Genomic DNA, 115,343 nt, shown 5'->3' on the forward strand with positions numbered 1-115,343 from the left:
TCTCGACTTCGCTCGACACGAACGGGAGGGGGGGGGGAAGTACCAATGTCAGCCCGCGCGTTCGAACACGGCGGCAATGCCCTGACCGCCGCCAATGCACATGGTTTCAAGGCCGAACCGACCACTGCGGCGGACCAGTTCGCGCGTCAGGTTGGCAAGGATGCGCCCCCCGGTCGCGCCGATGGGATGGCCGAGCGATATGCCCGAACCGTTGACATTGAGCACCTCATGGCGGCTGTCGTCCTCGCTCCAGCCCCAGCCCTTGAGCACGGCGAGGACCTGCGGGGCGAAGGCTTCGTTGAGTTCGACTAGGTCGATATCGTTCCAGCCGAGGCCGGTGCGCGCGAAGAGGCGCTCGACCGCCGGGACAGGGCCGATGCCCATGCGTGCGGGATCGCAGCCGGCGGCGGCCCACGAATGGAACCACGCGATGGGTTCGAGGCCGAGTTCCTCGAGCTTGTGTTCAGCGACGACGAGGCAGGCTGCGGCGGCATCGTTCTGCTGGCTGGCATTGCCGGCAGTGACGACCGCGCCGGGGATGGCCTTGGCTTCGAGCGGCTTCAGGGCGCCAAGGCTCTCCATCGTGGCGTCGGCGCGGTAGCCTTCATCGTGCGCGAAGATCTTGGGATCGCCCTTGCGCTGGGGGATTTCGACGGGGACGAGTTCATCGTCGAACAGCCCGTTTGCCCATGCGGCGGCGGCGCGCTGGTGGCTGCGCACGGCATAGGCATCGCAGGCTTCGCGGCTGATATTGTAGTCGCGCGCGAGGTTCTCGGCGGTCTCGATCATGCCCGAGATGACGCCGAAGCGCTCGATCGGCTGCGACATGAGGCGGCCGCGGGTAAGCCGGTCGTGGAGCATGAGCCCGCCCGCGCGGGTGCCGCGCCGCCCCTCGGTCGTGTAGTATTCGACATTCGACATGGATTCTACGCCGCCCGCGACGACAACGTCGGACTGGCCGGTCTGCACCATCATCGCGGCGTTAATCACCGCCTGCAGGCCCGAGCCGCAGCGGCGGTCAAGCTGGTAGCCTGGGACTTCGAGTGGCAGTCCGGCGGCGAGCCATGACCAATGGCCGATGGCAGGCGCCTCGGCATTGCCGTAGCCTTGCGAGAACACGACATCGTCGACGCGCGCGGGATCGATCTTCGTGCGTTCCATCAGCGCCTTGAGGATGACCGCGCCGAGCTGGCCGGCATTCATGTCGGCAAGGCTGCCGCCGAACTTGCCGACGGCGGTGCGGATGGGGGCGCAAATGGCGGCGCGGGTCAGTTTGGTCATGCGAGGGTTCCTGCGATGCCGGCTTCGAGCAGCCGGTCTATGGCCTGGGGATCGAGTGAAAGGTGGCGGGCGAGCACGTCGCGCGTGTCGGCACCGAGCACGGGCGCGGGAGCGGGCGTGAGGCGGTCGAGGCCGGGCATAGTGGCGAAAGCACCAGCGGCTGGGTAGGCAAAGCCACTGGGGTTGTCCGCTGTGTGCGCGAACATCGGGTTTTCGCCGACGAGGCGCGGATCCTGCACGGCTTCGGGCATGGTCTTGTAGGGGCCGTGGGTGACGCCGTTGGCATCGAGCTTTTCGGCGAGTGCGGCATGGGACAGCGGGGCGATGGCGGCTTCGATCAGGGCGTAGATCGCGTCGCGGTGGCGGTAACGCACGCCGTCGTCGCCGGTGAAGGAAACGCCGTGGCGGGCCTCCAGCGCGGCGAGGCCGGCTTGCAGATCCAGTGCGCGGACGAGGCCCTGCCATTGGCGCTCGTTGATCGCGACGATCATCACGCGCACCCCGTCGGCGGTGCGAAAATCGCGGCCGATGGTGCCGTAGACGCCGTTGCCGAGGCGTTCGCGGTCCTCGCCCGATTGCAGCACTTCGGCGACGCGGCCGAGATTGGCGGCGGACCCCATGGCGATATCGGTGAGGGGGAGACGCACTTCGCCGCCTAGCCCGGTTTCGTCACGCCGGCGCAGCGCAGAGACGAGCGCGAAGGCGCCGTAGGCTCCGGTGAGGAGGTCCCAGGCGGGGAGGACGTGGTTGACCGGTGCGGGGTCATTCAGCGGGCCGGTGAGCGCGGGATAGCCGACTGCGGCGTTGGCGGTGTAATCGAGCGCGATGGCGCCATCAGGCCAGCCCATGACGCGCACGGTGATGAGGTCCGGGCGGCCTGCGGCCAGCTTTTCGTGCGCGAGAAAGCCGCCGACGGGGAGGTTGGTGACGAGGGTACCAACGCTCTGGATCAGCCGGGTGAGCACATCGCGCCCCTCGCGGCTCGTGAGATCGAGTGCGACACTCCTCTTGGCGCGGTTGAGGTTTTCCCACGAGAGCGAGTGGCCCTCCGGCGTGAGCGGCCAGCGCTTGAAATCCTGACCGCCCCCGATCTGGTCGACGCGGATCACTTCGGCGCCGAACTGGGCGAGATAGAGCCCGATGGTCGGTGAGGCGACGAAGGAGGACACCTCGATCACCGTGATACCGGAGAGCAGATTGTACATGGGGTCGCGGGCTTTCAGGACGTTTCTTGTGGTTGGTCCAACCGTGTAATCAATCGAGCGGTTAAGCCAAGAGGCTAGGCGGGGTGCTGTCGTTTTCGAGGGGATTCGCTCGACACAAACGGCGTGGGGCCGCTTTAGTCCGGCACCGGCAGCGCCGTGCGGTTCACAATCGGGCGCAGCGCGAAGCTCGTGGTCACCTGCGCCACCCCGGCGATCCGCGTCAGACGCTTCCTCAAGAAATCCTCGAAGGCGGCCAGCGAGGGGACGAGGACGCGCAACTGGTAATCGGCCTCGCCGGTCATCAGGTAGCAGTCCATCACTTCGGGAAATTCGGCGACAGCGCTTTCGAAGGTCGCGAGGTGGTGGTCGTCCTGCTGGTCTAGCCGGATGCGCACGAAGGCGTTGACCGGGAGGCCGATGGTCTCGGGCTCCACCAGCGCGACATAGCCGGTAATCACCCCGCGTTCCTCCAGCGCGCGGACGCGGCGCAGGCAGGGGCTGGGGCTGAGGCCGACGTCCTCGCACAGCTGCTGGTTGGTGAGACGACCGTTTTGCTGAAGGCCGCGGAGAATCTTGCGGTCAATCGCGTCTAGATCAGTATCTGGCATTATCTTTTACTCGTGGCACCTGAATTGGCAGATTATGCCAAAACTGTGCCCGTGTGAGGCAAACTTCGCAATAGGCTGATTTGCGCCGCACGCTATGTTTCCCGCAAGCACCTCCTGATGGATTCGAAGCCTGCCATGACAGCCGCACTCGCCGATCCCCGCGTCCAACTGGTCCCTGCCATCGAGGCGCTCGATGCGCGGCTGCGCTGGCTTTCGGCGTGGACGGTGCACAATGCCAACAACATCCGCACGAAGCGCGACGGGATGAAAGTGGGCGGGCATCAGGCCAGCTGCGCCTCGATGTCGACGATCATGGCCGCGCTCTATTTCCACGCGCTGCGCCCGCAGGACAAGGTGGCGGTGAAGCCGCACGCGGGGCCGCTGCTCCATGCGATCCACTACATGCTGGGCAACCAGAGCCTTGAGCAGCTGCAGCGCTTTCGCGGGCTGGGGGGCATGCAGAGCTATCCCTCGCGGACCAAGGACCAGATTCCGGTTGATTTCTCTACCGGCTCGGTGGGGCTCGGGGTCGCGATCACCGCCTTTGCCAGCCTGGTGCAGGACTACTGCATCGCGCAGGGGCATATGAGCGAAGCCGATGCGGGCCGGATGATCGCGCTGATGGGCGATGCCGAGCTGGATGAAGGCAATATCTACGAGTGCCTGATCGAGGCCTACAAGCACGATATCCGCAACTGCTGGTGGGTGGTCGATTACAACCGGCAGTCGCTCGATGCGACGACGGCGGACCGCATGTTCCGCCGCTTTGACGATATTTTCGAGACCTGCGGCTGGCGGGTGATCACGCTCAAGAGCGGCAAGCTGCAAAAGGCGGTCTTCGCGAAGCCCGGCGGGGCGGCGATCGAGGATTGGATCGAGAATTGCCCCAACGCCGAATTCGCGGCGCTCACTTATCAGGGCGGTGCGGCGTGGCGTGAGCGGCTGCTGAAGGATCTCGGCGAACAGCCCAGGACCCGCGCGCTGATCGAGAGCTTCGACGATGCCGCATTGGCGCAGCTGATGACGAACCTCGGCGGGCATTGCGCCGAGACGCTGATCGAGGCCTTTGCACAGGCGGACGACGACAAGCCCACGCTGTTCATTGCCTATACCGTCAAGGGCTATGGCCTGCCGCTGGCGGGGCACAAGGACAACCATTCGGGCATGATGAACACCCCGCAGATCGAGAGTCTGCGTGCGAGCATGGGCATTGCCGAAGGTGCGGAGTGGGAACCCTGGGGCGGGCTGGGCGACAATCTGGCCGCAGAGCTGAAGGCCTTCGTGGAACGCAGCGCGCTGGCGGTAAAGCCGGCGGAGCACAGCCCGCCCGCCATTCCGGTGCCCGCACGGCTGCCGGTGCCGGAGGGCGAGGAGCAATCGACGCAAAGCGCCTTTGGGCGGATCCTGATGGACCTTGCCCGGCCCGGCGATCCGCTGGGCGACCGCATCGTGACGACTGCGCCCGACGTGACGCAGACCACCAATCTCGGCGGCTTCGTCAACCGGCGCGGACTGTTTCGCCGCAGCGAGCTCAAGGACGTGTTTCAGGCCGCGCGCATTCCCTCGGCGCAGAAGTGGGTGGGCAATACGGCGGGCCAGCATGTCGAGCTGGGTATTGCCGAGACCAACTTCTTCCTCGTGCTGACGGCTTTTGGCCTATCGGCGCCGCACTTCGGCACGCGGCTTCTGCCGGTGGGGACTGTCTATGATCCCTTCATTGCGCGCGGGCTCGATGCGCTGAACTATGGCTGTTATCAGGATGCGCGGTTCCTGCTGGTCGGCACGCCATCGGGTCTGACACTGGGCGCAGAAGGCGGCGCGCACCAATCGATCAATACCCCGCTCATCGGCATGGGGCAGCCGAACCTCGATTACTTCGAGCCGGCGTTTGCCGACGAAGTGGCGCTGCTGATGCGCCATGCCTTCGAGCATATGCAGAAGCCCGATGGCAGCTCGGTCTACCTGCGGCTCAGCACGCGATCGATCACGCAAGTTGTGCGCGAGGACGAAAGCTGGGAGGCCGATGCGCTGAAGGGTGCCTATTGGCTCAAGCGTCCGGCACCGGGTGCGGAAGCGGCCATCGTGTTCACTGGCGCGATTGCGCCCGAGGCGCTTGCCGCGTGGGAAACGCTGAGCGAGGATCTGCCGGGGCTGGGGCTGCTCAATGTGACCTCGCCCGATTTGCTCCACCGGGGTTGGTCGGCGCGGCGCGCAGCGCGGTGGACGGGAAAGCGGCCCGAGCCGAGCCATATCGACACCCTGCTGGGCGCCCTGGCGCCGGGGGCGGGGCTGGTGACGGTTCTCGACGGATCGCCGTCTGCGCTCTCATGGCTGGGCGCGGTGAAGGGCATGCGGGTAAGCCCGCTGGGAGTCGACCGGTTTGGCCAGACCGGCGATCTCCCCGACCTCTACCGCACCTACCGGCTCGATGCCGATGCGATTATCGATGCGGCGGCGGAGCTGTTTCTGGAGGGTTGATGGGCCAAACCATTGGCATTCCAACATCTAATGGGAATTATAATCTCCCTTGATGGATGGTGGGACGCCCTAAGTCTCTGAAATACTTGTTGCAGTTTGGCATCGCGCGGCGGGCAAAGGTTTGGCGCGCAGCGCGCCCGCTTGCGCGGGTTTTCACCTTGAGGCACGTCTACCCACATCTGGAGAAGCGGGAGGGACGCTGTCCTCCGGGGAGAAAAGATATGAACATGACGGACATGAGCACCATCCGCCGCGCGATGCTGGCGGGCACGGCCCTTGCGGGTAGCGCGCTGGGCCTTCTGGCAACACCGGCAGCAGCGCAGGACGCGCAGGCGACCGAGACAGTCGCGACGCCCGAGACCGGCGAGATCGTCGTTACCGCGCAGCGCCGCGAGCAGAAGGCCAACGACGTCGGCATCGCGGTCAGCGTGATCAGCGCCAAGGAAATCAAGGCGCTCAACATCGTGAACGCCACCGACGTGGTCCGCGCGATCCCGAACCTCAAGTTCAACGCCTACGGCTCAAGCCAGGTGGTCTACAATATCCGCGGTGTTTCGCAGAACGACTACGGCGACCAGCAGGAGCCGCCGGTCGCGGTCTATCAGGACGATGCCTATACCTCCTCGATCACCGCGGCGAGCTTCCCGGTATTCGATCTGGCGCGCGTGGAAGCGCTGCGGGGCCCGCAGGGCACGCTGTTTGGCCGCAACGCCACCGGCGGCGCGGTGCAGTTCATTTCTGCGCAGCCGACTGACAAGCTCGACGGCTATCTTTCGGCGACGTACGGCCGCTTCAATCAGGTTGTGCTGGAAGGCGCACTTTCGGGCCCGCTGTCTGACACGCTGACCGCGCGCATTTCCGGCCAATACACCCGCGATGACGGCTACATCAAGAACATCACCCCCGGTCAGCCGGATCGCGGCGCGGACAACCACTGGGCGCTGCGCGGTATCGTGAAGTGGGAGCCGAGCAGCGACTTCAAGGCCAAGCTGACGGTGCGTTATGCCAAGGCGGACCGCGAGCGGCAGGCGGGCATCTACTCGCTCGAGCCGACCTGCCCTAATGCGCAGTTCCAGGGCGAATTCCTCGGGCCGAACCAGGAATGCTCTTACTGGGGCGTCACGGGCACGACCGGTAATGGCTATGCCAACCCGGCGATCACGCCTTCGCAGGGCGGCAACCCGTGGCGCACAGCGGGCACCAATGATGCCTATGTCGACCGCGACGTGTTCGGCGCGACGCTGCGGCTCGATGCCAAGATCGGCGCGTTCGACGTGACCTCGATCACCGATTACCAGCACCTCAAGAAGTTCTACATCGAGCAGGGCGACAGCGTTCCCGAGTTCCCCTACGTGCCGCAGGGCACACCGCGTTCGCCCGGGCCGTGCCCTGCGCCTGCGCAGAGCGTGACGTGCTATGAATCGGGCACCGTGTTCTTCCAGCGCGCACGCACCAATCAGGTGAGCCAGGAAATCCGCGCCGCCGCCACTTTCGGCCAGAACTACCTGACCTTCGGCGGCTTCGGCATGATCATCGACGGCAAGTTCGCCGCCAAGTATGCCGTGCCGTTCATCCAGTACGATCCGGACGTGAAGTTCACCCAGCGCACCGAGAGCTTTGCATTCTTCGCGCAGGACGAATTCAAGATCAACGATCAGTGGAAGCTGATCGGCGGCATCCGCTATTGGCAGGACAAGAAGCGCGGCGTCTATGATGCGATCGCGCCGACCGGGCCTTATGCGCTTTCGCTGCACTTCGGGCCGGACGACATCTCGTACAACGACACGACCGGCACGGTGACACCGGGCTCGTGGAGCTACAAGAGCGGGCTGCCCTCGGGCGTGACGACGACACCGGGCGCGGCGAACCCGACCTTCCGCGGCGTGACTGCGCGCGCGGAAATCGACTACAAGCCGACGCCTGATACACTGATCTACGCAAGCTATAACCGTGGTTCGAAGTCGGGCGGGTTCACCTTCTCGACCGGCACGCCGTTCCCGACGCAGCTGGTGGATGTGCTCAACAACATCCCCTATCGGCCGGAAACGCTCAATGCCTACGAAGTGGGCCTGAAGGCCAAGCTGCCCGGGAACACGCAGTTCAACCTCGCGGCGTTCTATTATGACTACAAGAACTACCAGGCCTTCGTGCAGGTGTTTGCAGCACAGGTGGTTCGAAACCTGCCGGCCAAGATCAAAGGTATCGAGGCGGACATCACCAGCCGTCCGATCCCGGGCCTGACGCTCCAGCTTTCGGGCGCGGTGCAGGACAGCGAAGTCAAGAACGTGCTCCTGCCCGATGGCGCGACGGTGAAGACGAGCGACCTGCCGCAGGCGCCCGGTTTTGCCGGCAATGCGCTGGTGCGCTATGAGTTCGACACTGCCATCGGCCGCGCCTCGCTGCAGGCAGACGCGCTCTATACGGGCAAGTTCTGCTTCACCGTGATGTGTGCGCCGGTGGAGCGCGAGCGGGCCTATCACGTGGAGAACGTGCGCGTTGGGTTCACGCCGAAGGACAGCAATCTTGATCTGGCCTTCTTCGTGAACAACGTGTTCGAGCGCCAGTACCGCGTCTATGCCTTCGACGCGTCGACTTATTGGGGCTACACCACGGGCGTCTACGCCAAGCCGCGCACCTGGGGCGTGAACGCGGTGTGGCACTTCGGGAAGTAGGAAAAAGGAAGAAGAACCCCTCCGTCAGCCCTGCGGGCTGCCACCTCCCCATTTGCGTCTTCGACGAAAATGGGGAGGACCTTTTCGCCCTCTCCATTTTTGCGAAGCACAAATGGGGAGGTGGCCCGCCGCAGGCGGGTCGGAGGGGTTCTTCCTTCAAATGGGAACTGCAATGAGCGACACCTTCCAGACCATCAATCCGGCGACCGGCGAAGTGCTGGCAACCCTGCCCATCGCAGGTGAGGCTGAAGTGAATGCGGCGGTTGCCAAGGCGGCGGCAGCACAGAAGGAATGGGCCAAGCGCACCGGAACCGAGCGTGGGCGCATCTTGCGGCGCGCGGCGGACATCCTGCGCGAGCGCAACGACGAGCTTGCGGCGCTGGAAACGCGCGACACCGGCAAGCCGATCCAGGAAACACTGGTGGTCGATGTGGTTTCGGGCATTGATTGCCTGGAGTTCTTTGCAGGGGTCGCGCCGACGATTGCGGGCGAGCATCTCGATCTCGGCCCGGCGGCGTTCGGTTATACCCGGCGCGAGCCGTTGGGTGTGTGTGCCGCGATTGGCGCGTGGAATTATCCGATCCAGATCGCTTGCTGGAAATCCGCGCCCGCGCTGGCTTGCGGCAATGCGCTGATTTTCAAGCCTTCCGAGCTGACGCCGCTGACCGCGATCGAAGTGGAAAAGATCTACCTTGAGGCCGGGCTGCCTGAAGGGCTGTTTCAGGTGCTGCACGGCTTCGGCGAAACCGGTGCGCTGCTCACCGCGCATCCCGGCATTGCCAAGATTTCGCTCACTGGTAGCGTGCCGACGGGCAAGAAGATCATGGCGGGCGCAGCGGCCACGCTCAAGAACGTAACGCTGGAGCTGGGCGGCAAATCGCCGCTGATCATCTTTGCTGACGCCGATATCGAGAACGCGGTTTCGGGCGCGCATCTCGCCAATTTCTACTCGGCAGGTGAAGTCTGCTCGAACGGCACTCGCGTGTTTGTAGAGCGCAGCATTCTGCCGCAGTTTCTCGCCAGCCTGAAGGCGCGTACAGAGCGGATCAAGCTGGGCGATCCGATCGACCCGACAACGCAGATGGGCTCGCTGATTTCCGAAGCGCATCTGAACAAGGTCATGGGTTATATCGAGAAGGGCAAGGCCGAAGGCGCCGAAGTCCTGACTGGCGGCCACCGCGTTACGGAAGGCGTGCCCGCAGCGGGTTTCTACGTTGCGCCGACCGTGTTCACGGCCTGCACGGATGACATGACCGTGGTGCGCGAGGAAATCTTCGGCCCGGTGATGACCGTGCTGCCGTTCGACAGCGAGGACGAGGTGATCGCGCGGGCGAATGACACCGAGTTCGGCCTTGCCGCCGGTGTCTTCACCAAGGACCTGACACGCGCGCACCGGGTGATTGCTGCGCTCGATGCAGGCTCGTGCTGGATCAACACTTTCAATATCTGCCCGGTGGAGATGCCCTTCGGCGGGTTCAAGCAGTCAGGTCTCGGCTTTGAAAACAGCCGCGAGGCGATCCACCACTTCACCCGCCTCAAGGGCGTCTACGTCGCGATGGAGCCGATCGATGCCCCTTACTGACGGGGAATTTGATTACATTATCGTCGGCGCGGGTTCGGCTGGCTGCGTGCTGGCGGACCGGCTTACGGCGGACGGCAAGCACAAGGTGCTGGTCCTCGAATTCGGCGGATCGGACCAGTCGATCTACATCCAGATGCCGAGCGCGCTCGCCATTCCGATGAACACCACGCGGTGGAACTGGCACTACGAGAGCGAGCCCGAGCCGGGGCTGGATGGCAGGGTGCTGCATACGCCGCGCGGCAAGGGGCTGGGCGGCTCATCCTCGATCAACGGCCTTGTTTATATCCGCGGCAATCCATTGGATTTCGAGCGCTGGGAAGAGGAAGGCGCGAAGGGCTGGAACTATGCCTCGGTGCTGCCCTACTTCAAGCGGGCCGAGCGGCGCGACGAGGGCGGTGATGAATATCGCGGCGGCGAGGGGCTGCTCGATACGCGCTATGGCACGCTGGAAAATCCGCTCAATCAGGCCTGGCTCGATGCAGCCAGGCAGGCGGGCTATGGTCTGACCGACGATGTGAACGGTTACCGGCAGGAAGGCTTCGGCCGGATGGACATGACTGTCCGTGATGGCGAGCGCTGCTCGGCGGCCAAGGCCTATCTGCGCCCGGCAATGCGGCGGCCCAATCTGACGGTGCTGCAGCATACGCTGGCGACGCGGATAGTGATGGAAGGCAAGCGCGCGGTCGGCGTCGAGTATGAGCGCTATGGAAAGCGGCATGTGGTGCGCGCAGGCCGCGAGGTGATCCTTGCCGGCGGGCCGATCAATTCGCCGCAGCTCCTGAAGCTTTCCGGCATCGGCCCGGCGGAAGAACTGGCGCGGCACGGCATCAAGATCGTCGCCGACCGGCCCGGGGTCGGCGCCAATCTGCAGGACCACCTCGAATTCTATTTCCAGATGGCCTGCACCAAGCCGGTCACGCTTTACAAATATGCCAACCTCTTCGGCAAAGGGCTGGTCGGCGCGCGTTGGCTGTTCCTGAAATCGGGCCTCGGGGCGACCAACCATTTCGAGACCTGCGGCTTCATCCGCAGCAAGGCGGGCATCCGCTATCCCGATATTCAGTACCACTTCTTCCCGATGGCAGTGAGCTACGACGGCAACTCGCTGGCGAGCGAGCATGGCTTTCAGGCCCATGTCGGCCCGATGCGTTCGAAGAGCCGGGGCACCGTCACGCTGCGCAGCGCCGATCCGGCCGACAAGCCGGTGATCCGCTTCAATTACATGACGCATCCCGACGATATCGAGGAAATGCGCGCCTGCGTGCGGCTGACACGCGAGATCTTCCAGCAACCGGCCTTCGCGCCGTGGCGGGGGCGCGAAATTCAGCCGGGAGCGGACGTGACCAGCGACGAGGCTATCGACGCCTTCATTCGCCAGAAGGTCGAGAGCGCCTATCACCCCTCCTGCACTTGCAAGATGGGCGCGCTGGATGATCCGATGGCCGTGGTCGATTCCGAACTGCGCGTGATCGGTGTCGAAGGGCTGCGGGTGGTCGACAGTTCGGTCATGCCCTCGGTGACCACCGGCAATCTCAACGCGCCCACCATCATGATCGGCGAGAAAGGGGCGGATCACATCCTCGGCAAGCCGCTGCTCGCACCCTCCAATGCGCCGTACTACGTAGCCTCCGATTGGGAGACGAAACAGCGATGACCGTGGCGGCGCTGGACGCTCTGGAAGGCGAAGTCGAGAACGGCCAGCTGCACCGCTCGCTCGACTGGAAGGGCGCGTTCTGGGCTTCGAGCGGCGTCCCCGCCGGGGTTCTGTTGACCATCGGCGGCATCGCCACGATGATCGGCCAGCCAAGCTGGGTGATCTTCATCGCCTCGATCATGATGGGGTTCCTTCAGAGCTTCGTCTACGCCGAGATCGCCGGCCTCTATCCGCACAAGTCGGGCGGGGCCTCGGTCTATGGCGCAGCGGCATGGCTCCCGTATTCCAAGTTCGTCGCGCCGATTTCGGTGTGGTGCAATTGGCTGGCCTGGTCGCCGGTCCTTACCCTCGGCACCAGCCTTGCTGCGGGATACATCATGGCGAGCCTGTTCGCGCCTGATTCCGCGATAAACACCTGGCACATCACGCTGCTGGATCTGGGCTTCATCCGCGACAAGCTGACGCTCCGGATCAATGCCGTCTCGATCATCGGCACGGCGTTTCTGCTGCTGACCTTTGCCCTGCAGCATGGCGGCGCGGCGAAGGCGGCTTCGGCGCAGAAAATCCTTGGCATCGCGTGTCTTGCGCCGCTCATCCTGGTCGGGTTCGTGCCGCTGATCACCGGCGATCTGCCGACGCAAAACCTGTTTCCGCTGCTGCCGCTGGTGCGCGATGCTGCGGGCCATGCGCATTTCGGCACGTGGGACACTTATGGCCTGACGCTGATGGCGGCGGCGATGTTTGCTGCCGGCTGGTCGACTTACGGGTTCGAGACGGCGGTGTGTTATACCCGCGAGTTCAAGAACCCCGCTCGCGATACGCCGCGCGCGCTGATCGCGTCCGGCATTCTGTGCATCGTCATTTTTGCGCTGGTGCCGCTGGCGTTTCAGGCCTCGCTGGGGCTCGAGGCAATGATGGACCCGCGCATTGCTGATGGTTCGGGTGTGGCGCAGGCGCTGGCGAACATCGTGATCAAGGGACTAGGTGTGAGCGGCGGGGGCGCGGTGGTCGTCGCCAATATCTTCATCGCCACACTGATCCTGTCGCTACTTCTGATCGTGATGACCTCGATGATGGGCTCATCGCGCACGCTCTATCAGGCGGCGGTCGATGGCTGGCTGCCGAAGTACCTCGGCCGGGTGAACAGCCACGGCGCGCCGACAGCGGCGATGTGGACCGACCTCGGCTTCAACCTGATCCTGATGCTCGCTTCGGATTACTTCGCAGTGCTGATGATCAGCAACGTCTGCTACATGGCGTTCAACTTCCTCAACCTGCAATCCGGCTGGATCCATCGTATGGACCGCCCGAATTGGGAGCGGCCGTTCCGCTGCCCGACGTGGCTTTTGGGGCTTGGTGCGGTGCTGGGCTTCGTCAACATGGCCTTCATGGGCGCGGGGGCTGATGTCTACGGAGCGGGGACGCTGCGTAATGGGCTGATCGGGGTGCTGCTGATCCTGCCGGTTTTTGCCTTCCGCCATTATGTGCAGGACAAGGGTGTGTTTCCAGCGGCGCTCTCGGAGGATTTTGCAGAGAGCGCGGCGGTGAAGCGGGCGGGGGTGCTGCCTTGGCTGGCGCTGGCGGGTTGTGCTGTTGTGGTGTGGGGCGCGCATTCTCTGGCCAAGCTGCCTGTTCCGGTAGGCTGAAGAACCCCTCCGACCTGCCTTCGGCAGGCCACCTCCCCATTTGGGCTTCGCCAAAATGGGGAGGGAAAGAAAAGGTCCTCTCCATTTTTGCCGCAGGCCCAAATGGGGAGGTGGCCTGCCGAAGGCAGGTCGGAGGGGTTCTTTTGACTAATACCCAGCATTAGTCTTCGCGATAGCCGAAATGAGCGGTTCAGCCGCGCGCGCTTGGCTGGCATATCGGATCCCTGATATAAGAGATCGAAAGCCGAGGGCGAAATGAAGACGACAGCGCGGGTAGTGGTCATCGGTGGCGGTGTGGTGGGCGTGAGCACGCTCTATCACCTCGCCAAGCTGGGCTGGACCGACAGCGTTCTGATCGAGCGCAAGGAGCTGACTTCGGGCTCTACCTGGCACGCCGCCGGCCTGCTGCCGCTGTTCAATCTTTCGTACTCGGTGGGCAAACTCCACCAGTATTCTGTCGATCTGTACCCCTCGCTGGAGGCCGAGACCGAGCTGAACGTCGGCTTCTCCAACGTCTCGAACATCCGCCTCGCCACCACGCGCGACCGCATGGACGAGTACAAGTACTATGCCGGCGTGGCGCAGACCATTGGCGTTGAAGTCAACTTCCTGAGCCCCGACGAGGTGAAGGCGATCTGGCCGCTGGCCGACATGACCGGCGTGCTCGGCGCGATCCAGCACCCGGCTGATGGCTATATTCAGCCTGCCGATCTTACCCAGGCGCTCGCCAAGGGTGCCCGCCAGTATGGCGCGACGATCTATCGCAACACGACCGTGACCGGCATCACCCAGAAGGCCAATGGCGAATGGGTCGTCACGACCGATCAGGGCGAGATCACCTGCGAGCACGTGGTTTCCGCCACTGGCAGCTTTGCCCGCCAGACCGGGGAGATGGTGGGGCTCGATATCCCGGTGGTGCCCGTCGAGCACCAGTACATCGTGACCGAGCAGCACCCCGAAATCATGGCGCGGCGCAAGGCGGGCCTGCCCGAAATGGGCGTTCTGCGCGAAAGCGACGCAAGCTGGTACATGCGCGAGGAAGCCGGCGGCCTGCTGCTCGGGCCTTACGAAGTCGGCGCGCCTGCGTGCTATGTGAAGGGCCCTGCAGCGAACAGCGAATACGAGCTGTTCCCCGACGCGCTGGAACGGCTCGAGCCCTATATCCTTTCGGCCATGGCGCGTGTGCCTGCCTTCGGTGAAGTCGGCGTCAAGAAGGTCTACAACGGCGCGATTGCCTATACGCCCGATGGTTCGCCCATCGTCGGCCCGGCGTGGGACAAGAAGAACTTCTGGCTCAACGAAGGCCATTCGTTCGGCATCACCGCCGCGGGCGGTGCAGGCTGGCAGCTGGCGCAGTGGATCGTCGAAGGCGAGCCCAGCATCGACATGATGGGCGTCGATCCGCGCCGTTTCGGCGATTATGCGGGCGAGGGTTATCTCATCCAGAAGAACGAGGAGGCCTATGCCAAGGTCTTCACCGTGCACTACCCGGATGAAGAGCGCGAGGCTGCGCGCCCGCTGCGCCGCACCCCGTGCTACGACCGGATGAAGGCGCTGGGCGCGGTGTTCGGCAGCGTGTTCGGCTGGGAACGGCCCAACTGGTTTGCGCCCCAGGGCTACGAGCTGAGCGAGGCCGACCTCGACAAGCCCGACGTCATTCTGAACCACAATCACCCCGATGTGGCTGGTGAGGCGATCCGCGAGAAATGGTCGTTCCGCCGTTCGAACTACTTCGAGCATGTCGGCAACGAATGCCGCCACGTTTCCGAGCATGTCGGCATTCAGGACATGTCGGCCTTCGCCAAGTGCCTGATCTCCGGCCCCGGCGCGGAAGACTGGCTGAATGGGCTGCTGTCCAACGTTGTCCCGAAGAAGATCGGCCGCGTGACGCTCTCCTATCTCCTGACGGATGCAGGCGGCGTGCGCGCGGAGTTCACCGTCTACAAGAAGGGGCCGCAGGCCTATTATCTCGTCTCGGCGGGGGCGCTGGAGCGTCATGACCAGGACTATCTGCTGAAGGCGCTGCCGACCGATGGTTCGGTGCGCTTCGAGCGGCTGACGACGGCGATGGGCGTGCTGGTCGTGGCAGGTCCGAAGTCGCGCGATGTGCTGCAGAAGCTGACCCACGCCGATCTCTCGAACGCGGCGTTCCCGTGGCTAACCGGCCAGTCGGTTTCGCTCGGCCTCGCCAAAGTCGATCTGCTGCGCGTGAACTTCATCGGCGAGCTGGGCTTTGAAATCCACCACCCGATCGAGATGCAGAACTACATCTTCGACAAGATCATGGCCGCTGGCGCCGAGTTCCAGATCAAGCCCTTCGGCATCCGCGCGATGACTGCGATGGCCATCGAGAAGAGCTACAAGCTGATCCCGCGCGAGCTTTCGATCGAATACGCCGCACTGGAAAGCGGGCTCGACCGGTTCGTCAGCTTCAAGAAGCCAGCGTTCAAGGGCCGCGAAGGCCTGCTGGCGCGCAAGGAAGCCGGCCTCAAGTGGCAGTTCGTCACGCTGGAAGTGATGGATGTGACGGATGCCGACGCGCGCGGATCGGAAGCGATCTACCGCGACGGTACGCTGGTTGGCCGCGCGACGTCGGGCGGCTATGGCTGGCGCTGCGGCAAGAGCCTTGCACTGGCGATGGTCGCACCAGAACACGCAGCAGTCGGCACGGAACTGGAAATCGTGATCCTGGGCGAGCCGCACCGCGCGGTGATCATCCCGGATTCGCCGTTCGACCCGGATAACAACGCATTGCGGAGCTAATCCCATGATGCACTTTGACGCGATTGCCGAGAGCCTGAAGGCGGACAAGCCGGGCTTCACCCTGCCGCAGAAGCTCTATGTGAGCGAGGAAGCCTACCGCTTCGATACCGAGATCATGCTCAAGCAGGTGTGGCTATATGCCTGCACCGTGGCGCATGTGAAAAACCCCGGCGATCAGTTCCTGTTCGAGCTGGGCGAGACCTCGGTCATCGTGGTGCGTGACAAGCAGGGCGAGATCCGCGCCTTCCACAACACCTGCACGCATCGCGGCGCCAAGCTGTGTGAAAGCGCGGGGAAATCGGCGCGCATCACCTGCCCCTATCACCAGTGGACGTTCGCGCTGGACGGCAAGCTGCTGGCCGCGCGCAACATGCCGGAGGACTTCAACAAGGCGGACAACGGTCTGCGCCGCGTTGCGCTGGAAAACATCGGCGGGCTGATCTTCCTGTGCCTGTCCGACAATCCGCCGCCGATCGACCGCGTGAAGGCCGATATCGAAGAGCAGATCGCGATCTTCGACATGACCAAGCTCAAGGTGGCGGTGCAGGACGACCTGATCGAGCCTGCCAACTGGAAGCTCGTGATGGAAAACAACCGCGAGTGCTATCACTGCGACGCGGGCCATCCCGAACTGATGAAGTCGCTCTCCACCTATGGCTTCGGCAAGGGGCTGCCGGAAGACGGCGAGGCGGATGTGGTGGATGACGCTGCGTTCGATGCCATGCTGGAAGCGCAGCGCGCGCGCTGGCAGGAGCTTGGGATCTATCACGATCTGATCGAGTTTCCGGACAACTGGTGGCATCGCGTCGCGCGGCTGCCGCTCGCCAATGGCGCGGTTTCGCAGACGCTGGACGGCAAGCCTGCGTCGAAGAAGCTGATCTGGCCGCATGGCGATCAGGAGCAGACGAGCCTTTCGGTATGGACCCAGCCCAATTCCTGGCACCATTTCTGCTGCGATCATGTGGTGACGTTCTCGCTCACCCCGCTGGGGCCGGAGAAGACCCTGCTGCGCACCACCTGGCTCGTGCACGAAGATGCAGTTGAAGGTGTCGACTACGACCCCGATAACCTTGCGGCCGTGTGGCGCGCTACCAATGCGCAGGACAGCCATTTTTCGGCGATCAACCACCAGGGCATCAAGGGCGATGGCTATCGTCCGGGCATGTATTCGGTCGAGGAGAAGCTGGTGGACGCGTTCAAGGCCTTCTACGTCGAGCGCAGCCGCGCTGCGCTTGGGGTGTGAGCAAGATGAAGCGGTTTTCCGGTTTCAACCTGATCGGCGAGGCGTTTCGCAGCCATCAGGGCTGGCCCGAGCACTGGCCCGACAAGGCCCCCAAGGCGAGCTACGATGCGATCATCGTCGGCGCGGGCGGGCACGGCCTCGGCGCGGCCTATTACCTCGCCAAGAAGTACGGCATCACCAATGTTGCGGTGATCGAAAAGGGCTGGCTGGGCGGCGGCAACACCGGCCGCAACACCACGATCATCCGCTCGAACTACCTCTACGACGAGAGCGCGCATCTTTACGATCACGCAGTGAAGCTGTGGGACGGGCTGAGCCAAGAGCTCAACTACAACATCATGTATTCCAAGCGCGGCGTGCTGATGCTCGCGCACAATGTGCATGATGTGCAGAGCTTCAAGCGCCACATCCACGCCAACCGCCTCAATGGCGTCGATAACGAGTGGCTGACGCCGGAAGAGTGCAAGGCCTATTGCCCGCCGCTCGATATCTCGCCGCGCACGCGCCATCCGGTGCTGGGCGGCGCGCTGCAGCGGCGCGGCGGCACCGCGCGGCATGACAGCGTGGCCTGGGGCTATGCGCGCGCGGCTTCGGCGCTGGGTGTCGATATCATCCAGAACTGCGCGGTGACGGGCATCCGCCGCGGTGCGGACGGGGCCATTGAAGGCGTCGAGACCGAGCGCGGCTTCATTGCCTCGCGCCGGGTCGGCGTTTCGGCGGCGGGCAGCACCTCGCTGGTGATGAAGATGGCGGGCCTCGATTTCCCGCTCGAGAGCTATCCGCTGCAGGCGCTGGTTTCGGAGCCGGTCAAGCCGATCTTCCCCTGCGTGGTCATGTCGAACACCGTGCACGCTTACATGAGCCAGTCCGACAAGGGCGAACTCGTGATCGGCGCGGGCACGGACCAGTACACCAGCTATTCGCAGCGCGGCGCGTTCCATATCGTGGAGCACACGCTGGCGGCGATTTGCGAGATCTTCCCGATCTTTACGCGGATGCGGATGCTGCGGACCTGGGGCGGGATCGTGGATGTGACGCCGGACCGCTCGCCGATCCTTGGCAAGACGCCGGTGAAGGGCCTCTACGTGAACTGCGGGTGGGGCACCGGCGGCTTCAAGGCGACGCCGGGGGCTGGCGACCTCCTCGCCTATACCATGGCGCATGATGAGCCGCACAAGATCAACGCGCCCTACAATCTCGACCGGTTCCGCAATGGCCGGTTGATCGACGAGGCGGCTGCTGCCGCCGTCGCGCACTGAGGCACACTACATGCTGCTGATTCACTGCCCCTATTGCGAAGAGGCGCGGCCCGAGGTCGAGTTCGTCTATGGCGGCGAGGCGCATATTGCGCGGCCTGTCGATCCTTCGACCTATTCGGACGCGGAGTGGGAGAAGCTGCTCTACATCCGCAGCAATCCGCGCGGGCGGCACCATGAGCGCTGGCGGCACAGCCATGGCTGCGGGCGCTTCTTCAACGCGGTGCGCGATACGGTGACCGACGTCTTTGAAACAACCTACAAGGCCGGGGAGGCCCGCAAGTGAGCGGTTTTCGTCTGGCAGACGGCGGGCGGATCGACCGCCGCACGAAGCGCAATTTCACCTTCGATGGCAAGGCCCGCTGGGGCTATGCGGGCGACAGCCTCGCCTCAGCGCTGCTGGCGCAGGGGCAGATGCTATTCGGGCGCTCGTTCAAGTATCACCGTCCACGCGGCATTCTGGGTGCTGGCGTCGAGGAGCCCAATGCGCTGGTTACCGTGGACCGCGGCCCGGGCCGCCGCACGCCAAACCTGCGCGCGCCTTCGGTGCCGGTGCACGAAGGGCTAACTGCGACGAGCCAGAACCGCTTCCCCACGCTCAAGACCGACCTGATTGCGGTCAACAACGTGTTCTCCGCGTTCTTTCCGGCCGGCTTCTACAACAAGACCTTCATGTGGCCGCGCGCCGCGTGGGAGAAGGTCTACGAGCCGATCATCCGCCGTCTGGCAGGTCTGGGCGACAGTCCGACGACGCGCGATCCCGATCACTACGACGCGACCTATGCGCATTGCGAGACGCTGGTGGTGGGCGCGGGCCCCGCAGGCATCGCGGCAGCGCTTGAAGCGGCAGTGAGCGGCGGCCGTGTGTTCCTGATCGATGAGCAGGAAGAGATCGGCGGCGGCGCGCTCAGCGATCCGGCGCAGTGGGCTTGGCTGGCGGAAGCATCGGCCAAGCTGGCGGCGATGGACAACGTCACCGTCCTCTCGCGCACCACCGCAATCGGCCACTATCACCAGAACTTCGTGGTCGCCGCCGAGCGGCTGACCGACCACCTGTCGGTGGACGAAGCGCATGGGCCGCGCGAGAAGCTGTGGCGTATCCGGGCGGGCGAGGTCGTGCTTGCCATGGGCGCCATCGAGCGCCCGCTGGTGTTCGAGGGCAACGATGTGCCCGGCGTGATGCTGGCAAGCGCGGCGAAGACCTTTGCGCTGCGTTACGGTGTCGCGGTGGGCCGCAAGGTCGTCGTGATGGCCGTGCATGACAGCGGATGGCGCGATGCGCTGGCGCTGCACAAGGCGGGCGTGCCGATTGCGGCGATTGTCGATATCCGCCGCGATGCCGCGCCCGATCTGGTCGAGGCAGCGCGCGATGCGCGCATCGCCTGCTATCCGGGCTATGCAGTAACGGGCGTTTCCGGGCGGCAGGCGGTAAACGGCGTGACCATCGCGCTTGCCGGTGTGGGCAAGAGCCAGAAGCTCGATTGTGATGCCGTGCTGATGGCCGGTGGCTGGACGCCGACGGTGCATCTGTGGAGCCACGCCAAGGGCACCTTGCGCTGGGACGAGGCCTGGGGCGCGTTTCTGCCTAACAAGACGCACGAGAACTTGCGCTGCGTGGGCGCTTGCGCGGGCGCGTGGGACTTCGGCAAGGGCCTCTCACTGGGGCTGCTGCCCGCGCCCGTGCCGCTCCATGAAAGCAAGGCTTTCGTCGACTTCCAGAACGACGTGAAGGCGCGCGATATCGGTCTGGCAGTGCAGGAAGGTTTCCGCTCGATCGAGCATATCAAGCGCTACACCACGAACGGCATGGCGACCGATCAGGGCAAGACCTCGAACCTCAACGGCCTCCAGATCGCCTCGGGCGTGCTGCACCGTCCGGTGACCGAGATCGGCCTGACGACGTTCCGCCCGCCCTATACGCCGCAAAGCTTCGGCGCGATCCTCGGGCACCACAAGGAAGCGCTGTTCCAGCCTTTGCGCAAGACAGTGATCGACGACTGGGCGGCGGATCACGGTGCGGTTTACGAGAACGTCGCGCAGTGGCGCCGTGCGCGCTATTTCCCGCAAGGCAGCGAGGACATGGACGCAGCGGTGGCGCGTGAGTGCCGCGTGGTGCGCTCCGCGGTCGGGGTGTTCGATGCCTCCACGCTTGGCAAGATCGAAGTCGTCGGTCCTGATGCCGCCGAGTTCCTCAATCGCATGTACACGAACCCGTGGAAGTCGCTGGAACCGGGGCGGTGCCGCTACGGCCTGCTGCTCGGCGAGCACGGTTTTATCATTGACGACGGCGTTTCGGCGCGGCTTGCGCCCGATCGCTTCCACCTGACGACCACGACCGGCGGCGCGGCGCGCGTGCTGAACATGATGGAGGACTACCTCCAGACCGAGTGGTCTGACCTCGACGTCTGGCTCACCAGCACGACCGAGCAGTGGGCGGTGATCGCGGTGCAGGGCCCCAAGGCGCGGCGGGTGATCGCGTCGCTGGTGGAGGGCATCGACCTTTCGCCTGAGGCATTCCCGCATATGTCGGTGCGCGAGGGGCAGATCTGCGGCGTCGAGACGCGGCTGTTCCGCGTGAGCTTCACCGGCGAACTGGGCTTCGAAGTCAACGTGCCGGCCAAGCATGGCCGCATGGTGTGGGAAGCGATCTGGGCCGAAGGACAGAAGCACGGCGCGGTCGCTTATGGCACCGAGACGATGCATGTGCTGCGCGCCGAAAAGGGCTTCATCATCGTCGGCCAGGATACCGATGGCACGGTGACGCCGGACGACGCGGGGCTGGGCTGGGCCGTGGGCAAGAAGAAGCCCGATTTCGTCGGCAAACGCTCGCTCGCGCGGCCCGATATCGTGGCGCCGGGGCGCAAGCAGCTAGTGGGCTTGCTCACCGATGATCCGCAGGCAGTGCTGGAGGAAGGCGCGCAGATCGTCGCCGATCCGAACCAGCCTGTGCCAATGACGATGCTTGGGCATGTGACGTCATCCTATCACAGCGCGACATTGGGCCGTTCCATCGCGATGGCGTTGGTGGCCGGTGGGCGTGACCGGATGGGCGATACCCTGCACGTGCCTATGCCGGGCGGCGTGATCAGCGCCAAGGTCGTCGCGCCGATGTTCTATGATGCCGAAGGGAGCCGCCTCAATGGCTGATATCGGGGTTGAGATCGCAGAGATCGCGGTTTCGGCGGCGGAGCTGAAGCTGGGCACGGTGCCAGTCGAGACAGCCACGGTGCGTCTGTCACACGCCGAGGGCAAGGTGCGCTATTCGATGCGTGCGCGTGATCCGGCGGTGCTGGAAGGCGTGCTTGGCCGCACGGTCCCCAAGCGGATCGGTGATACCGATGCGGGGATCGCGTGCCTTGGGCCGGATGAATGGTACGTCGTGCTGCCCGACAACTTCGACCTGCCGCGCGGTGAAGGCCTGCCTGTCAGCGTCGTCGACGTCTCCTCACGCGCGCTCGGGCTGGTGCTCGAAGGGCCGGGAGCACTGACGGTGCTCTCCAGCGGTTGCCCGCTCGATCTGGCCAAGATGGCTGTAGGCCGAGCAACTCGCACGGTGTTCGAGACGGTGGAAGTGGTGATCTGGCGCGAGGCAGAGGATCGCTGGCACGTCGAAGTCTGGCGCAGCTTCGCGACCTGGCTGTGGCATGCGTTTCTCGCCGCGATGCACGGTGCGAAATGAGCGAGGCGGCGCTGAAGGACGCGCTCGCGGCGCTGGGGATCGGTTGGTCGATCCTCGAACATGAGGCGGTTTACACCGTCGAGGAAAGCCTGGCGATCCACGATGCGTTGCCGGGCGCACATACCAAGAACCTGTTTCTCAAGGACAGCGGTGGGCAGTTCTGGCTGGTGACGGTGGAGCATTCGCGCCGCGTGGACCTCAAGGCGCTGGCCGGGGTGATCGGCGCGAAGAAGCTGAGCTTCGGCAAGGCCGAGGACATGGAGCGGTTGCTTGGGGTGACGCCGGGATCGGTGACACCGCTCGCAGCCATGAACGATACCGGCGGCGCGGTGCGCGTGGTGCTCGATGCCGAACTGGCGGCAGCGGATGCGGTGCATGTCCACCCCTTGCGCAACACGGCTACGGTTGGCCTGCCGGGCGCCGATCTGGTCCGCGCCCTGGCGGCATGGGGGCATGACCCGCTGATCGCCGCGATTCCCGAGCGCGTAGCCGTCGATCCGGCATGACCGTCTCGACCTTCGAACTGTTCAAGATCGGCATCGGGCCTTCAAGCTCGCATACTGTGGGGCCGATGGTCGCCGCGCGGCGGTTCGGCCTGCTGCTGGAAGAGCGCGGCCAGTTGGCCGATACGGCGCGGGTCGAGGTCGACCTTTACGGCTCGCTGGCGCTGACGGGGAAGGGGCATGCCTCCGATACTGCGGTGCTGCTCGGGCTGATGGGCGAAACGCCTGCCGAAATCGATATCGACGCGGCGCCCGCTAAGATCGCGGCGGTGCATGAGACCGGGCAGATCGACCTGCTCGGCACGCAGCGGGTGCGGTTTGCACCGGCGGATGATCTCCATTTCCACCAGCGCGAGCGCCAGCCCTTCCACAGCAATGCGATGGCGCTTGCCGCGTTCGGCGCAGATGATGCCGTGCTGCTGCGGCGGTTATACTATTCAGTGGGCGGCGGCTTTGTGCTCGATGAGGACGAGGCGGGCCGCAATGCGCCGGCGGGCGATACCGCGCCGGTGCCCTATCCCTTCACCACCGGCGATGAGCTTATCGCCATGGCGGGCGCGGCCGGGCTGACAATTGCCGAGCTGATGCTGGCCAACGAGACAGCGCTGCGGCCGCTTGCCGAAGTGGAGGCCGGGCTCGATCTGCTTGCGGATACGATGGCTGCCTGCATCGATCGCGGCACCTCGCAGGGCGGCGTGCTGCCGGGCGGCCTTCGCGTAAAGCGCCGCGCGCAGGCTATCGCGGCCGAACTCGTCGCGCGCCAGCAGGCCGCGCTGAGCGATCCGCTGGTGGTGCTCGACTGGATCAACTTGTGGGCCATGGCGGTCAACGAGGAGAACGCGGCAGGTGGCCGCGTGGTGACGGCGCCGACCAACGGCGCGGCGGGGATCATCCCGGCGGTGCTGCGCTATTACGAGCGCTGCTATCGTGGTGACACGGCAGGGCGGCGCGTGTTCCTGCTGACTGCGGCGGCCATCGGCGCGCTTTACAAGCGCAATGCCTCGATCTCAGGCGCAGAAGTGGGCTGCCAGGGTGAGGTGGGTGTGGCCTGCTCGATGGCGGCGGCGGGGCTGACGGCGGTGCTGGGCGGCAGCAACGCGCAGATCGAGAATGCGGCTGAAATCGGCATGGAGCACAACCTCGGGCTCACCTGCGATCCGGTCGGCGGGCTGGTGCAGATCCCCTGCATCGAGCGCAATGCGATGGGCGCGGTGAAGGCCATCGACGCCTCGCGGCTCGCGCTGCTGGGGGATGGCGAGCATATGGTCAGCCTCGACAAGGTGATCGAGACGATGCGCCAGACCGGGTTCGACATGCGCGACAAGTACAAGGAAACTTCGCAAGGCGGGCTCGCGGTCAACGTCGTGGAGTGCTGAGCGAAGGCCCATCGACAGGCCCCAATCCCCTTGATACGATCTAGGACAAGTGTTCGGGGTTGGGGGAAGTGATATGGCAGGTTCGCGGTTCGGCAAGTGGCTGCAGGGCGGTCTGATTGCAGCGGCAGTGGCGATGCCAGCAGGCAGTGCCTGGGCGAAGGAAGCCGTCGACCTCATCCTCCACAAAGGCCAGGTCATCACCGTGGACCGCGCCTTCACGCTGAAGACGGCGGTGGCGGTCAAGGGCGATCGGATCGTGGCGGTGGGCGGCGAGGAATTGCTGGATGCCTATTCCGCGCCCAAAGTGATCGATCTTGGCGGCAAGACGCTGATGCCGGGCTTCATCGATACGCACCTGCATCCCAAGCCCGTCTCGCCCAATGACATTGCCGTGCAGGATGCGAAAAGCATTGCCGAAGTGCAGGCCATGCTGCGTGCCAAGGCGAAGGAACTGGGGCCGGGCAAGTGGATCACCGGCTATGGCTGGCAGGAATCGAACTTTGCCGAAAAGCGCAATCTGAGCCGCGCCGATCTCGATGCCGCCGCGCCGAACAACCCGGTGGCGCTGCTGCGCGCGGGTTCGCATTCGGCAGCCTACAACACGGCGGCGTTCAAGGTCGCCAAGGTTGACAAGGCGACGCCCGAGCCCGCGACCGGACTTATCGAGCGCGCCGCAAACGGTGAGCCGAGCGGGATCATCCGCGAGCGCATGGATATCGTATCGAAGTTCATTCCCGATCCGGGCTGGGCAGCGATGCGCGGGCCGACGGTCACCTGGCTCAAGCAGATGCTCGCGCTCGGCATCACCAGCTTTCACGATGCCAGCGGCACGATCGACGACGAGCCGGTGGGCAAGGGCGGCACCGACAGCAAGGATCTCGATCCGCTGTGGGGCGCTTCCAACATGACCTGGAAGCGCGCGCGGGAGGTCTACGCCGCGATGGGCGGCGAGCTGCCCCGCATCACCATGTACATCATCCACCCCGGCGCCGAGCGGCTAAAGGCGTTCCCCTATCACACCGGCTATGGCGACAATCACCTGCGGCTCGGCGCGATCGGCGAGAACGCGGTCGATGGCGGGTTCACCGGGCCGACCGCGTGGCTGCTGGCGGACTACAAGGGCCAGCCGGGCTTTCGCGGCAAGGGCCGGTTTACCGATGCCGAGCTGCAGGAACTGGTCGACAGTGCGGCCAGGCTGGGCTGGCAGATGGGCATCCACTGCATCGGCGATGCGGCCATCGTGCAGACGGTTCGGGCCTATCACAATGCGCTGACCACGATCCCCGATCCGGCACATGGGCCGAACGACCGGCGCTGGTTCACCGATCACTTCACGATCATGCCGCCCGAGGACACTATGGCGATCATGGCGCAGGATCACGTGATGATCTCGCAGCAGCCCAATTTCCTCTACAATCTCGATGATCGCTATTCCGCGCTGCTCGATGATTGGCGGCTTGCGCACAACAACGCGATTGCGACGCCGGTGAGGAAGTTCGGCCTGTTCATGGCTTTTGCGAGCGACAACCTGCCCATCGGGCCGCTGGTGGGGCTCTATGCCGCGACCACGCGCAAGGGGCCGAGCGGCGTGGCCCGCGGGCCCGAGGAAGCCGTCAACCGGGCCGAGGCGATCCGCATGTATACGGCCAACGGCGCCTACCTTTCGTGGGAGGAAAACGAGAAGGGCACCATTGAGCCGGGCAAGCTGGCGGACATGATCGTGCTGCCCTTCGATCCGCTGACGGCACCGGAGGAGAGCTTCCTGACCGGCAAAGTGGACATGACGTTCCTCGGCGGGAAGCTGGTCTACCAACGCAAGTAGCGCTCGCCGGGTTGGTGCGATCTCAAAATTCTATGGGCTGGATGCAAAGGGTGCTTCCGGTGGCGTCTCGGCTTGGATAGGCATGGGCCCAAGGCCGAGCGCCACGAGAGGAGACCCATGCAGCCCCCCTATATTCTTGCCATCGATCAGGGCACCACTTCCAGCCGCTGCATCGTGTTCGATGCAGCCGCAAAGCCGATCGCGGTAGCGCAGCGCGAGTTTGCGCAGCATTATCCGGCCTCTGGCTGGGTCGAGCATGATCTCGAGGATATCTGGCAGGACGTGGTCACCGTGCTGCGCGAGGCGGTCGGCAAGGCGGGAATCGACGTGGCGGACATCGCCGCCATCGGCATTACCAACCAGCGCGAGACGGTGGCGGTGTGGGACCGCGCGACGGGCAAGCCGATCCACCGCGCCATCGTCTGGCAGGACAGGCGCACCGCCGATACTTGCGCAAGGCTCAAGGCCGATGGCGCGGAACCGCTGTTTGCCGCGAAGACCGGCCTGCTGCTCGATCCCTATTTTTCGGGCACCAAGCTCGCCTGGATTCTCGACGAAGTGGCCGGTGCGCGGGCGGCAGCGGATCGCGGCGAGCTTGCTTTCGGCACCATCGATTGCTTCCTGCTTTCGCGGCTGACGCGGGGCAAGGTCCACGCGACCGATCCGACCAATGCTTCGCGCACGTTGATGTTCGATATCGGCGCGCAGCAATGGGACGAGGAACTACTGCGCCTGCTGCGCGTGCCCGCCTCGGTTTTGCCGGAAGTGCAGGACAATTCCCATATCTTCGGGGAGTGCGATCCGGCGATCCTGGGCCGCGCGATCCCGATTGCGGGTATGGCAGGGGACCAGCAGGCGGCGCTGTTCGGGCAGGCCTGTTTCCGGCCCGGCATGACCAAAACGACCTATGGCACTGGCGCATTCGCGCTGATGAACATCGGCAACAAACCGATCCCGTCAAAGAAGCGCATGCTCACCACCGTGGGCTACCGGCTGAACGGTGAGACGACGTATGCGCTGGAAGGCGCGATCTTCGTGGCGGGTGCGGCGGTGAAGTGGCTGCGCGACGGACTGAAGATCATCACGCACGCATCGGACACGCATGACATGGCGGTGCGCGTGCCGGACAACCACGGCGTTTATATGGTGCCAGCGTTCGTAGGGCTTGGTGCGCCGCACTGGAACCCCGACGCGCGCGGGCTGATTTGTGGGCTGACGCTGGATGCAGGCGCTGCTCATGTGGCCCGCGCCGCGCTGGAATCGGTAGCTTACCAGACGCTCGATCTGATCAATGCCATGCGGGAAGATGCCAATCCGGGTGATGCCGCGCTGCGCATCGATGGCGGTATGGCGGCCAACGACTGGCTGGGGCAGTTCCTCGCCGATGTGCTGGTCGCACCGGTCGAGCGGCCGGTGAGCGTCGAGACGACAGCGCTGGGCGCGGCGTTCCTTGCTGGGCTGGCCACGGGCGTGTGGAGCGATCTGGCCGCGCTGGAGGCGACCTGGACGAGCGAGCGGCGCTTCGAACCGAAGATGAGCGCAGCTCTGCGCGGCGACCTCGTTGCGGGGTGGCACAAGGCGGTGGAGCGGGCGCTGCTTTAAAGCAGCGCTTCGGCGCGTGCCAGGTCTTCGGGCCGGTCCACGTCGAGCGCCAGTTGCGGATCGAGTGACACCGTGGGCGCGCCCTTGAGCCGCACCGCGCCGCCCCGATCGCCCTCCAGCGCGGTAAGGGCGGCAAAGTGGGCGGCGCCGAACAGGGCGGGGGGCATGATCACGCCGTTCGCCTCGGTTGCGATGCGGTCACCGTTGAAGCGACTGACGAGCGCGTAGATGTGAGCCGCCGGGACCAGCGGCATGTCCGCCAGGGCGACCAGCACGGCGCGCGCGCCGTTCGCCTGCGCAGCGGCAACGCCTAGGGCGAGCGAGCGGGCCTGTGGGGCTCCGGGCGGAGTCAGCGGCACGCAGGTGTAGCCGAGTGCGGAGAGGTCCGGCACATTGGGACCGACCACGGCATAGCGCGCAGCGAAAGGGAGGGCCGCCAGCATTTCGGCGGCATGCAGGGCCAGCGGTTTTCCCTCGAGCGACGCAACCAGTTTGGGTCCGCCGAAACGCGCTGACTGCCCGCCAGCGAGCAGGACCAGCGCGATACCTGTGAAATCGGCGTCAGTTGCGGGTGGGGACATGGGCGGCGGGATCGTGCCCGATCCGGCCCGGCGCGCGGCCGCTCCAGCCCGGCATGCCGGCGCAGGCCTGATAGTCCTGCACCACTTCGCCCAGGATCGAGAGCGCCAGCGTCGCGGGATCGCGTGTCGCGGGGATCAGGCCGATACCGCCGCGCAGCATGTCGAGGCTCGCCTGCGGAACGCCGATTGTGCGCAGCCCGGCGAGGCGCGCGTGGTGCGTGCGCGCACTGCCGACAGCGCCGTGGTAGAACCCGTCCTGAGCCAGCGCGTGGGGGAGCAGTTGTTCCTCCCAATCGTGATCGTGGAACAGGAAAACGAAGGCCGTCCAGGGATCGCCGACGAGTTCGGGAAGGGCGGTGCGGCTTGCCAGCGGAGTGACCCCGGGCTCGGCTGCAGCGATGCGGTCGCTCGCCGGGGCATAGGCCTCGACACGGATGCCGAAGGCGCGGGCAAGGCGCACGAGCGCGGTCAGGTCCTCGCCATGGCCGAGCGCAACCAGCCGCAGTGGCGGAGCGTAGGCGCGCTGGAAGCCCTGTGCGCCCAGTGTATCGGATAGCAGGGCAGCGCCCTCGCTGAGCCGCAGCACGGCGGCCTTGCGCTGATCGAGCCGCGCCAGCACTTCGCGCAGCACCGCAGGATTGGGGCGGGGCGTGAACAGGAGATCGATGCCGCCGCCGCAAGGCAGCCGGATATCGAGATAGGGCGAGCCGATGCCATAGCGCACGGTGCGGCCACGCCCCTGCGCCAGCACGTCCTGCGCTTCGGCAATCACCGCCGCCTCCACGCAGCCGCCGGAGAAAGAACCAGCGCTGCGGCCATCGGCAAGCACGGCCATCTGCGCGCCGATCCCGCGTGAGGAGCCGCCTTCGATGCCGGTGAGCGTAATAAGCACGCCATCGACGCCGTCTTCCGCGCCTTCGATCAGAAGGCCGAGAATGCTGCGATCATCGTGCGCGATCCCGCCGTGAACACTCATTGGGTGGAACCCGGGTATTGCAGACGGAGCGACGCAGGCGCGCGGCACTTGTGAATGGCTTCGTTGGCCAGCCGCAACCGTTCGGCTTTCAGCGAGACGCTGGTGAGCGCGAACTGGCGTTCATGCGCGACTTCCTCGCCAGTGAACGGCTTGGTGCCCGCCGGCACGCTCTTGCCGCCGAGTACGAAAACCACGTAGTTCATCAGGTCGGCGAGTTGGGCGTTATCGGTGATGCGGCTGTGGGCGACATTGGGCAGGCGCAGCAGATAGGCGCGCGATTCCGGCGTGCACATGAACCAACCCACGCGGTCCTTGATCTCGGGCAGATGGGCAGGGACGGTGGTTCCGCGCAGCCCGTGGCAGCCTGCGCAGTTCTCGATGAAATCGCTCTGCGCGAGTTCGGGATCGACCATCGTCGCGCGGACGGCGGCTGAAATTTCGGGCGAGTGATTGTCCGGCTCGGCCGCGCGCAGCGTGCCGAGCGACAGCACGCCGAACAGCGTTGCGGCGACGATCAGGCCCATGCGCTTCTTCATACGCCCTTCCTTAGACCCGTTCGCCGCCTGCCGGAACCCCCAGCGTCGCTGCTGCGTCAGGCCGTGCCGACGAGCACTGCTGTCGAGCAATGGTATTCCATGCTGGTCGTACCGAAGCACCAGATCACATCGTTGTTGAGCTGCGGCACATAGAGCTGCGTCTCACGGTCGGTGCCGTCGCAATCGCACTTGTTGCAATAGGCCTTGCCGCAGCAATCGCGGTAGGCGATCAGATAGGCGCGGCCGTCATCAGGATTGATGCAGGTGCCGACCCAAGAGACGGGCGAGTGCTCCGCGCCCGGCGGGCAGCGATTGAGTCCGCCGCCGCAGCACGAGCAGAGCGAGCCGTCGATCGCGCAATAGCGCCAGTAATCGCACTTGGTATCGTCCTTGCTCTGCGCATTACGGGCGAAGGTGGTCTTCGCCTCGGGCGAGCGGTCCGGTTTGGCAGCGCTGGCGCGGCTGACCGGAAGGACCGGGAATACCGGCGCGGCGACCAGCGCGAGGCCGAGCCGGGCGAGAATGCCGCGGCGTGAGGTGCCGCCGGCAAAGCGGCGGAGCAGCTTCTCGCCCATGGCGTCGGGATTGAAGGTCTTCATGAGCTTGTCCCCTGTTGTGCGCTGGAACCGTGTTCTTGTGAGTGGATGAGGGCGATCAATTGACGACGGCCTTGAGCTTGCCGATGTAGTCCTGAACCGAGCGAATGCCCATTTCGTGGGCGATCACGAGGCTTTCGAGATGCTCGCGGCTGTTGACGAGGCCCTTCGAGAGGATCGTGCCGTGCTCGTCCATCAGGACGGCGTAGGGCAGCTTTGCCACTTCGTAAGCCTGGCCGACTTCGGGGCCATTGATAAACGAGTAGCCGCCAAGGCTGTGCTCCGCGATCATCTGGCGCTGCGCAGCAACGTCGTCATCGCCGATGAAGACGAGTTGCAGGCGCTCATCACGGGCGAAGGACTTCGCCACCGGAATGAGGTTCTTGCAGAGCGGGCAGGAGGGCGAGACGAACATGAGGAGGCGCAGCGGCACGCCGTGGAGGTGGCCACCGACTGTGGTCTGTGTGCCTTCGATCGTCGTGGCCGGGATTGCAGCAGCGGCGCTGCCGACAGCGGGGCCTGCGGACGTCGTCAAAGCACCGGCAGGGGCAACGCGCATGTGCAGTACGCCGACCTGACGGGCCAGCGCAAGCAGCGCAACACCCAGCAGGAGGATTACGACCCACGACAGGATCGTCGAGACGAGCAGGGCTTGCAACATTCGGCTACCTCCGCGAGGCGGCGAGCGGTGATGCCGCAAGCGCCCCGATGGCGTTGAAAAGCTGGACGATCACGAACACCGCCAGGCCGCCGGCCAGTGCGATGGCGAGATCGGCATAAGTGGACGCAGCGCCCGGCAAAAGGCGCGGGACAAGCAGCGCCGCAAGCAGCAGATTGCGGGTGACAAGCAGCCAGCTGAGCGGTTGGCGCAGCTGCGAACGACCGCAGCCGCAATCGATCTCGCGGCGCCCCCGCGTGATGTTGATGGCCATGGCAGCGGCGAAAATCACCAGCAGCGCGATGGCGACCGCCGCAGCAAGGGCCTGTCCGCCCAGCAGCAGGCCGATGGCGACGGCAAGTTCAGCCGGAGCCAGCAGCATGGCAGCCGGACCGACGAGCGCGGCGGGCAGCAGCCGGTAGTTTGCGATGACACCCGACAGGATCTCACGATGACGCAGCTTGGCGAGGGCGGCCTGCAGGAAGACGAGGCCAACCCCCATCGCTCCCGCAAGGCCGAGAACGCCAATGCCGGTCCCGCCAATTGCAGCCAGTGTCAAGGTGCTGCTGTCTGCCATCAGGGCTCAAGCGTCCGCAGCACGCCGCCAGCGGACTTCTCGAGCTTGAACTTCTCTTCGAAGGTCTTGGCATCGAGAATATGGAGCGTGCCGCTTTCTCCCGAGAGGATGAGCTTGGCGTTGGGCTCCTGCGTAACGGCGACGGCAGAGGCCGGATCTTCCAGCGGGATACGCTTCACGACCTTCTTGGCCGCGACATCGAGTTCCCACAATTCGGTGCCGGATTCCTTGTGCGTCCAGTATTCGCCGGTGTGCATCAGCACGAAAGCGTGGCCGGTGCCGAGGTGATAGGCAAGGCCCTGACGCGCGCCGGGATACCAGTGCACATCGAGTGGCTTGGTATCGGCGGGCGAGACGCCGGCAGCGGCCTGGATCGAGAACGGCTCCGAAATCGTCGGCGTCGCGCCCAGCTTGGCGGTGTAGACCTGCCCGGTATAGGTCAGGAACACGGCGGTCTGCTTGGCGCCGTCGTAGCCGAAGTTGTCGAAGATCGGATCGTTGGTGGCCGAGAAGAACGGGGCCGAACGCGTGATCTCCGGCTTGGCGCCAGCCGTCTTTACCGTCGCCAGCGATCCATCCGAGCAGAGCGCCGAGAAGCCGACGCCGGTGACCGGCATCAGGCTGGCGCAGCCGGGCAGCTCGATCTTCTTGACGAACTTGCCCTTGGCGAGATCGACGACGTTGACCGACGAGGCGGGATCGAGGTTGTAGACGTAGGCCGTCTTGCCCTCGTCCGCGATCACGAAGTTGAACTTGCGTCCGCCGATCAGGATGCGGCCGGGAATGGCAATTTCGGTCTTCAGCTTGAGCGTGGCGGAATCATAGACCGTGATCATGTCCTGCCGCGTGCCGCGCCAGCCCTTGGTCCAGATGCTTTCCGACACGTAGTAGGCCTTGCCGGCCGGATCGATCGAGAGGTCCGACAGCGTGGAAGCCTCGACCATGCCGAGCATCTTGCCGGTTTCGGTATCGTAGATCGAATTGCCGGGGACGACGAAGCCGCGCTCGACAAACACCCAGCTCGGCTTCGGTGCGGAGAGTGTGACAGCCTCAAGCTCCGGGTCCGGCTGCAGCGGATCGGCTGCGTGCGCAGCGGGAACGCTGCCCAGCAGAGCGAGCGCGGAGACAGCCGCGGCGGTGTACCTGGCCCTAGCGGAGAGCGGAGACTTGCCCTGAACCTTCATCATCTTCATCTGGCCTGGCCCCTTCTGTCTGAAACGCCTGAACCCCATGCACATTGTGCGCCTGCGAAGAAGATTTGACGAGCGTCCAGTTTTAGTCAAGCGCTTTGTAGCGCCGATCGCGCGGTTCCGGTGGAGAGCCGCAAAAAAAGCGCGGCAGGGGTCAGGTGCGGGCCGCGATCTGCTGCGGGGTGATCGATTTCACCAGTGAAACCATGGCCTCGGCGGCGATCGCGGTGATCTGCGGCATTTTTGCGGCCCAGGGCTTCTCGAAACCGAGGAACGGAGTCGTGCCTTCCATCGAAGCACTGACATAGAGCGCGACCGTGGCCACCTCGTCGGGCGAAAGCGCGGGGTTGAGCTCTGTCACCACTTCGCCGATGAAATCGTGCACGCGCTGGTAAAAGGCGCGCACCCGATCGGCGACGAAGGGGTTGTGGTTGGCGAGCGCCCACAGTTCGGTAAACAGGCGCGTGGTGCGCTTGCCGGCGATATCGTCGAGGCACAGCTTCACGATCAGGCGGAGGCGGTCTTCCGGAGCGATTCCGGGTTGGCGGACCTGACTTTCAAGCAGCTTGTCATAGCTGTCGAGGAGCTCGTCCAGCATGATCTTGATGAGCATTTCCTTGCGCGGGAAATGATAGCTGACATTGCCGACCTTCATGCCGCTCTTGGTGGCGATACGGCGGATGGTGAAAGCGCTGGCACCTTCCTCGATCAGCACGTCGTGTGCGGCCTTGAGAATGGCATCGACGGTTTCGGTGCCGCGGGCATAAGTGCCGGGGCGGGGGCCGGTGACCATACCTTCATCGCCTGCGATCCCACCTTCGCGGTGTGCCTCGACCAGCGTGACGGTATTACGATCCATGGGTCATGCGTAGCATGCGCGCCGGAACCTCACCAGAGCGCCCTTCCGGCAAATCGCTCTTGACGGAATCCTGAACTTTGTACAGACTTTGTTCAGGTTTTTTAAGCTCCTGAAATTAGACAGTTATTACTCGGCCAAGCCTCTATCGATACCGCGTTGTATCCGGGGCAAGACAAGGCCCGATTTTCCCCGCATTCGCCGGTTTGGCGCGCATTTGCCGCCCCGGCTGCTCGAAAGGACCGCAATGGCGATCTCGCTGACCGTTAACCGCAAGCCCCGCACCGTGGATGTCGAATCTGACAAGCCGCTGCTCTGGGTGCTGCGCGAAGATCTCAATATGCCGGGCACCAAGTTCGGCTGCGGCGCCGGGCTCTGCGGCGCCTGCACGGTGATCCTGAATGGCGAAGCGGTGCGCTCGTGCCAGACGCCGCTGGCCGATGCCGCCGGCAAGGATATCGTGACGATCGAAGGCGTGACGGCCTCGCCGGTCGGCGCCAAGGTGGTCGAGGCGTGGACTGCGCTCGACGTGCCGCAGTGCGGCTATTGCCAGGCGGGGCAGATCATGTCCGCCACCGCGCTGCTGACCGCAACGCCCAAGCCTTCCGCTGACGAAGTGACCGCCGGGATGGCGGGCAACATCTGCCGCTGCGCCACGTATCTGCGGATACAGAAGGCCATCGCCGAGGCGAGCAAGGCCATTTCGGGAGCCGCCGCATGAACGCCGTTTCTGTCTCCCGCCGCTCGTTCATTGCCGCCTCGCTTGCCGGCGGTGCTGCGCTTACCTTCGAAGCGAAGCTCGCCTTCGCTGCTGCACCGGGCGGCGGCGAGCCCGCCATGCTAGGCGTGTTCGTGAGCATCGCGCCAGACAATACGGTGACGATCCTCGCGAAGAATCCCGAGATCGGCCAGGGCGTGAAAACCATGCTGCCCATGCTCATTGCCGAGGAACTCGACGTCGCCTGGAGCCAGGTGAAGATCAAGCAGGCTGACGACAATGCCGCCAAGTATGGCCCGCAGTTTGCCGGCGGCAGCATGACGACGCCGCTCAACTGGCTGCCCGCGCGGCAAGCGGGTGCCGGTGCGCGCGCCATGCTGGTGTCCGCCGCAGCGCAGCAATGGGGCGTGCCTGCCGCAAGCCTGACGACGAGCGAGGGCAAGGTGCTGCACGCCGCCAGCGGCCGCTCGATCACGTACGCGGCGCTCGCGCCGATCGCGGCGAAGGTCGCTGCGCCCGATCTCGAAAAGGTGCCGCTCAAGTCGCCCAAGGACTTCAAGATCGTTGGCAAGTCGATGAAGGGCGTCGATACGCCCGCCATCGTGCGCGGCGAACCGTTGTTCGGCATCGATGCGCATCCGGCAGGCATGCTCTATGCCGCGATGGTCAAGTGTCCGGTGATCAGCGGGACGCTCAAGAGCTTCGATGATGCCGCCGTCCGCAAGGAAAAGGGCGTGCTGGCCGTGGTGCCGGTCACCGATGGCGAGATCCCGGCGGGCAAGCACAATGCCGTGGCGATCGTCGGCGACAGCTGGTGGCGGGTCCACAAGGCGCGCGAGAAGCTGGCTGTGGAGTGGGATACAGCGGGCTTCGACGGCTATTCGACCGATGGGTACAGCGCCATGGCCAAAGCCCTGATGGGCGCGGCACCGACAGCGGATCTGTTCAAGGCAGGCAATGCCGATGCGGCGCTTGCCAAGGCGGCGAAGGTGGTGACGGCGGACTATGCCTATCCGTTCCTCGCCCACGCCACGCTCGAGCCGCAGAACTGCACCGCGCTGTGGCATGCGGACGGCAAGCTTGAATTCTGGGCACCGACGCAGGATCCGGGCACGGCGCGCGGCGATATCGCCAAGGTGCTCGGCATCGATCCTGCCTCGATGACGATCCACATGACGCGTATCGGCGGCGGTTTTGGCCGGCGTTTGATGAGCGATTTCATGATCCTCACCGCCTGCGTGGCGAAGGCGGTGCCGGGCCGCCCGGTCAAGCTGCTGTTCGATCGCACCGACGACATGCGCAACGATTACTACCGGCCGGGCGGATGGCACCGCATGACGGCAGGGCTTGATGCGAGCGGCGCGCTGGTAGCGCTGAAGGATCACTTCATCACTTTCGGCGCCGACGGGAAGCCGATGCGAGCCGCGGAAATGCGGGCGACCGAGTTTCCGGGGCCGGTGCTGCCCGATGTGCATTTCGGCATGTCGTTCCTCAAGACCAACCTCACCACGGGCTGGCTGCGCGCGCCGACCTCGAATGCGGTCTCCTTCGTGTTCCAGGGCTTTCTCGATGAAGTGGCCGAGGCGGCGGGGACGGATCTGCCCGAACTCATGCGCCGCACGTTGGGCGCCACGCGGCAACTGCCGCCGGAGCCCGATGATACGCCCTTCGACACCGGCCGCGCGCGCGGGGTGATCGATGCAGTATGCAAGTTTGCCGGGTGGACCGGCAAACGCTCGGCCCCGTCCGGAGCCAATGGGGGCAAGGGGCGCGGTTTCGGGTTCTACTTCAGCCACCGTGGCTACTTTGCCGAGGTGGTTGACCTCACCGTGACTGACGGCACGATCACGATCGACAAGGTCTGGGTTGCGGGTGACATCGGCAGTCAGGTGATCAATCCCCTGAATGCCGAGCACCAGATGCAGGGCGCGGTGATCGACGGCATCGCGCAGGCGATGGTGTGGCAGCCGATCGAGCAGAAAACCGGCGCCGTGACGCAGGAAAACTTCGGTGATTTCCCGCTACTCCGCATCAACCAGACGCCGGGTGAGGTCGTGATCACCTGGGTGGTGACCGACAATCCGCCTACCGGCCTTGGTGAGCCGACGCTGCCGCCGGTGATCCCCGCGATTGCCAACGCGATCCGCGATGCGACCGGCAAGCGCCTGCGCAGCCTGCCGCTTTCGCTGGCGTGATATCTCACTGATCGAGCTCCAAATCCGGGGCATCAAGAACCCCTCTCGCGTTGCGGGAGGGGTTTTTTCTGGCCACCTCAACCTTCGTCATTCCCGGGATGGCTGGAAGCGAAAGCCGCGTGCGCCGTGCGCGGCGCTTTGGATATCCGCCCGCGCAGGACTGATGAAAAGGTGGGCAAAACAAAACCCCCCCGCGGCCGAAACCGCGAGGGGCTGTCTGTTTGCTTCAATCTGGCCTGCGCCTCAGTAGCGATAGCCGATCTTGAGCCCGAAGAACTGCGGGCGGATGATGAACGTGCGGCTCGAACCGGAGCAGACCGAGACGGAGCAGAACGTGTTGCGGGTCAGCTGGCCACGCCGGTCGAAGGCGTTCTGGATGAACGCATCGATCGTCCAGTGCTCCTTCTTGACGCCGGCCGCAAAGTCGAAGCTGATAAAGCCCGGCGTATTGCCGAGGAAGTTGTTGTTTTCGACGTTGAGGTCCTGCGTGGCGCCTGTCTGATACAGGGCAGCTGCCTGGAAGTAGGTCTTGTAGTCGCCGATATCCGTGTCGTAGCGGATCGTGGTCGTGCCCTTGAACTTGGGCTGGCGTGGCAGGCGGGTGCCGTTTGCCGCGGCAACCGTCGGGGTGCCGAGGTTGGTACCGCCATTGTTGTCGCTCACGATGTTGCCGTCAGCATCGATGAAGGTGCCGAGCGAGCAGGTATCAAGCTGAGCGATCGTCTGCGCGGCGCGGTTGGCGACGAAGTTGCAGAAGTCGCCCTTCAGCTTGCCATCGTTGTAAGCGCCGCTGGAGGTAATCGTCCACTTGCCGAGGCGCAGGTCGGCATCGAATTCGATACCCTTGACCTCGGCCTTGCCGGCGTTGCCGGTGTAGCCAGCGCCCTGGGCACCCGCGACGACCACGCCGTATTGGATGTTGTTCCACTTCTCGAGGTAGATCGCGCCATTGAGGCGGAAAATGTTGTTCCACGTCGTCTTGAAACCAAGCTCGAAGTTGGTCAGCGTTTCCGACTTGAAGGCGGGAGCGGCCACGACCACCGACGGCTGCGTCGTGGTGGCGCGGATGCGCAGCGGACGGTTGTAGCCGCCGGGGCGGAAGCCGGTCGAGTAGTTGAAATAGACCAGCTTCTGGTCGGCAACCTGCCAGTCGACGACGACCTTGTGGGTCTCGCCCTTCTCACTGTAGCGGCCGATGCTTTCCGGATCGAGCCGGTTGGTGTTGCGGCATTCGAGCCGCGCACCCGTGAGCGGCAGCGGGCAGCCGACCGCGCCGGTGGGCGTGAAGATCGAAGGTGCGTTGAGCGCGGAGCTGGCCACGCCGGCGAAACCGGTGATCTGGTAATCGGTCCAGAAGTAGCGGATGCCGCCGGTCACCTTGATCGCCGGGGTAATGTTGTAGTGCGCTTCGGCGAAGGCTGCCGTATCGTGATAGAGCGTGTCGTTCTCGGTAATGTAGAACCCGTCGTCACGCACGGCAGGCGTGCCGAGGATCATCGTGCCGCCCTGTGCTTCGGGAATGCCGAAACCTTCGAAGTTCGTATCGCCGCCGCCGGCTGCGGTGTAGCCGACGATCTTGTCAAGCCCGCGGATCGCGTAGAAGTCGTTCGTGTTGTTCTTCTGGCGCTGGTAGAACCCGCCCACCGTCACGTCGAACGGCCAGGACTTCGGTGTCGTCAGGCGCAGTTCCTGAGTGAATTTCCGCTGGCTGTTGTCGGCATGGTAGTACTGCGTCGGATTGAGCAGAGTGGTGCACTTGAGCGAGGCACCGCTGCCAGTGCAGCCCGCCTTGTCGAAGAACTGCAGATAGCTTTCATACCCTGGCCCGAAGCCGTCATAAGCCACGGTGTAGTAGGTATAGTCGTTGTTGATCTTGCGGTTGCGGTGATAGTAGCCCGTCGCCGAAACGAGATCGAAATCGCCGATATGGCCATGGATGGTCAGCGCGGCCTGATACCACTTGTCGTCGCTGCGGGTCAGATCATAGTCGTGGACCTGAAGATCGCCGAGCCGCTGGTCGAAGCCGAAGTAGCCGTAGGAAATCTGCCGCTGCGCGGTGATCGACGGCGTGATTTCCCAACCATCAGCCACGTCCCACAGCATCGAGAGGCGGCCGCCGTATTCGTAGACGGGGTTGTAGTTGTCCTTGGCGATCGACGCGTTGTTGAGCGTGTACGTTGTCAGCGGATTGTCGTCGCCCAGGTTGAGCACCGCCGGCCGGCCATCGTTGAACTTGCCGTTGTTGGGCGTGTTGTCGATGTAGCCACCTTCCTTGCGGTAGTAGCCCATCGCGCGGACGGCGAGCGTATCGCTCACGGGAATGTTGACGAAGCCCTTGAAGGTGCCGCCCATGTCACCCTTGCCGAACTTGTTGACTTCAGTGTCAACGCCCATTTCGAACGAGCCGATCTTGGGCTTGGCGGTGATGAAGCGCAGCACGCCGGCGAGCGAACCGGCGCCGAACAGGGTGCCCTGCGGACCGGAAAGCGCCTCGATACGCTCCATGTCATAGACCTGGATATCGGGCACCTCGGCACCGGTGATGGGGATTTCGTCGAGGTAGTAGCCGACCGAGGCATAAGCGCCGCCGGCGGGAACGATACCGCGGAAATAGACCTCGCTGCGGCCCGGCCCGATGCCGGCGAACGAGACCGAAGGAAGCAGGGCGGCGTAATCGGCAAGACCCTTGACCTGCCGCTGCGCAAGGAAATCGGAGTTGAGTGCCTGGATTGCGATCGGCACCTTCTGCACGTTTTCCGACTTGCGCGTCGCGGTGACGATGATCTCGTCGAAACCGCCGGCCGGCTTGGTATCGTCAGCGGGAGCAGCCTGCGGCGCGAGCGCTTCCTGCGCAAACGTGGCGTGAGGCGCGGCAATGCCGGTAAGAATAGTGGATAGGCACAGCGCCCTCAGCGTGTGCGACCGGCGACCGGTTTTCTTTGTCATATCGTGTGTGGCTCCCTGGGTCGATACTCTGGTCTGCAAAAGCTCCTTCGTTCGTTCCTGCGAAGCGACTCGTGGCCGCAAAGCGCACTGCCGAAGCAGCGCAGTCACCGGGGTCTTCGCTTGCGAATTCGCATTATCGCGAAAAACCCTTGAGCCATGGCCGCTTAGCGACCTCTGGCTGACCGTGCGCGAGCACGGCGTGAAAAATGCAAAATTGCCCCCGGATTGGGTCATTTCTTGACGCCTGTCCTAAAGGGCAAGATGCTACATTGTTGCCGAGAGTCAACATTCTTTTTCGCATTTGCAGCATGTCCCGGTCATCGGCGTTGCACCTGTGTCAAAACCTGCACATGATGCAGCATATGCGAGGGCGGGAACTAACGATGGATATAGGAAACCCTGCCAGATCGGGACAGAGGGCCCCGGCGCAGGCAGCTTTGCGGGCGTCGCTCGATGCGGCGGCGGCGCAGGTCGAGGCGAGGCCCGACTTCGCGCTTGCGGCAGCCGAAGAGGCGCTGCGTGCCGTACCCGGATTGCCGCCCGCACTGTTCGTCGCTGGCCAGGCGCTGCGGCGCCTGCGCCGCCCGGCCGAGGCCTGCGCCAGGCTGATGCTGATCCCCGGCGGTCCGCGCCGCCCTGCAATGGTGCTGTGGGAACACGCGCAGGCCGCGAGCGAGGCGGGGCGAAGCGCCGAAGCCGTTACCGCGCTCGAGGCGCTGACGCGCACGCAGCCGGGGGTTGCCAGCGGGTGGATCCTGCTCGCCTCCGAACTGCGCAAGGCGGGGCGCGAGGAAGATGCCTGGCGGGCCGACTTGTCCGCTGTGCACGCCGCCTCGCGCGATCCTGAATTGCTGGCCGCCGCTGCCGATATCAACGCGGGCAAGCTGGACGAAGCCGAGGCGAAGCTCGCTGCACGCGCCGCGCGCCTGCCGGACGATCCTGTCGGTACGCGCATGCAGGGCGAGCTGATGTGGCGGCGCGGCGACATGACCGAAGCGCTGAGGCTGGTGGAACGGGCGGTAACGCTCGCGCCCGGGTTCGATCTGGCACGCGATTTCCTTGTGCGGCTGCTGATGCAGGTCAACCGCCTGCCCGATGCGCTTGTCCATGCCGAGATGCTGGCGCGCAGTCCGGTCGCAGGTGCGGCGGCGGACCTCATTCTCTCCTCGGTGCTGGTCCGGCTCGGCGATCAGGACCGCGCGCGCACGATCTATGAGCGCATGCTCGAGGCGCAGCCGGAGCAGCCGCTGCTGTGGCAGAACCTGGGCCACGTGCTCAAGACGCTGGGCGAGCAGGGCGAGGCGATCAAGGCCTACCGCACAGCTGTTACGCAGCAGCCGAGCCTGGGTGAAGCGTGGTGGAGCCTTGCCAACCTCAAGACGGTGAAGCTGGAAGGCGATGATATCGCACACATGGAGGCCGCGCTGGCGGGGCTGACGGGCGAGGCGGGCCGCGACGAGGATGTGTTCCACCTCCATTTCTCGCTCGGCAAGGCTTACGAGGATGCGGGCGAAGTCGCACGGTCGTTCGAGCACTACGACAAGGGCAACCGCCTGCGCCGTTCGCTGGTACGCTATGATCCCGATCTGCTTGCGGCCGAGGCGGATGCAACTGCATCGACCTTTACCAGCGCCTTTATCGCCGGGATGGGGGAGGGCGGCTGCCCGGCGGAGGATCCGATCTTCATCGTCGGCCTGCCGCGCTCGGGCTCCACGCTGGTCGAGCAGATCCTCTCAAGCCACAGCGCGATCGAAGGCACGATGGAGCTTTCGGAAATGATGGTGATTGCAGCGCGGCTGCAATCACGCGTGGATGAAGGCGAGTTTGCGGATTTCGCGGCGATGGTGCGCTCGCTGGGGCCGGCTGAGCGCCTGCGTCTGGGCGAGGAGTATATCGAACGCACACGGGTGCACCGGAAGACGGACCGCCCGCGGTTTACCGACAAGATGCCCAACAACTGGCAGCACGTCGGGCTGATCCGGCTGATCCTGCCGAACGCGAAGATCGTCGATGCGCGGCGGCATCCGATGTCGTGCTGTTTCTCGGGCTGGAAGCAGCATTTTGCGCGCGGGCAGACGTTCACGTATGATCTTGGCGAAATCGGGCGGTACTACTGCGACTATGTGAAGCTGATGGCGCATTACGACGCGGCCGCGCCGGGGGCGGTGCACCGGGTGATCTACGAGCGGATGGTGGCGGAGACCGAGCACGAAGTGCGGCGCCTGCTAGGCTATCTGGGGCTGCCGTTCGAGGAAAGCTGCCTCGAATTCCACCGCAACACGCGTGCGGTGCGCACGGCGAGTTCGGAGCAGGTGCGCCAGCCGATCTACACCGATGCAGTGGAGCACTGGAAGGCGTTTGCCCCGTGGCTCAGTCCGCTCGAGGCGGCGTTGGGCGATGTGGCGACCTGCTATCCGGAAGTGCCGGCGGCGCTGTTGCCCTAGCGGAACGCCACCCGCACCCCCGCCCAGAGCGTGCGCGGGGTGCCGAGATCGATCGAGCCGCCCGAATTGCGCGTCACCACGGTTTCGTCGAACAGGTTCTCGCCGCGTAGCACAAGGCTGAACGGCCCGGCGATTGGCGCTTCGGCATAAGCATCGAGCGTGGTTGCGGCGGGCAGGATGTCCGTCTCCAGATCGTCTTCGAACTGCGCGCCAGTGTGCCGCACGGTGAGCGCGAGCGTGGTGCGCGGCGAGGGACGCCAGGCGGCGGTGGCACTGGCGGCATAGCGCGGCGTCTGCGACGGGCGCTTGCCATCAAGCGCGGTGCCGGGGGCTTCGACCTTGGCATCAGTATAGGCGAAGGAGCCGCTCAGCGAGAACGCGCCGAGCTTTGCTTCCGCGCCCAGTTCGATCCCCTTGGCGTGGACGGCATCGACGTTCTGCCGCTCGCGCACGTTGGGTGCGATGGTGACATTGGCGATGGCGTGGCGGACCTTGTTGTCGAACGCCGTGGCCGAGAACGACAGGCCCGGTGCGGGGTGCCAGTCAAGCCCGCCTTCGAACCCGCGCAGCTTCTCGTTTTGCAGTGCTGCGTTGGCGCGCGTGACGATGGGGAACACGGTGAAAGTGCGGTAAAGCTCGTTGAGTGTCGGCTGGCGCAGGCCAGTATAGACCGATCCGCGCAGGGCGAGGCCGCCGCCGAGCTTGACCACCGCGCCGCCACGGAAGCTGCCGTCCCAGCCGGAGCGGTCCGGATAGAGCGTGGTCGCCGTGTTTCCACCGAGCGGCGTTTGCTCGAAAAGGCCATTGCGCACCGACCAGCGGTCCGCGCGCGCGCCAGCGGTGAGGATCACCGGGCCGAGGGTCCAGTCATCCTCGATGAACAGGCCGAGATCGCGGTTGGTGCCGCCCGCGCGGCGCTGGCCGCTGATCCTGCCGGCGGTGTAGACGTCCTCCTCGGTCTTCCCTTCGGCATAGCGCCAGTCTGCACCGAGCCGCAGGACATGCGCCTTGCCCACCGGCGGGCGCAGTTCGAACTTGCCGCCGATGCCGGTCGAGGGCGTGGCGCGCTGGTTGAGCGTGGGGAGGAAGTTGCGCGCGCTGATCACCACATTGTTGAAATCGCGGCTCTGCACATAGGCAAGGGCATCGAACTGCCACGCTCCGCGCCCGACGAGGCGCAGGCTGGCGTCCTGGCCGCTGGCAGCTGTGTCAGCTCCGGCAAAGCGGAGCGTGCGCGCATCATTGAAGGCGGCGACGCGGGCTTGCAGTTCGATACCGCCGGTGAGCGGAGCCACCGCGCGCAAGCTGGTGGACCAGCTTTCATAGCGGGCACGCACGCTGGCGGGGACGCGCTGGTCCACCGGCGTGGTCCAGAAGCCGCGGCCACGGTCCCATCGGCCCGAGGCGACCAGATACCCCGCGCCAAGCCTGGGCGCGAGCGTGGCGGAAACCTCCGTCTCGCCGCGATCATCGACGAGCGCACGTCCGCCGAACAGGCCAAGCTGGTCCGGGCCTGCGCTGGTCAGGTCGATGGTGCCAGCGACCGCACCCGCGCCGAACGCGCCCGAGCCGCCACCACGGGTGACGCGGGCCATGGCCAATCGCTCCGGCGCAAGCGCGGAAAGCGGGACGTAGCCGAAGAACGGATCAGCCATCGGCACGCCATCAAGCAGCAGCAGCGTGCGGCTCGTGGCATTGCCGCCAAGCGCGCGCAGCGTGATGCCCTGTGCGGAAGGATTGGACGCGCGGCTGTCAGAACGGCGGAACTGCTGGAAACCGGCAGCGGCGGAGAGCGCATCCTCGAGCCGGCCCGAGGCGGCGACGGCCAGCCGGTCACGGTCGATATCCTGAACATCGTAGGCGACAGCCGCCGGAGCAGCATCTAGCCCGCGCCCAGTCACGACGATCTGATCCGGCGCAGCCTCGTCAGCCAAGGCGAGCGACGGCAGGGCGATGCCGGCAAGCAACGGAGACAGGGCAGCATGGCGGAGGCAGGGTTGCACGAGGCTGTGGCTTTCTATGGAAACGGCGTGTCCGGGGCGTTGCCTTGGCAGGCCCGCCTGTCAAGTGCGCGGGCAGGCAGACGTTGTAACCGGTGAAAGGAACGCAGCGAACCTGCAGGCATTCCCCCAGACCTTGTGAAGGTTTTTCCGATGTCCCGATCTCCGTCCCTTGTCCGCCGTCTTGCCGCGATTGCCCTGCCGCTGGGTCTTGCTGGTTCGGCAGTGCTTGCGGGCCACGCCTTGATCAGCACCGCCATGGCGAGCGCCCCTGCGGCTCCTCGTGTTGCCGCCGCTCCCGCCGCGCCCGTGCTGGTCGAGCTCTACCAGAGTGAGGGCTGCTCCAGCTGTCCGCCTGCCGAGGCCTGGCTCAATGGCAATGCCGGCCGCCCCAACGTGATCCCCCTCGCGTTCGAGGTGACCTACTGGGACTACCTTGGCTGGAAGGACAAGTTCGCCAGCCCCGCGTATACCCAGCGCCAGCGCGATTTCGCGGCGCGTTCGCCAAGCCACGAGGTGGCGACGCCGCAGTTCTGGATCAACGGCCAGCAGAGTGTGAGCGGTGCCAACCCGCGCGCGGTGGAGGCCGCGATCGCTTCGGTCAGGATCACCGCGCCGGTGCCGAGCGTTGGCGCTGGCAGCGTGACGATTGCGAAGGGCGCTGCTCCCGCGCGCCCGGCCGATGTCTGGCTGGTGCGCTATGATCCGCGCACGATCGAGGTGCCGATCAAGGCGGGTGAGAATGGCGGTCGCACCCTGCCGCACCGGAACCTCGTGCGCGAACTTACCCGGCTTGGCGCGTGGAGCGGCGCGGCAGTGCGCTTTGCCTATCCGCCTGCGACCGGCGGCCTACGCAGCGCGGTGTTCCTGCAGGATGGCCGTGGCGGCGCGGTGCTGAGCGCGGGGAGCGACGCGCGGTAGGTCTGCCAGGCTAAGCGAAGGCCGGACGGAAGACCGGCTATCGTCGGGCCAAGGAAATGTGCCTGCCCCTTGGCGGGCGGCTTGGGCAGGATTGGTGCTGGCGGGCAAATAGCGCCCGCGAAGCAGAGAGGTCCTGCATGATCCAACTCCCCGAGGCGCTCCCCGAGACCGGTATTGGCGAAGAGGCGGTGCTCGATCTGCTGGGTGCGGCGGCGATGGCGCGGGCCGCCGATCTCGCCGCGCCCGATGCGCTGGCGCATATGGACCCGCCTTCCGCTCCGGTGGCTGCGCAGATGGCCTATTTCGTCGCGCAGGCCAACCAGAACATGCTGCATCCGGCGACCAGCCCTTTCGCCACTCTGGCCGAGGCGCGCGTGCTGGAGTGGATTGCGCCGGCGTTCGGCATGGCCTGGGGGCAGTTCTGCAGCGGATCGACGCTGGCCAACCTGACCGCGCTCTGGGCTGCACGCGAGGCGGGAGCGCGCATGGTGGTTGCATCGGCCGAGGCGCATATCTCGGTGCCCAAGGCGGCGCGGATCCTTGGTATGGACTATCACCCCGTGCCGGTTGGCGATGATGGCCGCCTGATCCGCGCGGCGCTTCCCGATCTTGCCGATGCGGCGCTGGTGTTGACGGCAGGGACAACCGGGCGCGGGGTGATCGATGATCTGACCCCGGTTCCGGCCAGGTGGCTTCATGTCGACGCGGCATGGGCCGGGCCGCTGCAACTCACGTCGTATCGGGATCGGCTGGCGGGCATCGAAGCGGCGGACAGCATCGCGATCTCCGCGCACAAGTGGTTTTTCCAGCCCAAGGGCGCGGCGCTTGCTCTGTTCCGATCGGAAGCGGCGCGGGCCTCGATCACGTTCACCTCGTCGTACCTCGCGCGGCCCAACAGCGGGGTTGAAGGCACACGCAGCGCGGCGGCGCTGCCGCTGCTCGCGACCTTGCTGGCATGGGGCCGCGAGGGGCTGGCGCAGCGGATCGAGCGTTGCATGACGATCTCCGAGGCGCTTGCGCAGCGCCTCGATGCCGATCCGCGCACGGTGCTGAAGCATTGGCCGGAAAGCGGGGTGCTCAATTGGCGTCCGGTGGAAAGAGATACCGGCGCCGTGATCGCCGCCCTTGATGGCACGAGTTCGGCCTTCACCATCGGCGAGACCGTGTGGGTGCGGCAGGTCGCAGCCAATCCGCATGCCGATGTCGATGCGATCTGGGCGCGGATTTGCGCAGCGCTGGGCTGAACGCGGCCGGACTTTGGCGATTGCGGCACGCGGCGGGTTGTGCAAACCAGCCCGGCGATGGTTTCCCACCCAGCCGATAACAAGATCCGGTCGCTTCACGGGCTACGCGGTCTGATGGCCTGGTGGGTGGTGAGCGGGCACCTTGCGCAGGCGTTCGGGGTTCACCTGCTGCTGATCGATACACCGGAACTCGCCGTGGATGTGTTCATCCTGCTTTCGGGTTTCGTGATTGCGATGCTGGTGGAGCGAAAGGCGGAAGCCTATCCGGCCTATATCCTGCGCCGCGCCTTTCGCCTGTTTCCGCTCTATCTACCGCTTCTGCTGATTTCCGCGGCGCTGCTTCCGGTGCAATTGGCGGTGTGGCGAACCTTGCCGCCTACCGCCGGTACGCGCGATCATGTCTTCCTCGCCCAAGCTGCGCTGGCGAACCTGCCGTTCCATCTCGGCGTCCATGCCGCCTTGCTGCAAGGGCTTGTGCCGACACAGTATTCCGAGGGGGTTGCCGTCACGATCATGGCGCAGGCCTGGAGCGTTTCGCTTGAATGGCAGTTCTACCTCGTGGCGCCGTTCCTCATCGCGGCGCTGTACCGGCAGTCGTGGCTGCGCGTTTGCGTCGCCGTGATCGTGCTTCAGTTTGCAGCGCGCTATTTCATGGGCGCCTTCCTTGGCGTGAAAATCCTGCTGTTTGTTGCAGGCATTGCGACCTGCATGGCGATGACACCGCAGTTGCGGCGGCAGGGGCTGGCGATTGCGGCCTTGTGTGCGGCGGTGACGGTGGCGCGCGATGGCTTGCAGGAACTGGTTCCGCTCGGCATCTGGGCGGCGGTGATCGCATCTTCGCTTGCACGGCAGGGGAGCGCTGCGCAAGGTCTGGCACGGCTGCTCGGCAGCCGCATCGGCTATCACATGGGTGAAATCTCCTACGCGGTTTACCTGTTTCATTTCATTGTGTTTTTCGTCGCAGTCCATGTCATCACCCAGGTCGGACTGGATGGAGCGATGCGGGCGGCGACTGTATCTGCCCTGACAGTCGGGTTTACGTATCTGGGCGCCTTGGCCTGCCATCATCTGATCGAACGACCGGGCATCACGCTCGGTGCGCGGTTGTCGCGGGCCCTTGCGGCGCGATGATGAAGCTTACATCAGGCTCTGAAAGCGGCTAGGGTTTTCGTCATGACACTGCTGCCCGGAACCGACTTTCTCGAAACGGAGCGGCTGATCCTGCGCCGCATGACCGAGGACGATCTCCCCTTCCTCATCGCCGTCCACGCCGATCCCGATGTGGCGCGCTATATCGGATCAGGCATGCCGCGCACACCTGCCGAGACCGAGCAGTGGTTGGCGAATGTGCTGCACGGCTATGCTCATGCCAGCCTCGGCCCCCTGCTGGTAACGCGCAAGACCGATGGCAAGCGCCTCGGGCGATCCGGGCTGAGCGACGGCGTGCTCGAAGCGGATCCGCGACCGGGTCTTCTGCGCCGGATGTGGTTCTTCCGCACACATGTGCCGGAGGGGGTGGCGTTCGAGAAGCAGCCTGAACTAGGCTATACCTTCGCGCGCGAGAACTGGGGGCAGGGCTATGCTTCGGAAGCCGCGCGCGCAGTCTGGACTTATGCGCAGGAGCATCTCGCTCATCCCGCGATCATGTCCGTGATCTACGCGGACAACGTGGCCTCGCGCTCCGTCGCACTCAAGTTCGGCGTGCGCTACGTTGACGATGTCGACATGAACGGGCGCGTTTATCAGCGCTTTCTCTGGCCGGTATCCGCACGCGACTGACGGAAAGGGGGCCATGGCGCGCTGGGGGCTTGGGCCCCTTCCATTCGAGCGTTGGAGTGCTCGGGATCAGAACTTGGCGCCAAGCTCCACACCGATCATGCGGCGCGCGCCGGGCGAGATGAACGAACCGCCGAACTCGATCGCGGGGATCACTTCGGCGAGGTACTTCTTGTCGGTCGCGTTGTTGGCGAAGAGCGCGATGCTGTAGCGATCGGTCTGCAGCGCGGCGCGCAGGTTGAGCACGCCGAAGGTGTTGCGGCGGGCGACGTCGTACTTCGCATCGCCGACAACGGCCGGGAGCTGCAGCGCGGAGATCGGCAGGAGGCCCGAGAACAGCGTCGGCGCGGTCTGGTTCTGCACGGTCGAGAACCAGGTCGGGCCGGTCACGCGGTAATCGGCGCGGGCGATGAAGCGCACGCCATTGCTGATCGGCTGCTCGATCTCGCCGCCCAGGTTGATCGTGTAGTCGGCGGTATAGGGCGACTTGTTGCCGATCGTGTTCGGGCGCGCCGAGTTCTTCTTGATCTCGCTGTCGGTGTAGTTGACCGAGCCGAACAGCTTGACCCCGCGCACGGGCTTGACCGCAACATTGAGCTCGACGCCCTTGAGATCGACCTTATCGATGTTCGAGACGACGCGCAGCAGGCCGAAGCTGCCGACGAAGAACTCGAAGAACTGCATGCCGTGGACCTGGGTGTAGTAGCCAGCCAGATCAAACGTCAGCTTGCCATCGAGCAGGTTGCCCTTGAGGCCCGCTTCCCATGCGCTCGACCATTCCTTGCCGTACTGGTCGTTGATGTTCACGTTGGCGTTGATGAACTGCTTGAAGTTGGCGTTGACGACCGCAGCCGAGCCCTGATTGTTGAAGCCGCCCGATTTGAAGCCGATGCCCCAGTTGGCATAGAGGTTGAGTTCCGGGATCGGCTTGTAGCTGAGCGTGACCTTGGGTTCGAACTGCTTGAAGGTCGCCGCCTTGTCGGTCACCGGACCGAAGGCCTGGCCAGGGTTGATCGGGCCGCCGGTGAAGGGATCGGTTGCGGTCGGCACGAGGCTCGAGGACCGGCGACGCTCGATGTCGTAGCGCAGGGCGACGCCCGCCTCGAACTTCTCCGAAGGCTTGTATTCGACGCTGCCGAACGCGGCGTAGACGTTGGTCTTGAACTTGTCGGCCAGCAGCAGCGAAGTGGGGTTGGCGCTGTCCGGCGCGTTGTAGAGCTGCTTGATCACGCCCTTGCCGGTATCGGCGCCCAGGCTCACGCCGGTCGAGCGGTCGATGTGCAGATAATAGGCACCGATCTGCCAGGTGATCGGGCCACCGGGCTCGCCGATCAGGCGCCACTCGGTCGAAATGTCCTTCTGCGTACGGACCTGGTACTGCGTGCCATCGCAGGTCGTCGGGCTGTAGGGGCCGAAGGTCGAGCCATTGGCGGGTGCGAAGATGAAGGGCACCGGGATCGCGCCGATGAAGCCGGGCTGGTTGACCGGGAAGCCGGTGTTGGCAGCGGTGCTGGCGAAGCATGCATTGACCGCAGGCTGGGCCGCCGGGTTCACTGCGCTGATATAGCGGGCGAAGTCCGCCGAAGTGCCATCCGCGACGAGATCCTGATCGACGTTCGAGTAGAGCACCCAGCCGACCAGCTTGAGGCCATCGGCAAGCTGCTTGTCGAGCTTGGCCGAGAAATCGAAGCTGTTCTGATCATTGGTGGCGCGAATGTTCGGATAGAAGCGGAATTCGTGCTGGTTGACGTTCTCGTAGAACTTCGGGTTCACCGCCGCGAAGTTGGGCAGGTGGAACGAGGCGTTGAACGGAAGCGAAGCGCCGCGGAACTGGGCGTAGCGCGCCTTGAGATCGATCTGGGTGTCGGTGCCCTTGCCGATCAGCACGCGGCCGTCGATCGACCAGTCTTCCTTGTCGGCGATGGTCTTGCTGCCATCGCGCTCGTTGCGCCAGAAACCGTCCGTCTTGTAGTAGGTGCCCGCGAGCACGAAGCCGGCGTTCTCGCCCAGAGGGCCGGCGATGTGTGCGGCGCCGTCGAAAGTGTTCTGCTCGGCATAAGAAGCGCGCACCGCGCCGGTCAGCGTGTCAGTGGGCTTGATCGTCTGCAGCACGATGGCACCAGCGGCAGCGTTGCGGCCGTAAATCGCGCCCTGCGGACCCTTGAGCAGTTCGACCTGCGAAAGCGTGCCCTGGCGCTGGTTGAGCTGCGCGGTGTTGGTCTTGAGGATGCCGTCAACGACGAGCGCGACCGAGCTCTCCGCGTCGCGCGCGCCGTTGATGCCGCGGATGTTGATCTGGGTGTCACCCGCCTCGGCAGTGCCGGTCACGATGGTGACACCGGGGGTCAGGTTCGTGAAGTCCGCTGCGCGGGTCGAGCCGGTGTTGGCCAGCGTCGCTGCGGTCAGCACCGAGACCGAGGCCGGAACATCCTGCAGCCGCTCGTTCTGGCGGCGGGCGGTGACGATGATCGCGCCTTCCTCGGCAGGAGCGGGCGTGTCGGCAGCCTGCGCCTGCGGCTCGCTCTGCGCGAAGGCCGGAGTGGCGGCGAAGGCAAGGCCTGCGACGGAAGCCGAAAGGAGGCTGGCGGTGTTCAGCCATTGCGAGATGCGCATCGGTGGTACTCCCTGTCAGTATGATGGCCGTTTTCGGCTGCCGTGTTGTTGATCGTGCCCCCATGGCATTCACGGCTTGATAGGAGACATGGATATTGTATACAAATGCCATCGGTCAAGCCGATTGGTTGCAGAAATCTCGGGAGCCTAAATGTCGCGCGCCTCTGATCGTGCCTACAGCGCGATCCGGAACATGATTCTTTCGGGAGAGCTCCCCGCCGGCGCGCAGCTGGGCGAGGAAGCGCTCGCGGAAATGTGCGGGGTTTCCCGCACCCCGGTGCGCGAGGCGCTGCGCCGTCTGGAGGCTGATATGCTGGTCGGCCGCACCGATACGCAGCGCACGTTCGTGGCGGATTGGTCGATCGACGACGTGGCCGATGCCTTTGAATTGCGGGCGATGCTGGAAGCCCGCGCGGCACGGCGCGCGGCAGAGCGGATGACCGAGCCTGCGCTCGCCCGAATCAGGGCGGCGAATCGGACCCTTTCGGCTGCGATCCAGCATCCTTCACCAGACGTTGCCGGGTTCCTTGACGGGAACCGCGAGTTCCACGCGATCATCCTCGAAGTGGCGGGTTCGCGGCGTCTGGCTGCCCTCTTGGGCACGCTGATCGAGCAGCCTGTCGTGCTGCGCACTGCGCGGCAGTACTCTCGTGAGGAGCTGCGCCGCTCGCATGCCGAGCACGAGGAACTGACGGCCGCTTTTGCGCGGCGGGACGGGGCCTGGGCCGAGGCGATCATGACCAGCCATATCCTGCGCGCCTACCATGCCTACGCCGATGCGCACCGGGCCCGTCTCGATGCCGGAACGCAACAGGAAGCGGCCGAGTAAATGTATACAAATTCAATCGAAATGGTCGAAGTCAGCCCCCGCGACGGGCTGCAGAACGAGAAGGCCATGGTGAGCACAGCGGACAAGCTCGCGCTCATCGACCGGGCGCTTGCGGCCGGCGCGCGGCGGATCGAGGTGGCGAGCTTCGTGAACCCCAAGGCCGTGCCGCAGATGGCCGATGCCGAAGCGGTCTGCGCCGGGCTGCCGCTGCGCGGCGACGTGACCTACATCGGCCTCGTGATGAATGCGCGCGGTGCAGATCGCGCGCTGGCGACGGGGCGCATCGACCAGTTGGGCGCGGTCTCCGTGGCGACTGATACCTTTGCCATGGCCAACCAGGGCCAGACTTCGGACGGCTCGATCGAAGCCGCCAAGGGCATCATCAGTGCTGCGCGCGACGCAGGCAAGTTCGGGCAGGTGACGATTGCCGCCGCGTTCGGCTGCCCGTTCGAGGGTGAAGTGGCCGAAGCGCGCGTGCTCGCCATGGCCGAAGCGCTCGCTGCCGCCGCGCCGGTCGAGATCGCGCTGGCGGACACGATCGGGGTCGCCAATCCGGCGCATGTGACCCGGCTCGTGACGGCGGTACGCGAACTGGTCGCGCCGATCCCGGTACGCGTGCACTTCCACAACACGCGCGGCACCGGGCTCGCCAATGTCTGGGCAGCGGTAGAAGCCGGTGCGCGGACGATTGACGCTTCGATCGGCGGGCTGGGCGGCTGCCCCTTCGCGCCGGGCGCAGCCGGCAATGTTTCGACCGAAGACGTCGTCTATATGCTCGAGCGCGCCGGCGTGCGCACCGGGCTCGATCTTTCCGCGCTCATTAGCGCCAACCATTGGTTGGCCGAGGTGATGGGACGCACGCTGCCAGCCATGGTCTCAAGGGCGCCAGCATTTCCGAAACAGCTTCAAGAGGGATAGGGCATGGGTTACCGTCTGGGTGTCGACGTTGGCGGCACGTTTACCGATCTGCTGCTGTTCGACACGTCGAGCGGCGCATTCTGGCGGCACAAGACGCCGTCGACGCCGCACGACAGTTCCGAGGGCATCCTCAATGGCGTGACGGCGATCTGCGCCAAGGCCGGGATCACGACAGGGGATATCGATTACTTCCTCCACGGGACTACCGTGGCGACGAATGCCGTGCTCGAAGGCAAGGGTTCGCGCGTCGGCCTCGTGACGACCGAGGGCTATCGCCATATCCTCCAGATCGCGCGCAGCTTCGTGCCAGGCGGCCTTGCAGGCTGGATCATCTGGCCCAAGCCGCAGCCGCTGGCCGCGCTCGAAGACACCGTGACGGTCAAGGGCCGCATCGATGCCGAGGGCAACGAAGTGCGCCCGCTCGATGAAGCCGATATCCGCACGCAGCTGGGCCTGCTCAAGGCACAGGGCGTGGAGGCGGTGACGGTGAGCCTGATCAACGCTTATGTGAGCGGCGCGCATGAAGTGCGGGTGGGCGAACTGGCGGCCGAGATTCTGCCCGGCGTGCCGGTTTCGCTGAGCCATCAGGTGCTCCCCGAAATGCAGGAATACGAGCGTACGCTGACGACCGTCGCCAATGCGGCGGTGCGTCCGGTGGTGGGGCGCTATGTTTCCAACTTGCGTGACCGCCTCGCGGCTGAGGGCATGACCGGCAAGCTTTCGCTGCTGCGCTCGGACGGCGGGCTGATGTCTGCCCAGAAGGCTGAGGAGCATCCGGTCAACATCCTCATGTCCGGCCCTGCGGGCGGCGTGACCGGCGCGATCTGGGTCGGCCGCAATGCCGGGATCCGGAATATCCTGACGCTCGACGTCGGCGGCACCTCGACCGACGTGGCGCTGATCGAAAACCTCGAGCCGCGCCGCCAGCGCACGACCGAAGTGGGCCACCTTTCGGTCCGTGCCTCGGCGCTCGATGTGAAGACGGTGGGCGCGGGTGGCGGCTCGATTGCCTATGTTCCCGAACTGACCAAGGCTCTTCGGGTAGGCCCGCAATCGGCGGGCGCGGTGCCGGGGCCGGCGGCTTATGGCAAGGGCGGCGAATTGCCGACGGTGACCGATGCCAATGTCGTGCTCGGCTATCTCCCCGAAAACCTGCTCGGCGGGACCTTCCGGCTTGACCGCGAAGCTTCGACCAAGGCCGTGCAGACCATTGCCGATGCACTGGGTATCGACCTCATGGCGGCAGCGCGCGGGATCATCGATATCGTCAACGAGAACATGTTCGGTGCGCTGCGCATGATCTCGGTGCAGCAGGGCTATGATCCGCGCCACTTCGCGCTGATGGGCTTCGGCGGGGCGGGGCCGCTGCATGTGAACGCAATTGCGCGGCTGCTGGGCGCATGGCCTGCGGTCTCGCCTGTTTCGCCGGGCGTGCTCTGCGCGCTGGGCGATGCGACAACGCGGATGCGCACCGAAACCGCGCGCAGCTTCTCGCGCCTCGCCACGCAGACCGAGGCGAGCGAGTTGATCGCGATCCTCGCCGAGATGGCAGCGCAGACGCGTGGCGAACTCCTGTCTGACGGTGTGCCGGAGGACGAGATCACTACCGAGTTCGAAGTCGACGTCCGCTATGCGGGTCAGGCCTTCGAAGTGCCGCTGACGATCTCGGCAGACGTGCTGGAGGCGGACGGCATTGCCGGCATTCTCGCGCGCTTCGATGCCGAGCATAAGCGCCTCTTTACGTTCAACATGGATACCCCACACGAGATCGTGAACCTGCGCGCCGTGGCGCTGGGCCGCGCGCTTGATCTGCCGGCGGCCGAACTCCCCAAGGGCGATGGCAACCCGGCGGCAGCCAAGATGCGTGACCACACGTTGTGGATGGACGGGCGCGAACAGGCGGCGGTGATCTATGACCGCGCCCTGCTGCGCGCCGGGGATGTGATCCCGGGTCCGGCCATCGTCTGCGAGATGGACTCCACGACGCTTATCGAAAGCGGCTGCGTCGGCACGGTCGATGCTGTCGGCAACATCCTGATCAATCTGGCCTGAGGGAAGCACCAACCATGCCTGCAACCATTGTCCAGACGAACCCCGTCCCCTTCAACCGCGTTCCCATTGATCCGGTGACGCTCGATATCATCGAGAACGCTCTGCGCAATGCGCGCATCGAGATGGACGCAACGCTCGTGCGCACTGCGATGTCGCCCGGCATCCGCGAGCAGGGGGACGCGTTCCCGCTGATCGCCGATCACACTGGCAAGATGATCGTCGGCCAGTTCGGCAGCTTCATCGGCGGCTTCCTCGATAACTTCGATGGCACGCTGGAAGACGGTGACATGATCTTCCTGTCCGACCCGTACTCGGTCGACGGCGCGATCAGCCACTCGAACGACTGGCTCGTGCTGCTGCCGGTGTTCAAGGATGGGCGGCTGATCGCCTATACCTCGATGTTCGGCCACCAGAGCGACATCGGCGGCAAGGTCGTCGGCTCGATGCCGATCAATGCCCGTTCGATCTTCGAGGAAGGCGTGCGCATCCCGCCGGTGAAGATCTGGAAGAAGGGCGAATACAACGACGACCTGATGAAGCTCGTCATGCACCAGACGCGCAAGCCCGACTGGTGTCAGGCCGATCTCAACGCGCTGATCGCCGCCTGCCGCGTCGCCTCGCGCCGCGTGATCGAGATGGCCGAGCGTTTTGGCGATGACGTCTATGTCTCGGCCACGCAGGACCTGCTGGCCCGCAACCACCGCGCGATGCAGGCGCTGATCGGCATGGCGATTGCCGAGGAGCCTGTCAGTTTCGAGGACTACATCTGCGACGATGGCATGGGCTACGGCCCCTACAAGATCAAATGCACGATGTGGCGCGAGGACGGCCGCGTGATCCTCGACTTTGCGGGCACCGATCCGCAGAGCCAGGCCTCGATCAACTTTTTCCTCAATGAAAACATGTTCAAGATGTTCTTCGGCATCTACATGATCATGGTCTTCGATCCGCAGATCCTGTTCAATGACGGGTTCTACGATCTGATCGACGTGCGCATTCCCGAAGGATCGCTGCTCAAGCCCAGGTTCCCCGCGGCGCTTTCGGGGCGGACCCATGCGCTGGGGCGGATATTCGACATTCTGGGCGGATTGCTGGGCCAGAAGACTCCCGAGTTTCTCAATGCAGCTGGGTTCTCGTCTTCTCCGCACCTGTTCTATTCGGGCAACGACGCGCGTCCGGGCAAGAAGGGTGAGTGGTTCCAGCTGTTCCAGATCGGCTTTGGCGGTATTCCGGGCCGTCCGATGGGCGACGGGCCGGACGGCCACTCGCTCTGGCCGGGCTTCACCAACGTGCCCAACGAGTTCCTTGAACGCTACTTCCCGATGCGGATCGAGCGCTATGAATGCGCAGCGGATAGCGGCGGGGCGGGGCTCCACCGCGGCGGCAACGGCATTCACATGACCTACCGCTTCCTCAGCGCCGGCACGATCTCTATCCATGACGACCGCTGGTTCGTGCCGCCTTGGGGCGTGAACGGCGGCGAACCGGGCCAACGCGCGCGCAAGGTGCTCGAGCGCGCCGATGGCACGAGCGTGATCGTGGGCAACAAGGTCGAGGACGTCGAGGTTGAGGCGGGCGATCAGCTTCACTTCATCACCTGGGGCGGCGGCGGTTGGGGTGACCCGCTGGCGCGCGATCCGGCGCTGGTTGGGCTTGAGATCACGCAGGGCCTCGTGACCGCTGAAGGCGCGCGGGACTATGGCGTGGTCGCGAGCGCTGCGGGCGTGGTCGATGCGGCTGCAACCGAAGCGCTGCGGGCCGAGCTGCGCGCAGGCCGGGGCGAGTTGCCGTTGTTCAACTATGGCCCGGGCATTGAGGCGCTGCGCAGCGCCTGCGAGAGCGAAACGGGCCTTGCCGCGCCGATCCAGCCCGTGTGGCCGCATCTCGAAGCGGCGGAGTAAGCCGATATGCATGCAGGTGCATTGAACGACATCCGCGTCGTCGAGCTGGGCCAATTGCTGGCTGGGCCGTTCTGCGGCCAGCTCTTGGGCGACATGGGCGCCGATGTGATCAAGGTCGAGCCGCCGCACGTGAACGGAAAAGGCGGCGGCGACCCGATGCGCGATTGGGGCCAAGGCGCGGAGAAAGTGCAGTGGGAAGTGATCGCGCGCAACAAGCGCTCGGTTTCGGCCAACTTGCGCATCCCCGAAGGTCAGGCGCTGGTGCGGCGGCTGATCCGCGAGGCCGACGTGCTGATCGAGAACTTCAAGCCGGGCACACTTGAGAAGTGGGGCCTTGGCCCCGATGTGCTGCTGGCCGAGCAGCCGGGCCTCATCATCGCGCGCATGTCTGGCTATGGGCAGGACGGGCCCTATTCGGACCGTGCCGGCTTTGGCGGCATCGGCGAGGCGATGGGTGGCTGGCGCTATATCGTGGGTGAGCCGGACCGGCCGCCCAGCCGGATGGGCGTCTCCATCGGTGACACGCTGACAGCGACTTACGGGTGCATGGGCGTGCTGGCGGCGCTGCACGTGCGCGAGAAAACTGGCAAGGGGCAGGTGATCGACGCGGCGCTTTACGAAAGCGTGCTGCAGGTCATGGAAGGCCTCGTGCCGGAATACGACCGCATGGGCCTGATCCGCGAGCGTTCGGGTTCGATCCTCAAGGGCATTGCGCCGTCCAACGTCTATTCGTGCAAGGACGGCGAGTTCATGATCGGGGCGAACAAGGATTCGCTGTGGAAGCGGCTTGCCACAGTTATGGGGCAGCCCGAGCTTGGTGATGATCCGCGCTTTGCGACGCATCTGGCGCGCGGAGCAAACCAGACCGAGATCGACAATCTGATCAACGACTGGACCCTGACGAAGACGGTCGATGAAGTCGATGCGCTGATGATCGAGGCTTCGATCCCGGCGGGCCGCGTCTACCGTGCGCCTGATATGCTCGCCGATCCGCACTTCGAGGCGCGCGGCGCGATCATCGAGGTGGAGACCGAGCGCTTTGGCGCACTCAAGATGCAGGGCGCGTTCCCCAAGCTTTCGGGCACGCCAAGCGGCGTTCGCCGTCCGGCCCCGGCGACGGTCGGGCAGCACAATGCCGAGATCTATGGCGGGCTGCTGGGGATGAGCGAGGCGGAACTGGCCGCGCTTGCCGCAGGCCGCGTGATCTGATGGCGCGGGGCGAGCACGATCTTTCCGGCAACTATGCGGGCGCGTTCGATGGCTCGCTGCCGTTCGGGGCGCGCCCCGCTGTCATCGTGATCGATATGGTCGAGGCCTACCTGCAGCCCGGCTCGCCGCTTTATGCCGGGGTCGAGGATGCCGTGGCTAGCGCGGCGCGGCTTGTCGCAGCCGCGCGCGAATGCGGCGCGCCGGTGATTTTCACCAATGTGGAATACCAGCCCGGCGGCGCGGATGGCGGGGTGTTCTTCCGCAAGGTGCCCGCGCTCAAGGTGTTCGAGAAGGGTTCGCCGCTGGGGGCTTTCCCGGCGCAGTTGAGCCCGGTGGACGGTGATTTCGTCATCACCAAGCGCTATGCCTCGGCGTTCTTCGCAACGCATCTGGCAGCGACCCTGACTTCGCTCGGCGTCGATACGCTGGTGATCGCCGGAGTCTCGACCTCGGGCTGCGTGCGGGCGACCGCGCTCGATGCGTGCCAGAACGGTTTCCTGCCGTTCGTGGTGCGCGATGCCTGCGGGGACCGGCATGCCGCGCCGCACGAGGCGAACCTGTTCGACCTTCAGGCCAAATATGCCGAAGTCGTCAGCGAAGCGCGCGCGCTCGAACTCATGGCGGCAACTGTCACGCGCTGACCGGCTCTGCCAGCGGGGCGAGCAACCGGGCCAGGGCCGCGCGGTCTTCTTCTTCGACCCGCGCGCCAAGTACGGTCTCGATGGCCTCGGCATAGATCGGCCACATCGCGGCGCGCATTGCGCGGCCTTCGATGGTGAGGTGCAGCAGATAGCCGCGTGCATCTTCGGCGCAAGGCACGCGGGTCAAGAGGCGCTCCTTGACCATGCGTTCGATGAGGCGCGACAAGGTATACTGCTCGGTCCCCAGCATGGCCTGCAAATCGCGCGGGCGCTGTGCACCGCGGCGCTCTATGGCCAGCAGCACATCGTACCATTCGGGCGGCGGCATGCCGAGTGCGCGCAAGGTCGCGGCGCAGTGCTGGCTGGCGAGATCGGCTGCGCGGAGCAGGCGGGTCCACGCAAGCAAGGTGGTAGCGGCCGGCATGGCCATGGCGGGCAAGCCTTTCGATGCGGGTGCATGGGAAATTCCATGCCGATGCATCGATAAAATGATGCGACTGCATGGGAATGTCCATGCAAGTGCAACTACTTAGCGCAGCTTCTAGCCGGGTTCGCCTTCCAGTTCCTGCGGTTCGGGGGCGGTGAGGATACGGTCGCGAGCGACGCGGGGATCGCCGGCTTCGACCTGCAGGGCGAGGCGTTCGCTGTCGCGCGCCCGGAACAGCGTTTCGGCCCGCGTGATCGCCTCGTTGCTGAGGCCGGCATTGTCGAGCGCGGCGCGGGCCATGGCGATGGCGGATTCGAAGGTTTCGCGCATTATCAGCGTGACGGGAGCATCGCGCAGCTTGATCACCGCGCGGCGATCGAAGGCGCGGACGAAGACGGCGGCACGCGGGAAAGCTTCGTGGACAGCGGCCAGCATTGCCGCATCGAGCTGGTCCCCGTCGATGCAGAAAAGGATCATTTCGGCTTCGGCAGCGCCCGCCTGCCGGAGCATGTCGATCCGCGTGCCGTCGCCGAAATAGACCTTGGCACCGAAGGTGCCGGCAACGTCAATCATCTCCACATCGGTATCGATCAGCGTGACGGTGATGCCGCCCGCCTGCAGCACCTGACCCACGGCCTGCCCGAAGCGTCCGTAGCCGACGATCAGGGCATTGGCGCCGTCGTTGCTGGGGCCTTCGCGGGTGGCGGCGGTCTTTGGCACCGGCTCGGCGCGGAAGCGGCGGGTGGCCATCATCAGGAATGGTGTGGTCGCCATCGAGAGCGTGACGACCGCGCCGAACAGGCTGGCCGCTTCCGGGGCGATCAACAGGGCATGGCTAGCCTGTGTGAACAGCACAAAGCCGAATTCGCCGCCCTGACTGAGCAGGAGGCCGAGCGCGAGCGCGCCGCGCCAAGGCACGCCGAACAGCCGCGCGAGGCCGAACATGACCGCGGCCTTCACCGTGATCAGCATCAGCGCCATCGAAATGACGAACAGCGGATCGCGCGCGATGGCGCCGAGATCGAGCATCATGCCAACCGCGAGGAAGAACAGGCCGAGCAGGATCGAGCGGAACGGCTCGACATCGGCTTCGAGTTCATGGCGGTAGGGGCTGTCGGCCAGCATGACCCCGGCGATGAAGGCGCCGAGCGCAGTCGAGAGACCAAGCAGTTCCATCACCGCGCCCGCTGCCATCACAGTGAACAATGCGGCGACGATGAACATCTCGCGCTCACCCAGATTGCCGATCAGGCGGAACAGCGGGCGGATAAGGAAGCGCCCCGCCGCCACGAGGCCCGCGATGGCCGCCACCGTTTCGAGCGCGAGCAGCCAGCCCGGCGGGCCGCCGAGATCGGCCGGATTGCGGCTCAGCGCGGTGATGATCGTGATCAGCGGGATGATCGAGAGATCCTGGAACAGCAGGATCGAAAAGGCCCGCTCGCCAAAGCGGGTCTTGAGGCGCCCGGACGATTGCAGCATCGGCAGGACCTGCGCCGTGGACGACAGCGCCAGCGGCAGACCCAGCGCGAGCGCGGCGGCGGAGGAGAAGCTGGTCGTCAGCATGATCGCCCCGGCAAGGGCCAGCCCGCAGATCGAGACCTGCAGCAGGCCGAACCCGAGGATATCGCGCTTCATCTTCCAGAGTTTGGAGGGATCGAGTTCCAGCCCGACGAGGAACAGCAGCAGCGTGATGCCAAGCTCGGCAAAGCCCAGCTTCTGCTCTGCATCGCCGACCATATTGAGCACGAAAGGCCCCAGCATCGCGCCAGCGACCAGATAACCCAGCGTCGCGCCGAGGCCGAGACGGCGGAACAGCAGCACGAAGGCCAGCGCGAAGCCGAGCAGCAGGAAACCGTCGTGCATGATCGAGGCGGGGTGGGGAGAGGTCACCCGCCGGTTGTCAGGCTTCGCGCTCTCAAGGTCAACAGTCCTTGCCGGACCTAGTCTATTGACATTGATGTAGGCAGCGTGGTTCCTTGCCGTCCAGGACTACAAGGGAGATATCCATGTCTGTTGCCGGGAAGTATGAATGCGTGACCCGTTCGCCGATGGGCGATCAAACCTCGATCCTCACCGTCGATGTCGACGGGAGCAGCTTCAGTGGCAGCAATTCCGGGCCGATGGGCAATATGGAAATCACCGGTGGGACGGTTGATGGCAACACCATCAGCTGGTCGAGCAACATCACCGTGCCGATGCCGATGAAGCTCGATTGCACCGCGACGATCGACGGCGATGCCCTGACCGGTACTGTGACCGCAGGCATGTTCGGCAGCTTCCCGATGACCGGCAAGCGCATCGACTGAGAATGTCCGGGGGAGGGCGCTGTCCTCCCCCGCTTTCGCCTAGCGCGCGTGAATCCGCTTGAACGTGCCGGAGAACGCCAGCGCCGGCTCGCCGTCCGCAGTGATCAGGCCGCGCGCGAAGACCAGGCTGCGGCCGGCGCGGATCACTTCGCCGCGGGCTTCCAGCATCTGGCCCGCGCGCGCAGGCCCCACGAATTCGGCATTGAAGGTAACGGTGACGCCGCTCATCTCCTCGCCCGTCGCGCTGGCGATCATGAACAGCGAGAAATCGCCGAACGTCATCATGCAGCCGCCGTGGATGCTGCCATGTGCGTTGCAGTTCTTCGCGCGCGGCCTGAAGCCGGTCACCACCCCTTGCTCGTCGCGGCGGACATAGAACGGGCCGACGTCATCCTCGAACGGATCGTTGCCCGCCCAGTGATACCATCCGGCCCAATCAGGATCGGTCGCGGGTTCCAGCTTTCCTGCAAATGGCGGCGTTTCGGTCGTCATGGGGTCGGTCTATCCGTAATGATGGCGTGCCAGCCCTAGGGAATGAATTGGATCTCGGCCAGCATGAGCCGCCGGCACAGGATCGGTATCGCGCGTGACAGCAAAGCGCTCCCGCCTTTCCTGACAGCCCACTGCGTAAACGTCCTGTGCCGGATTTGTGCTTTTCCGGTTGAATCGGCGGGATAAGTGTGATTCTGTCAAATTGATGAAACGCCGCAGCACTTCCCTCAAGCTACCGCGCGAGAGCATGACGCAGAGCTTTGCGCTCGTCGCGTTGCTGCTGCTGGGCGCGGTGGCGCTGGCAGGGCCGAGCGGCGTGCTGGCGTGGACAGAGAACGCCCGGCTGCTCGAACAGCGGCAGGCCGAGGTGAAGCAACTCCAGGCCGAGCGTGACCGGCTCCGCAACCGGGTCAATCTCCTCGATCCGCGCCATGCCGATCCCGATCTGGTCGGTGAATTGCTGCGGTCGGATCTCAACGTGGCGCATCCGGACGAGATCGTCATCCAGCGCAAGTAATGCCATAGGGCATCCCCAGCGCGATTCTCTCGGAGCACCACTGACCATGACCGTCCACCACGGACACGATGATGACGATCCGGTTGAGGACGGCAAGATCCCGGTTCCCGCGCATGTGCAAGATGCGATCCGCACGCTGATCCGCTGGTCGGGCGACGATCCGGAGCGCGAAGGCCTGCTCGATACGCCGCGCCGCGTGGCCCGCGCCTGGAAGGAATACTGCCAGGGCTATGCCGAGGATCCGGCGTCGCACCTCGCACGCCAGTTCGAGGAAGTGGGCGGCTACAACGAACTGGTGCTGCTGAAGGACATTCCCTTCCAGTCGCACTGCGAGCACCATATGGCGCCGATCATCGGCAAGGCGGCGATTGCCTATCTGCCGCGCGACAAGGTGGTGGGAATTTCCAAGCTGGCGCGCGTGCTCAACGCTTATGCGCGGCGGCTGCAGATCCAGGAACGGTTGACCGCCGAAGTGGCCACCTGCATCTGGGACAATCTCAAGCCCCACGGTGTGGCGGTGGTAATCGAGGCGCAGCACGGCTGCATGACCGGGCGCGGCGTGCGCACACCGGGCGTGGGCATGGTGACGAGCCGCATGATGGGCACATTCCTTGAAGACAATCGCAGCCGCAAGGAAGTGCTCAGTCTGATGGGCTACTGACACGCAAAGGATCGGCGGACATATGCGGGGATTTGTTAGACTGGCCGCCGTATTACTTGCGCTTGCCGCACCCGCCACGTGGGCGGCACCGGCCATCCCGCCAGCGATCTACACCGATCCCCCCGCCGATCCGGCGCATCCGGCGCGGATGGAAGTGCTCCATATCCCGAGTGGCGGGGTGGAGATCAACGGCGTGGCTTATCTGGCCGCCGGGGCCGGACCGCATCCGACGGTGGTGATCTGCCACGGCCTTCCGGGCAACGAGAAGAACCTCGATCTGGCCCAGGCGCTGCGGCGGCAGGGCTGGAATGCGATCACGTTCAACTATCGTGGTTCGTGGGGAAGCCCGGGCACTTTCCGCTTCGGCCAGAATCCGGAGGACGCCCGCGCGGTGCTGGCGTTCCTGCGGGTGCCCGCGAACGCCGAGCGCTTTGGCATCGACAGCGCGCGGATGGCAATGGTCGGCCACTCGATGGGCGGGTGGGTTACGACCATGGCCGGTTCGCAGGAACCGGACCTGCGCGGCCTAGTGCTGATTTCTGCCGCCGATTTCGGGTATGTCGGCCAGATGCCGGACTCGGAGCGGACCAAGCTGGTTGCTGACAACAGCGAAACGCTCAACAATTCGGTGCAGGCGCTCTCGGCCGAACTCGCGGCGCATGCCAGAGAGTGGGATTACGTGAACCGTGCCGAGGCACTGAAGGCCATGCCGCTGCTGGTGCTCACGTCGGACGATGGTCTTGCTCCGGACGGCGATGCGCTCGTTGCCGCCGTGCGCAAGGCGGGTGGCACCAGGGTCCATGCCGCCCATGTCGCCACCGACCACGGCTGGTCCGACCACCGCATCGATCTTGAGGCGCGCGTGATCGGCTTCCTGGAGCCGCTGCTCGCGCCGACCTGACGGGCGCACAGCAATCAAATATTACCAAGCAGTCGCTTTCTGCACATCGGACCATGCCTATCTTTCGTTTGGACCCGGCCATAACCGGGCCAAGGCAGGAGACAGGACAATGAAACGATGCACGCTTGCCGCCGCAGCGGCGGCAACTCTGGCGCTGGGCGCTCCGGCGCTGGCCATGGAACACAAGACTATCATCGATCATCCCGTGGGCACGATCGCGGCGGACTATTCGGGCACGAGCCGGGTCTCGCTGCAGCAGGTCGGCAGCGTTAGCGTCGGCGGGCGACCGGAGACACTGCGCTGCCGCTGGACGGTCTCGCTGGTGGTGGAGCGGCAGGCACGGCTCGGTTCCGGGCAGGAGGCGCGGCGAACGCTGTCGCAATCCGATGTGGTGAAGGGGTCCGTGCCAGGCTGGTGCCCGCAGCGCGATCATGCGGCAGAGCGCTTCGCGGCGAAGCACCGCGACGACCTTCACGCCGCGCTGATGGCGCTGGTAGAGCAGGACCGCGCGCTGATCCTGGCCGAGGCAGACAGGATGCGGGGGACTCCGCGCGAGGGCTAGAGCCGGAGCCGTGACAGTCCGGATAATGCTGAGGCTGGCCGGAGCCATCGTGCTTCTGCCAGCCGGTGCGGCATGGGCGCAACCGCTTGAGGCCGGAGCGGAAGCAGCCAGCGATGACGTGCGCGCCGGCATCAGCTGGAGCGGCGGCCGGGCCTCGGCCTCTGCCGATGCGCGGCTTGATCTTGGCGCCATAGATGCATCGCTGCGGCTGGCCACGTTGCGACGCGCGCCGCGTCATGCGGGCGCGGATCTCGTTGCAGATGTGGCCATCGGCCGCGACTGGGCGCTCGGGCCGGTCATTCTCCGCACCGAGGCGGTGGGCCATGTCTTTGCCGGCGCATCCCAGAGCATGGACTTCGGCGAACTGGCCCTGGGCGTCCGATACGGCCTTGGTCCGCTACGCCTTGCCGCGACTGCGTGGTATGCGCCGCATCAGAGCACGATCGGCGGCGATAACCTGCATCTGCGCGTCGGTGCGGATGCAGGCCTGCCGGGCGTCCCCATCACCTTGTTGGCGAGCATCGGCCATACGGCGGGGGGCGGGCAGGGTCTGCGTGCAGCGCGGCTCCGTCCCGCCGGTGACTACACCGACTGGAAGCTCGGCGCTGAGTATGCCCGCTACCCGCTGAGCCTGGGGCTCGAGTATGTCGGGACGACGGTTGCGGCGAGCGGGGCCCCAGCTGGTCCGTTTGCCGATCCATCTGGCGCAGCTGACCGGGTTGTCGCGCGGGTGCGCCTGTCGTTCTGAGGGGCTGGTTACTCTGAAACTGAATCGATCAATGTGCGAGTTTTGATGGCAAAACCCGATCACTGCGATGAACTTTACTCGCTTCCGGCTGAAAGCGTCTAGGCGTAGTTTTGTTCCATCGAATACGCGATGGAGTCATTCACCATGAACATGCAAACCGGCGATGCAGCGGGCGGTTGCCCAGTCCACAAGGACGCCGCGCGCGCCCTTCTGGGCCGTACCAACAAGGACTGGTGGCCCGAGGCGCTGCCGGTCGATATTCTCCATCAGGGCGGCGTTTCGCCCGATCCGACCGATCCCGGCTTCGATTATGCCGAAGCCTTCAAGGCGCTCGACTACGCAGCGCTCAAGGCCGATCTCACCGCGTTGATGACCGATAGCCAGCCGTGGTGGCCAGCGGATTATGGGCACTATGGCCCCTTTTTCATCCGCATGGCCTGGCACGCGGCGGGCACCTATCGCACCGCCGATGGCCGCGGCGGGGCGAATAGCGGGCAGCAGCGGTTTGCGCCGCTCAATTCCTGGCCGGATAACGGCAACCTCGACAAGGCGCGGCGGCTGCTCTGGCCGATCAAGGCGAAGTACGGGAAGCACATCTCGTGGGCGGACCTCTTCGTGCTCGCGGGCAATGTCGCGATCGAATCGATGGGCGGGCCGGTGTTCGGTTTCGGCGGCGGCCGGGCCGACGTCTACGAGCCCGAGCGCGACATCTACTGGGGGCAGGAATCCAAGTGGGTCGATTCCGCCGAAACGCGCATCCAGCCTGACAAGGGCACGGAGCTCGAAGAACCGCTCGCTGCGATCCAGATGGGGCTGATCTACGTGAACCCCGAAGGACCGGGCGGGGTGCCCGATCCGCTGGCATCCGCGCGTGACATCAAGATCACGTTCGCGCGCATGGCGATGGATCTGGAAGAGACTGCCGCGCTCACCGCGGGCGGCCACAGCTTCGGCAAGGCCCACGGCGCGGGTGATGCCGCGCTGGTCGGCCCGGCTCCGGAAGCGGCGGACATCACCGCGCAAGGGTTCGGTTGGCTGAGCACCCACGGCAGCGGTGTGGGCGGCGATGCGATTACCAGCGGCATCGAGGGCGCGTGGGTCAACACGCCGACACAATGGTCGGGCAACTACTTCCGCCTGCTGCTCGACTATGACTACGAACTGGTCCGCTCGCCCGCAGGTGCGCACCAGTGGCAGCCGGTTGACCAGCGCGAGGAGGACATGGCGCCGGCAGCGGATGATCCGGCACGGCGCGTGCCGACGATGATGACCACTGCCGATATGGCGCTCAAGATGGACCCGGAGTTCCGCGCGATTGCCGAGCGGTTCCGCCACGATCACGAAGCGTTCAAGGATGCCTTCGCGCGGGCCTGGTTCAAGCTGACCCATCGCGACATGGGGCCAAAGGCGCGCTACCTTGGCCCCGATGTGCCGGCGGAAGATCTGATCTGGCAGGATCCGGTGCCTGCTGGCCGGATGCCGCTTGAAGGCGAAATCGCGGCGTTTAGGCAAGCGATCCTCGCATCGGGCGTGGCACCTGCGGCGCTGATCAAGGCGGCCTGGGCTTCGGCTTCGACCTATCGCCGCACCGATCACCGCGGCGGTGCCAACGGCGCGCGCATCCGCCTGGCCCCGCAAAAGGACTGGGCGGTGAACGATCCGGCAGAACTCGCCCAGGTCCTCGGCGTGATTGATAGCTTGCGCGGGAACCTCTCGTTGGCCGATGCCATCGTGCTGGCCGGCACGGCCGCTGTCGAAGCGGCGGCCAGGGCAGGCGGTTTCGATGGCGCGGTGCCCTTCACCGGCGGACGCGGCGATGCCAGTGCGGAATGGACCGATGCGGCAAGCTTTGCAGTGCTGGAGCCGCGCGCCGATGGCTTCCGCAACTACCTCGCGGCGAAGCACTCGGTGAAGACGGAGGAACTGCTGATCGACCGGGCTTCGCTGCTGGGTCTGTCAGCGCCGGAAATGGCCGTGCTCGTGGCGGGTCTGCGGGTGCTGGGCGCAAACCAGGGCGGCAGCGACCTTGGCGTTTTCACTAACCGGGTGGGCGTGCTGAGCAACGACTTCTTCGTCAACCTGCTCGACATGGGCACGGTGTGGAGCGCGGTGGAAGGCAGCGGCGATGAACTCTTCACTGGCCGCGACCGCGCGACCGGCGGAGTGAAGTGGCGGGCGAGCCGGGCCGACCTCGTGTTCGGATCGAACAGCCAGTTGCGCGCGGTGGCGGAAGTCTATGCCGAAGCGGGCGGCGACGCGAAGTTCCTGCGCGATTTCGTGAAGGCCTGGACCAAGGTGATGAACGCGGATCGCTTCGATCTGCCGTGATGGTTGAACCCGCCGGGCACATCGTGTGCCCGGCGGCTCAGTCCGCGAGGCTGCGCTTGAACAGTCGCTTGATCAGCCATGGTTCAAGCACCCGGCCGAGCAGCCAGAGGGCTGCGAAGATGCTGGCAAAGACATAGGCGGGCGTGGGCGAGAAGCCCTTCTTCTCCTCATCCCCGTCCTTTTTCTTGTCCCCGGCGCCCTTCGCGGCGTCCTTCTTCTCATCCTTGGGCTTTTCGGGAGCGGGCGCGCCGAGGAACTTGTCGACCGGGTTGAGCTGGATCTCGCCCATCTTGTCCTTCTTGGCGTCGTCCTTCTTCCCCTTTTCCTCGGCCTTGGGCTTTTCGAGCGTGCCGAGGAAAACCGTGAGCTGGCCAACCGCGAGGAACAGCAGCGGGGCAAGGAAGCAATAGAGCAGCGCACGGCTGACGAGATGGTAGCGCAGCACGGCGCCTTCGCCCGCTGCCTCGATCCACAGCGTGCCGGAATCGACGATCGACAGCGGATCCTGCGCCAACTGGTCCTTCTTGGTCACCCGAAGCATTTCACCCATGCGGGCGTGGGTGGTTCCAGCATGGGCGAAGAGCGGATCGAGCCGCGCGAACGCCTCTTCCGCGCTCTGGCCGGCGGGAAGCGGAACTTCGCCGCGGATTTGCCAGATCCATGTGATCAGGCGCCGGAGCGAGGCCTTTTCGGCAGGGGAGGGGCGGGCTTCCATCCCCGATACGCCGAGCGATGCCACGTGTTATTCCGCCGGGACCGCAGTGTGATCCACGAAGAACGGCTCGCGCGATCTGCGCTCCTTCCACGCTTTCAACCCTTCGGTGAACGGGTAGAGCATCTGTTCGCGGATCGACATGCGGCGGCCGCCTTCCATGCCGAGCAGCTCTGCCTCACCATCGATGCAGGTGCCGAACAGGCGGTCGATGAAGATGAAGGTGTTGGCGTAGTTGCTGCGGGTCGATTCAAAGTCCTGCGAATGATGCAGGCTGTGATGCTCGGTGGTGTTGAACGTCCATCGCCACCAGCGCGGGCTGTTGAAGCGCACGTTGATGTGCTGATAGGCACCCACCGACATGCCGATGGCACCCGCCAGCAAGAACGCGCGCGGCAGGAAATCGAACAGGCCGCCGATGCCGAGCCCGATCAGGAACAGCTCCACCGGATTGCCCACCGCGCCCTTATGAACGTTGAGCTGGGTGATGTAGTGATGCACCGAGTGCGGCAGCCACAGCGGATACCAGTTGTGCATGCCGCGATGCATCCAGTACTGGCCGAAATCGAAGATGAAGATGATCAGGAAAGCCTGCACCAGCAGCGGCAATCCCGTAAACCACGCGAATTTCTCAAGATGCAGTCCGCCCTGGATCGCCTCGATCGCGACATCGCTGCCGATGTAGTTTTCCGCAAGATTCACCATGGTGGCCGATACGCCGACATAGAACAGGTCGGTCGCCAGTTCTTTCCAGGTGATCTGCCAGCTCTTGTGGCGCGGGTTGGTGAGTTCGAGGATCTGCAGGATTACGCGGAAGCCGATCCCGATACCGATCGCGGTCGATGCCTTCGCGATGGAATTCGGCGCATAGTACCAGAAAGCGATCATCCCGAAGAAGACGGCGGGCTGAAACCAGCTGAAGAACAGGCGCTTGAACGGCCCGCCCTCTACCTTGGGAATGTTGTCCCACCCGATCGTTACCGGCGACTGGGTACCAACAATCCGTTTTCCGACTCGAATACCGTCCATCACGCGTCCCCATGGTGCGGTGCAGCGAACGGGAGGATGGCAAATATTTGACGGTCGTCAAGCCCGTAGCATCGGCGCTTTAGGGCCAGTTCATGCCGCAGTGCCGCGCCGTATGCGCTGCACTGCGGCATGAGTATTACGATTTATTACGTCACAGGTTCTCGAGCACATACTCGGCCGAGGAAACCTTGAAGTCGCCCGGCGCTTCCACGTGGAGCTGCTCGACCGTGCCATCGTTGACGACCATGGCGAACCGCTGGCCGCGAATGCCGAGGCCGAAGCCGGTGCCGTCCATCGTGAGGCCGAGCGCCTTGGCGAAATCGCCGTTACCATCCGCCAGCATGGTGACGTCGGCCGAACCGGCGGCGGCGCCCCAGGCCTTCATCACGAAGGGATCGTTCACGGCGGTGCAGGCGATCTCGTCGATCCCCTTGGCGCGGATCTCGTCGGCCTTCTGCACAAAGCCGGGCAGGTGCTTGGCCGAGCAGGTGGGGGTGAAGGCGCCGGGGACCGAAAACAGCGCAACGCGCTTGCCGGCAAAGTATTCAGCGGACTGCACTGCATCGATGCCATCGGCCGTGGCTTTCACCAGCTTCACGTCAGGCAGCTTGTCTCCAACCGCAATCGTCATGGGCAAGGATCCTCTTTGTTGTGTTGATCTGTGCGTTGATGCGCATGGGCCGATATAGGCCCGGTATGTGACAGCGCAACCGCCGCCGGGATGGTAAGTCCGCTTCGCCGCGAGTCTTGAAGGACGGGTAAATCCCGAGCGCGCTTCCGGTTCCCGAAGTCGGGAGGCTTTGTGCGCAATTTCGGGACATGCGGCTGGACAGCCTTGCGCCGATCACCTCCGCGCATGCGGAAAATGGCGGCGAGGAACTGGCGCAGGTGGCAGAGCATCCCATCCGGCGAATGAGATCAGGTACCGCCCGAAGGTGATATAAAGACTTCTTTATATCCCCATTGCGCATTGGTGAGAGGCCCGCTAAGAGAGTGGCAATCCTGCCATCGTCTTGGCGGGCTTTTTCGTTTGATCTGCAATCTTGGAGACTGCCTCGTGGCCAGCGTGCTTGACGCCCGGAAAGACTATGTGATCGCCGATATCGGCCTTGCCGATTTCGGGCGCGCCGAAATCAGGATTGCCGAGACCGAAATGCCCGGCCTCATGGCTCTGCGCGAGGAGTTCGGCGCGTCGCAGCCGCTCAAGGGCGCGCGCATCACCGGCTCGCTCCACATGACGATCCAGACCGCCGTGCTGATCGAGACGCTGTCGGCGCTCGGCGCCGAAGTGCGCTGGGCGACTTGCAACATCTTCTCGACGCAGGACCACGCCGCCGCCGCGATTGCCGCGTCGGGCGTGCCGGTCTTCGCGATCAAGGGCGAGAGCCTCGCCGAGTACTGGGACTATGTCGGCTCGATCTTCACCTGGGACGCCGAAACCCCGGGCCAGACTGCCAACATGATCCTCGACGATGGCGGCGATGCCACCATGTTCGCGCTGTGGGGCGCCCGCGTCGAGGCCGGCGAGACGCTGTTCGAGCCGAGCAACGCCGAAGAGATCGAGTTCGTCCGCGCGCTCAAGGCCTTCCTCAAGGCGAAGCCGGGCTACCTGACCGAGACGGTCAAGAACATCAAGGGCGTCTCGGAAGAGACCACCACGGGCGTCCACCGGCTCTATCAGATCGCCAAGGAAGGCAAGCTGCCGTTCCCCGCGATCAACGTGAACGATTCGGTGACCAAGTCGAAGTTCGACAACCTTTATGGCTGCAAGGAATCGCTGGTCGACGCGATCCGCCGCGCCACCGATGCCATGCTCGCCGGCAAGGTCGCCTGCGTTGCCGGCTTCGGCGATGTCGGCAAGGGTTCGGCCGCTTCGCTCCGCAACGGCGGCGCGCGTGTCATGGTCACCGAAATCGATCCGATCTGCGCGCTGCAGGCGGCGATGGAAGGCTATGAAGTCGTGACGATGGACGAGGCGGTCAAGCGCTGCGACATCTTCGTGACCGCCACCGGCAACGAGGACGTGATCACCGCCGACCACATGAAGGCGATGAAGCCCATGTCGATCGTGTGCAACATCGGCCACTTCGACAGCGAGATCCAGATTGCGGCGCTCGACAACTACAAGTGGACCGAAGTGAAGCCGGGCACCGACCTCGTCGAGTTCCCGGACGGCAAGCAGATCATCATTCTCGCCAAGGGCCGCCTGGTGAACCTGGGCTGCGCCACCGGCCACCCCAGCTTCGTGATGAGCGCGAGCTTCACCAACCAGACGCTGGCGCAGATCGAGCTGTTCACCAACCCCGAGCAGTACAAGAACGACGTTTACGTGCTGCCCAAGCACCTCGATGAGAAGGTCGCGGCGCTGCACCTCGCCAAGCTTGGCGTGCAGCTCTCGAAGCTGAGCGAAAAGCAGGCGGCCTACATCGGCGTGCCTGAGCAGGGCCCGTTCAAGCCGGACCACTATCGCTACTAAGCTTCGCTGGAGGTCTGCGGCCTCCACTGGACGGAACGAGGCCCGCGCTGATGCGCGGGCCTTTTTCGTGCGCCCACCCCACAGCTTGTGGCCTGCCTGACATTGTAATTTGCCGCGCCGCACCCTAGCCAAGCAGGGATGGTCCTGCCGCCGTTTGCCCTTGTTCTTGTTGCGCTTGTCCTTGCTGCCTGGACGCTGGGAGCCGCGTGGGCGGTGCTGTCTGCCCGCGCGCGCCTCGCCCGGGCCGAAGCGACGCAGCGGCTGGCCCGCCGGCTTTCGCGCATGATCGAGGAAGCGCCTGCGCTGCCCCTGCTGGTGCGGGCGGACGGACGAATCGAGGGGCCCTCGCGGCTTGCGAGCTGGCTCGGGCTCGACGCAGTGCCCGGCTTCCTCAGCGAACTGGATGCCGGCGAAGCAGGGCTGGACGAAGTTCAGCTCTCGCAGCTCAGCGATGCGGTGCGCAAGGCGCAAAAGACCGGCGCGCCATTCGAACTGGCGCTGAGCCCGCGCGGCGGCAAGCGCAGCCTTGGTGCGCGGGGCCATCTCGCCGATCCGCAGGTCTCCCCGGGAGGCGCGGCGCTGGTGTGGTTCTTCGATTTTACCGAAAGCGTGGCAGAGCTGCGCCGGTTGCGCGCCGAGGCCGCCTCGGCACGGGCCGATTTTTCCGCGCTGGCGGGCCTGATCGAGGCGGCACCGCTGCCGATGTGGTTCCGCGGACCGGACATGGCGCTGCGCCTCGTCAACAGCGCCTATGTCAAGGCAGTCGGGGCCTCCAGCGCGGCGGATGTGGTCTCCGCCGGAACCGAACTGATCGAACCGATCGATGGAGTGAGCGCGGCCAAGATCGCCCAGCAGGTCTTCAACCGCCGCCTGGCCGTCGAGCGGGTGGTCTCGGCGACCATCGGCGGGCAGCGCCGGTCGATCCGCGTCTCGGATCTCCCGTTGGGGGACGACGGGGTTGCCGGCTATGCGGTCGATACCGAGGAAATGGAGGAGTTGCAGCGCCAGTTCCGCCGCTTCCGCGAGGCGCAGCGCGAGATGCTCGATACGCTCTCGGCGGGGATCGCGCAGTTCGACGAGAAGCGCAATCTGGTCTTCGCCAACCAGCCGTTCCTGCGCATCTTCAGCGTGCCGCAGGCCTGGGTGGTCGATACTCCGCCGTTCGACCGCGTGCTCGACCGCATGCGCGATAGCGCGCGCCTGCCCGAAGTGCGCGACTTTCCGGAATGGCGGCGCGAGCGGCAAGGCTGGTTCCTCTCCCGCGAACCGCGCGAGGAATCATGGCACCTCGGCGACGGCACCCATCTGCGCGTGATCGGTCAGCCGATGCCGGACGGCGGCCTCCTCATGATCTTCGAGGACCGCACCGAGCAGCTCCAGCTTTCCGCGACCCGCGATACCTTGCTGCGCACGCGCACGGCGACGTTCGACAATCTGTTTGAATCGCTGGCGGTGTTCGGCCCCGATGGCCGCCTGCAGCTGTGGAACCGGCGCTTTGCGAGCGAAATGGGGCTGGAGGAGGAATTCCTCGCCACGCATCCGCGCGCCGATGCGCTGCTCAGCCGGATGGCCAAGATGCTCAAGCGCCCTGCGCAAGTGAGCACGATTGGCCAGGTGATTCAGTCCGCATCGCTGGAGCGCAAGCAGCAGAGCGGGCGCATCCTGCTCGCAGATGGACGCTCGTTCGCGATCGCGGGCGTGCCCCTACCAGATGGTAACGGGCTGCTCACCGTGCTCGACATAACCGATTCCGAGAAGGCCGAGGCGGCGCTGCGCGAACGCAATGCGGCGCTGGTTGAGGCGGATGCGGTCAAGACGCGCTTCATCGCCAACATGAGCTATGAATTCCGCACCCCGCTCACCTCGATCGGCGGGTTTGCCGAACTGCTGCAGAGCGGGATTGCAGGCGACCTCACCCCGCAGGCGCAGGAATACGTGAGTGCGATCCTCACGTCGGTCGAGCGGCTTGGCGAGCAGATCGAGAACGTGCTCGATCTTTCGCAGAGCGAGGCGGGGACGCTGCCGCTGGCGGCCGAGCCGGTCGATCTGTTTCCGCTGTTGGGCGACGTGGTGCGCGAGCGGGCGGAACGGCTGACCGAGGCCGGGATCACGCTCGACTTGCGGGGGAGTGCCGCCATCGGCAGCGCAACCGGTGACCGCAAGCGACTGCGGCGGCTGTTCGGCCAGCTGATCGACAATGCGATTACCGCGACACCAAAGGGCGGGCGCATTCTTGTCGAAGCCTCGCGCCGAAAGGGCGGCAAGGGCGGGAAAGGTGCGCTGCAGGTGGTCGTCTCAGACAATGGGCAGGGGATGGACCCGGCGCAACTTGCCCGCGCGCTCGAAGGACTCAAGATCAGCGCTGACGGTCGTTCGGTCGAGCGGCGCGGCGGGGTCGGCCTGCCACTCGTTCGCCAGCTTGTCGCCGCGCATGGCGGTTCGTTCGAACTGCTTTCTGAAAAGGGTGAGGGAACCAGCGCCGTGGTGACGTTACCATAAGAGAATTTGGACCATGAGGGAATTTGGGCCGTGAAGGAGTTCTGGCCATGATCATACCGCTCCCGGACCTTTCCGCGACCGACGCACTCGCCCGCCGGATTGCCACGCTGCTGCATCCCGGCGATGTGATCGCGCTCAGCGGCGGGCTCGGCGCGGGCAAGACAACGCTTGCGCGCGCGATTATTGCGGCGCTTGGCTACCAGAGCGAAGTGCCCAGCCCCAGCTTCGCGATCATCGAGGTTTATGATCCCCCGGCGCTGCGGATGCGCGTGGTCCATGCCGATTTCTACCGGCTTGAAGACCCCGAGGAGGCGGCCGAACTCGGCCTCGACGACTACCGCGCCGATGCCGTGCTGATCGCGGAATGGCCTGAACACGCCGGCGGTTTCGCGCATGAACCGGCGTGTTTGTCGATAAGGCTGGAAATCCTTGAAAACGAGCGCGTCGCCATTGTCGAGGCGGGGCCAGATTGGCTAGAGCGCAGAGGATGGACGTGACCTCCACTGCAATGCAGGCCCCTGAAAGCGCTCTTCCCGAGGGCGCGCACCCGTTTCTTGTCGCCGCTGGCTGGGGCACTGCAGTGGTCGAGCCGATCCCCGGCGATGCTTCGGCGCGGCGCTATTTCCGTCTGCGACGTCCCGGCGCGACCGCCATGCTGATGCATGCGCCGCCGCCGGGTGAGGATCCCGAACCGTTTCTGCGTGCCGCGCGCTGGCTTGACGCCAACGGCATGCGCGCGCCGCAGATCTTTGCCGAGGATGCGGCAAAGGGCTTCGTGCTGCTGCAGGATTTCGGCGAAGTGCGCATGCGCGAATACGTCGATGCCTGGCCGCAGGACGAGCGCGAGGTCTACACTCATGCGGTCGATGCGCTGCTGCAATTGCACCGCCTGCCGCCCGGGCCATTCACGCTCTACTCGCTTGCCGAGTACCAGCGCGAGGCGCGATTGTTCGTCGAATGGTATTGCCCGGTGCAAGGGCTTGGCGTCGATCATGCCGGGTGGACGCAGGCGTGGGAGCAAGTGCTCGGCCCGCTGCTTTCGCGCCAGCGTCCGGGTGTGACGGTGCTGCGCGACTATCATGCCGAGAACATCATGCTTCATGGCGGGATCGACAAGCAGGGCCTGCTCGATTTCCAGGACGCGCTGGTCGGACACGCGGCCTACGATCTGGTATCGTTGCTGCAAGATGCCCGGCGCGATGTCGATCCGGCAATCGAGCAGGCCATGCTCGACCACTATATCGCGGTAAGCGGCGCGGACGCCCATTTTGCCGAGGACTATGCGCGGCTCGGCGCGCAGCGCAATGCAAAGATCGTGGGCATTTTCGTGCGGCTGTGGCGGCGCGATGGAAAGCCGCGCTACCTCGATTACATCCCGCGCGTGTGGGGCCTGCTGGAGCGTGATCTGGCGCATCCGGTGCTGGCCCCCGTCGCGCGCTGGTTCGATGCCAACGTGCCGGCGGACCTGCGCGACCCGGCGAAGCGGCTTGGCGGGACATTCCCGGCATGACGAAGCTCGATCGTTCTTTGGCCAGCGATGTCGCGATGGTGCTCGCCGCCGGAATCGGCAAACGCATGCGCCCGCTTACTGCCACCCGGCCCAAACCACTGGTCCGCGTCAATGGCCGCGCGCTGATCGACCACAGCCTCGACAAGCTGGTCGAGGCGGGAGTTTCGCGCGCGGTGGTGAACGTGCATTACCTGCCCGGGCAGATCGAGGCGCATCTTGCCCAGCGCAGCGCGCCTGCCTTCGCCGTTTCGGACGAGCGTGAGGCGCTGCTCGAGACGGGCGGCGGCATGGTCAAGGCGCTGCCGCTGATCGCTGCCGATCCGTTCTTCTGCCTCAATAGCGACAACGTTTGGCTTGATGGGCCGCAGAACGTGTTTGCGGCCTTGAGCGCGGCGTGGGATCCGGCGCAGATGGACGCGCTGCTGCTGCTCGTCAGCCACGCGCGGGCGTTCAACTATACGGGGCGCGGTGATTTCCACCTTGATCCCTTGGGCCGAATCAGCCGCCGCAAGCCCGGCCGGGTGGCGCCGTTCATCTATACGGGCATCCAGATCGTCTCGCAGCGCTTGCTGCGCGATGCCCCGCAGGGGGCCTTTTCCACCGGCGTGCTGTGGGACCGCGCCATCGCGGAAGGGCGGCTCTATGGCATTTCGCATAACGGCCTCTGGTTCGAAGTCGGCGCGCCCGAGATGATCGCGCCGACCGAGGCCGCCTTGCAGCGTGGCTGAGCGCGGGCCCGGCGTCTATTCGATTGCCGCGCACCGCGGCTTTGCCGACGCACTCGTGGCGGGGCTCATCCCGCGCTACCGCGAGGAAGGCTTCGGCCTGGCGCGGCTGACTCTGCTGCTGCCAACCCGCCGCGCCGTGCGCATCGTGACCGAGGCTTTCATCCGCGCGAGCGGCGCGCAAGACGGTGCTGGCGGCCTCCTGCTCCCGCGCATGGCAGTGGTGGGCGATCTCGATCTCGACGAGACGCTGGGGCCGCTGCTCGATCCGCTGGGTGAAGGCGCCGACCTTCCACCGGCGGCCGATCCCACCGCGCGGCTGCTGGCGCTGGCAGACATGCTCCGCAGCGATCCCGATACGCGCGCAACATCCGCGCCGGGGCTCTTGCGGCAGGCGCGTTCGCTGGCGCAGGCGATGGATCGGCTCGCGGTCGAGGATGTCGCGCTGGAAGCGCTGCTCGATCCCGAAGTGGTGGGGCTGGTCGGCGAACTGGCGGAGCACTGGCGGCGAGGGACCGCGCAATTCGCCCGCATTCTGGCGCGTTGGCAGGCCCGGTGCGAGGAGCGCGGTGAGATCGATGCGCCGGTGCGGCGGGGCCGCCTGCTGGCACATGTGGCCGAGCGTTGGCGGCGTGAGCCACCTCCTTTTCCGGTTGTGGCTGCGGGCGTGACATCGGCAGCGCCTGCGGTCGCGCGGTTGCTACGGGTGGTTTCGGAATTGCCGCAAGGCGCGGTGATCCTGCCCGATCTCGATCTGGCACTGCCTGATGCCGTCTGGCAGGCGCTGGGCGTAGCGGGCAATACCGAGCGGCCCGATGCGCCCGTCTTCGCGCGCGGCGATGTGACGACGCATCCGCAATATCACCTCAAGCTCCTGCTGGCGCGCATGGGAATTGCGCGCGGGGAAGTGCAGGCGTGGCACCGCTCCGGTCCGGCGGCCGCACCACCCGCGCGCAGCCGGGCAATCTCGAACCTGTTCCTGCCGCCCGAGGCGAGCACCGTCTGGGCCGAGCTGCCCGCGGAAGCCCGGCGGCTTTCGGGCGTGCGCCTGATGGAGACCGCACACCCGGAAGAAGAGGCGCAAGCGGTTGCGGTGCTGGTGCGGCAGGCCCTGGCCGAGCCGGAGAAGCGCGTGGCGGTGATCACGCCGGACCGCGATCTGGCGCAGCGTCTGGTTGCGCATCTGGAGCGCTGGGGGATCGCGGCTGACGATACGGCGGGCCGGCCACTATCGCAAACACCGGCGGGGCGGGTGCTGCTCCAGCTCGCCGAGATTGCCGCGACCGCTGCGGCCCCGGTGCCGCTGCTGGCGCTGCTGGGCCATCCGCTGGTGCGGCGCGGCGAAGAGCGCGCGGCGTGGCTGGAGCGCGTGCGCCAGCTCGATCTCGCGCTGCGCGGGCCGCGTCCGGGGCCGGGACTGGAGGCTGTGCGCAGCGCCGTGGCAGCGAGAGAGAAGGCCTACCCCGGCCTTGCAGCATGGTGGGATGAGGTAGCGGCCATTCTGGCACCGCTGACGAACGATGCGGTGCCGCCTTCGCTGGCCCTCGGTCTCGATACCTTGGCCGAAGTGGCAGAGGCCCTGTGCGGTGCGGCGATCTGGGGTGAGGCCGATGGGCGCGCGCTGGCGGCTTTCATCGAGCAATGGCGCGAGGCGGCGCAAGACAGCCCGCTGCCGGTGGAGCCCGCCGATCTTCACGCGCTGTTAAGCGACGCGCTTGCCGAAATCGCAGTGCGCCCTCCCTATGGCGGCCATCCGCGCCTTTCCATCTACGGCTTGCTCGAAGCGCGGATGAGCCGGGCCGAGTTGGTGATCTGCGCCGGGATGACCGAAGGCAAATGGCCCGCTGCGCCCGCGCCCGACCCTCTGCTGGCACCCCCGGTGATGCGCGCGCTGGGCATTCCCGGCGCCGACTTCCGCATCGGGCTTGCCGCGCATGATCTGGCCGCAGCGCTGGGCGCGCCGGAAGTCGTGCTGAGCCATGCGGCGCGCGACGCGTCCGGGCCGGTGATCCCCTCACGCCTCCTGCTGCGCTTCCGCGCGATGCTGGGGCGCGAGCTGGAGCGCGAGACGGAAGCGGTGCGCATTGCCCGCGCGCTCGACAAGGCTCAGGCTGCGCCAGCCTATCCGCAGCCCGCGCCGATGCCGAGCGCGGAGCAGCGCCGTGTCAGCATCGCCTCCACAGCGCTCGATCGGCTGCGGGGCGATCCCTACCAGTTCTATGCGCAGGCGATCATGGGCCTGCGCAGGCTCGATCCGCTCGATGCCGCGCCGACGGCGGCGTGGCGCGGGACGGTGGTGCACGCGGTGCTGCAGCAGTGGCACGATGGCGGCAGCACGCGCGGCGAACTGCTGCCGCTGGCCGAGCGCACTCTGGCCGACCTGAGCGCACACCCCTTCATGCGCGGGCTGTGGCGGCCCAGGCTGCTGGCGGCGCTGCAATGGGTGGAGGACCACAACGCCGAACTCGCCGTGCAGAGCCGGCAGCCGGTGCTGTGGGAGAAGACCGGCGCGACCGAGATCAAGGGCGTGACGATCCATGGCCGGGCAGACCGGATCGACCGCCTCGCCGATGGCACGCTGGCGGTGGTCGATTACAAGACGGGCAAGCCGCCATCGGGCAAGATGGTGCAGGAAGGCTATGCGCTGCAGCTTGGCCTTGTCGCGCTGATCGCCGAACGCGGCGGGTTCGCGGGGCTGGGCGGCAAGGCGCATGGGTTCGAATACTGGTCGCTGCAGAAGAAGGCGGACACCTTCGGCTATTGCGAGGAGCCGGTGCCAGGCGGTCGCAAGACAACCGGCCTGCCGCGCGAGGAATTTGTGGCGACGACGGAAGCCTTTCTGATCGAGGCCATCGACAAGTGGATCCTTGGTACGGAACCCTTCACCGCGCGGCCCAATCCGGACCTGCCGGGCTATACCGACTATGACCAGCTGATGCGGCTAGAAGAGTGGCAGGGGCGGGGGGCGACGTCGGCATGAGCAAGGTCTATCCGCTTCAGGATAACCAGCGCCTTGCCGTGCAGCCCGAGCGGACGGTGTGGCTATCGGCCTCTGCGGGTACGGGCAAGACGCAGGTCTTGTCTGCACGGGTGCTGCGCTTGCTGCTGCAGGACGGGGTCTCGCCCGATCAGATCCTCTGCCTCACGTTCACCAAGGCGGGCGCCGCCGAGATGGCGACGCGCGTCAATGACGTGCTGGCGCGCTGGGTGCGGCTGCCGGAAATCGAACTGGCCGCAGAACTCAGGGCGATCGGCGCGTCCTATGGTCCGGCGGTGACCTCGCGCGCGCGCAGCCTGTTTGCCGCGGTGCTCGATTGCCCTGGTGGTGGCCTTAGGATCGAGACGATCCATGCGTTTTCGCAGTGGCTGCTCGGTGCGTTCCCGGCCGAGGCGGGACTCGTCCCCGGCACGCGTGCGATGGAGGACCGCGACCGCGATCTGCTGCTGCGCGAAGTGCTGGCGGACTTGCTGATCACCGCACAGGAGCAGGGCGACGATGCGCTGTTTGCCGCGCTGGAGGACCTCAGCCTGCGCATGGGCGAGGATGCTGTGCCGGCGTTCCTGCTGCGCTGCGCCTCGGCCCACGGGCTGTGGGAAGGGCCGGGGGCATGGCAGCCGCCGGTGCGCCCGCGCATCAACCGGCTGCTGGGTCTGGATGCCGAGGAAGACGGTTCGGGGCTCGCCGCTCTGCTGCACGACGCGGCATTCGATGTTTCCGCCGTCGAAGTCTGCATGGAGGCCAACCAGCGCTGGGGGGCACGAACCGGCCTTGATGCCGCATCGATCATGCGCGATTGGCTGGAAGCAAGCCCGGCGGCGCGGATGGCCGGGCTCGATGATTTTGCCGGGCAGTTCCTGACCAAGGCCGGCACCGCGCGCTCGTCGAAGAACCTTGAAAAGCATGAGCCGGCTTATGCCGACTATCAGGCGCGTGTGATCGCGGCGCTGGAGCCGGTGTTCGAGCGCCGCGCGCTGGTCGCACTCGCAGCGCGGCTCGATCCCGCGCTCACGCTAGGGCGGCGCTTTGCGCTGGCCTGGGCCGAGGCGAAGGCGCGTGAGGGCTTCATCGATTTCGATGACCAGATCCGCGCGGCGGCCGATCTGCTGACGAAGCAGGCCCCGGCGGAATGGATCCGCTACAAGCTGGATCGCCGCTTCGATCACATACTGGTCGACGAAGCGCAGGATACCAACACCGCGCAGTGGCGCATCGTGCTCGATGGTCTGGTCGGCGATTTCTTCAGCGGCGAGGGGCAGCGGGAGGATGTGAACCGCACGCTGTTCGTGGTCGGTGACTACAAGCAGGCGATCTTCGGCTTTCAAGGCACGAGCCCGGAAAACTTCGCTGCCGCGCGCGAACGGGTGAAGCGGCAGCTTGATGAGCTGGCCGAGGCCACGGCAGACCCGGCGAAGGCGCTGCTGCCGCTGGGGCTGGGCCGGTCCTATCGCACGGCGGCTTCGGTGCTTGCCTTCGTCGACCGCGCGATCCACGCGATCGGTCCGGATCGGTTCGGCCTGCCCGAAGCGCCCGAGGTGCATCGCGGGGACGAGGCGCGTCCGGGCCTTGTCACACTGTGGCACACTGTCGGCGGCGCGGCTGACGACGACGATGACGCGCCGCCGGGCGAGGGCGATGAGGGCGCAGAGACATGGCTCTCGCGGCCGGACCGGGTGATGGCCGACCAGATCGCGATGCAGGTACGCCGCTGGCTCGATACCGGCTTTCCGCTGCACAAGGGTGGTCCGCGCCGGGCGACACCGGGCGATATCATGGTGCTGGTGCGGTCGCGCAAGGCGCTTGCAGGCCTCATCGTCGCGCGGCTCCATGCGCGCGGGGTGCCGGTGGCGGGGGTCGATCGGTTGCGGCTCGGCGCGCCGCTGGCGGTGAAGGATCTGGTCGCCGCATTGCGCTTCTGCGCGCAGCCGCTTGACGACCTCAACCTCGCTTCACTTCTGGTCTCTCCGCTGGTGGGCTGGTCGCAGGACATGCTGCTGGAGCATGGCTACCGCGCCAAGGGCGTGCGTTTGTGGGATCACCTTCGGCAGACCGAGGGCCCCGCGACCTATCCGGCGCTGGAGCAGCTGCGCGGTGCGCTCGCCCGCGCCGATTTCGGCACGCCGGCGCAATTGCTGCACTGGCTGCTGGTGGGGCCGTGGCAGAGCCGCTGCAAGCTGGTGGCGCGGCTCGGCGAGGAAGCCAATGATCCCATCGATGAGCTGATCAATGCCGCCATGGCCTATGCGGGCGGCCAGACGCCGAGCCTTGTCGGCTTCCTGCAGTGGTTCGACGCCGGCGATGGCGAGCTGAAACGGGAGGCGGGCCAGAAGGCCGATCTCGTCCGCGTGATGACGGTCCATGGCTCGAAAGGCCTTGAGGCGCCCATCGTGATCCTGGCCGATGCGGCGGCCGATCCGGACAAGTCCATGCCGCGCGGGTTGGCGCTTGAAGAACTGGTGGTGGACGAACGGCGCAAGGTACCGCTGCCGCCCTTGCGCAAGGGCGAACAGGCGGGGCCGGTCCGCGAAGCCGCCGAAAAGGCGGCGGCAGACGAGCGGGAAGAGCACTGGCGGCTGCTCTATGTCGCCATGACCCGTGCCGAGGAAGCGCTATTCATCGGCGGCGCGCTGGGCAACAAGGCGAAGGAGCCGCCGCCGGAAAGCTGGTACGCGCAGCTTGCCCCGCTGTTCGGAGAGGAAGACGGTGCATGGCGCGACGATCCGATCTGGGGCGCCTCGCGCCAGCTTGGCGGGCTCGGCCCGCTCCCGGCGGCAATCGCTGCTGCGCCCCCATTGGTTCAGCCGGACGGGCACCTGCCCGATTGGCTGGCCGCGCCGCTTCCGGCCGAGCCGCGTCCGCCGCGCCCGCTTGCGCCATCGGGGCTGGGCGAGGCGGGCGAAGCCTCCGATCCGCCCTCGCCGCCGGGGCCTGCCGCCCGAATGGCGGCGCGGCGCGGCACGCTGCTGCACAAGCTGATCGAACGCCTGCCGGAACTACCCCCTGAAGCCCGCGCGGGGGCCGCGCGAAAGTGGCTCTCGCGCATGGCCGCCGATTTCGACGACGATGCGCGCGAGGCCATGGCGGCAGCGGCGCTGCGCGTGCTGGGCGAACCTGCCTGGGCCGAAGTGTTCGGCGCCGGATCGCTCGCGGAAGTGCCGATTGCCGCTGTCGTGGGCGAGCGGGTGGTGAGCGGCACGCTGGACCGGTTGCTGCTGGCAGAGACACAAGTTCGCGTCGTCGATTTCAAGACCGACCGCCGCCCGCCGCAGGGCATTGCCGAGGTGCCGCCTGCCAGCCTGCGCCAGATGGCCGCCTATGTCGCCGCGCTGGAAGTGATCTATCCGGGGCGCCACGTGGAAGCCGCTTTGCTTTACACGCACACACCCCGGCTGATCGTGATCCCCCCCGAAGTGATCAGGGCGCACAAGCCTGCCCTTCAGGCCGCGCAGGAAAGCTTTTAGCGCTGTTTTCTTGCGCAGCGCGCCAGACCGCTTACATACCGAACCAACCCCAAGGAGTTTCCTGATATGGCCACCAAAGCCGTTACCGATGCCAGCTTCGCCGCCGATGTGCTCGGCTCCGACAAGCCCGTTCTCGTCGATTTCTGGGCGGACTGGTGTGGCCCCTGCAAGATGATCGCGCCTGCTCTGGAAGAGATTTCGGAAGAACTGGCCGACAAGGTTTCCATCGTGAAGATGGACATCATGGAAAACACCGGTGTTCCCGGCGAAATCGGCGTGCAGTCAATCCCGCTGATGGTGCTGTTCAAGGATGGCAAGCCGGTTGCCCAGAAGCTCGGTGCTGCGCCGAAAAGCCAGCTCAAGGGCTGGCTGGAAAGCGTTCTTTAAGACACCGGGTTGGCAAGGCGCGAGCGGGGTGCAAGACTGTACGTCTGCACCCCTGCTTCCGGAGCCCTACCCTGATGCCGACCCTTACTCATCGCCGCTTTGCCGTTCTGCTTGCGGCTGGCCTGCTTGCTTCTGCCGCGCCCCAAAGCGCACAGGCCGCGCCTGATGGCGAAAACGCTGCGATTGCCCGCATCATCGATGAAGGCATGAACCGCAGCGAGGCGATGACCACCGCCTCGGCACTGATGGACCGCATCGGGCCGCGCCTCACCAATTCCGAGAACCATCGCAAGGCGGAGAGCTGGGCGATGGAGCAGATGCGCAAGCAGGGGCTTGCCAATATCCATGTCGAGCCGTTCGATTTCGGGCTCGGATGGAATCTCGACAGCTATTCGGTGGCGATGGTCAGCCCGCGCGTGCTGCCGCTCACCGCGATCCCTGTGGCTTGGTCGCCGGCCACCGCCGGAACCGTGCGCGCGCCGGTCGTGATCGCGCCGATGTCGCGCGAGGAGCACTTTGCCGAGTGGAAGGGCAAGCTGGCCGGCAAGATCGTGCTGGTTTCGCTGCCCGGGCAGACGAGCGAGAGCAAGGGGCCGGTCTTCCAGCGCTATACCGACGCAGAGATTGCCGAACTCGATACCTATACCAAACCGGCGTTCGATCCTGACGCGACGGCGCTGCAAGTCCGCAATCGCCGCTTTCTGGGCAAGCTCGCCGCATTCCTCAAGGCCGAGGGCGCCGTGGCGCTGGTCAAGATGAGCTACCGCGATGGCAAGCTGATCCACGGCGAGGGCTATGATTTCCAGCCCGGCGATACCCTTGCGGTTCCGGCGATCGAACTGGCGCAGGAGGATTATCGCAGGCTGGTGCGCCTCGCCAAGACGGGCGCAGCGCCTGAAATCGCGATTTCCGTGGCAGCCCGCTACGACGAAAGCAACTTGCGCGCCGAGAACGTGGTGGCCGAGATCCCCGGCAGCGATCCCAAGGCCGGCTATGTTATGGCCGGTGCGCATTTCGATAGCTGGATCGCGGGTGACGGCGCCAATGACAACGGCGCGGGCAGCGTGACGGTGCTCGAGGCCGCGCGCCTGATCGCCAAGCTCGGTGTGAAGCCGAAGCGCACGATCCGCTTCGTGCTGTGGAGCGGCGAAGAGCAGGGCCTGCTGGGCAGCCGCGCCTATATCGAGCAGCACCTTGCGACCCGCCCGGTCGATCCCGCGCTCAAGGGCATCGATTCCTACGCTGCGTGGCGCAATGCGTTCCCGATCACGCCGAAGCCGGAATACAGCCAGCTCAAGGCCTACTTCAACATGGACAACGGCTCGGGTCGGTTCCGGGGCATCTACAGCGAGGGCAATCTCGGCGCGGAAAAGCTGCTCAAGGAATGGCTCAGCCCGTTCGATATGCTGGGTGCGGACAAGCTCGTCGTGAGCAAGACTGGCGGGACCGACCACGTGTTCATGCAGGCGATTGGCCTTCCCGGCTACCAGTTCATCCAGGACCCGTTGGACTATGACAGCCGCGTCCACCACTCCAATCTCGATACCGTGGACCACATGCGCGCCGACGACATGCGGCAGGCGGCGGTGATCATGGCGGGCATGCTGTGGCAGGCCGCCAACAGCGACAAGGAACTGCCGCGCGCCGTGCTGCCGAGCCAGCCTGCGCCGACTGATCCGTTCAAGGTGCGCGATCCTTCGCAGTAAACGCCTAGTCGGCGGCGCTGCTGCGCTTCACAAACTCTTCGAACAGCGCGGGTGAAGAGGCTGCAAACAGGCCTTTTTGCCCGTGCTGGTCGGTGCGGTAGGGTGAGCCATCCGGCCGCGCGGCCATGCCGCCCGCTTCGTTGACGAAGAGCACGCCGGCCGCGTGGTCCCACGGCAAGGTGCGTTCGAACACCGAGATATCGTTCACGCCCAGCACGAGGCGAGGATACTGTTCGGCTGCGCAGCGCGGGATATCGACAAGCGTGTACCAGGGTGCGATCCGAGCCTGCACGGCGGCGCGCTGGGCGGGATCGAGGAACACGGTGCTGATGGCGGCGATGGGCGGCGTCTGGCCGGTGGGGCGGGCCGTGATGCGTTCGCCGTTTACGAAGGCACCCTTGCCCTGATGCGCGATGCATAGCCGGTCTTGCAGCGGATCGTAAATCCACCCGCTTTGCGTCACGCCGCCATCGCTGAGCGCAAGAATGATGCCGAAGGGCGGCTTGCCGGCGGCGAAATTGTTGGTGCCGTCAACCGGATCGATAATCCAGCACAGCCCGCTGTCGAGCCGTTCGGAAAGCACCGGATCGGCATGTACCGCTTCCTCACCGACAATCGCGGCCTCGGGCAGGATCTGCGCAAGGCCCTCCGCAAGCATGACTTCCGCCTCGGTATCGGCAATCGTCACCATGTCGTTTGCCGCCTTGGCGATAACTTCATGCGCGGCGAGCGTCTGATAGCGCGGCAGGATCGCTTCGGCGGCAACGCGCCGCATCAGCGCGGCAACGGCGGTGTCCAGTGCAGCGCTCATGAGCGGTAATCGGCGTTGATCGCGATGTAGCCGTGAGTGAGATCGCAGGTCCACACGGTGGCACGGCCTTCGCCGAGGCCGAGATCGACCTCGATGGTGATCTCCTGCCCCTTGAGATGCGCCGCGACGGGCGCCTCGTCGTAATCAGCGAGTGGCTGCCCCTCGCGCGCGGCCCAGATGCCACCGAAGCCGATCGAGAGGCGGTCGCGGTCCGCTGGTTCGCCCGCCTTGCCGACCGCCATGACAACGCGGCCCCAATTGGCGTCCTCGCCGGCGATCGCGGTCTTGACCAGCGGCGAATTGGCAATGGCGAGGCCGACGCGGCGCGCGCTTTCGTCACTCACCGCGCCGCTGACGGTGACTGCGATAAACTTCTGCGCCCCTTCGCCATCACGCACCACAAGGTGCGCGAGCTGGCGGCAGACATCGTGGAGCGCGGCGGCAAAGGCATCGGCGCCGGGGCTGTCTGCCGAGGCGAGCGGAGTATTACCCGCAGCGCCGGTGGCGAAGGCCAGCACGGTGTCGCTGGTCGAGGTGTCGCTGTCGACGGTGATGCAGGAGAACGTGCGCTGGTTGGCATCCGACAGGCAGGCCTTCAGGAAAGCGGGATCAACCGCCGCATCGGTGAAGACATAGCCCAACATCGTCGCCATATCGGGCGCGATCATGCCCGAGCCCTTGATGATGGCGCTGAGCGTAACCTTGACGTCGCCGACCATGGCCGTGGCAGTCGCGCCCTTGGCGAACGTATCGGTGGTGCCGATGGTGTTGGCAGTCTCTTCCCACGAGCAGGGCTCAGCGAGCAGCGCGGCCTCGATCCCGGCGCGGGCCTTGTCCTTGGGCAGCGGCACGCCGATCACGCCAGTGGACGAGACGAACACCTCCTCACGCGCGCAGCCGAGGTGGCCTGCGACCTGCTCCATGATCGCCTCGACCGCCTCGCGCCCACGATATCCGGTGAAGGCGTTGGAATTGCCGGCATTGACCACCAGTGCCCGCGCGCGGCCCTGCGCGACGTTCTGGCGGCCGATCTCGACTTCTGACGAGCAGCAGACATTGCGCGTGAACACACCCGCAACTGCCGTGCCCTCAGTCAGTTCCACAAACGTCAGATCGCAGCGACCCCAGTCCTTGTACCCGGCGCGGGCGATGCGCGGGGTGGCACCGGCGATGGCCGGAAGCGCGGGGAAGGGCTGGGCGAGGGGAGAGCGATCATGGGCCATAGCTGCGGCCCTAGCGCGGGCGGCGGCGCGCTTCAATCGCTGTGGCAAGTGGCGCGGCTTGCAATAATTCTTCGCCGTGGAGGTGGACCTTCGCGGCAAATCGCCCTATCTGCGCCGATGATGCGGCTCCTGCTCGTCCTTCTTGCCCTTCTTTCCGGCCTCTCGCTTTCCGAGGTGGGGTTCTCTACTGCGCGTTCGGAAGTCGTGGGTGCGGCGGCTGGCACGGTGTTCGTGGCCAGTCAGGAGCGCAAGGCCGAAACGGGTCTCAGCAAGGCACAGCGGCCTGCGTGCGAACAGCGCACAATCCGCACTATGGTGCTCCCGGCTCTCGCGTTTATCCACGCGATCAGCATCAGCATCTGGGACCGTCCGCGCGAATAGCGCGCCGCGTTCGATACCAATCCCGCTCCGCCAACGCGCGGATGCCTGACCTGCGCGGCCATTTCGCGCACCCCATTTCACAACAGGAATCCAGCCATGCTCGGCAGCATTGCCAAGGCCATCTTCGGGTCGTCCAACGATCGTTACGTCAAGTCGCTCGACAAGATCGTGCGCGCCATCGCCGCTTATGAGCCCGAGATGCAGGCGCTCAGCGACGAGGAACTGCAGGGCCAGACGGCCAAGCTGCGCGCGCAGCTCGAAGCCGGCAAGACGCTCGACGACATCCTCCCCGAAGCCTTCGCCACCTGCCGCGAGGCTTCGCGCCGCGTGCTGGGCATGCGCCACTTCGACGTGCAGATGATCGGCGGCATCGTGCTCCACCGTGGCGAGATCGCGGAAATGCGCACGGGCGAGGGCAAGACGCTCGTGGCGACGCTCGCCTCCTACCTCAACGCGATCGAGGGCAAGGGCGTCCACGTCGTCACCGTCAACGACTATCTCGCCAAGCGCGACGCGGAATGGATGGGCCAGATCCACCGGTTCCTCGGCCTCACGGTGGGCGTGATCGTGCCCAACATGAACGAGTACGAGCGGCGGCAGGCCTATGAGGCCGATATCACCTACGCCACCAACAACGAGCTCGGCTTCGATTACCTGCGCGACAACATGAAGCACGAGCGCAGCCAGATGGTGCATCGCCCGTTCAATTTCGCCGTCGTCGACGAGGTGGACTCGATCCTGATCGACGAAGCACGTACACCGCTGATCATTTCTGGCCCTACCGACGACAAGAGTGAGCTCTATGTCTCGGTCGATGCGGTGGTGAAGCAGATCGATCCCTCGCTCTACGAGGCGGACGAGAAGACCAAGAACATCTCGCTGACGGAAGACGGGGTCGAGTGGGTCGAGCGCAAGCTCGAGGACGCCGGGCTGCTGGTCGGCTCGAACCTCTATGACGTCGAGAACACGATGGTGGTCCACCACCTCGATCAGGCGCTCAAGGCCAATGTCATGTTCAAACGTGACATCGACTACATCGTGAAGGACGACAAGGTCGTCATCATCGACGAGTTCACCGGCCGCATGATGGACGGGCGGCGCTGGTCGAACGGCCTGCACCAGGCGGTGGAAGCCAAGGAAGGCGTGCAGATCGAGCCCGAGAACCAGACGATGGCCTCGATCACCTTCCAGAACTACTTCCGCATGTATCCCAAGCTTTCGGGCATGACCGGCACCGCCGCGACCGAGGCACCGGAATTCTTCGACATCTACAAGATGAACGTCGTCACCATTCCGACCAACGTGCCGGTGCAGCGCCGCGACGAGGAAGACGAGTTCTACAAGAACACGACTGACAAGTTCCAGGCGATCGCCAAGCTGATCCGCGAGCGGTACGACAGCGGCCAGCCCGTGCTCGTCGGCACCGTGTCGATCGAGAAGTCGGAAATGCTGTCCGAATTCCTCAACAAGGAAGGCGTGAAGCACAACGTTCTGAACGCCCGCTTCCACGAGATGGAAGCGCATATCGTGGCGCAGGCCGGACGGCTTGGCGCGGTGACGATCGCCACCAACATGGCTGGGCGCGGCACCGACATCCAGCTCGGCGGCAATTCCGAGTTCCGCATCGAGGATGAGCTGCGCGATGTGCCCGAGGGGCCGGAACGCGAGGCGGGGATCGCCCGGATCAAGGCCGAAGTTGCCGAGGAAAAGGCCAAGGTGCTCGCCGCCGGGGGCCTTTGCGTGATCGGCACCGAACGGCACGAAAGCCGCCGCATCGACAACCAGCTGCGCGGTCGTTCGGGCCGTCAGGGTGACCCGGGCCTGTCGAAGTTCTACCTCTGCCTCGAGGACGACCTGCTGCGTATCTTCGGGCCGGACACGCTGTTTTCCCGCATGATGAACTCCAACCTTGCCGACGGCGAGGCGATCGGGTCGCGCTGGCTCTCCAAGGCGATCGAGACCGCGCAGAAGAAGGTCGAGGCGCGCAACTACGACGTGCGTAAGCAGGTTGTCGAATACGACAACGTGATGAACGACCAGCGCAAAGTGATCTACGAGCAGCGCGCCGACATCATGGACGCCGAGGCGGTGGATGACGTCGTGCTCGACATGCGCCAAGACACGATCAACGCCGTCGTTGCCGACGCCTGCCCGCCGGGGTCCTATCCCGAGCAGTGGAATGTTGCCAGCCTCGCAGAGCGCGTGGACCACGTGCTGGGTCTTGAATTGCCGCTCGACGCTTGGCTCGAGGAAGAAGGCCTGGAGCCCGAAACCATCGAGGAGCGTATCACTGCGCTCGCCGAGGCGAAGATGGCGGCCAAGCTGGAAACGGTCGATCCAGCATCGTGGCGCAATCTCGAGAAGTCGGTGTTGCTCGAGCGGCTCGACCACCACTGGAAGGAGCATCTCGCAACGCTCGATGCGCTGCGCCAGGTGGTGTTCTTGCGCGCCTATGCGCAAAAGACGCCGATCAACGAATACAAGCAGGAAGCCTTCGGTCTGTTCGAGAAGATGCTCGAAGTGATCCGCGAGGATGTGACCCGCATTCTCATGACGAGCGAAATCCGCATGGGGCCGCCTGAAGACTTCCAGCTGCCCGAACTGCCCGATTTCCTGACCAGCCATCTCGACCCGTTGACCGGAGACGACGATGCCCGTGCGGTGCCGACTGGACAGCTGTTCGGTACCTTCACGCCGCCGATGGCAGGCTCGGGCGCGCCTGCACCCGCAGGGACGGACCCCTATGCCGGGATGGACATCAGCCGCAATGCGCCCTGTCCGTGCGGTTCAGGCCAGAAGTACAAGCACTGCCACGGTACGCTGGCCTGATCGGGCGCACTTCCATCACGCGAGCACCTTCGTGTGATGGGGAAGAAGCCTGATCCAAAGACCTGTTATCGGACGATTTTGATCTGATGGCGGGAGGGCATGTTCCGCTTGATAGATGGCCCGGATGCGCCTTTGAAGGCGTGTTCGGGCAATATTAGGCCGCGAGCCGAGTCGATCCGGACACCGTTCCGCTTTGATGCAATCTTGAAAAAATTGTATTTAAAACAGTATCTTGGCTATGCCCTAAAGCGTTTGACTCGCGGTATTGCCGCTTGCTACGCGGAACTGAACCAGAACAGTGGGGCCGCGACGACCGCAGCAGGGAAGATTGGGGCCTCGATGACGGACGAGGGTGCGAGGGCCAGTAGACGAAGGGCAGGACCACAATGCGGTCTCTGGCTCACGTTGGCCTTTGCCGCATCGATCGGAAGCGGGCTGGTCGGCCTTCCCTCCAGCGCGCTCGCGCAAGTCAGTACACCATCGATTGCCGGACCTAGCCGGGATGAACTGGGCGGCATAACCCGTGCCCCGTCGGTGCAGGCTCCGCGTCTTACCGTGTCCGGCGGGATCGAACGATCGGGCTGCCCGCTTGCCGATCCGCAGTTCGCGAAAATCACCACGACGATCAGCGCCGTAACGTTCAACGGGCTCAAGGGCGCGACGGCGGCCGAGATGGAAGCGGCGTGGAAGCCGCTCGCCGGAACGCCGCAGCCGATTTCGGTGCTGTGCGAGATCCGTGACGCGGCAGCGACGATCCTCAGGAGCAAGGGCTACCTTGCGGCGGTGCAGGTGCCCGTGCAGCGGATCGAGAACGGTGAAGTGCGCCTCGAGGTGCTCTATGCCCGGGTCACCGCGATCCGCGCGCGGGGGGAGACACGCGGGGCCGAACGCAAGTTGATGGCCTATCTCGGCAGGCTGACCAGGGACGACATTTTCGATCGCAACAAGGCCGAGCGCTATCTGCTGCTGGCCCGCGATCTGCCAGGTTACAACGTGCAGCTCACGCTCCGCCCGGCCGGAACGGCTCCGGGTGATCTCATCGGTGAAGTAACCGTTCTTCGCCAAGCATTTGCCGCCGATTTCTCAGTACAGAACCTCGCTTCTGCGGCAACCGGGCGGTGGGGCGGCCAGTTGCGCGCACAGGCTTTCGGCATCACCGGCGCGGGCGATGCGACAACACTTTCCTACTATACCACCTCGGATTTCCGCGAGCAGCGCATCCTGCAGGCCAGCCATGAGTTCCGCCCCGGCAGCGAGGGCCTTCTTGTCGGTGCGTCGCTGACCTACGCTTGGACCAGGCCCGATCTGGGGCAGGCAACCGGCGGTGCTCCGCTGCAGGCGACGACGCTGCTTGCCAGCCTCTATGCCCGCTATCCGCTCGTCCGTTCGCAGGCCGGCGATGTTTGGCTGGGCGGCGGCTTCGATCTGCTCGATCAGGATACGACCCTCATTCTGCCGCTCAGCCGCGACCGGTTGCGGGTGCTCTGGGCCCGGCTCGACTTTGACCGGATGGACCTGACCCGGGCCGAACCGGCCTGGCGGATCGATGGCTCGCTGGAAGTCCGGCAGGGGCTGGCGGGTCTTGGTGCTTCGCTCTCCTGCCTCGGCGTCGCCTGTGGCAGCCAGGTGCCAACAAGCCGGTTTGATGCGTCGCCAGCGGCAACCGTGGTGCGCGCTGAGGTCGAGTACGAACGCGCGCTCGGCCGCTTCTCGCTCGTGGTTCATCCACGCGGACAGTATGCCTTCCGAAAAGTGCTTGGTTTCGAAGCCTTTGCGCCGGGAAATTATACCGTTGGGCGCGGTTATGATCCGGGGGCGATCACCGGCGATAGCGGGGTCGGTCTGTCGACCGAACTGCGCGGACCGCACCGTTCGATCGGTCGCGGCAACGGGCCGTTGGTGCAGCCGTTTGTTTTCGCCGATGCGGCGTGGGCGTGGGATCGCGGCGCCGGCAAGCCCCAGCGCCTGAGTTCGCTTGGCGGCGGGGTGCGGGCTGAACTCGGCAATCGCTTCCGGCTCGATGCCAGTCTGGCTGTCCCGCTTGACCGGGCAGGATTCATCGGCCGCAAGCCGGCGCCAAGGCTGCTGGTTTCGCTCACCACCCGTCTCGTGCCCTGGGGAGGCCGCTGATGCGCCTGAGGTTTGCCAGCGCTCCGTCCCTGCTGGCCATGGCGGCCATGCTGACCGCCGCGCCGATGGCGGCCCGTGCGCAATCGTTCAACGCGACGGGGACGATCGTCGCCGGTTTGGGTGACATTTCCGTAGCTCCGGGCACCACCACGGTTGCGACGGACTCGCCCAATGTGGTGATCAACTGGTCACCGAGCGACACGGCCAGCGGCGGCGGGCCGATCGATTTCCAGTCCGCAGGGACCAGCGCGCTGTTTTCCAACCGGGACGCGACTTCGCTGACGGTGCTCAACCGGATCCTGCCCAAGGATCTGACCCGCCCGATCACGTTCAATGGGACAGTGACGTCGCAGCTGATCGATCTCGCCACGGGCGCGGCGAGCCGGGGCGGGACGGTGTTCTTCTACAGCCCCGGCGGCATGCTGGTGTCTGCGACGGGCGTCTTCAACGTCGGCAATCTCGTGCTGACCACGTCTGATCTGAACTTCGATGCAGCCACCGGCGTTTTCGGAAATGCAGGCACCTACAAGTTCTTGCCAGCCAATGCTGGCAGCCGGGTTGAAATCCAGAAGGGCGCACGGATCACGGCCGGACCGAACAACGCCTACGTCGCGCTCATTGCGCCGCAAGTGATCAATTCGGGCTTGATCAACGTCGATGGCTCGGCGGTGATCGTGGCGGCGGACGCATCGACGATTACCTTCCGGCCCAATGGCCTGTTCGATATCCAGATCGACCAGGGCACGAGCACGACCGGCGAAGTCGTGACCAACGACGGTGTGATCACCGGGCCGGTGGCGAATGCCAACGCAGTCCACCGCGTCTACATGGTCGCCGTGCCCAAGAACGATGCCATCACCATGGCGATCAAGGGCGGCAGCGCGCTTGGCTTCGATGTGGCGGGGGCCGCAAACGTCGACGGCAATGCCATCGTGCTGTCTGCCGGATACAACATCGCGAACGGCCTCATCGATACCGTGCGCGCCAAGGCGAGTGCGGCTGTTCCGGCTGCGCTCGAAATCGGTGCGATCACCGGGACTTCGCAGGTTACCGGCAAAGCCACCGGTCAGGCCTCGCTTGTGGTCGATGGCGGCAATGCCGCGAGCTTTGCGTCCAATCTCTCGCTGTCAGGGGTGCAGGATCCCGCAGCGGCCTCCAACGACGGCGCCTTCATTTCGGTCGGCGGCATTGGCTCGACCCTCGATGTGACAGGCAATCTGGAACTGACGGCGCTCGACGGGGGGCAGGCTACAGGAAGTTTCTCGACCGACAGCGGCAATGCGGTGATCACTGTCGATCAGGGCAGCCTTACTGTTGGCGGCGCTGCCTCGATCAGCAGTGCGCGCGCTCCTCTCGTCGAAGTCGATACGCTTGCCGGCAGCGCCGCGCTAACCGCCCGAGGCGGCGCAGTAGTCAATATCGGCAGCGATCTCTCGATCAATGCCAGCGGGATCGGCAAGAGCACCGACGCCGCCTCAAACCTGGGTCCCACTTCGGCGAAGGGCGGTACGGCGCAGCTATCGCTCGAAGGCGGATCGAACGTCACCGTCGGCCGCGATCTTGTGCTCGATGCCTCGGGAGCGGGGGGTAGCGCTTTCCTCAACGACTTTGCCGGTGCGAATGGAGCCGGCGGACAAGCCATCATCGAGGGCAAGGCGAACGGGGGCGTGCTCGAGGTCACCGGCGTGACCACGCTCGATGCGCGCGGCATCGGCGGCATTGGCCAGCGCTGCATTGCTTGCACGGTCGAGGGCGGCACGGGTTCAGGCGGCAATGCCAGCATCCTGGCTGCTGCGGGTACGAATTTCCGGTTCGGCGATGTCGTCTTGGTCGATGCCACGGGCCAGGGCGGTGCGGCAGCGGCTACCTTCGGCAAGGATGGCGGGGCCGGGCTGGGCGGAACCGCGGCGGTCCGCTCTACAGGTGGTGCGGTCACATTCGTGCAGAGCCTCGATGTTCTGGCCGATGGTCGGGGCGGTGCGGGCGCGACTGTCAATTCGGTCCTTTCGGGCGCGACCGGTTCCGGCGGAACCGGCGGTAGCGGCATCGGTGGTACAGCAAGCATTGCGGCAGGCGATGCCGTGACCCTTGGCGCTGGCGGCAGCATCGGGATCGCCGGGGCAACTGCGATATCGGCAGCCGGCACGGGTGGTGATGGCGGAAATGGCGGTGCAGGCAATGGCGGCACAGCAGCACTCACCGCGCGCAATGGCGCGGCCAATGGCACCGGTCTCTCCGTCAGGGCTAATGGCACCGGCGGATCGGGCGGCAACGGCGGCATTGGCGGCGCAGGAACCGGCGGCAGCGCCGATGTGATCGGTTTCGCTGCCCTTGAAGGCGGTGCGACCCTGAGCTTTGGCGATACCCTGATCGACGCGCGCGGACGTGGCGGCGCGGGCGGTGCGCCCACCTTGTTCCCGGACGATGGCGGCGCGGGCGGCAGCGGCACAGGCGGGCAGGCGCGCGCGCTGGCGCAGGCCGGCAACGCCGATCTCGCGCTTGTCGGTACCACTGTGACGGCAAATGGCATCGGCGGCAGTGGCGGCACGGGTGGGAGTTCGATCAGCGGTGGTCCGGGTGGCACTGGCGGTTCTGGCGGCAATGGTCGTGGCGGTTCGGCAACGCTGGGCGTGATCGCCGGAGCTGCTGCTGTTGCGTCCACCGGTTCTGCCAGTTTTGCCGCGTCCGGCGTTTCCGCGAACGGGATCGGCGGGGCAGGCGGCGCGGGCGGGATCGGCCAATCAGCGTCAATCGACGGCAACGGCGGCAATGCGGTGGGTGGAACTGCAACCATCACGGCCGAGGCGGGTGTCCTCAACTTGAGCGGCTCGATCCAGGGCCAGGCCGATGCCACGGGCGGCAACAGCGGTTTCAGCACCGGCGGCATTGCGCAAGTTGGCGGCACCGCCGATGCTGGCGATCTGCGCGGGGTCCGGCTGCTGATCGGTACCGGACAGATATCCGGCCAGACCATGACGTTCAGCGCCAATGCGACTGGTGGCACGGGGGCGACAGCGGGAACGGCGTCCATTCTGGGCCATCCGCTGACGTGGCTGCTGGGCGGCGGGTCGATCAATGCCAGCAGCCTCAGCTTCACCAGCGCGGGCTCGGCGGCAGCGGGAGCACCGGCCTCGATCATCGCGCTGGCGGGCGGCAATTCCGTGCTGACCGGCGATTTCACCTTCAACACACCGGCCGACCTGACCGCCACGCTCGACGGGGCCGATGTCTCCACCGTGTCCGCCACGATCTCCGCCGGGAACTGGTTGCCCGCTGCTGCCCCCGCAGGCACCGTCGGCACGCTTTCGGGCACGACATCGGTCAGCCTGACTACCGGCGGGCACCTGTTTGCACATATGTCGGCACGCAGCGGCGGCGCGCTTACGGTCGCCGCGCCGGGCCTTGTTCGCCTCGATGATCTGACGTCGCTCGGCGCTGTCGGCGTAGCGGCGGGCACGACCGTTTCACTCGGTGCGATCCGTTCCGGCGGGGACGCGACGGTCGATGCGCCGGGCAACATCAGTGTGGGCACTGTTTCCGCCGTTGGCGCGGCCCTGCTCACATCGGGCGCGGTGTTGACGACCGGTGCGGTGACGGCGGGGCAGCGGGTTGCCCTCAGCGGCGCGACGTCGGTTGCAGCGGGCGGTGCTATCCAGGCCGGTGACAGCGTGCAACTCGTCTCGGACGGGACAGTGAGCGCGTCGTCCGTTTCGGCGGGGCTGGTCAGCCCATCCGCCCTATCTGGCGCGACTTACGGGATTACGGTGCGCGGCCTCGATGGCGTAACGCTCGGCAATCTGGCTGCTGCGCGCGATATCGTGCTGCTCTCCCCCCGGGCGATCACCACGGGTTCGCTGGCCGGGCGGGAGATCGTTGCCCTTGGCGGCGGGGCGCAATCGCTCGGGGCGATCACCGCATCGGGACGCGTGCTGCTGGCCGACTACGAGATGTTCGGCATCGGCGGCAATCCGCTCAGCGACTATAATCTTGATGCGGTGCTGACCGCACAGCCTCTGCCAGCACGCGCATCGATCACGGTGACAGGCGCGATCAACGCCGGTGCGCTGACGGCGGTGTCGCTTGGCGACGTCTCGGTCAGGAACGTGACCACGAAGCGGGCGCTTCCGGCGAGTGGCGCGATCACTCTGCAAGCGGGCGGCGCACTGGCCGCCGGAGCGCTTGTTGCTGACAACCGGATCGACCTGACATCCGGCACGACCATGGACGTCACCTCGGCGAATGCGGGTGATTCCCTGTCGCTCGATTCGGTCGGTGCGCTCACGGCGGGCAATCTTGCCGGTGGTGCGGGCATCAACGTGAAGGGCGGCGCGGCTGTCAACGTGGCGGGCTCGGTCAATGCTACCGGCGGTTCGATCTCGGTGAATGCAGTTGGCAATCTGACCGGCGGAGCGATGTCATCTGCGGGTACGATCACGCTCGACAGCAACGGTGGCAGCATTGCTGTGGGCGATCTCGATGCCGGCAGCACTGTCCTCATCGGTGCAGCAGGTGATCTGCGGACCGGGAACGTCAGCGCGAAGGGCATCCTTGTCGATGCGGGCGGCATGGTTCGGCTCGGCGGATTGTGGCAATCGCCTTCGATCGAACTGCGCGCCGGCGATCTCGATATGCCGGCAGGGTCTGGCCTCAACGCGGGCATTTCGGGCACCATCACGCTTGTCTCGCGCAATGCGGCGGGCCTGCGCATCGGCGATGGGCTTGATGGCAGCGTGATGCCGAGCAGCGGCTTCACCATCGACAACGCCGAATGGAGCCGGATCAACAGCGGTTCGCTCAGCGTGTTTGCGCCGGATATCGCCGGGCCGGTGGATATCCTGATTGGCAAGCTGGACGTGACCGGCCCCGATGCGGGCAGCACCATCGATGATCCGCTCGGCTCCGTGCAATTCAGGACCGGCGGGTCGGTGGCCGGTGCGCCCAGCGGGACGATCCGCGTTGCCGGGGCGCTCAGGGTCGCCGGCTTCAGGGCGAGCAATGCGCTGGTGTTCCGCACCGGCCAGTTCCAGCTCGCGTCCGATACCGGCAGCCTCACCGTGCTGGGCAAGGGCGACACGGCGACCGGCACGCTGCAGATCGAGGCGCGGGATATCCACGTGGCGGCAACGCCGCTCCTGGCGCAGCTTGCCGCCGATCCGTTCTTCTCCGGGGTCGAACCTGCGCTCGACAATGTGAGCGCGGGGAGCAGCGGGCCTGTGCTCAGGGCCGGGGCGCTTGATTTCACCGTGGGCCGCAGTTTCTACATCCAGCGCACGGGAAGCGGCTTCGATCCGCTGGGCTTTGAGGAACCGCTCGACGGCTTCAAGGTCACATCGGCAGGCGCAAGCCCGATTGCGGTGATCATCAATGGCACCTTCCGCGCTGCGACAGGCCTCATTGGCGGGCCGCAGGCGTGGTTGCAGTTCAAGCAGAGCGGTTTCAATTTCTCGGGCTTCACGGCCGATAGCCGCCTCAATGGTTGCCTGCTCACGGCGGCGACGTGCGGTCTCGATAGCCGTGGTCTGCCCGATCCCGGCATTCGCACCGTGATTGAGGGTGTCGGCACGCCCGCAATCGGTGATACGCCGCCCGATCCGGAGGGGCCGCAGCCGAAGGTCCAGTCGGCCATCCTGCCGCCGCCCTTGCTGCTCCCCATCCAGCCTGACGCGCTGCCCGGCCAGGTCGACGAAGCGATTGCCGGTAGCGGTAATCCGGCGCTGATTGGTGGCTCCGTACCCGAGGGGGCCCGGCCGTGAAGCGTGCGATCGGCTTGCTCGCCTCGCTGGCTGCGTTCGCCGGCACTTTGGCCCCCGCCGATCTTGCCGCGCGCGAGGTGCCGATCTCGGTCCGCAGCACCTTCCGGCTCGGCTCTGCGGGGGTGATCTGCAGCGCCCAGATCGCTCCGCGTGATCCGCGCCTCAGCGGCATGTTCGACCGCGGCTATACGATTTCGTGCCGCGATGCCGCCGGCCCGGTGGGGACGCTCATTGCCGTGCGCCACGCCTTCCCGATCGATGCCACGCCCTTAAACGGCGTTCCCGCCTCAGCAGGGCCTCAGCGCGCGTGCGGTGCGCCGGGGGGCGCAGTGATCGAGGCGCTCGGCAATGCCAAGGCGATGATCTGCCGCGATCCGGCCAGCGGGCTTGACTATCGGCGCTATGCCCTGGTGCGCGGGGATACCAGCTATTTCGTCGAAGGCCTTGCTGCCTACGATGCGGCGCTGCGCCTTGCGCTGGCCAGCGTGGTGTTGAACAAGGCGGTGCCGGGCGAGATCAAGGTGGCCACCACCGAAGTCACCGACGCGGCGGCCTTCGCGCGGCTGCAGGCGGGCCTGCTCGATCCGCTGGGGGTGCGCGGGGAAGGATATCTGCGCAACAACGGCAGCAGCTTTGCCGAATCCGCCGCGTTCTTCGAAGTCCTCGCGGAGAAGGCGCGGAGCCGCAAGGGCGAGCAGGCCGAGATGGCCGAGGCGCTCGCCAACGAGGGGCTTCAGCAGTCCAATCTTGGCAATTTCGATACGGCTGCACGCCTATTCGGCGAAAGCGAACGGGCGCAGCTTTCGGGCGATGGCCTCGGTCAGCGGCTGCTGCGCAACTATCGCGCGCTCGATCAGCTCAACCAGCGCCGCCCCGATGCAGCGGCGGCCGAACTGGCAAAGCCCGTCGATCCGGTCAACGCCGTGTTCAACAGCACGAAGCTGGCGGACGGCGAGATCAATCTGCCTTTGTCAGACGCCTTGAACCGCGAAAGCAGCGCCGCCCGCCGCATGGGCGCGCCCGATCCTTCGCTCACGCGTGCGGAAAAGGCTGAGATCCTCGATGGACAGGCCGTCGCCATCGCCGCCACCGCAGCACGCATGGCGGGCCGCGCCGATGATGCCGCCGCCGGTTTCGCCAAGGCGCGCGAGCGGCTAGGGGCGGTGCGCGGCGGCCAGGTTGCCTCGATCATCTGGCTTTCGGCCGAGATCGATATCGAGATGGCCGGGATTGCCGGGGCGGCTGGGCGAAGGAGCGAAGCCGATGCCGGCTATGACCGCGCGATTGCGGCGCTGGAGGCTACGTATCCCGCTTCGCCGGCGGTGCTTTCGGCCCAGGCGCGCAAGGCGGCTTTCCTGCTTGCGGCTGGTGATCGTGCAGCGGCTGCCAAGCTGTTTGGCGCGGTGGTCGAGGAAAGCGCTGCCGTCCCGGACAGCGGAACCATCTTGCGCGACCTGTTGGCGCCCTACTTTGCCTTGCTGGCGGGCGAGGGGGTCGAACCCTCTTCCCGCGCCTCCGCCGCTTTTGCCGCCGCGCAAGTGCTCGAACGCCCCGGCGTTGCGCAAACCCAGGCGATTCTTGCGCGCCAGCTGGCCGAAGGCAACGATGCGGCTGCGGCGCTGTTCCGCCTGTCGCTCGCCCGCAGCCGCGATATCGCGCGCGCAGAGGGCGAAGTCGCCCGGCTCGGTGCGCTGGCCAATCCAGCCGCCGCCGAAATGGCCGAACTCGGTTCGCAGCAGGAAGCGCTGGCGCTCCTGCGCCGTGAACAGACCGAAATCCTCGCCAAACTGGCCGCCTATCCGCGCTACACCGCGCTTGCGCCCAAGCGCGTGTCGCTGGCCGAGCTGCAGGCCGCGCTCAAATCCGGCGAGGCCTACTACAAGCTTGTTGCGGTCGGGCAGGACCTCTACGGCCTCTACGCGACAGCCGGATCGGCCCGTCTCTATGCCCTGCCGCTGACACGCAGTGAAATGGCGCGTGACGTGCAGAAGATCCGCAACAGCATCGTCACCATCGAGAACGGCAAGGCGGTCAATCGGCCCTTCGATCTTGATCGGTCGCGCAGCCTTTACAAGGCGCTGTTCGGCCCGGTCGATGCGGAGCTGGGCGGGGTGCGCCACCTCGTATTCGAGCCTGATGCGGCGATGCTCCAGTTGCCGCCCGCTGTGCTGGTGACGGCGGACGCCGGGATCGCGGCCTACAAGGCCCGCACGGTCGATATCGATGCCGATGCCTTCGATTTTACCGGCATCGCGTGGTTCGGGCGGGGGCGCGCCATTTCCATCGCCGTCAGTCCGCGCGCTTTCCTCGATCTCAGAGCCCTTACGCCCTCCACCGCGCGGCGGCCCTATCTGGGGCTGGGCAGCAACGCCGCCCCGCAGCAGCGACCGGTCACTGCCGTGGCGGACAGCTGCGATTGGCCGCTGGCGGTCTGGCAGCGTCCGGTAAAGCCCGATGAATTGCTGTTTGCGGCCAAGGCGCTCGGCAGCATGAGCGTGGTGAAGACGGGCAGCAGCTTCACCGACACCGGCCTCCTCGCCGATCCGTCGCTTGATCAGTACCGCGTGCTCCATTTTGCAACGCACGGCCTCGTTTCCGTGCCGCGCAAGGACTGCCCGGCCCGCCCGGCGCTGGTGACGAGCTTTGCCGCCAAGGGCTCGGACGGGTTGCTGAGTTTCCGCGAGATTTTCGATCTCAAACTCGATGCCGATCTCGTGATCCTCTCGGCCTGCGATACGGCTGGCATGGCCACTGTCGCCGCGAGCCGCGAGGCGGGCGTGACGACCGGCGGCAACTATGCGCTTGATGGACTCGTGCGCGCCTTTACCGGCGCAGGGGCCCGCGCGGTAATTGCCAGCCATTGGCCGGTGCCCGATGATTTCAACGCGACCCGGCGGCTGATCGGCGGTCTCATTGCAGGCAAGGCCGGAAATTCGGTCGGCGATGCGCTGGCCGGGGCCGAGGCGGCCCTGATGGATGATCCGCAGACCTCGCACCCGTTCTACTGGGCTGCCTTCGTCGTGGTGGGCGACGCTGCCAAGCCTGCTGTGGCTGCGGCAACACTGCGCTGAGCGATCATCCGGGGGGTAACGGCTTTAGGGGCTGGACCAAATCCCTTCGCTGTTGCACAATGAACTTGTGAGATGAGGTCATGCCTGCGAGTCATGGCCTTGCTCATCAGGATCGGTTCGGGCCGTCATGGCCTTCGCAAAAGGGAGATCGCCGCAACCATTGTCTTGATGACCGCATGGGAGAGTCCGGATGGAACCTGTGTTTCGATCCGGCGCCGACGGAGCAACCCCCCAGGAAACTCTCAGGCACCAGGAACCGTGTGGTCTTGACACTCTGGAGAGTGATGGCGCGGCAGGCTCATTGCCTTGGCGCAGCCATCCGCCGACGGAGAAAGCCGTAGTGTAGGGTCATGTGCAGCATGCGCGTGATACCGAAACGGTCAAGCTCTCAGGCACAAGCGACAGAGATGGGGAAATGAACGCCGCACTGGTCCTCACGGGCCGGTTGAGACTCATTTCACTCATCATGGAGCATAGCTCATGTCGCATTTTGCGGTTATCGGCGCCGGTATCACCGGCATTACCACGGCTTACGCGCTGCTTGAACGCGGCCATCACGTCACTGTCATCGATCGGCAGCCCCTACCGGCTATGGAAACCTCGTTCGCCAATGGCGGGCAGCTTTCGGCCAGCAATGCAGAGGTATGGAATTCGGTCGGCACCGTGTTCAAGGGCCTGCGCTGGATGGCGCGGCGCGATGCCCCGCTGCTATTCAACCCGCGTCCGGGCTGGCACAAGTTCTCGTGGATTGCCGAATTTCTCGGTGCGATCCCCCGGCACGATGTCAACACGATGGAAACGGTGCGGCTCGCAATCGAAGCGCGCAAGTACCTGTTCGATCTTGCCGAACGCGAAGGTATCGATTTCGACTGCGAGAAGCGCGGCATCCTCCATATCTACCGCAACGCCGCCAGCTTTGCCGATGCAGCCCGCACCAACGAGCTTGTCCGTGCCGGCGGGCTGGACCGCTTTCAGGTGACACCTGAGGAAATGCGCCGGATCGATCCCACGGTCACCGGTGACTACTGCGGCGGATACTTCACGCCCTCCGACGCGACCGGCGATATCTGCAAGTTCACCCGCGGCCTTGCCGCCGCGTGCGAGCGCAAGGGCGCGGTGCTCCAGCTTGATCGCGCGGTGCAGGCGATTGCCGTCCATGAGCGCGGCGTCACCATCCGCACTGCCAGCCTGACCGATGCGCGGGTCGAGGATGTCGGCCATTTCGACGGGCTGGTGATCTGCGCCGGGGTGGGCAGCCGCCGCCTTGCCGCGATGATCGGGGACCGGGTCAATGTCTATCCGGTCAAGGGCTATTCCATCACTGTCATGCTGCGCGACGAGGCAAGCCAGGCGGCAGCGCCGTGGGTCAGCCTGCTCGACGAGGACGCCAAGATCGTCACCTCGCGGCTTGGCAAGGACCGCTTCCGCGTTGCCGGCACGGCCGAATTCAACGGCGAGAACCGCGATATCCGTGCCGACCGCATCGCGCCGCTGGTGCAGTGGGTGCGCCAGCTCTTCCCCGGTGTCGGCGTCGGTGAAGTCCTGCCCTGGGCCGGGCTGCGGCCCATGCTGCCCGACATGATGCCGCGCGTAGGCGCCGGTCGGCGTTCGCGCGTGTTCTACAACACCGGCCACGGCCATCTGGGCTGGACGCTGAGCGCGGTGACGGCCCAGATGGTGGCCGCCACCATCGATCAGTCGCTCGAGACCGAAGCCGCGCTCCGCGTGGCCTGAGGCGAGCGGACCTAAGTAGTAAACCGCATGCGCGGCCCGGTCACCCTGCTTGCCTAAAAGGCAGGGTTACCGGGCCGTTCTTCCTTGTGAGCAGGGATCATCCGATCCTGAGCAGGGAACACGCGCCATGCTGGTCAAGCACGCTGCTGTAGACAAGGCCAATCCGTGGGGTTCTGCGCCAAGCAGGCCGGTGATCATTGCAGCCTACCGCCGCGGCGTATTGCGGGCGAAGGTTGCCTTGAGCGACCTGACCTGCCGCTCGGCGCGCATTGATTCGATGGACGCCGTAAAGCCCGGCATGCTGGTGTGGATCACGCTGCCCGGCCTTGAAGCCCGCCCTGCCACGGTCGACTGGACGAGCGGCTTCACCGCCGGCCTGCGCTTCGAGGCACCGCTGCACCCGGCCGTGCTCGACGCGATTCTTGATGGCCGGATCGGATCGGTCCATTGACCTTGCGGGTTGGCCGATCCCGTTCGGCCAACCTTCCATCGGCGCGAAATGCGGGTTCGCTCCTGACCCTAGCTTTCCGGGGACAGGGCCAGCATTCCCACGCGGGCGAGCTGTTGCAGGCCGAGATTGACATCGATCTCGGAAGACAAGCCCATGCGGCGGGCATCGGCTGCGATCTCGGCTGCTGTGCGGGTGCCGTCCATCAGGGCCATCAAGCGGCGCGGTGCGTCGTCGGTCAGATGGACGACGCGGTGGTCCATCGTGACGAGGTTGGGCACCTCATGCGCAAGCAGGGCGCGAACCAGCGCGCTGACCACGGGCCGTTCGCCCGGTAGCAATGCGCCGGGAAACGGCAGCGAATGGGGTTCGATGATCCCCTGGTTGATCAATTCGAGAATGGCCGCTGCGTGGTCCTCCGAGGCTGCAAGGTCGGCCAGCGGAAATCGCGCCGGCGCAATGCGCACCAGCTTTTCAAGAAAATCGGCGAGGACGGGATCATCAAGCTGGAAGCTGCCGGCACTTGATGTGAATTCGCTTTCGCTGGTCCGTCGCAGGCTGTCTGGCACACCCGCCAGAAGCGTGCCGAGCCATGCAGGATCGGGAACGCGGGCCGGATGCCGCTCGGGGCGCACGAAGAGCGATTGGTGAAAGAAGCAGACCTCGTCGTTGTCGCGGCGCTGTGCACGCCGCACGGTCTCACGATCGTCGACCTGTTCGCCCGGAAAGCCGTGAAACAGTCCGCCAGGCTGCGCTTCTGTAAGGTAGGCCAGATTGTGGGCCGCTGCCTCTTCCGCCACCGTTTGCAGCGCTTTGGGATCGTAGACCGGGCCGAGTTCATCGTGGAACAGGGTGTGGCGGTCCTTGCCGACAGTCAGCCGCGCCGCGCGGCGCAGCGCTGCCTGAGAGACCGAATCATCGTCGCGCGGTTGGCCGAACGCGTTCAGCACTTCGATCGCACGGTCGATCCGCGCTTCGGGATCGTTCACGCCCTCGAGCTCGAACAGCAGCATGTCCCTGAGGGCCATGCGCAAGTGCCCGCCGGGCAGCGCGTTGTAACTGATGAAGACAATGCCCTGCGGCGACAGAACACGGTCGATCAACGCCAGCGTGGCCTGCTGGACATGGGGCGGCACCCACGCATACAGGCCATGCGCAATGACGTAGTCGAACGGCCCCTCCATCGAACCGGCGGCTTCGAGGATATCAGCGGTTTCGATCCGCACATTGGCCAGCCCGGCCGAGGCTATCAAGGCCTGACCGTGCGCAACCGCACTTGCGGCAAGGTCGAACGAAACGAACTGCGCCCCGGGATAGGCGGCTGCCATTGCCAGCACGTTGAGCCCATCGCCGCCGGCAATCTCCAGCACGCGCGCACTGCGCGGATCAGCTGCGTCGAGACCATGCAACCGAGCGATCGCGGCCAGATGTTCAGGCGTGGTGGTGCGGTAAACCGCTGATGGATAATGAACCCTGTCGTAACTCGTCGTGCGGTCATCCAAGGTCTGGTCTCTCGCTATTGCGCAAAGTTTGCGTCCAACTAATAATGCGGCTGCAAACACCGGAGGCAAAATGCCGCTTATTCTCGCCGTGCGCAAGTATCCGGGGACACAACCGCCAGCCCCGCTGCAGCTGGAGTGCGGAGAGGCGAGCGTGGGGCGCGGGGCGGGAGCGGATCTCCTGCTCGAGGATCTCTCGGTCTCGCGCCGACATTGCACCATTGCCGGTGAAGGTCTGGCTTGGCGGATCACCGATACCAGCACGGGGGGCACGCTGATTAACGGGCACCGGCTTGCTGCGCCGCACATGCTGCGTCATGGCGATGTGATCGGTGTGGGCGGCTGCGAGATCGTGGCGATGTTGCAGGAATCCAGCCAGTCGGCCCCGGCTCCTGCCGCGCGTGACAGCTGGGGTCGGGCGGCCGGCGCAGCGCCGATTTCTGCACCGGTTTCTGGGCCGGCTGGTTCTGCCGCTCCTATTCCCACTGGGTGGAGCGCCGCACCATTGACTGCGCCGACAGCTGCCATCCCGCCGCAGGCAGGCGATGCTGTGGGTGTGCTGCTTCAGGCCGCCGGGCTTTCACGCGCGCAGGTCACCGCACCCGACGCGCAAGTGCTGGCTGCATGCGGCGCGCTGCTGCGTGCCGTGGTGGGAAGCTTTGCGGCGCAGGCGCAGGATCGGGCGAAAGCGCGGGCCGATCTGGGCATAGCGGCAGAAACCGATCCACCCCTGCCGCCCGAGGCGATGCTGCAGCGCTTGCTGGCGCTTCCTCCGGCAGAGGCGCAGGCGCGCGTCACGGCGATGGCCGGCGCGATCGACGCGCACCAGCGTGCTCTGCAGGGCGCCATGCAGACAAGCCTGCACCATGCGCTCGACCAGTTCGCGCCAGCCTCGATCAAGACGAGCGCGCGCAGCGAGGCCGAAGCGTGGCGTGCCTATGTGCAGGCGTTCGGTGCGAAAGACGGCTTCGTCGAAGTGTTCGCCAAAGCCTTTGCGCAGCATTACGCGGCTGCGGTCAAAGGGTAAGCGATCTTTCCGGCGTCGCGGCGGCTACTGGGCCGTTGTCCCTGGGCTGCCGCCAGCCGGTGCATTGGGCTGTCTGTCGACGAACTTGTACCACACGATCTGGACCTTCCAGCCATTGGCCTTTGCCTTGGCTTCGAAGGCCGCTTTCCCGTTGGCGCTGACAAGATCGCTTAGCGAGTCATTGGTGAAGCCGCCTTTGCCGGTAATCAGCACCAGACCTGCCCAGCCAGGCTGCGCATTGGTCTCAAGGTTGATGCGGTAAGCGTCTTCGCCCGGCAAACGCTCGACGTTAGGCGAGCCGACAAATGCCTGAAAAGCTGAACGATTAAGTGAGATGTCGGTGATCACATTCGATTTCTCGATCGAGAACAGCGCGAACTCCTCCTGCACGCCAGCAAGCGACAAATCGGTGATCACTTTCGTGCCGATCTGCCCCTTGTAATAGCTCTCGGGCGGCATCGTATCGAGTTCATACTCGGGCTGCTTGCGCGTCATATGAATCGGCGGACCGGCGCGGAACTTGTTGAGTTCGTCGAGAACCGGGCAGAAACTGTCGTCGATCCGCGCGATGCCGGTAAAGTCGCTGCCTGCTTCGACGCCCAGACTCTTGGCTGCCTGAATGATGCCGTTCTCGGCATCGAGCGGCGCGCCGGCGACGCCGGACCCTGTGAACGAAACGCCGGAGCCATCACGGTTTACGTCTACGGTCATCCACGAGCAGGGGATCGTTGGCAGCGCGGACTGAACCGCTGCGTCGATCTTTTCGAGCGGCACATTGGATGCTGCCGGAGCGCTGCTGGCAGCTTCAGGCACAGGTGCCTTCGACCCGCCACTCATCGTCATGTAGCCGATCCCGCCCAGCAGCGTGATCGCCAAAAGCGCCCCGCCGCCGATGAGCACGGGCTTGGGTGGCAGGCTGGGTCCGGAACCCGAAGGCTTCGTTGCGCCGGTCGCGCCGGTAGTCTTGCCGCCGCCCGGCACCGCCGATCGCTTTGGCGCCTTGCCGGACATGGCCTGATCCAGCGCCGTGATCACCGCATCCATCGACCGCAGCCGCTTTTGCGAATCGGCCACCAGCATCTGGTCCACCACCTTGCGGACGCGCGGCGGAATCGAGCTTGTGTCGATACCGTTCCGGCGCTTCATGATGGCTTCGGCAGGCAGGCCGCCAAGATCGGGTTTGCGCCCCTGCGCAAGGGCGAGGATCACCAGCCCGAGCGAGTAGACATCGGACCACGGGCCGATCTGCTTGTCGAAATCGCCCAGTTGCTCCGGGGCGACATAGCTGGGCTTGCCGGCAAAGCCATCGCCGATGATCGTCTTGGAACCCGGATCGGTTTCCTTCACGATGCCGAAATCGATGATCTTGGGCCGGTCCAGCCGGTCGCTATCGAGAATAACGTTGTCGGGCGAGATGTCGCGGTGGACGACGCCGAGCTCGTGAGCCTCGCGCAAACCTTCGGCGAGCCTGCGCAGCAGTTCTGCGAGCTCATCCTCCGTCAGCGTCGATTTGCCGACGATATCGGACAGGTTCTGCCCGCTGATGAAGCCGGTCGCGATGTAGTAGAAGCCCAGCTCCGGCTCCATCGCATAGCCGCGATAGCGCACCACGGCCGGATGCGAGAGCTCCGTCAGTGCCTGCGCTTCCTTGCGGAACATCGCCATCACTTTGGGATCGGCGGACAGTTCCGGCAGGATGGTCTTGATCGCGACGCGCTCGCCGCTCGCGATGTTCACGCCTTCAAACACTTCACCCATGCCGCCGCGGGCCAGGAAGCGTTTGATCTCGAACATGTGGTTGAGCACGGTGCCGATTTCGAGCGAAGCCTGCTTGCCGCTCGCGGGGCGCATGGGGGCAGGGGGCGCTGGTGTTGCCGGTTGCGCCGAAACCGGGATCGGTGCCATCAGCGGGGTGCCGAACGCGGGTGCCGCGCCGGCAGGAGGCTCCGAAGCCGCCGCGAAAACCGTTCCTTCTTCCTGTTCGTCTGACGTGCTTGCCGGATCGAAGTTCAGGCTGCCACCCTGCGCTTCGCCCGCTCCGCCCGGTGCCGGGGGAGAAGCGGAAGGCTGAAAGACCGTTTCGTCTCTTTCGTCGCTCACGTCAGTTCTCCGCTCCGCCGAATTGGACCAAGGTCACTTCCGCGGTGGCCACGCCCACTACCGTTATGTTGTCTGGCGCGCCCAGTTCATGGCAGCGCGCAATCATCTGTCTGGCTGCCTCTTCAAATGGCTGACTGGCAAGTGCGTCCTGCATGGCAGCTTCCCCCATCACGCCATAGAGGCCGTCGCTGCACAGGATCAACAGATCCTCATCGCACAGCGTTTCGATCATCGTATCGACATTGAGCGGACGGGCCACGCCAACCGCGCGCGTGAGCACGTTGCGCAATGGGTGAGTCGCGGCGGCGACTTCGTCGATCACGCCGTGGTCCACCAGGTCCTGCACCTGGCTATGATCGCGGGTCAGCCGATAGAGGCGGCGATCGCGCAGCAGATAGGCGCGGCTATCCCCCACCCATGCCACGCCGAAACGCTTGTCGCGCACGGCAAGAGCCACCGCTGTCGAACCCATCTGCTTGCCGACACGCTCGGATTCGCCGAGGATGCGTTCGTTGGCCTCGGTCAGCGCGCCGCGGATCGCTTCCAGCAGATCTTCAAGGCCTTCGACGGCAGGAACGGCGGCAATCGCCTCGACGACCTGGCTTGAAGCCCAGTCGCCGCGTTCGAGGCCGCCCATTCCATCTGCCACCAGCCAGACGCGCGATCCGTCCGCAACGAGGTAGCTGTCTTCGTTATGCTTCCGAACTGCACCGGTATCGGTCGCCGCCCAAGATTCCGTGCGAAATGGTATCACCGGTTCGCGCTCCCCGACTGTCTCGACAAAGGTCATAGACTGGCGCCTCCATTCTCGGCAACAATAACCGCCTGACGAGGAAGTCGGGATTTATTGTCTCGGATAATGCGCCTTGTCCGATCTCAGCGCGGGACGAAGCTATGCAACAGGCTCAGGTGAATTCCTACGATCCCCGCCAATGGGCTGCTGCATGGTCGCCTGCTGCGGCAGAGGGGCTCAGCGCTGCGCGGCAGGGCTTGGCGCGGCGCCGCGTGCTGGCCTTGGGGCTTGGCGCCGGGGTCTTTTCGGCTGGCGCGCTTGCAGCATTCCTCGTGCGGCCGCGGCTGGCGGGCCCGGTTCCGGGCGCAGACAGCACCGCGGCGGCCGAGTCGTCCGAGACGGCAGGCACGCTGCGGCGCGCGATGCTGCTTTCCGGATCGGGCGAATTGCAGACGGCGCTCCAGCGCTTTGGCCTGTCCGCCCAGATGGCGGGCGATGTGGCGCGCGAGGCAAGCCCCGCACTTGCCGCGCAGGGCGAGATTCGTGCGATGCTCGAAATGGCCCGCGCCGGTGATGCACTGACCTTCGTGCGGCTGCAGGCATCCAACCCCGACAGCTCCGGGGCCATTGTCAAACTGGGCGCGGATGGAAAACTGGAAACCACCCGCATTGCGGCGCAGGTCAGTGATCGGATCGTCGTCATGCACGGGATCATGGACGGAGACAGCTTCTACACTTCGGCTGTCGGGATCGGCGTGCCCAATTCCCTGATCTCCCCGTTTGCCAAGGCCCTCGCCTTCGATTTCGACTTTCAGCGCGAAGTCGCGGCGGGCGATGCGTTCGAACTGGCCTATTCGCAGCCCACCAATGCCTCGGGCCAGACGATGGGCGCGCCCGAACTGCTCTATGCCTCGCTCACCACGCAAACCCGCTCGGCCGCTGTCTATCGCTTCCAGCCGGACAAGGTTGGCGAAGTGCAGTGGTTCGATGCGAGCGGCAGGACGGTCGCCCGTTCGCTGATGCGCACACCGGTGGACGGGGCGCGCGTCACATCAAAGTTCGGCATGCGCATCCACCCCATCGAGGGGTATCAGAAAATGCACGGGGGCATCGATTTCGCTGCGCCAATCGGCACGCCGATCTACGCTTCGGGTTCCGGCGTTCTGGAATTCTGCGGACCCAAGGGCCCGAATGGCAACTTCATCAAGATCCTGCATGATAATGGCTGGGAGACCCTCTATCTCCACATGAACCGCTTTGCTGCAGGCATGGCGCAGGGCGTGCGCGTGGCGCAGGGGCAGCAGATCGGCGAGGTGGGGACGACCGGCCATTCGACTGGCCCGCATCTGCACTACGAAGTGCATATCGCTGGCGAAAAGGTCGATCCGCTCGGCGTGCAGCCGGACAACAGCGCGAGCAAGACACTCACCGGACCGCAGCTTGAAACGTTCGAGCAGGTGCGCGATTCTATCGATGTCAGCCGCGCGCAAAGGTCCGTTTGAATCGAGGTGTGTCAGCCTTTTCGGGCTTTTGCAGGTTCGGCGGTTGGCCAGATGATCGTCACCACCAGTAGCGCAATCAGCACCACCACCGCGGCGATGCTGGCATTGAGGCCTTCCGGGCCGCCGCCCCACAGCTCGGCGCCGCGCAGATCGATGTTGATCAGCGTGCCAAACGTGCCGGACCCTGGATTGGGATATAGGCCGAACAGCAGTTCTTCCGCCGAATTCCAGCCGAAATGGATCATCCATGCCATCAGGAACGAGCCTGACCGGGCATAGGCAAATCCGAACAGCAGACCGCCGAGCAGCATGGTCACGAACGACATCGGATCGCTTGCCGCAGCAACAAAGTGCAGGGCCGCAAATGTGATGGCTGCCACAATCACCGCAGGCGTGCGTCCCCAGCGGCGGGACAGGTCGGCCTGCAGCCAGCCCCGGAAGGTCAATTCCTCGGCGCCGCTCTGCAGCAGGAGAAGTGCCGCTTCAAGCAGTAGCAGACCAATCCCCTGGGGTGCCGGTGGGCCTTCGCTGGCTGTTCCCGCGATCGCGCACAGCGCAACCGAGAGAGCAAAGCCGACGACGCCCATGGCCAGTCCGGTGCCGCCCAGAAGCGCAGGGGTCCGGCCCATCGGAAGGGGCAGGCGCCAGAAACGGATCGCCAGCAGCGCAAGCAGGCCCATCGGCGTGAACGTGGCCAGCGTGAAAGCGCCTTCCAGCAGCGCGCCGGGCAGTTCGGATATAGAGGGGTCTGCCAGCAGGATGCCGAAGATCGCAGGAACGCCCAGCAGCAGTGCGAGGGTCAATGCAACCACGGCGGTCAACGAAGCCAGTCCGGCCACAGGATGGTCGGCCAGATCCGAACTCCTTTGAAAAGGTTCCGCTTTCGCCATGGCCCTCTCCGTACGCAATGTTGTTCTGAACCGAATGCGTCGCGGTTCCTTGCTGCGGGTGATCGCACAAATCACGCGGCGAACAAGAACAATTCAGTCCGGGCGGGAATGCCCCTCTCAACCTTGGCCCATCATCGGGCGGTTCGTGTGCCGATTGGGGATCGCGACAAGGTTGTCTGCGTGCTGGTTAAGGTTTATGAATGTTTAGTTGATTCGAGTTTGGTTCAAAATAGGGGATGACTGCGATGGTCCGCGTTTCCATTGCCACTCTCACGGCAGCCTTCGCGCTGACTGGTGTTCAACCTGCGCTGGGACAGAGTGCGCCGGTCAGCCAGTCCGAAATCCATTGCTTTGTCTCCGGATGTGACGAGGCAGCTGAAGCCCCTGCACCTCAGGCCAATGCCAGCGCTGATGCGGCTGGGGGCGATGATCCGTGCATGACGACCGGGGTTTGCCCGGCGGGCGAAACCAAGGGCTTCCATCTCTCCGGTGCCGTACCCGCAAAGTCTGCCGCGACCCGTCCGAATGCCCCGGCTTCGAGCCGACCGAGCTATGTAAACACGAGCTCGACGGCAAGGATGGGCGGGGCTGGCCGTCGCACGACCCAGGCGCTTCCTGCAACGCGCCGCGCGCTCGACATGCGGCTCTCGTTCGAAAAGAGCTCTGCCGAACTCACGCCCGATGCGCGCCAGCAGGCCGACGTCTTCGCGCGTGAGCTGATGGGCGCTGCGGGCAGCCGCCAGTTCGTCATCGAAGGGCACACCGACAGCAAGGGCCCTGCCGCTTTCAATCGGTCGCTTTCGCGGGCACGTGCTCAGGCCGTGGTCGAGTATCTGGTGAGCAAGGGCGTGCCGCAGACCAAGCTGCGTGCAGTCGGCTATGGCTCGGACCATCCGCGTGATGGCACTGCGGCTGTCGATCCCAGCAATCGCCGCGTGGAGATCGTGCGGTATTGAAGGCTCACGGGGCCGGTCGTTGCTAGCCTGGGTGTTAGGCGCGCCCTCGTGTTCGATCGGCGGGGCTCAAGTCAACATCAGGGGATAGTATGCCTGCCATACTGACTGCTGCTGAAAGCTCCCGCATCTCGTGGGTCAGCGAAGCGATCGATGCCGATGGTCAGGAAACGCTATCGACGTTTCAGCAGATCAAGGCCTTTCTGACGGAAAAGCGTTCCCTTGTGAGGGAATTGCGCGAAAAGGTAGAGGCCGACTTTGGTGCCAAGCCAGTCGGCATCAAGGTCTTGCTGACCATGATCAAGGGAGCTTTGGGCGGCGCGATCGCGGGTTTCGCGTTCAAGGGGCTCGGAACTGCGGTTGCCAGCTTTTTCGGTCTTGCTGCGGGCGCCGAAGTGGTCGCCCTGATCCTCTTCCTTGTGGGATTTTATCTCCTTTTCACGTCAATATTTGAGTTGCCCAAACTTATCCATGCCTTGCGAGAGGCCGCGCTGGCTGGCGATCTGTCCTAGCTTGTCGCTCACTGCCGAACGGTTTGTCCGGCGGGGATACAATCGCAGCGCGTCCGGTTCTTCAGCCGCCCACGATCACCGTGAAGCACCCGAGCACGATGTTGCCGCCATGCGCGGTCAGATCGCCGATGCGCGCTTGCGGCATGCTGCCGGTGATGACGGTGGCGCTTCCCTTCACGATCGTGTCCGGCGGCCCGACACAAACGGCCATGTCCGAAACCCGCGCAGCAGGGAGCGAACCGATCAGGACGGTGGGCTGTCCCGGCGCCGAGATCGGCCCACCGACATGGGGTACGACGCCCGTAACCATGGGGCATACATGCATGTCGGTAAGTCGTGCAGCGGGCGGCATAAGTTACCCCGATCCGAATTCAAGCCGCATGATAGTAGCAGTTGTGTGCGGCCGATTCAAAAAAAAGTGGAGTGCGCGCGCGAAAGCTGTAAGTTTGTTTTGGGCTTGGGGAATGTTGAGGGTGGCACGTGCTCATTGACGATGAACGACGGGCTGCGGTGCTGGCGCCGATCAATGATTCGGTGGGGTCTGATGGTCGCAGCGACGAAGGCGACGCGGCCGATCTGCTTCGCGAGATCCGCTCGCAGCGCAAGGCGATAGTCCGAATCGAGCAAACGGCGGCGATGACCGACGACGATGTCGTCCTTCCGCCGGGCGCCTGGGACTGGGAAACGCTGGCCGAAAACGCGCTGGATTATCTGGCGGAGCACGGCAAGGATCTCGAACCGATGAGCGTGGTGGTCGAGGCCGCGGCGCGCAGCGAGGGGCTTGGCGATCTTGCAGCGGCGATGGTTCTGCTGGCCGATCTTGTCGAAGCCTTCTGGGACGACGGGCTCTATCCTGCCGAGGACGAGGACGGGCTCGAGACGCGCTTTCAGCCCTTGTCCGGGCTTTCCGGCGGCAGCAACGATCGCGATGGCGCGCTCATTCAGCCGCTGCGCAACCTGGTGATTGCGCGCACCGGCGAGGGGGACCTGCGCTACCTCGACAAGGTGCGCGCCGACCTTGCCATGGCTGCATCGCAAGGGCTTACCGGCGAGGCGAAGACGGCTCGGCTCGATGAGGCGAGTACGCTGACTCGCGGGATCGAATCGCACGCCCGGCGTCTTTCGGGCGAAGTGCTGGCGCGTCAGGCGCGGCTCGCTGGGGAAGCCGAGGATGGCTGGCGGCGCGCGATCGGGTTCATTATCGACCGGACCAAGCCGCAGATGCCCGCCGCATCGAAGCTCGGTGATGAGCTTCGCGCCTTGCGCCAATGGTTGCTGACGATGGCGCCTACGCAGGCCGCCGAAGATGCGCCGGCAGGGCAGGCGGAAGCGGGCGCGGTCGCTGTAGCAGGTGAGGGCGGCGGCGCCCCGCAGGCGGGCGGTTTTGTCGCCGGCAAGATTACGCGCCGCGAGGATGCACTCAAGGCGGTTGCGGCTGCGGCAGATTACTTTCGGCAACATGAACCACTTTCACCGCTCGGTGAAACGCTACGCGAGGTTGACCGAAGGGCGCGCATGAGTCTTCATGACTTCCTGACGGAACTTATTCCAGACGATTCGGCGCGGCAGGATTTCTACTGGCGCTCTGGTATCAAGCCGCCGTCGGATGAAGAAGAGTCTTAAGACGAGAACTGAGAGGCAGCTCCGTCTTGGAGCAACGGGCTGGTAGTGCGGCGCGTGCGTAATCTAGGGAGATCGACATGGCTGACTCGGTACATGACAAGCTCAAGCGCGTGCGCAAGCCGCGGGTCCACATAACTTATGATGTGGAAACCGAAGGCGCCCAGGAGGTCAAGGAATTGCCCTTCGTCGTCGGCGTGATGGGTGATTTTTCGGGCGACTCCGCTGTCGCCAAGAAGAGCCTCAAGGAACGCAAGTTCGTCGACCTCAAGAAGGACAAGTTCGATCAGGTTCTCGCCAAGATCGAACCCGGCGTGAAGATGAAGGTCGAGAACACGCTCGAAAAGAATGGCAAGGAATTCGAGGTCAACCTCAAGTTCAGCTCGATGGACGACTTCGAGCCGGAAAAGATCGTCGAGCAGGTCGAGCCGCTGCGCAAGCTGATGGAAACCCGCAACCGGCTGCGCGATCTCATGGCCAAGGCTGACAGCTCGGAAGAGCTCGAAAACCTCCTCGAACAGATTCTCGGCGATCAGGACAAGCTGAGCCAACTCTCTGCCCAGCTTGGCAGCAGCGACAAGCCCTCGGAGTAAGGCAATGGCAGAAATGGAAACCCAGGGCGGCGCGGCCGTCAGCACCGAGACCGTAAACGCGCCCGCGAGCTTGCTGGATGAAGCGATTGCTGTCACCAAGCAGACCGAGCCGACACGGGTCGAGGAACTTATGCGCACGCTCGCCGAAGAGGCGATGAGCGGTACGGTGCAGTTCAACAAGAACCTCACCGTCACGCTGCGCGATGCAATTGCCAAGATCGACGCGCAGATTTCCGAACAGCTCGCCACGATCATGCACGCGGAGAAGTTCAAGAAGCTCGAGGGCAGCTGGCGCGGTCTGCACTATCTGGTCAAGAACTCGGAAATCAGCACCTCGCTGCGGGTGCAGATGCTGAACGTCACCAAGAAGGAGATCTCCAACGATCTCGCCAAGGCGACGGACTTCGATCAGTCGACGCTGTTCAAGAAGGTCTACGAGGAACAGTTCGGCATGGCAGGCGGCGAGCCGTTCGGCGCGCTGGTCGGCGATTTCTACTTCGGCAAGCATCCCGACGACATCGAACTGCTCACGAACATCTCCAGCGTCGCGGCTGCGGGCTTCACGCCGTTCATTTCGGCGGCGGATGCCAATCTGTTCAGCATGGACAGCTTCAAGGAGCTCTCCAAGCCGATGGACATGAAGCAGATGTTCGAAACGGCCGACTACCAGAAGTGGAACGGCTTCCGGCAGACCGAGGACTCGCGCTTCGTCACGTTGACGATGCCCCGCGTGCTCGCCCGCCTGCCCTATGGCCGCGACACCAAGAAGGTCGACGCGTTCGAATACGAGGAAGCGCCGCGCGACGCGAACGGTGCGCCCAAGGCGATGGATCACGATGACTATTGCTGGATGAACGCGGCCTATGCGCTGGCGGCGCGGATGACCGATGCGTTCTCCCAGTATGGCTGGTGCACCGCGATCCGCGGCGCAGAGGGCGGCGGCAAGGTTTCCAATCTGCCGACCCACGTGTTCCAGTCCGATGACGGCGATCTCGATACGCAGTGCCCTACCGAGATCGGCATCACGGACCGGCGCGAGAAGGAGCTGTCCGACCTCGGCTTCCTGCCGCTGTGCCACTACAAGAATACCGATTATTCGGTGTTCTTCGGTGCGCAGACCACGCAGAAGCCGAAGGCTTACGACCGGCCCGAGGCAACGGCGAATGCCGCCATCTCGGCGCGCCTGCCCTACATCATGGCGACCAGCCGGTTCGCACACTACCTTAAGGTGATGGCGCGCGACAAGATCGGCTCGTTCATGGAGGCCAGCGACTGCGAGACCTGGCTGAACCGCTGGATCATGAACTACGTCAATGCGACAGAAGGTGCCGGGCAGGAATCG

At 65.3% G+C, this 115,343-nt stretch carries 85 protein-coding genes and 1 riboswitch (1 of these 86 running past the window's edge); of the genes, 58 read left to right on the forward strand and 27 right to left on the reverse strand.

The features are described 5' to 3' along the window. Window positions 1-48: 48 nt before the first annotated feature. The 3 genes from ACODS2_RS20665 to ACODS2_RS20675 form a co-directional block, all read right to left on the reverse strand. Window positions 49-1,281, reverse strand: a complete 1,233-nt coding sequence (locus ACODS2_RS20665) for an acetyl-CoA C-acetyltransferase (RefSeq protein WP_489000446.1) — start codon at window positions 1,279-1,281, stop codon at window positions 49-51. Further along, window positions 1,278-2,486 (reverse strand): CoA transferase, encoded by a 1,209-nt coding sequence (locus ACODS2_RS20670; protein WP_489000447.1) that lies wholly within the window; start codon window positions 2,484-2,486, stop codon window positions 1,278-1,280. Before ACODS2_RS20670 ends, ACODS2_RS20665 begins: the two co-directional genes overlap by 4 nt. A 134-nt stretch (window positions 2,487-2,620) precedes the next feature. After that, window positions 2,621-3,094, reverse strand: coding sequence for an Lrp/AsnC family transcriptional regulator (locus ACODS2_RS20675; RefSeq protein WP_489000448.1), 474 nt, complete (start codon window positions 3,092-3,094; stop codon window positions 2,621-2,623). Window positions 3,095-3,229: 135 nt separating this feature from the next. On the opposite strand from ACODS2_RS20675, the gene ACODS2_RS20680 reads away from it, so the two are divergent. The 15 genes from ACODS2_RS20680 to glpK all read left to right on the forward strand — a co-directional run bounded on the left by ACODS2_RS20680 (window position 3,230) and on the right by glpK (window position 27,370). Continuing rightward, on the forward strand, window positions 3,230-5,572 hold the full coding sequence (locus ACODS2_RS20680; RefSeq protein WP_489000528.1) for a transketolase: 2,343 nt from the start codon (window positions 3,230-3,232) through the stop codon (window positions 5,570-5,572). A gap of 221 nt (window positions 5,573-5,793) precedes the next feature. Continuing rightward, window positions 5,794-8,244 (forward strand): TonB-dependent receptor, encoded by a 2,451-nt coding sequence (locus tag ACODS2_RS20685; RefSeq protein WP_489000449.1) that lies wholly within the window; start codon window positions 5,794-5,796, stop codon window positions 8,242-8,244. A 172-nt stretch (window positions 8,245-8,416) separates the two neighbouring features. Next, on the forward strand, window positions 8,417-9,826 hold the full coding sequence (betB, locus tag ACODS2_RS20690) for a betaine-aldehyde dehydrogenase (protein ID WP_489000450.1): 1,410 nt from the start codon (window positions 8,417-8,419) through the stop codon (window positions 9,824-9,826). Beyond that, the gene (betA, locus tag ACODS2_RS20695) at window positions 9,813-11,480 is read left to right on the forward strand and encodes a choline dehydrogenase (protein ID WP_489000451.1); all 1,668 of its coding nucleotides are present in this window, start codon (window positions 9,813-9,815) and stop codon (window positions 11,478-11,480) included. Before betB ends, betA begins: the two co-directional genes overlap by 14 nt. Then, window positions 11,459-13,126, forward strand: coding sequence for a trimethylamine N-oxide permease (locus ACODS2_RS20700; protein WP_489000452.1), 1,668 nt, complete (start codon window positions 11,459-11,461; stop codon window positions 13,124-13,126). The genes betA and ACODS2_RS20700 overlap by 22 nt, the downstream gene beginning before the upstream one ends. A gap of 255 nt (window positions 13,127-13,381) precedes the next feature. After that, window positions 13,382-15,889, forward strand: a complete 2,508-nt coding sequence (locus ACODS2_RS20705) for a GcvT family protein (protein WP_489000453.1) — start codon at window positions 13,382-13,384, stop codon at window positions 15,887-15,889. A 4-nt stretch (window positions 15,890-15,893) separates the two neighbouring features. Continuing rightward, a complete protein-coding gene (locus ACODS2_RS20710) occupies window positions 15,894-17,132 on the forward strand; it encodes an aromatic ring-hydroxylating oxygenase subunit alpha (RefSeq protein WP_489000454.1) in 1,239 nt (412 codons plus the stop codon). Between the two features lie 5 nt (window positions 17,133-17,137). Then, the gene (locus tag ACODS2_RS20715; RefSeq protein ID WP_298194033.1) at window positions 17,138-18,391 is read left to right on the forward strand and encodes a sarcosine oxidase subunit beta family protein; all 1,254 of its coding nucleotides are present in this window, start codon (window positions 17,138-17,140) and stop codon (window positions 18,389-18,391) included. 10 nt (window positions 18,392-18,401) lie between these two features. Beyond that, window positions 18,402-18,674 (forward strand): sarcosine oxidase subunit delta, encoded by a 273-nt coding sequence (locus tag ACODS2_RS20720; protein WP_489000455.1) that lies wholly within the window; start codon window positions 18,402-18,404, stop codon window positions 18,672-18,674. Beyond that, entirely contained in the window at window positions 18,671-21,535 is a 2,865-nt protein-coding gene (locus tag ACODS2_RS20725; protein ID WP_489000456.1) for a 2Fe-2S iron-sulfur cluster-binding protein, read from the forward strand. Before ACODS2_RS20720 ends, ACODS2_RS20725 begins: the two co-directional genes overlap by 4 nt. Beyond that, entirely contained in the window at window positions 21,528-22,067 is a 540-nt protein-coding gene (locus ACODS2_RS20730) for a sarcosine oxidase subunit gamma (protein WP_489000457.1), read from the forward strand. The genes ACODS2_RS20725 and ACODS2_RS20730 overlap by 8 nt, the downstream gene beginning before the upstream one ends. Next, entirely contained in the window at window positions 22,064-22,573 is a 510-nt protein-coding gene (locus tag ACODS2_RS20735) for a prolyl-tRNA synthetase associated domain-containing protein (RefSeq protein WP_489000458.1), read from the forward strand. Before ACODS2_RS20730 ends, ACODS2_RS20735 begins: the two co-directional genes overlap by 4 nt. Next, on the forward strand, window positions 22,570-23,946 hold the full coding sequence (locus tag ACODS2_RS20740; protein WP_489000459.1) for an L-serine ammonia-lyase: 1,377 nt from the start codon (window positions 22,570-22,572) through the stop codon (window positions 23,944-23,946). Before ACODS2_RS20735 ends, ACODS2_RS20740 begins: the two co-directional genes overlap by 4 nt. A gap of 73 nt (window positions 23,947-24,019) precedes the next feature. Beyond that, complete coding sequence (locus ACODS2_RS20745) at window positions 24,020-25,768, forward strand: amidohydrolase (RefSeq protein WP_489000460.1); 1,749 nt, start codon at window positions 24,020-24,022, stop codon at window positions 25,766-25,768. A 117-nt stretch (window positions 25,769-25,885) separates the two neighbouring features. Next, window positions 25,886-27,370 carry a glycerol kinase GlpK gene (gene glpK / locus ACODS2_RS20750; RefSeq protein ID WP_489000461.1) on the forward strand — a complete coding sequence of 495 codons (1,485 nt, stop codon included), beginning with the start codon at window positions 25,886-25,888 and terminating at the stop codon, window positions 27,368-27,370. On the opposite strand, the gene ACODS2_RS20755 is transcribed toward glpK, so the two are convergent. From ACODS2_RS20755 to ACODS2_RS20790, 8 genes are all read right to left on the reverse strand, one after another. Continuing rightward, window positions 27,367-27,951: a nucleotidyltransferase family protein gene (locus ACODS2_RS20755; protein WP_489000462.1), complete on the reverse strand. Its 585-nt coding sequence runs from the start codon at window positions 27,949-27,951 to the stop codon at window positions 27,367-27,369. The two genes, glpK and ACODS2_RS20755, sit on opposite strands and share 4 nt — an antisense overlap. Then, window positions 27,932-28,927 (reverse strand): XdhC family protein, encoded by a 996-nt coding sequence (locus tag ACODS2_RS20760; protein ID WP_489000463.1) that lies wholly within the window; start codon window positions 28,925-28,927, stop codon window positions 27,932-27,934. Before ACODS2_RS20760 ends, ACODS2_RS20755 begins: the two co-directional genes overlap by 20 nt. Further along, window positions 28,924-29,463, reverse strand: a complete 540-nt coding sequence (locus ACODS2_RS20765; RefSeq protein WP_489000464.1) for a cytochrome C — start codon at window positions 29,461-29,463, stop codon at window positions 28,924-28,926. Before ACODS2_RS20765 ends, ACODS2_RS20760 begins: the two co-directional genes overlap by 4 nt. 56 nt (window positions 29,464-29,519) lie before the next feature. Then, window positions 29,520-30,062: a methylamine dehydrogenase light chain gene (locus tag ACODS2_RS20770; RefSeq protein WP_298164335.1), complete on the reverse strand. Its 543-nt coding sequence runs from the start codon at window positions 30,060-30,062 to the stop codon at window positions 29,520-29,522. A gap of 55 nt (window positions 30,063-30,117) precedes the next feature. Continuing rightward, entirely contained in the window at window positions 30,118-30,720 is a 603-nt protein-coding gene (locus tag ACODS2_RS20775; RefSeq protein ID WP_489000465.1) for a thioredoxin domain-containing protein, read from the reverse strand. Between the two features lie 4 nt (window positions 30,721-30,724). Continuing rightward, the gene (locus ACODS2_RS20780) at window positions 30,725-31,294 is read right to left on the reverse strand and encodes a MauE/DoxX family redox-associated membrane protein (protein ID WP_489000466.1); all 570 of its coding nucleotides are present in this window, start codon (window positions 31,292-31,294) and stop codon (window positions 30,725-30,727) included. Beyond that, window positions 31,294-32,487 carry an amine dehydrogenase large subunit gene (locus tag ACODS2_RS20785; protein WP_489000467.1) on the reverse strand — a complete coding sequence of 398 codons (1,194 nt, stop codon included), beginning with the start codon at window positions 32,485-32,487 and terminating at the stop codon, window positions 31,294-31,296. Before ACODS2_RS20785 ends, ACODS2_RS20780 begins: the two co-directional genes overlap by 1 nt. A 151-nt stretch (window positions 32,488-32,638) precedes the next feature. Next, complete coding sequence (locus tag ACODS2_RS20790; RefSeq protein ID WP_489000468.1) at window positions 32,639-33,343, reverse strand: TetR/AcrR family transcriptional regulator; 705 nt, start codon at window positions 33,341-33,343, stop codon at window positions 32,639-32,641. 244 nt (window positions 33,344-33,587) lie between these two features. On the opposite strand from ACODS2_RS20790, the gene ACODS2_RS20795 reads away from it, so the two are divergent. Further along, window positions 33,588-34,061 carry a (2Fe-2S)-binding protein gene (locus ACODS2_RS20795; protein WP_298164347.1) on the forward strand — a complete coding sequence of 158 codons (474 nt, stop codon included), beginning with the start codon at window positions 33,588-33,590 and terminating at the stop codon, window positions 34,059-34,061. Beyond that, on the forward strand, window positions 34,058-36,253 hold the full coding sequence (locus tag ACODS2_RS20800) for a xanthine dehydrogenase family protein molybdopterin-binding subunit (protein WP_489000469.1): 2,196 nt from the start codon (window positions 34,058-34,060) through the stop codon (window positions 36,251-36,253). The genes ACODS2_RS20795 and ACODS2_RS20800 overlap by 4 nt, the downstream gene beginning before the upstream one ends. A 243-nt stretch (window positions 36,254-36,496) precedes the next feature. On the opposite strand, the gene ACODS2_RS20805 is transcribed toward ACODS2_RS20800, so the two are convergent. Then, a complete protein-coding gene (locus ACODS2_RS20805; RefSeq protein ID WP_489000470.1) occupies window positions 36,497-39,199 on the reverse strand; it encodes a TonB-dependent receptor in 2,703 nt (900 codons plus the stop codon). 383 nt (window positions 39,200-39,582) lie between these two features. Between ACODS2_RS20805 and ACODS2_RS20810 the strand changes: the two genes are divergently transcribed. Then, window positions 39,583-41,643, forward strand: a complete 2,061-nt coding sequence (locus tag ACODS2_RS20810) for a tetratricopeptide repeat-containing sulfotransferase family protein (RefSeq protein ID WP_489000471.1) — start codon at window positions 39,583-39,585, stop codon at window positions 41,641-41,643. On the opposite strand, the gene ACODS2_RS20815 is transcribed toward ACODS2_RS20810, so the two are convergent. Next, window positions 41,640-43,646, reverse strand: coding sequence for a TonB-dependent receptor plug domain-containing protein (locus tag ACODS2_RS20815; protein WP_489000472.1), 2,007 nt, complete (start codon window positions 43,644-43,646; stop codon window positions 41,640-41,642). The genes ACODS2_RS20810 and ACODS2_RS20815 overlap by 4 nt on opposite strands. A gap of 150 nt (window positions 43,647-43,796) precedes the next feature. Between ACODS2_RS20815 and ACODS2_RS20820 the strand changes: the two genes are divergently transcribed. The 4 genes from ACODS2_RS20820 to ACODS2_RS20835 all read left to right on the forward strand — a co-directional run bounded on the left by ACODS2_RS20820 (window position 43,797) and on the right by ACODS2_RS20835 (window position 47,587). Then, complete coding sequence (locus ACODS2_RS20820; RefSeq protein WP_489000473.1) at window positions 43,797-44,564, forward strand: DUF1223 domain-containing protein; 768 nt, start codon at window positions 43,797-43,799, stop codon at window positions 44,562-44,564. Window positions 44,565-44,701: 137 nt separating this feature from the next. Then, complete coding sequence (locus tag ACODS2_RS20825) at window positions 44,702-45,808, forward strand: pyridoxal phosphate-dependent decarboxylase family protein (RefSeq protein ID WP_489000474.1); 1,107 nt, start codon at window positions 44,702-44,704, stop codon at window positions 45,806-45,808. Window positions 45,809-45,865: 57 nt separating this feature from the next. Then, a complete protein-coding gene (locus ACODS2_RS20830; RefSeq protein WP_489000475.1) occupies window positions 45,866-46,939 on the forward strand; it encodes an acyltransferase family protein in 1,074 nt (357 codons plus the stop codon). 42 nt (window positions 46,940-46,981) lie between these two features. After that, window positions 46,982-47,587, forward strand: a complete 606-nt coding sequence (locus ACODS2_RS20835) for a GNAT family N-acetyltransferase (RefSeq protein ID WP_489000476.1) — start codon at window positions 46,982-46,984, stop codon at window positions 47,585-47,587. A 66-nt stretch (window positions 47,588-47,653) separates the two neighbouring features. Here the strand turns inward: ACODS2_RS20835 and ACODS2_RS20840 are convergent, their stop codons facing one another. After that, on the reverse strand, window positions 47,654-50,197 hold the full coding sequence (locus ACODS2_RS20840) for a TonB-dependent receptor (RefSeq protein ID WP_489000477.1): 2,544 nt from the start codon (window positions 50,195-50,197) through the stop codon (window positions 47,654-47,656). 151 nt (window positions 50,198-50,348) lie between these two features. Between ACODS2_RS20840 and ACODS2_RS20845 the strand changes: the two genes are divergently transcribed. The 6 genes from ACODS2_RS20845 to ACODS2_RS20870 are packed head-to-tail and all read left to right on the forward strand — an operon-like array spanning window position 50,349 to window position 57,747. Then, window positions 50,349-51,026 (forward strand): GntR family transcriptional regulator, encoded by a 678-nt coding sequence (locus ACODS2_RS20845; protein ID WP_298164367.1) that lies wholly within the window; start codon window positions 50,349-50,351, stop codon window positions 51,024-51,026. After that, entirely contained in the window at window positions 51,027-51,944 is a 918-nt protein-coding gene (locus ACODS2_RS20850; RefSeq protein ID WP_489000478.1) for a hydroxymethylglutaryl-CoA lyase, read from the forward strand. Window positions 51,945-51,947: 3 nt separating this feature from the next. Continuing rightward, the gene (locus ACODS2_RS20855) at window positions 51,948-53,996 is read left to right on the forward strand and encodes a hydantoinase/oxoprolinase family protein (RefSeq protein WP_489000479.1); all 2,049 of its coding nucleotides are present in this window, start codon (window positions 51,948-51,950) and stop codon (window positions 53,994-53,996) included. 14 nt (window positions 53,997-54,010) lie between these two features. After that, window positions 54,011-55,897, forward strand: a complete 1,887-nt coding sequence (locus ACODS2_RS20860) for a hydantoinase B/oxoprolinase family protein (RefSeq protein ID WP_489000480.1) — start codon at window positions 54,011-54,013, stop codon at window positions 55,895-55,897. Between the two features lie 6 nt (window positions 55,898-55,903). Beyond that, complete coding sequence (locus tag ACODS2_RS20865; protein ID WP_489000481.1) at window positions 55,904-57,106, forward strand: CaiB/BaiF CoA transferase family protein; 1,203 nt, start codon at window positions 55,904-55,906, stop codon at window positions 57,104-57,106. After that, a complete protein-coding gene (locus tag ACODS2_RS20870) occupies window positions 57,106-57,747 on the forward strand; it encodes an isochorismatase family protein (protein WP_489000482.1) in 642 nt (213 codons plus the stop codon). Before ACODS2_RS20865 ends, ACODS2_RS20870 begins: the two co-directional genes overlap by 1 nt. On the opposite strand, the gene ACODS2_RS20875 is transcribed toward ACODS2_RS20870, so the two are convergent. Together ACODS2_RS20875 and ACODS2_RS20880 are read right to left on the reverse strand one after the other, a co-directional pair. Beyond that, window positions 57,737-58,177 carry a MarR family winged helix-turn-helix transcriptional regulator gene (locus ACODS2_RS20875; protein ID WP_489000483.1) on the reverse strand — a complete coding sequence of 147 codons (441 nt, stop codon included), beginning with the start codon at window positions 58,175-58,177 and terminating at the stop codon, window positions 57,737-57,739. The genes ACODS2_RS20870 and ACODS2_RS20875 overlap by 11 nt on opposite strands. A gap of 111 nt (window positions 58,178-58,288) precedes the next feature. Further along, on the reverse strand, window positions 58,289-60,037 hold the full coding sequence (locus tag ACODS2_RS20880; protein ID WP_421839964.1) for a cation:proton antiporter domain-containing protein: 1,749 nt from the start codon (window positions 60,035-60,037) through the stop codon (window positions 58,289-58,291). Between the two features lie 143 nt (window positions 60,038-60,180). On the opposite strand from ACODS2_RS20880, the gene ACODS2_RS20885 reads away from it, so the two are divergent. Then, window positions 60,181-60,480 (forward strand): hypothetical protein, encoded by a 300-nt coding sequence (locus ACODS2_RS20885; RefSeq protein WP_489000484.1) that lies wholly within the window; start codon window positions 60,181-60,183, stop codon window positions 60,478-60,480. A gap of 39 nt (window positions 60,481-60,519) precedes the next feature. Here the strand turns inward: ACODS2_RS20885 and ACODS2_RS20890 are convergent, their stop codons facing one another. Continuing rightward, window positions 60,520-60,972 (reverse strand): PaaI family thioesterase, encoded by a 453-nt coding sequence (locus ACODS2_RS20890; RefSeq protein WP_298164379.1) that lies wholly within the window; start codon window positions 60,970-60,972, stop codon window positions 60,520-60,522. Window positions 60,973-61,177: 205 nt separating this feature from the next. Between ACODS2_RS20890 and ACODS2_RS20895 the strand changes: the two genes are divergently transcribed. The 6 genes from ACODS2_RS20895 to katG all read left to right on the forward strand — a co-directional run bounded on the left by ACODS2_RS20895 (window position 61,178) and on the right by katG (window position 66,689). Beyond that, window positions 61,178-61,489 carry an FtsB family cell division protein gene (locus ACODS2_RS20895; RefSeq protein WP_298164382.1) on the forward strand — a complete coding sequence of 104 codons (312 nt, stop codon included), beginning with the start codon at window positions 61,178-61,180 and terminating at the stop codon, window positions 61,487-61,489. A gap of 46 nt (window positions 61,490-61,535) precedes the next feature. Then, entirely contained in the window at window positions 61,536-62,150 is a 615-nt protein-coding gene (gene folE / locus ACODS2_RS20900; RefSeq protein ID WP_421838153.1) for a GTP cyclohydrolase I FolE, read from the forward strand. Window positions 62,151-62,172: 22 nt separating this feature from the next. Beyond that, the gene (locus ACODS2_RS20905; protein ID WP_489000485.1) at window positions 62,173-63,051 is read left to right on the forward strand and encodes an alpha/beta hydrolase family protein; all 879 of its coding nucleotides are present in this window, start codon (window positions 62,173-62,175) and stop codon (window positions 63,049-63,051) included. Window positions 63,052-63,160: 109 nt separating this feature from the next. Beyond that, complete coding sequence (locus tag ACODS2_RS20910; protein ID WP_489000486.1) at window positions 63,161-63,613, forward strand: hypothetical protein; 453 nt, start codon at window positions 63,161-63,163, stop codon at window positions 63,611-63,613. A gap of 10 nt (window positions 63,614-63,623) precedes the next feature. Further along, window positions 63,624-64,361, forward strand: a complete 738-nt coding sequence (locus tag ACODS2_RS20915) for a TorF family putative porin (RefSeq protein ID WP_489000487.1) — start codon at window positions 63,624-63,626, stop codon at window positions 64,359-64,361. A gap of 144 nt (window positions 64,362-64,505) precedes the next feature. After that, window positions 64,506-66,689, forward strand: a complete 2,184-nt coding sequence (gene katG, locus ACODS2_RS20920) for a catalase/peroxidase HPI (RefSeq protein ID WP_489000488.1) — start codon at window positions 64,506-64,508, stop codon at window positions 66,687-66,689. A gap of 37 nt (window positions 66,690-66,726) precedes the next feature. Here katG and ACODS2_RS20925 read toward each other — a convergent pair whose 3' ends face one another. The 3 genes from ACODS2_RS20925 to ACODS2_RS20935 all read right to left on the reverse strand — a co-directional run bounded on the left by ACODS2_RS20925 (window position 66,727) and on the right by ACODS2_RS20935 (window position 69,061). Beyond that, window positions 66,727-67,428, reverse strand: a complete 702-nt coding sequence (locus tag ACODS2_RS20925; protein ID WP_489000489.1) for a hypothetical protein — start codon at window positions 67,426-67,428, stop codon at window positions 66,727-66,729. Window positions 67,429-67,431: 3 nt separating this feature from the next. Continuing rightward, window positions 67,432-68,430, reverse strand: coding sequence for a sterol desaturase family protein (locus ACODS2_RS20930; RefSeq protein WP_489000490.1), 999 nt, complete (start codon window positions 68,428-68,430; stop codon window positions 67,432-67,434). 151 nt (window positions 68,431-68,581) lie between these two features. After that, window positions 68,582-69,061: a peroxiredoxin gene (locus ACODS2_RS20935; protein ID WP_489000491.1), complete on the reverse strand. Its 480-nt coding sequence runs from the start codon at window positions 69,059-69,061 to the stop codon at window positions 68,582-68,584. A gap of 426 nt (window positions 69,062-69,487) precedes the next feature. Between ACODS2_RS20935 and ahcY the strand changes: the two genes are divergently transcribed. The 9 genes from ahcY to ACODS2_RS20980 all read left to right on the forward strand — a co-directional run bounded on the left by ahcY (window position 69,488) and on the right by ACODS2_RS20980 (window position 84,192). Next, window positions 69,488-70,906: an adenosylhomocysteinase gene (gene ahcY, locus ACODS2_RS20940; protein WP_489000492.1), complete on the forward strand. Its 1,419-nt coding sequence runs from the start codon at window positions 69,488-69,490 to the stop codon at window positions 70,904-70,906. Between the two features lie 138 nt (window positions 70,907-71,044). Beyond that, complete coding sequence (locus ACODS2_RS20945; RefSeq protein ID WP_489000493.1) at window positions 71,045-73,405, forward strand: sensor histidine kinase; 2,361 nt, start codon at window positions 71,045-71,047, stop codon at window positions 73,403-73,405. A gap of 47 nt (window positions 73,406-73,452) precedes the next feature. Next, window positions 73,453-73,902 (forward strand): tRNA (adenosine(37)-N6)-threonylcarbamoyltransferase complex ATPase subunit type 1 TsaE, encoded by a 450-nt coding sequence (tsaE, locus tag ACODS2_RS20950; RefSeq protein WP_298164411.1) that lies wholly within the window; start codon window positions 73,453-73,455, stop codon window positions 73,900-73,902. A gap of 11 nt (window positions 73,903-73,913) precedes the next feature. Then, complete coding sequence (locus ACODS2_RS20955; RefSeq protein WP_489000529.1) at window positions 73,914-74,915, forward strand: aminoglycoside phosphotransferase family protein; 1,002 nt, start codon at window positions 73,914-73,916, stop codon at window positions 74,913-74,915. Then, window positions 74,912-75,643: a nucleotidyltransferase family protein gene (locus ACODS2_RS20960; protein ID WP_298164414.1), complete on the forward strand. Its 732-nt coding sequence runs from the start codon at window positions 74,912-74,914 to the stop codon at window positions 75,641-75,643. The genes ACODS2_RS20955 and ACODS2_RS20960 overlap by 4 nt, the downstream gene beginning before the upstream one ends. Continuing rightward, window positions 75,636-78,620: a double-strand break repair protein AddB gene (gene addB, locus ACODS2_RS20965; protein WP_489000494.1), complete on the forward strand. Its 2,985-nt coding sequence runs from the start codon at window positions 75,636-75,638 to the stop codon at window positions 78,618-78,620. The genes ACODS2_RS20960 and addB overlap by 8 nt, the downstream gene beginning before the upstream one ends. Then, window positions 78,617-82,099: a double-strand break repair helicase AddA gene (gene addA, locus ACODS2_RS20970; protein WP_489000495.1), complete on the forward strand. Its 3,483-nt coding sequence runs from the start codon at window positions 78,617-78,619 to the stop codon at window positions 82,097-82,099. Before addB ends, addA begins: the two co-directional genes overlap by 4 nt. Window positions 82,100-82,165: 66 nt before the next feature. Next, window positions 82,166-82,486 carry a thioredoxin gene (gene trxA / locus ACODS2_RS20975; protein ID WP_298164423.1) on the forward strand — a complete coding sequence of 107 codons (321 nt, stop codon included), beginning with the start codon at window positions 82,166-82,168 and terminating at the stop codon, window positions 82,484-82,486. A 74-nt stretch (window positions 82,487-82,560) separates the two neighbouring features. Further along, complete coding sequence (locus ACODS2_RS20980) at window positions 82,561-84,192, forward strand: M20/M25/M40 family metallo-hydrolase (protein ID WP_489000496.1); 1,632 nt, start codon at window positions 82,561-82,563, stop codon at window positions 84,190-84,192. Window positions 84,193-84,196: 4 nt separating this feature from the next. Here the strand turns inward: ACODS2_RS20980 and ACODS2_RS20985 are convergent, their stop codons facing one another. After that, window positions 84,197-85,003 (reverse strand): inositol monophosphatase family protein, encoded by an 807-nt coding sequence (locus ACODS2_RS20985; protein ID WP_489000497.1) that lies wholly within the window; start codon window positions 85,001-85,003, stop codon window positions 84,197-84,199. Further along, window positions 85,000-86,226: a bifunctional glutamate N-acetyltransferase/amino-acid acetyltransferase ArgJ gene (gene argJ, locus ACODS2_RS20990; protein WP_489000498.1), complete on the reverse strand. Its 1,227-nt coding sequence runs from the start codon at window positions 86,224-86,226 to the stop codon at window positions 85,000-85,002. The genes ACODS2_RS20985 and argJ overlap by 4 nt, the downstream gene beginning before the upstream one ends. Before the next feature lie 117 nt (window positions 86,227-86,343). Between argJ and ACODS2_RS20995 the strand changes: the two genes are divergently transcribed. From ACODS2_RS20995 to ACODS2_RS21025, 7 genes are all read left to right on the forward strand, one after another. Next, a complete protein-coding gene (locus ACODS2_RS20995; protein ID WP_298164431.1) occupies window positions 86,344-86,607 on the forward strand; it encodes a hypothetical protein in 264 nt (87 codons plus the stop codon). A 96-nt stretch (window positions 86,608-86,703) separates the two neighbouring features. Next, window positions 86,704-89,436: a preprotein translocase subunit SecA gene (gene secA / locus ACODS2_RS21000; RefSeq protein WP_489000499.1), complete on the forward strand. Its 2,733-nt coding sequence runs from the start codon at window positions 86,704-86,706 to the stop codon at window positions 89,434-89,436. A gap of 405 nt (window positions 89,437-89,841) precedes the next feature. Further along, on the forward strand, window positions 89,842-91,566 hold the full coding sequence (locus ACODS2_RS21005; protein WP_489000500.1) for a ShlB/FhaC/HecB family hemolysin secretion/activation protein: 1,725 nt from the start codon (window positions 89,842-89,844) through the stop codon (window positions 91,564-91,566). Next, the gene (locus ACODS2_RS21010) at window positions 91,566-97,319 is read left to right on the forward strand and encodes a beta strand repeat-containing protein (protein ID WP_489000501.1); all 5,754 of its coding nucleotides are present in this window, start codon (window positions 91,566-91,568) and stop codon (window positions 97,317-97,319) included. The genes ACODS2_RS21005 and ACODS2_RS21010 overlap by 1 nt, the downstream gene beginning before the upstream one ends. Beyond that, complete coding sequence (locus ACODS2_RS21015; RefSeq protein WP_489000502.1) at window positions 97,316-100,390, forward strand: CHAT domain-containing protein; 3,075 nt, start codon at window positions 97,316-97,318, stop codon at window positions 100,388-100,390. The genes ACODS2_RS21010 and ACODS2_RS21015 overlap by 4 nt, the downstream gene beginning before the upstream one ends. Window positions 100,391-100,557: 167 nt before the next feature. Continuing rightward, window positions 100,558-100,659, forward strand: a riboswitch (glycine riboswitch). Window positions 100,660-100,870: 211 nt separating this feature from the next. Beyond that, window positions 100,871-102,124 carry a D-amino acid dehydrogenase gene (locus ACODS2_RS21020; protein ID WP_489000503.1) on the forward strand — a complete coding sequence of 418 codons (1,254 nt, stop codon included), beginning with the start codon at window positions 100,871-100,873 and terminating at the stop codon, window positions 102,122-102,124. 127 nt (window positions 102,125-102,251) lie between these two features. Then, window positions 102,252-102,575, forward strand: a complete 324-nt coding sequence (locus tag ACODS2_RS21025) for a PilZ domain-containing protein (protein ID WP_489000504.1) — start codon at window positions 102,252-102,254, stop codon at window positions 102,573-102,575. Window positions 102,576-102,643: 68 nt separating this feature from the next. Here the strand turns inward: ACODS2_RS21025 and ACODS2_RS21030 are convergent, their stop codons facing one another. After that, entirely contained in the window at window positions 102,644-104,074 is a 1,431-nt protein-coding gene (locus ACODS2_RS21030) for a methyltransferase domain-containing protein (protein WP_489000505.1), read from the reverse strand. A 70-nt stretch (window positions 104,075-104,144) separates the two neighbouring features. Here ACODS2_RS21030 and ACODS2_RS21035 point away from each other — a divergent pair, with 70 nt between their 5' ends. Then, window positions 104,145-105,098 (forward strand): type VI secretion system-associated FHA domain protein, encoded by a 954-nt coding sequence (locus ACODS2_RS21035; RefSeq protein WP_489000506.1) that lies wholly within the window; start codon window positions 104,145-104,147, stop codon window positions 105,096-105,098. A 24-nt stretch (window positions 105,099-105,122) separates the two neighbouring features. On the opposite strand, the gene ACODS2_RS21040 is transcribed toward ACODS2_RS21035, so the two are convergent. Both ACODS2_RS21040 and ACODS2_RS21045 read right to left on the reverse strand, forming a co-directional pair. Next, window positions 105,123-107,198, reverse strand: a complete 2,076-nt coding sequence (locus tag ACODS2_RS21040; protein WP_489000507.1) for a serine/threonine protein kinase — start codon at window positions 107,196-107,198, stop codon at window positions 105,123-105,125. Window position 107,199: 1 nt separating this feature from the next. Further along, entirely contained in the window at window positions 107,200-107,988 is a 789-nt protein-coding gene (locus tag ACODS2_RS21045) for a PP2C family protein-serine/threonine phosphatase (protein WP_489000508.1), read from the reverse strand. A gap of 104 nt (window positions 107,989-108,092) precedes the next feature. On the opposite strand from ACODS2_RS21045, the gene ACODS2_RS21050 reads away from it, so the two are divergent. Next, the gene (locus ACODS2_RS21050; protein WP_489000509.1) at window positions 108,093-109,433 is read left to right on the forward strand and encodes a M23 family metallopeptidase; all 1,341 of its coding nucleotides are present in this window, start codon (window positions 108,093-108,095) and stop codon (window positions 109,431-109,433) included. 11 nt (window positions 109,434-109,444) lie between these two features. Here ACODS2_RS21050 and ACODS2_RS21055 read toward each other — a convergent pair whose 3' ends face one another. After that, window positions 109,445-110,398 (reverse strand): CPBP family intramembrane glutamic endopeptidase, encoded by a 954-nt coding sequence (locus ACODS2_RS21055; RefSeq protein ID WP_489000510.1) that lies wholly within the window; start codon window positions 110,396-110,398, stop codon window positions 109,445-109,447. Between the two features lie 170 nt (window positions 110,399-110,568). Here ACODS2_RS21055 and ACODS2_RS21060 point away from each other — a divergent pair, with 170 nt between their 5' ends. Then, on the forward strand, window positions 110,569-111,279 hold the full coding sequence (locus ACODS2_RS21060; protein ID WP_489000511.1) for an OmpA family protein: 711 nt from the start codon (window positions 110,569-110,571) through the stop codon (window positions 111,277-111,279). 89 nt (window positions 111,280-111,368) lie between these two features. Beyond that, the gene (locus ACODS2_RS21065; protein ID WP_489000512.1) at window positions 111,369-111,788 is read left to right on the forward strand and encodes a hypothetical protein; all 420 of its coding nucleotides are present in this window, start codon (window positions 111,369-111,371) and stop codon (window positions 111,786-111,788) included. A gap of 61 nt (window positions 111,789-111,849) precedes the next feature. Here ACODS2_RS21065 and ACODS2_RS21070 read toward each other — a convergent pair whose 3' ends face one another. Further along, on the reverse strand, window positions 111,850-112,098 hold the full coding sequence (locus ACODS2_RS21070) for a PAAR domain-containing protein (protein ID WP_298164460.1): 249 nt from the start codon (window positions 112,096-112,098) through the stop codon (window positions 111,850-111,852). 170 nt (window positions 112,099-112,268) lie between these two features. Here ACODS2_RS21070 and ACODS2_RS21075 point away from each other — a divergent pair, with 170 nt between their 5' ends. The 3 genes from ACODS2_RS21075 to tssC all read left to right on the forward strand — a co-directional run. Next, window positions 112,269-113,411 carry a type VI secretion system protein TssA gene (locus tag ACODS2_RS21075; RefSeq protein ID WP_298164462.1) on the forward strand — a complete coding sequence of 381 codons (1,143 nt, stop codon included), beginning with the start codon at window positions 112,269-112,271 and terminating at the stop codon, window positions 113,409-113,411. Window positions 113,412-113,488: 77 nt separating this feature from the next. Beyond that, complete coding sequence (gene tssB, locus ACODS2_RS21080; protein ID WP_298164464.1) at window positions 113,489-114,001, forward strand: type VI secretion system contractile sheath small subunit; 513 nt, start codon at window positions 113,489-113,491, stop codon at window positions 113,999-114,001. A 4-nt stretch (window positions 114,002-114,005) separates the two neighbouring features. Further along, window positions 114,006-115,343, forward strand: the 5' portion of a protein-coding gene (tssC, locus tag ACODS2_RS21085) for a type VI secretion system contractile sheath large subunit (RefSeq protein ID WP_489000513.1). The gene runs 159 nt beyond the window's last position; only the first 1,338 of its 1,497 coding nucleotides appear in the window; the start codon lies at window positions 114,006-114,008; its stop codon lies beyond the right edge, outside the window.

It is taken from the genome of Novosphingobium sp. FG137 (genome assembly GCF_057809735.1).

Coding starts and splice junctions, on each gene's coding strand:
- ACODS2_RS20670 (WP_489000447.1), bottom strand. CDS start 2,486: ATGTACAATCTGCTCTCCGGTATCACGGTGATCGAGGTGTCCTCCTTC.
- ACODS2_RS21050 (WP_489000509.1), top strand. CDS start 108,093: ATGCAACAGGCTCAGGTGAATTCCTACGATCCCCGCCAATGGGCTGCT.
- tsaE (WP_298164411.1), top strand. CDS start 73,453: ATGATCATACCGCTCCCGGACCTTTCCGCGACCGACGCACTCGCCCGC.
- ACODS2_RS20780 (WP_489000466.1), bottom strand. CDS start 31,294: ATGGCAGACAGCAGCACCTTGACACTGGCTGCAATTGGCGGGACCGGC.
- ACODS2_RS20955 (WP_489000529.1), top strand. CDS start 73,914: ATGCAGGCCCCTGAAAGCGCTCTTCCCGAGGGCGCGCACCCGTTTCTT.
- ACODS2_RS20945 (WP_489000493.1), top strand. CDS start 71,045: ATGGTCCTGCCGCCGTTTGCCCTTGTTCTTGTTGCGCTTGTCCTTGCT.
- ACODS2_RS20770 (WP_298164335.1), bottom strand. CDS start 30,062: ATGAAGACCTTCAATCCCGACGCCATGGGCGAGAAGCTGCTCCGCCGC.
- ACODS2_RS21035 (WP_489000506.1), top strand. CDS start 104,145: ATGCCGCTTATTCTCGCCGTGCGCAAGTATCCGGGGACACAACCGCCA.
- ACODS2_RS20665 (WP_489000446.1), bottom strand. CDS start 1,281: ATGACCAAACTGACCCGCGCCGCCATTTGCGCCCCCATCCGCACCGCC.
- betB (WP_489000450.1), top strand. CDS start 8,417: ATGAGCGACACCTTCCAGACCATCAATCCGGCGACCGGCGAAGTGCTG.
- ACODS2_RS20885 (WP_489000484.1), top strand. CDS start 60,181: ATGTCTGTTGCCGGGAAGTATGAATGCGTGACCCGTTCGCCGATGGGC.
- ACODS2_RS20685 (WP_489000449.1), top strand. CDS start 5,794: ATGAACATGACGGACATGAGCACCATCCGCCGCGCGATGCTGGCGGGC.
- ACODS2_RS20820 (WP_489000473.1), top strand. CDS start 43,797: ATGTCCCGATCTCCGTCCCTTGTCCGCCGTCTTGCCGCGATTGCCCTG.
- ACODS2_RS20790 (WP_489000468.1), bottom strand. CDS start 33,343: ATGGATCGTAATACCGTCACGCTGGTCGAGGCACACCGCGAAGGTGGG.
- ACODS2_RS20845 (WP_298164367.1), top strand. CDS start 50,349: ATGTCGCGCGCCTCTGATCGTGCCTACAGCGCGATCCGGAACATGATT.
- ACODS2_RS20880 (WP_421839964.1), bottom strand. CDS start 60,037: ATGCACGACGGTTTCCTGCTGCTCGGCTTCGCGCTGGCCTTCGTGCTG.
- ACODS2_RS21045 (WP_489000508.1), bottom strand. CDS start 107,988: ATGACCTTTGTCGAGACAGTCGGGGAGCGCGAACCGGTGATACCATTT.
- ACODS2_RS20825 (WP_489000474.1), top strand. CDS start 44,702: ATGATCCAACTCCCCGAGGCGCTCCCCGAGACCGGTATTGGCGAAGAG.
- ACODS2_RS20995 (WP_298164431.1), top strand. CDS start 86,344: ATGATGCGGCTCCTGCTCGTCCTTCTTGCCCTTCTTTCCGGCCTCTCG.
- ACODS2_RS20935 (WP_489000491.1), bottom strand. CDS start 69,061: ATGACGATTGCGGTTGGAGACAAGCTGCCTGACGTGAAGCTGGTGAAA.
- ACODS2_RS20835 (WP_489000476.1), top strand. CDS start 46,982: ATGACACTGCTGCCCGGAACCGACTTTCTCGAAACGGAGCGGCTGATC.
- ACODS2_RS21060 (WP_489000511.1), top strand. CDS start 110,569: ATGGTCCGCGTTTCCATTGCCACTCTCACGGCAGCCTTCGCGCTGACT.
- ACODS2_RS20740 (WP_489000459.1), top strand. CDS start 22,570: ATGACCGTCTCGACCTTCGAACTGTTCAAGATCGGCATCGGGCCTTCA.
- ACODS2_RS20905 (WP_489000485.1), top strand. CDS start 62,173: ATGCGGGGATTTGTTAGACTGGCCGCCGTATTACTTGCGCTTGCCGCA.
- ACODS2_RS20985 (WP_489000497.1), bottom strand. CDS start 85,003: ATGAGCGCTGCACTGGACACCGCCGTTGCCGCGCTGATGCGGCGCGTT.
- ACODS2_RS20680 (WP_489000528.1), top strand. CDS start 3,230: ATGACAGCCGCACTCGCCGATCCCCGCGTCCAACTGGTCCCTGCCATC.
- ACODS2_RS20675 (WP_489000448.1), bottom strand. CDS start 3,094: ATGCCAGATACTGATCTAGACGCGATTGACCGCAAGATTCTCCGCGGC.
- ACODS2_RS20765 (WP_489000464.1), bottom strand. CDS start 29,463: ATGAAGAAGCGCATGGGCCTGATCGTCGCCGCAACGCTGTTCGGCGTG.
- ACODS2_RS20735 (WP_489000458.1), top strand. CDS start 22,064: ATGAGCGAGGCGGCGCTGAAGGACGCGCTCGCGGCGCTGGGGATCGGT.
- ACODS2_RS20715 (WP_298194033.1), top strand. CDS start 17,138: ATGAAGCGGTTTTCCGGTTTCAACCTGATCGGCGAGGCGTTTCGCAGC.
- argJ (WP_489000498.1), bottom strand. CDS start 86,226: ATGGCCCATGATCGCTCTCCCCTCGCCCAGCCCTTCCCCGCGCTTCCG.
- ACODS2_RS20875 (WP_489000483.1), bottom strand. CDS start 58,177: ATGGCCATGCCGGCCGCTACCACCTTGCTTGCGTGGACCCGCCTGCTC.
- trxA (WP_298164423.1), top strand. CDS start 82,166: ATGGCCACCAAAGCCGTTACCGATGCCAGCTTCGCCGCCGATGTGCTC.
- ACODS2_RS21065 (WP_489000512.1), top strand. CDS start 111,369: ATGCCTGCCATACTGACTGCTGCTGAAAGCTCCCGCATCTCGTGGGTC.
- ACODS2_RS20855 (WP_489000479.1), top strand. CDS start 51,948: ATGGGTTACCGTCTGGGTGTCGACGTTGGCGGCACGTTTACCGATCTG.
- addA (WP_489000495.1), top strand. CDS start 78,617: ATGAGCAAGGTCTATCCGCTTCAGGATAACCAGCGCCTTGCCGTGCAG.
- ACODS2_RS20890 (WP_298164379.1), bottom strand. CDS start 60,972: ATGACGACCGAAACGCCGCCATTTGCAGGAAAGCTGGAACCCGCGACC.
- ACODS2_RS20705 (WP_489000453.1), top strand. CDS start 13,382: ATGAAGACGACAGCGCGGGTAGTGGTCATCGGTGGCGGTGTGGTGGGC.
- ACODS2_RS20840 (WP_489000477.1), bottom strand. CDS start 50,197: ATGCGCATCTCGCAATGGCTGAACACCGCCAGCCTCCTTTCGGCTTCC.
- ACODS2_RS20775 (WP_489000465.1), bottom strand. CDS start 30,720: ATGTTGCAAGCCCTGCTCGTCTCGACGATCCTGTCGTGGGTCGTAATC.
- ACODS2_RS20755 (WP_489000462.1), bottom strand. CDS start 27,951: ATGTCCCCACCCGCAACTGACGCCGATTTCACAGGTATCGCGCTGGTC.
- betA (WP_489000451.1), top strand. CDS start 9,813: ATGCCCCTTACTGACGGGGAATTTGATTACATTATCGTCGGCGCGGGT.
- ACODS2_RS20830 (WP_489000475.1), top strand. CDS start 45,866: ATGGTTTCCCACCCAGCCGATAACAAGATCCGGTCGCTTCACGGGCTA.
- tssB (WP_298164464.1), top strand. CDS start 113,489: ATGGCTGACTCGGTACATGACAAGCTCAAGCGCGTGCGCAAGCCGCGG.
- ACODS2_RS20785 (WP_489000467.1), bottom strand. CDS start 32,487: ATGAAGATGATGAAGGTTCAGGGCAAGTCTCCGCTCTCCGCTAGGGCC.
- ACODS2_RS20960 (WP_298164414.1), top strand. CDS start 74,912: ATGACGAAGCTCGATCGTTCTTTGGCCAGCGATGTCGCGATGGTGCTC.
- folE (WP_421838153.1), top strand. CDS start 61,536: ATGACCGTCCACCACGGACACGATGATGACGATCCGGTTGAGGACGGC.
- ACODS2_RS20710 (WP_489000454.1), top strand. CDS start 15,894: ATGATGCACTTTGACGCGATTGCCGAGAGCCTGAAGGCGGACAAGCCG.
- ACODS2_RS20850 (WP_489000478.1), top strand. CDS start 51,027: ATGTATACAAATTCAATCGAAATGGTCGAAGTCAGCCCCCGCGACGGG.
- ACODS2_RS20800 (WP_489000469.1), top strand. CDS start 34,058: ATGAACGCCGTTTCTGTCTCCCGCCGCTCGTTCATTGCCGCCTCGCTT.
- ACODS2_RS20810 (WP_489000471.1), top strand. CDS start 39,583: ATGGATATAGGAAACCCTGCCAGATCGGGACAGAGGGCCCCGGCGCAG.
- katG (WP_489000488.1), top strand. CDS start 64,506: ATGAACATGCAAACCGGCGATGCAGCGGGCGGTTGCCCAGTCCACAAG.
- ACODS2_RS20795 (WP_298164347.1), top strand. CDS start 33,588: ATGGCGATCTCGCTGACCGTTAACCGCAAGCCCCGCACCGTGGATGTC.
- glpK (WP_489000461.1), top strand. CDS start 25,886: ATGCAGCCCCCCTATATTCTTGCCATCGATCAGGGCACCACTTCCAGC.
- secA (WP_489000499.1), top strand. CDS start 86,704: ATGCTCGGCAGCATTGCCAAGGCCATCTTCGGGTCGTCCAACGATCGT.
- ACODS2_RS20730 (WP_489000457.1), top strand. CDS start 21,528: ATGGCTGATATCGGGGTTGAGATCGCAGAGATCGCGGTTTCGGCGGCG.
- ACODS2_RS20930 (WP_489000490.1), bottom strand. CDS start 68,430: ATGGACGGTATTCGAGTCGGAAAACGGATTGTTGGTACCCAGTCGCCG.
- ACODS2_RS20745 (WP_489000460.1), top strand. CDS start 24,020: ATGGCAGGTTCGCGGTTCGGCAAGTGGCTGCAGGGCGGTCTGATTGCA.
- ACODS2_RS20805 (WP_489000470.1), bottom strand. CDS start 39,199: ATGACAAAGAAAACCGGTCGCCGGTCGCACACGCTGAGGGCGCTGTGC.
- ACODS2_RS21010 (WP_489000501.1), top strand. CDS start 91,566: ATGCGCCTGAGGTTTGCCAGCGCTCCGTCCCTGCTGGCCATGGCGGCC.
- ACODS2_RS20980 (WP_489000496.1), top strand. CDS start 82,561: ATGCCGACCCTTACTCATCGCCGCTTTGCCGTTCTGCTTGCGGCTGGC.
- ACODS2_RS21070 (WP_298164460.1), bottom strand. CDS start 112,098: ATGGTTACGGGCGTCGTACCCCATGTCGGTGGGCCGATCTCGGCGCCG.
- ACODS2_RS21020 (WP_489000503.1), top strand. CDS start 100,871: ATGTCGCATTTTGCGGTTATCGGCGCCGGTATCACCGGCATTACCACG.
- ACODS2_RS20870 (WP_489000482.1), top strand. CDS start 57,106: ATGGCGCGGGGCGAGCACGATCTTTCCGGCAACTATGCGGGCGCGTTC.
- ACODS2_RS20865 (WP_489000481.1), top strand. CDS start 55,904: ATGCATGCAGGTGCATTGAACGACATCCGCGTCGTCGAGCTGGGCCAA.
- ACODS2_RS21025 (WP_489000504.1), top strand. CDS start 102,252: ATGCTGGTCAAGCACGCTGCTGTAGACAAGGCCAATCCGTGGGGTTCT.
- ACODS2_RS20895 (WP_298164382.1), top strand. CDS start 61,178: ATGAAACGCCGCAGCACTTCCCTCAAGCTACCGCGCGAGAGCATGACG.
- ACODS2_RS20720 (WP_489000455.1), top strand. CDS start 18,402: ATGCTGCTGATTCACTGCCCCTATTGCGAAGAGGCGCGGCCCGAGGTC.
- ACODS2_RS20860 (WP_489000480.1), top strand. CDS start 54,011: ATGCCTGCAACCATTGTCCAGACGAACCCCGTCCCCTTCAACCGCGTT.
- ACODS2_RS20910 (WP_489000486.1), top strand. CDS start 63,161: ATGAAACGATGCACGCTTGCCGCCGCAGCGGCGGCAACTCTGGCGCTG.
- ACODS2_RS20760 (WP_489000463.1), bottom strand. CDS start 28,927: ATGAGTGTTCACGGCGGGATCGCGCACGATGATCGCAGCATTCTCGGC.